Origin of the sequence: Silanimonas sp. (assembly GCF_027530345.1) — a bacterium.
Lineage (GTDB): Bacteria > Pseudomonadota > Gammaproteobacteria > Xanthomonadales > Xanthomonadaceae > Silanimonas.
The window spans coordinates 115343-218391 of the sequence record NZ_JAPZQK010000013.1; the positions used below are offsets into that span (position 1 = coordinate 115343).

Here is a 103049-nt window from a genome sequence, read left to right on the forward strand (position 1 = left end):
GGACCGCTCAGCGTGCGGATGAAGGCCATCGTGTTGGCGTTGTAGAGATGCCAGAAACCATTCGTCGCCTGCACCAGCACGTAGCTGTTGTCAGCGTTGAAGGCCTGGCGGCGCGAGTAGTCGTGACGCGCCATGCCCGACGGCGCTTCCACGGCATGGTCGGTCACGCGGATGCCGCAGGTGCCGTGCACTGGGTCACGCCAGGAGGTGCCCTTCACCGGCTTGCCGAGCGCCGGCACCGTCGAGACCAACTGGCCCTGCGGCAGCGCGAAGCCGGCCGTGTAGAAATTCGCGCAGGCCTGCGGGGCCCCCGCCGAAGTGACGGGCGGCTCGGTCTGCGCCGGCGCGGCGTTGACCGTCAGCGAGAAGCCGGCCGTGCTGCTGCGGCCCTGGGCGTCGGCGATGCGCGCCGACAGCGTGCGGGTGCCCGCCGAAGCCGCGCCCGGCACCGTCGCCCGGAAGCTGTAGGTGCCGTCGCCGGCCACGGCGTCGCCGTTCTGGCCAGCATCGTTGAAGGCCTGCGCAGCGCCGAGGCCGAGGCTCGAGAGGTCGCTGGTCACCGTCATGCCGGTGCTGGCCGGGCCGGTGCCGGCCGTGACCCGAACCGTCAACAGGCTGGATTCGCCCGCCAACAGGCTGCTCGGGCTGGCCGAGGCGGAACCGAAGGGCGACACGCTGGTTTCGGCCGTGGCGACGGTGACGGTGGTCGCGGCGGACGCCGAACGGCCTTGGGCATCGTTCACCCCGACGCGCACGGTCTTGATGCCGGTGGTGATGCTGCCGCCGACCGTCTGGCGGAAGCTGAAGATGCCGTCGCCGGCAACCGCGTCGCCGTTCAGGCCGTTGTCGCGCAGTCGCTGGCTCTTGCTGCCACCGAGCGCGGAAAGGTTGGCGGCGACGCCGATGCTGGTGCTGGCCGGGTTGGTGGCTGCGGTGACACGCGCCGTGATCAGCGCGCTGCCGCCCGGCGCGACCGACGTCGGTGCCGCGGAACCGACGACGGACAGCGGCACCGTCACCGTCGGTTGCGTGGTGGCCCCGCCGCCGGAGCCGGAGGCACCCAGCGTGGCAGTGAAGGTCGCCGTGGCGCTGCGGCCCTGCGCATCGCGAACCGTCGCGACAATCGTCTTGGTGCCCAGCGTGGCGGCGCTTGCGATGTTCTCGCGATAGGTGAACACGCCGTCGCCGGCGGCGGCGTCGCCGTTCTGCCCGGCGTCGTTGAGATCCTGGGCGGTGCTGCGCAGGAAGCCGCTCAGGTCGGCTTGGACGGTGATGCCCGTGCTCGTCGGGTTGCCGGCCTTGGTGGTGTTCACGGTGACCAGCACCCAGTCACCGGGATTGAGGTTGGTCGACGGCGACGCGGCACCGGTGGCCGAGAGGCTCTGGGCCTGTGCGAGGACCGGCAGCGCCAGCAGGGCGGCAGCCAGGGGCAGGCGGCGGAGGGTCGAAGAAGGATTCATGAGGGCGTCTCCAGGATTCAGGCGTGCGAATCCCCGGGCCGGCCGTTGCGACGCGGCCAGGGGCGCTTGCTTGGGTTCGGGCGGGCTCCGCCGCCCAACAGGGGGTTCTGGCTACGAAGCGGCGGTCGTTGCTAGGGCAACGCGCTCCGTATTGATCATCGGGAACCGGAAGTGGCCCTCGCCGCAGCGAGCCGACCCGGCCGTCCTGACCCCTCCGTGCACCTCGATCCGGTGCCGGCACCATCGCTCCGGATGGCGTCCCTCCGATCCGTCCCACGCACTCGCAAGTGGGTGGGCGACCTCAGGTGAAGCGCACTCTCCAGTTGCAAACGGATGCAAACCGGGCAATCGGCCACACTTCGGCTGACACCATTTCAAAATCGCCCCGGCGACACCCAAAGCGCCGGGCCACGTCACAAATTGTCAAAGCCTGGCCTGACCGGGCGTTCACGTCGGGGGCGGGCAATCCGTGATGGGGAGCCCAGAACGTTGCCGGCGAGCGGCGAACGTGCGCGGAATGGCCGGCAGCGGGTCCAGGCGCGGCATTTGCCCCCGGCCGCCGGAAGGCCCGCGGCCTCGCTGAACGCAATGCGCCAAGCGCTTGATCCGGAAGCGAGTTATCCCCCATACTCGGCGGCTTCCGCTGTTGTACCGACCGTTCCCCCTTACTCGCCCACAGGTGTCGCATGAAAGTCCTTTCGTCCCTGAAGTCCGCGAAGTCCCGTCACCGCGACTGCAAGGTCGTGCGCCGCCGTGGCAAGGTCTTCGTGATCTGCAAGTCGAACCCGCGTTTCAAGGCTCGCCAGCGCTGATCCGCGCCCGGCCCTGACGCCCTACGACGCCGGCCTCGCGCCGGCGTTGTTGTTTTCGGGCGTCGCGATGCCACAATCCGGCGTCGCCCCCATCCGTTCATCCCGGAGACCCGCCATGCTGCGTTCCACCCTCGTCGCCGCCGGCCTCGCCCTGGCCTTTGCCGCCCCCGTCCATGCCGACCGCCTCCTCATCGAGCGCACCCAGGCCGGTGAAGCCGCCAACCTGCCCGGGCGGGGCCAGAGCATGGCCCAGGTCGAAGCCAAGTTCGGCGCGCCGCGGGAGAAGCTCGACCCGCGCGGCGGGCAGAGCACCGCTTGGCCGGTGATCCACCGCTGGGTGTATCCGGAATTCACCGTCTACTTCGAGAACGATCGCGTCGTGAATGCCGTGCTCAATCGAGCGGCGCCGAACGAGACGGGGCCGGCCCCCGCGACTCGCACGGAATAAGCGCGCACTCCGCAGAACCCGGGGCGCGGCGTCTCCGCCGCGCCTTTTTCATGGGCGAACTCGCACGCCACCATCCTTCGACCATCGAAACCCGACTGCCATGAGCCTTCGCTTCCCCGCCGAATGGGAACCCCAGGACGCCGTCCTGATCGCCTGGCCGCACGCCGGCACCGACTGGGCCGAGCGGCTCGCCGAGGTCGAGACCACCTATGTCGCGCTCGGTGCGGCCATCACGCGCTTCCAGCGTCTGGTCATCGTGGTGGCCGATGCCGCGCTCGAAGCCCATGCGCGTGCCCTGCTGACGGCGGGTGGTGCCGATCTCGCGCGCGTGCGCTTCGTCCACGCCGCCTACGACGACACCTGGCTGCGGGATTCCGGCCCGATCACCCTCCGCGACGGTGACGGCTTCCGCCTGCTCGATTTCCGCTTCACCGGCTGGGGCGGCAAGTACGGCGCCGCGCAGGACGATGCGCTGATCGCGCAGCTGGTCGCGGCGGGCCTGTTCAAGGACGCGAAGCACCAGCGCATCGATTTCGCACTCGAAGGCGGTGGCATCGAGACCGACGGCGAAGGCACCCTGCTCACCACCTGGCACTGCCTGCATGAGCGCCATCCCGGCCTGACGCGCCAGGAAATCAGCTGGCAGCTCGAGAACGCGCTGCAGCAGCACCGCGTGCTGTGGCTGGACCACGGGGCGCTCGAGGGCGACGACACCGACGCGCACATCGACACCCTCGCCCGCTTCGCCGCGCGCGACAGCATCACCTACCAGAGCTGCGACGACCCGGCCGATTCGCACTACGCCGGCCTGCAAGCCATGGGCGCCGAGCTGGCCGCCCTGCGCACGGCCGACAACCGGCCCTACCGCCTGTTCCCCCTGCCGTGGGCGCGTCCGATCATCGACGAGGGCCGCCGCCTCGCGGCCTCCTACGCGAACTTCCTGATCATCAACGGCGCGGTGCTGATGCCGGCCTACGGCGACAAGATGGACGCCGCCGCCGCCGTGATGCTCGGCAACGCCTTCCCGAACCACGCCATCATGCCCGTGCCCTGCCGCCCGCTGATCTGGCAGAACGGCAGCCTGCACTGCATCACCATGCAGCTGCCCGCCGGCCTGCTGGCCTGAGCGCCGCGCACGCGCCACCGAGTGACCTTATGAGCCGCATTCTGAAAGTCGCCCTCGTCCAGGAGTTCAACCAGGGCGACGCCGAACCCAACCTCGCGCGCATCGAGCAGCGCGTGGCCGAAGCCGCCGCGGGCGGCGCCAAGCTCGTGCTGCTGCAGGAGCTGCATAACGGGCCGTATTTCTGCCAGCACCAGAGCGTGGACGAGTTCGATCGCGCGGAAGCCATTCCCGGCCCGAGCACCGAGCGCCTTTCGCGACTGGCGAAGCAGCACGGCGTGGTGCTGGTCGCCTCGCTGTTCGAGCGCCGTGCGCCCGGCCTCGCGCACAACACCGCCGTGGTCTTCGACGCCGACGGCAGCTTCCGCGGGAAGTACCGGAAGATGCACATCCCCGACGACCCGGGCTTCAACGAGAAGTTCTACTTCACGCCCGGCGACCTCGGCTTCACCCCGATCGACACCTCGGTGGGCCGCCTCGGCGTGCTCGTGTGCTGGGACCAGTGGTATCCGGAAGCCGCGCGCCTGATGGCGCTGGCCGGCGCCGACCTGCTGCTCTACCCGACCGCCATCGGCTGGGACCCGCGCGACACGGACGCCGAGAAAGAGCGCCAGCGCATGGCCTGGATCCTCTCGCACCGCGGCCATGCCGTGGCGAACGGCCTGCCCGTGCTCACCTGCAACCGCACCGGATTCGAGGCTTCCCCCATCGGCGGCCCCGGCATCCAGTTCTGGGGCTCAAGCGCCGTGTTCGGGCCGCAGGGCGAAGTGCTCGCCGAAGCCTCGCGCGATGCGGCCGAAGTGCTGTTCTGCGAAGTGGACCTCGCCCGCGGCGAAGCCGTGCGCCGCATCTGGCCCTTCCTGCGTGACCGCCGCATCGACGCCTACGGCGACCTGACCAAGCGTTTCCGCGATTGAGCCTGCATTGAACGACACGACCCTGCCGGCCGCGCTGGCCGACCAGCCGCTCGCCCGCGTCGACCGCGACGGCGTCCGCTACACCCTGCTCGGCACCGCGCACGTCTCGAAGGAGAGCGTGGCCGCCGTCGAGACCGCGCTGGCCAGCGGCGCCTTCGATGTCATCGCCGTCGAGCTTGATCCCGCGCGCCATCGCGCACTGACCGATCCGAACGCTCTGGCCAAGCTCGACCTCGTGCAGGCCATCAAATCCGGCAAGGCCGGGCTCCTGGCAGCGAACCTCGCCCTCGCCGCCTACCAGCGCCGCCTCTCGGAGCAGCTGGGCGTGGAGCCCGGGGCCGAGCTGAAAGCCGCCGCCGTCGGCGCCACCGCGCGCGGCTTGCCGATGGTGCTGATCGATCGCGACATCGGTCTGACCTTCAAGCGCGCCTGGGGCCGGCTCGGCTTCTGGAAGCGCTCGATGCTGGGTGCCGGGCTGTTCACCAGCCTGATCGTCGACGAGAAGGTCGAAGACGACGCCATCGAGAAGCTCAAGCAGGGCGACGTGCTGGAAGCGAGCTTCGCCGAGTTCGCCGGCCAGAGCCCCGAGCTGTACGAGGCGGTCATCGCCGAACGCGACCGCTACATGGCCGCCAAGCTGCGCGAGGCCGGCGCCGCGCATCCGGGCCAACACGTGCTGGCCGTCGTTGGCGCGGGCCATCTGGCGGGGCTGAAGGCCGCGCTGGAAACTGGCACGGCGGCCCCCGTCGCGCAGATCGCCGAACTCGAAGCCCTGCCCAAAGACGAGGGCCTGCCGTGGTTCACGATCGTCCTCGTTGGCCTGCTGCTCGGCGGCTTCGCCTGGGGTTGGCACCAGGGCGGCATCGAGACCGGGGGCATGGTGCTGCTGCAGTGGGCGGCGATCACCGCGGCCGGCGGCGCGCTGGGCTGCCTCGCGGCCGGCGGGCATCCGCTGAGCATCCTCGCGGCGGCCCTGGCCTCGCCGATCACGCCGCTGCATCCCGCACTGGGCTCCGGAACCATCAGCGCGCTGGTCGAGGCCTGGGTGCGCAAGCCGGACTACGCCGACTTCCTCGCCCTCCGAGACGACACACGCACGTTGCGCGGCTGGTGGAAGAACCGCGTAGCCCGCACCCTGCTGAACTTCTTCCTCACCTCGGTGGGCACCGCGCTGGCGGTGTGGGCCGCAGGCGCGGGGATGATCGCCAAGCTGCTCTGAGGCGCGCTCCGAGACATTGGCTCAGGGCGCAAGGTGATTTGACGGCTCCAACGCGCTGGGGTGAACTCGGGCACTCCCCTCATCGAGTGCCGCTGGTGTCCGAGCCCGTCGCCCTACCCCGCTGGAAACGCGCCGTCCTCAAGGTCGGCAGCAACCTGATCGCGCCCGGCGGGCAGCGGCTTTCCACGCGGCACCTGCTGTCGATCGCCCGCTTCATCGCCGAAGCCCGCGCCGACGATCGCGAGGTCGTGCTCGTCTCGTCCGGCGCCGTCGCCGCCGGGCGCGCGCTGCTGGGCTCGCTGGATGGTCCCGCGCTCCCCGCGAAGCAGGCGCTTGCGGCCCTCGGCCAGCCGCGCATGTTCGAGGCCTGGGCCCGCCTGCTCGATGTGCCGTGCGCGCAGGTGCTGTTGGCCTTCGACGACCTGCAGAACCGCCGCCGCTTCGTCAACGCCAAGAACACGCTGCGGGAACTGCTGCGCGCCGGCGTACTGCCGATCATCAACGAGAACGACTCGGTGGCCGTCGACGAGCTCCGCCTCGGCGACAACGACAACCTCGCCGCCCACGTGGCGGTGCTGGTCGAAGCCGACCTGCTGGTGATCCTTTCCGACATCGACGGTCTGTACGACGCCGATCCGCGCAAAGTGCCGACTGCGATGCGCATCGCGCGCGTGGCCGCCATCGACGACGCGGTGTTCGCGCTCGCCGGCGGCGCCGGCTCAGCGGTCGGTACGGGCGGCATGCGCACCAAGCTGGAAGCCGCCGCGAAGGCGACGGCTCGCGGCATCCCGACCGTCATTGCGCACGGCGGGAAGGCGGAGGCGCTCGAAGCCCTCGGCCGCGACGAGTGCCCGGGCACCCTCTTCGAGCCCACGGCGACACCGGCCAGCGCCAAGGAGCATTGGATGCGCCACGCACTGGCGAGCCAAGGCCAACTGCATGTCGATGCCGGGGCACTACGCGCACTGAAGGAGCGCGGCGCGTCCCTGCTTCCGGCCGGCGTCCGCGGGGTCGAGGGCGCGTTCCGTGCCGGCGATGCCGTCGAAGTGCGGGTGGAGGGCGACGCGCGGCCCTTCGCCAAGGGCATCGCGCAATACGATGCCTCCGAATTGCGGCGCGTGCTGGGCAAACCGAGCGCTGAGTTGCCGGCCCTGCTCGGCTACGAAGGCCCCGAGACCGTGATCCACCGCGACGACCTGGTGCTGCTGTGACCCCCGACGAAACCCGACTCATCCGCCGCTGTGCGGAAGCCTCGCGCGCCGCTGCGCGCCGCCTCGCCGCGAGCGACGCCGCCACCCGCACTGCGGCGCTCGACGCTATCGCGCTCGCCCTCGAGGCTCGGGAGGCCAGCGTGCTCGCAGCCAATGCGAAGGATCTCGAGGCGGCCGGCGCGGCGGGCCTGTCGACCGCGATGCAGGATCGCCTTCGGCTCGACCCCGCACGCTTCGCCGCACTGGTCGCCGCCGTGCGCGCCGTGAACGCGCTGCCCGATCCACTGGGCGGGATCGAATGGCAGGCGCCGCGCGCCGATGGCCTCGAGATCGGGCGGATGCGCGCACCGCTCGGTGCCATTGCGATGATCTACGAATCGCGCCCGAACGTGACCGTCGATGCCGCAGTGCTCTGCCTCAAGTCCGGAAACGCCTGCGTGCTGCGCGGCGGCCGGGAGGCGGCGCACAGCAATGCCGCGCTCATCGAGGCCGTACAGGCCGGCTTGCAGGCCGTCGGCCTGCCGGTCGATGCGGCGGTGCTGGTGCCGGTGTTCGAACGCGCCGCCATCGCCGAACTGTTGAAGCATGACGACTGCCTCGCGCTGGTGATCCCGCGCGGCGGCGAAGGCTTGATCCGGCATGTCGCCGAGGTCAGCCGCGTGCCGGTCATCCGCCACTACAAGGGCGTTTGCCACCTGTACGTCGAAGCCAGCGCCGACCTCGACGCCGCGCTCCACCTCGCCATCGACGGCAAGTGCGCGCGTCCTTCCGCATGCAATGCCTTGGAGACGCTGCTGGTCGACGCCAGCGTGGCAGGCGCTTTCCTGCCACGCGTTGGCGAGGCGCTTCGCGCTCGCGGTGTCACGCTGCGCGCCTGCCCGCGCGCCGTCCCGCTGCTGCCTTCGGCCGAGGCCGCGACGCCCGACGACTGGGACGCCGAATACCTCGAACTCGTCATCGCAGTGAAGGTCGTGAACGGCTTCGAAGAGGCGCTCGTGCACATTGCCGCGCACGGCTCTCAGCACACCGAGGCCATCGCCACGCAGGACGATGCACTGGCGGCCCGCTTCCAGCGCGAGGTCGACGCCTCGGCGGTGATGGTCAACGCATCCACCCGCTTCAACGATGGCGGCGAACTGGGCCTGGGCGCCGAGATCGGCATCTCGACGACCAAGTTGCACGCCTACGGTCCGATGGGGCTCGAATCCCTCACCACCCTCAAGTGGATGGTGCGCGGCGCGGGGCATACCCGCGCTCCCGTCCACTGACGCGGCCCCGGGAGAACCGGGGCTCGCGCCGGGCCCTCAGTGGGCGGTACCGATCTCGCGCACGCCAGCCCACTCGCGGGCACGACGGAACGCGGCACCGCTCCAGTTCCCGACGTCGTCGAGGATCGCGTAGATCGTCGGCAGGAAGACCAGGCTGACGACCGTCGAGAAGATCAGGCCACCGACGATGGCTCGGGCCATCGGGTAGTAGCCCGGGCCATCGCCGCCGATCTGCGCACCGCCGAGCGTCAGCGGAATCATGCCGAGGATCGTCGTGCCCATCGTCATCAGGATGGGCCGCAGGCGTTCGCGACTGCCCTCCACCAGTGCATCGAGGCGGCTGTAGCCCTCCCGGCGCAGGTTGTTGATGTGCTCGATCATCACGATGCCGTTGTTCACCACCACGCCCATCAGCACCAGGATGCCGATCGCCGCCATGATCGTGAACGTGGTGTTGGTGATCACGAAGAACCAGAACACGCCGAAGGCCGAGAACACGATGCTGCTCATGATCGCCAACGGGTACAGCAAGGACTCGAATAGCGCAGCCATGATGATGAAGATCATGATCATGGCGATGAGCGTGTTGAAGGCCATCTGCGTACCGGCCTCGTCATTCCGCTGGAAATCGCCACCAAAACTGAAGCCGTAGCCAGGCGGGAACGTCACCTTGGCGAGCACTTCGGTCATGGCCTTGCGGGCGTCCTCGTTGGTTTGCTTGTCGCCGAGGTTGGCCGCGATATTGAGCGATGTCCGGCGGTTCTCCCGATTGATCTGCCCGGCACCGCGCTCGATGTCCACCTTCACCATCGACATCAGCGGCACGCGGCTGCCGTCTGGACGCGTCAGCTGCAACGACTGCAGGTCCTGCACACGGAACTTCTCCGCGCCAGCGAAGCGCGCCCACACGGGCACCTCTTCGCCACGGCCGCGGAACTCGCGAAGCGGCGTGCCGCGCAGGGCGATGCCGATGTACTGCGCCACCTCCTGGGCTGAGAATCCATAGGCCGCGGCGCGATCGCGATCCACGCTGACGCGAACCTCGCTGGTCTCGTCGCCGGTATCGATACGGACATCGCGGAGTTCCGGGCGACGGGCAAGCACGGGAACGATCTGCTCGGCGAGCAGCATCAGCTCCTCGTTCGAATCCCCATTCAGCGAGACACGGACGCCCTCGTTCTGGCCGCCGCCGCCGCCACCGCCACCCGGGCCGCCACTGCCCTCGATGCCGATCTCGGCCAGCGCGGACTTGGGCAGGATCTTGCGGATCTTCTCCTGCAGCTCCTCGGTCGGAAGCAGGTCGCCCTCCGACTTCAAGGTCACGTCGATGCCGCCCCAACCCCGCTCGCTGTAGACCGTGTAGATCTGCTCGATCTGCAGCTCTTCGCGCTTGGCGTCGAGCACCTCCTCCACCTTGAGCATCTCGCCGAGCATCTGGTCGAGGCTGTAGGAGCCGCGCCAGTCGAAATAGATGTCGATCTCGCGGCCGGCGTCGTTCTTGAACATGTCGACCTTCATCAACCCGGTCGCGGCAGGAACGATGCTGAGGATGACGATCAGGACGATACCGAACACCGACCAACCGCGATGCTCGAGCGACCAGCGCAGGCCATCGGCGTAACGGCGGGTGAGCCACGGGACGAAGCCCGTAGTCAGGCCCAGCGCCGGCGGCGTGGCCACCTTGGCCGAAAGCATCGGGATCAGGCTCACCGCCACCAGCCACGAGGCCAGCAACGAGATGGTGATCGTCGCCGCGACCTGGCCGAGGAAGATGCTGATCTGGTTGACGTCGCCGAACAGGTTCGGCACGAACACGATGATGCTCGTCAGCGTGCCGGCGCTGATCGCCAGCTGCACGCTGCGCGTGCCCTCGATCGCGCAGCGATACGGATCATTCGGATACTTCTCGCGGTACTGGTAGATGCTCTCCACCACCACGACCGCGTTGTCCACCAGCATGCCGAGCCCGAGCAGCAGACCCATCATGGTGAGGATGTTCAACGTCAGGCCCATGAAGTACATGATGCCCAGCGTCATCACGATGCAGACCGGGATGGCGAGCGTCACCATCAGGGTGCTCGGCCAGTGGCGCAGGAAGTAGAACAGGATGAAGATCGAGAGCAGGCAGCCGACGATGCCGGCTTCCGTCAGCTCGAAGATCGAGCTCTTCACCGATTCGGCCTGATCGTCCGCGATGAGCACCTGGATGCCGCGCAACTCCGGCGCCTTTTCGATCTCCACCATCTCGCGCAGCACATCCCGCGACATCTGCACGAGGTTGGCGTCGGCCTCGCGCTGGATGTCGATGCCCACCGCCGGGCGGCCGTCGAGACGGCGGCCGAAATCGGCGCGCTGCGGTTTCAGCACCACGTCGGCGATGTCGGAAAGCTTCAGGCCCCTGTCGTTCAGGACGAGGTTGCGCAATTCGTCGAGATCACGGATCTCGCCCACCGGCTGAACGCGGATGCGACGTAGGCCGTCATCGATGCTGCCGGCCGACACGGAGAAGTTCACCGCGCGGAGCCGCATCGCCAAGTCGTTCAGCGCGACATTGTGGGCTCCGAGCCGCACGGGGTCGATCGCCACCTCGACCTCCGGCGCTTCCACGCCGATGATGTCGACGCGCGCCACGCCGGGGATACGCTCGATGCGACGTTTGAACAGGCGCTCCAGCATCGCGTACTCGTTGCGCAAGTCGCGGTCGCTGGTGAAGCGCAGGCGCAGCACCGGTTCGTCCGTCGTCGAGAACTTCATGACGAAGTAGCGCTGGAAGTCGTCCGGCAGGTCGGTGCGGATCGCATCAATGCGATCCCGCGCCTCGCTCGCGGCGATGTTGGTGTCGCGGGCCCAGTCGTCGAACTCGAGGAAGATGCCGCCACCGTCGCCGCGGGCGTTCGACCACATGTTCTTGACGCCGGAGAGCGTCGCCAACGCCTCCTCCGCCGGCCGAACGATGGTGCGCTCCACTTCTTCCGGTGATGCGCCGGCGTAGGGCAGCTCGATGTAGATGAAGGGTGCGGTCAGGGCCGGGAACTGCTCGAGCGGCAGCTTGAAGGCGGCGATCAGTCCCAACACCATCAAGGACACGTAGAACATGATCGCCGTCACCGGGCGGCGCAGGCTGATCTCCGCGAGGCTCATGGCTGCGACTCCCCGACCAGCTTCCCGATCAAGCCGATCTGCTTGTTGCGCTCACCCTCGGCCTTCCACGATTCGTCGCTGCTGCGATCCAGCAGCTTGTACATCACCGGGATGACGACCAGGGTCAGCAGGGTGGAAACCGTGAGTCCGCCGATGACCGTGATCGCCATCGGCGCCTTCACCTCGGCACCGTCGCCGCCGAAGAAGGCCAGTGGCGCGAAGCCGAACAGCGTCGTCAGGGTCGTCATGACGATGGGGCGCAGGCGCGAGTACGAGCCCTCCACCAGCGCGTCGACCTTGCTCAGGCCCTCGAGGCGCAGCTGGTTCACCTTGTCGACCAGCACGATGGCGTTCTTCACCACGATGCCGACGAGCAAGATCAACCCGATGAACACCACCACCGACACCGGAGAACCGGACAGTACGAGGGCGAGCACAGCGCCGACCACGGCCAACGGGATGGTGAAGAGGATGACGAAGGGGTGCAGCAGCGACTCGAACTGCGAGGCCATCACCAGGTAGACGAGGAAGATCGCGAGGCCGAAGGCGAACATCAGCGACTGCAGCGAACGGCCCAGCTCCTCGCTCTGGCCGCCGAAGGCGAGGCGCAGGTCGGTGCCCAGCGGATTCGCCTCGACAAGCTTGTTCACTTCCTCGACCGCGGTGCCCAGGTCGATGTCGCGCAGGTTGGCCGAAATGATGGCCACGCGGGTCTGGTCGACGCGGTTGATCTCGCCGGGGCCAATGGTCTCGACGACTTCCGCCACGGCCGACAGCGGCACCGGACGCTCGCTTTGCGGGTTGATGATCAAGTCGCGGATCTCGGCAACCGACGCGCGATCCGATTCCTGTGCACGCACCAGCACGTCGATCTTGCGGTCGCGGAAGCTGTAGCGGGTGGCAACTTCGCCGCGCACCTTGCGCACGACTTCATCGGCGATCTGGCGCGTGGTCAGGCCGAGCGCCGCGGCCCGTTCCTGGTCGAAGCGGATCTGCACTTCGGGGAAGCCCTGCTCCACCGTCGATTTCACGTCGGCGAAGTGCGGGGACGCCTTCATCAGATCGGTGAGCTTTCGCCCGGCCGCCTCGAGCTCGACGAGGTCGGTGCCTCGGATCTCGATTTCCAGCGGCGTCGACAGGCTGACCAGCTCCGGGCGACTGAACTTCACCTCGACATCCGGATAGCCGGCCATGAAGCCGCGCAGGTCGTCGGTGAGCGCCGCTTCCGTGGTGCGGCTGTAGCCCTGGCCCAGCACGATCGAAACGCGCGCGATGTTCTCGCCCGACTCGGTCGGATTGGCGTCGAGGCGCGTGCCGGTTCCGCTGACGCCGAACAGCGCCTTGATGCGGTCGTCGCCGTCGAACTGGCCCTGCACCGCCGCGACGAGGCGGTCGGTGTCCTGGAGCTGCGTACCGGCGGGCAGCTTCGCGGTCATGTCGAAGCGGTCCTGGGCCAGCTGCGGGATCAGGTCGGTGCCCAGCGTCGTCGCCATGCCGAGCGAGAGCAGGAAGGCCACGCCGGCCGAACCCAGGACGAGCGCGGGTTTACGCAGGGCCGCGGGCAGGATGCGACGGCGGTAGGACTCGGCGGCGGCGTCGTACGGACGCAGAACAAATTCACCCACCTTGGCCACGCCGGGCAGGACGAAGGTGGTGAACCCACGCCACACCAGCAGTGCGGCGCGAACCGCAAGCAGCGTGAGGAAGGACAGGATCCACCACAGCAGCTTGAAGGGTGCGAAAACCAGCGCAGCCAGTACGCCGATGATGGCGCCAAGCGCGCCCGGGCGACGCGCCACCATGCTGGCGTAAGGCGCGCCGAAGCGCTCACCGGCCTCGAAGAAGCTGCGCGGCGGGCGCACCGAACCCGGCTCGCTCTCCACGGGGAAGCTCATCGGCGCGGTGGCCTTCAAGGAGCTGAGCATCGGGATCAGGGTCAGCGCGATGACCATCGAGATCAGCAGCGCGATCGAGACGGTGAGCGCCTGGTCCCGGAACAGCTGGCCGGCAACGCCTTCCACGAACACCAGCGGCAGGAACACCGCGACGGTCGTCAGGGTGGTCGCCACCACGGGCATGCCCACTTCCTTCGTGCCGACGATCGCGGCCTCGAGCACGCCCAGGCCCTTCTCGCGGGCTTTAGCGATGTTCTCGAGCACGACGATCGAGTCGTCGACCACCATGCCGGTCGCCAGTGCGAGGCCGGCCAGCGACATCACGTTGAGGGAAAGGTCGAGCTGCCCCATGAAGAAGAAGGTGGCGATGATCGACACCGGGAGCGACAGCGAAATGACGAAGGTGCTCCAGCCGTCGCGGAGGAAGAAGAAGATGATCAGGATGGCGAACAGACCACCCATCACCGCTTCCTTCTGGACTTCACTCAGGGCCGAACCGATGAAGACGGACTGGTCCTCGACGGTGCGCATGGTCAGGCCATCGACGGTGTATTGGCCCGGGACGGTGGCGACCTGCGGCGGGCCGCTGCGCCCACCCTCGGCACCGGGCGTGCGCGGTGCGGTCTCGCGCTCCATGTCACGCAGGGCCTGCTTGATGGCGTCGGCCACCGCGACGGTGTTGGCGTCGCCTTCCTTGTACAGCGCGACCTCCACTGCTTCGGCCGAACCGATGCGGATGATGGCCTCGCGCTCCTTGTTGCCCTGCTCCACGGTGGCGACGTCGCGCAGATGGATCGGCACGCCGTTGAGCGTGGTGATCAGCATGTCGCGCATCTGCTGCAGGTTGGCGAACTGGTTCACCGTCCGCACCAGATAGCGCTGCGAGCCTTCCTCGATGCGACCACCGGAGACGTTGACGTTCTCCTGCTGCAGGCGCTGCACCACGACGTTGATGTCGAGGTTGAGCTGCGCCAGCTTGTTCTGGTCGATCAGGACCTGGACTTCATCCTCGAGGCCGCCGCCCACCTTGACCGCGGCCACACCCGGCACGGGCTCGAGGCGGCGCTTCAGCGTCTCCTCGGCGTAGCGGCGGAGATTCATCAGCTCCTGCGGCGTGGCCTGCGCGCTGGAGGCCGCGATGGCGAGCCGCATGATCGGCTGGGTACTCGGGTTGAAGCGCAGCAGCACCGGCGGCTTCACTTCGAGCGGCAGCTGGAGCAGTTCGAGCTTGTCACGGACCTCGAGGCTGGCCTGGTCCATGTCGGTACCCCAGGCGAACTCGAGGACGACGTCGCTCTGCCCCGTGCGAGAAACCGACTTGAGCTTGCGTAGGTTCTTGACCACGCCCACGGCCTGCTCGATCGGCTCGCTGACGAGCGTCTCAATCTCGGCCGGCGCGGCGCCCACGTACTCGGTGCGCACCGTGAGCGTCGGGTAGCTCAGGTCGGGCAGCAGGTTGACCTTCAGGTCGAACAGCGCGATGAAGCCGAACAACACGAGGGTGACGGTCGCCATCGCCACCGTCACGCGACGGCGGGTGGCCAGTTCAATCAGGCTCATGGACAGGTGCTCAGCGGTTGGCGGCGTCGGCCACAGCCGTCGCGGCAGGCGCGGCGGCGGTCGGGTTCAGCACTTCCACTTCGGCCCCGTCGCGCACCGCGACCCGGCCCTGGGTGATGACCTGCTCGCCGGCTTCAATGCCGCCCAGCACCTCGGCGTACTCGCCGTTGATGTAGCCGAGCTGGAGCACCTTGCGCACGGCCTTGCCGTTCTCGACGACGAAGACCGCGGATTCGCCGGAGCCTTCGATGAGCGCGATGCGCGGCACCGTCAGCGCGGCGTCGCGTTCGTCGTAGACGATGTTGAGGCGACCGAACATGCCGGGCCGCAGCTTGTCCTGGCCGCGGAACACGCCGACGACACGGAACGTACCCGTCTGCGAATCCACCACCGGGCTGATCCGGCCGACTTCGCCTTCGAAGACCTGGCCCGAGAGCGCGTCCACCATCATGCGGATCGGCAAGCCGGCTTTCATGGTGTTCATCTCGCGCTCCGGCACGTTGAGCACGGCCTCGAGGTAGGAGTTGTCGACGATGCGGTAGACCGGCGCGTTCAGCGCGATCAAGTTGCCCGGCTTCGCCATCCGCTGCGCGACCACGCCGGAGATCGGCGCGGTGATCGTGGTGTAGCTCAGTTCGAGGCGCGCGAGGTCGTATGCGGCCTTGGCCGATTCGAATTCGTAGCGCAGCTGGTCGTTGGCGTCGGCGCTCACCAGCTTGCGTTCGAACAGCTCCTTCGAGCGCTCGAAGTTCGCCTGCAGGCGGCGCATCGTGGCCTCGGCGCGGGCCACCTCGAGGCGGGTGCGCTCCGGGTCGATCTGCGCCAGCGCCTGGCCGGCCTCGACGGTGTCGCCTTCTTCGACCAGGACGCGCAGCAGCACGCCGCCGGTCTTGGCCACGACCTGGGCGTCGGCCGGGACCTCGAGGTTCGCCGTGCCGCTGTAGCTGGCCGAGATTCGGCGCTCGGCCACGGCGGCCACCTCGACCGGCACGGCCTCGTTCTTCTTCTCCTCGCCCGGCTTGCCGTCCTCCCCGGCCTCGGCCGTAGCCTCGGTCTCCTCGTCGGTGGCGGCATCGCCCTCGTCTTCGGCACCGCCCGAGCAGGCAGTCAGGGCGAGCACGGCCGCCAGGCCGAGGGCCAGGGCGAAGCGCGGGGTGGAGGAGGGGTTCGAGCGTGAAGCGGTCATGGGAAGGCCGTGGTGTGCTGGTTTCATACAACACTAATCCCCGGCCTTCACAAACGCATATGCCAAGAGTCAGCCTGACCTCGCACACAGCCCCGTGGAACGCGGATCAGAGATTCGGCGCACATCAGGGGTGGCCCGAGCCGCCGGCGCATCCTGCGCCATGACCCTGTCAAGGCGCCGCGTACGGTGGCTATAATCCGCGGGCTTTCCACCCTGACCCCGGATCGTCTGATGCGTCGACTCCTGACCGCCCTGTTCGGCACCGCGCTCGCGTTCGCGACGGCGCCTGCCCACGCCGCCGGCAACGCCGAAAACGGCAAGACGCTGGCCTACACCTGTGCCGGCTGCCACGGCATCCCGGAGTACCGCAACGCGTACCCGAGCTATCACGTGCCGAAGATCGCGGGCCAGAACGAGGCCTACCTCGTCAACGCGCTCAAGGCCTACAAGAGCGGCGACCGCCAACACCCGACGATGACCGCCCAGGCCTCGAGCTTCTCGGACCAGGACATCGCCGACCTCGCCGCCTACCTGTCGGCCCCGAAGGCCAAGTGACGAAGGACCTCCGCCCCATGCGCCTCCAGACCCTCGCCACCGCCTCCCTCGCCCTCTTCGCCGGCACCGTGCTCGCCGTCGGCGCGCCGAAGGGCGACATCGCCGCCGGCAAGCAGCGCTTCGAAGCCACGCCGGAAGGCGGCCAGTCCTGCGCCAGCTGCCACCTCGAAGGCGGCGCCAAGTCGATCGACGGCAACACGCCGCTGCTCGCCGGCCAATACGCCGATTACCTCGAGAAAGCGTTGAAGGACTACCGCTCCGGCGCCCGCGTCAACGTGCTGATGAACGCCCAGGTCAGCGCGACCGAAGGCGCCAACAAGCTCACCGACGCCGACATCCAGAACATCGCCGCCTACCTCGCCGCGCAGCCGCAAGCGGTGGAGATCTACAAGCCGCGTTGATCATCGGAAAGCGCCGTATTCGGCGCGTTCTGCTCGACGGGAAGCCCGGCCTCGCGCCGGGCTTCGTCGTTTTCGGCCGCGTCGTCGGAGCTGCACAGGGCCGACAGGCGGTCGAGGAAGTACGCCACCTGCACGGCTTCCTCGGCGTCCTCCAGGGCCTGCCGCAGCTCGCGGCACTGGACGCGGTTGGAACGGTCCCAAGGGGCGGGCGGCGGGCGCTGCACGATCACCCCGGTGCCGCCGTTGCGGACGATCGTGCAGCTTCCCGCGATACCGGCCACGGTTCCGCAGACCAGCGAGAACTTGGCGTTGAGCGGTACCGACACCTTCCCCGAGGCCTTCTCCACCAGCCGCCCGAGCCAATCGTCGATGAGGTTGCCGCGCGGCCGCCAAGCGTGCGCGAATCGCGACGGGTTCGGGTCCAGCGCCCGGGGACGGTAGAACACGTCGTCCTCGGTGCCGTTGCCCGGCGTGTAGTAATCCCCCTCGCGCGGCGGTGGCGTCGCCGAATACAGGTTCTCCTTCGGCAGCAGGGCGCGAGCCTCGTCGTCGAGATACGGGATCGTGCGCGCCACGGGCGCCGGTGCGAGCGAGGGGGCTGCGGTCGTCTCCGGCGAAGCGGCATCGACCGGCTCGATCGACGGCGCGCGATCCACCAACGGTGGCACGCCTCGCGGCGCTGCGACGGTGGCCGATGCGTCCACTTGGGCCGCCGCGGTGCGCGGTCGATCCGCGAGCGCCGGCGCGCTGCGCTCCGCGGCCGGTTCCAGCAGATCCACCGGCACCCAGGCCGGGACCGGCGCGACATCGGCGACAGCCTCGAGAACGACAGGCTCGCTGGGCAGGGTCATCGCCACCAGCAAGCCGAGGTGCAAGGCCAGGGACAGGCCCCAAGCGAGGCTGCGGCGCCACGAGAACTGCCGGTCTGACGCCATGCGTGCGGGGGGCCTCGATCACGAAGCGCCCGATGCTGTTGGGCCGAGGCGTAAGCCGCGGTTAAAGCGGCCTTATGAAAACGCGTCGATTCAGCGTCCAGCAGGAAACCGCAGCCGCAGCGCGGCGAATCAGCGCGCGATGTAGGGCGCTTCGCCGGTGCTGTGGTCGGTGGCGTCCCGCACGGCGGTGATGCCGGGGATCTTCGCCATCAGCTGCTTCTCGATGCCCTGCTTCAGGGTGACGTCGGCCATGCCGCAGCCGTGGCAGCCGCCGCCGAATCGCAGCAGCACGACGCCGTCCGCGGTCACTTCCTCGAGACGCACGTTGCCCTTGTGCGCGGCGAGCTGCGGGTTGATCTCGTTGTCGAGCATCCAGCGCACGCGCTCCGGGATCGACGCGCCATCGGCCGGTGCCGTGCCCTTAATCTTCGGCGCGCGGATATTGAGCTCTCCGCCGGTGGCATTCGTGCGGTAGTCGATCTCGGCGCCATCGAGGTAGCCCGCGGTGCCGCCATCGACGAACAGCGTGAACCCGTCGCAGTCCACGGCCCACTCGTTGCCATCGAGGTCGCTTTTCTCGGCGAACTCCAAGCGCACGTCGGCCTTCGGCGTGCCGGCATGCAATGCGGAAAGACGGATGCCCACGGCATCGCCGCCCTGCGTTTCGAGCAATCGGCGGAAGTGGGTCTGGGCGGATTCGGTGATCTGGATCATCGGCGTATTCTATGCGCCCCCGCGCTTCACCGGCGTCGAGCCGCCATCACGCGACCTCGCCCGACGCCCACGCCGCCTTTGCCGAATGGACCTGCCATGACGACCCTCGCCGAACTCGCCACCGCCCACTGCACGCCGCTGCGCGGCGCCGAGCACCAGCTGTCGCCGGAGCGCGTGGCGGCTCTGCTTGCCTTGCTGCCAGCGGGCTGGCGCCTGATCGACGATGGCCCGGCCATCGAGAAGACCTTCCGCTTCGCCGACTACCACCGCACGATGGCCTACGTGAACGCACTGGCTTTCATCGCCCACGCGGAAGACCACCACCCCGACCTCGGCGTGCACTACGACCGCTGCGTGGTGCGCTTCTCAACCCACGACGTGGGCGGGCTGTCGATCAACGATTTCGCCTGCGCCGCCAAGGCCGAAGCGCTGTTGCAGCGCTGATCCGCCGAGGCCCTCAGGCCAGCCGGTCGAGTACCGCGCGCAGCTCGTCGCTGAGCGGCGCGGTCACGAGGTAGGGCGTCGCGCCGCCATCGAGCGCGAACTCCATCGATGCGGCGTGCAGGAAGAGGCGCTTCAGGCCGACCTGCTCGGCGAGACGCTTGTTGGCTTCCTTGTCGCCGTACTTCGGATCACCGGCCACCGGGTGCCCGATATGGGCCGCGTGCACGCGGATCTGGTGCGTGCGGCCGGTCTCGATGCGGATCTCGCAGAAGCTGTGCCCACCGCGACGCTCGAGCACCTTGATGTGGCTGACGGACGCCTTGCCCTCGGGATCGACGCGAACCATCCGCTCGCCGCCCTGCAGCACCGACTTCCGCAGCGGCGCATCGACCGTGATCGTGCCGTCCGGAACGCGGCCGACCAGCAGGGCGAGGTAGCGCTTGCCCGGGCCCTCGTCATCCTCGCCACCGCGCATCAGGGCCTGCAGCTCCAGCAGGGCCGAGCGCTTCTTCGCCAGCACGATGACCCCGGAGGTGTCGCGGTCGAGCCGGTGCACCAGCTCGATGGACTCGTTCGGACGCAGGGCCCGGAGGCCCTCGATCACGCCGAAACTGACCCCCGACCCGCCGTGGGCAGCGATGCCGGAGGGCTTGTTCAGGGCGAGGATGGCCTTGTCCTCGAAGACGATGCTCGCGGCCAGGCGGTCCAGCAGCCCCTTGGGCGCGACCTTGGGCTCCCCCTCCTCGGCCAACCGGACCGGCGGAATGCGCACCTCGTCCCCGGCCTTGATCTTGGTCTCCGGCTTGGCCCGGCCGCCGTTCACCCGCACCTGCCCGGAGCGCACGATCTTGTAGATGATCGAACGCGGCGCGCCCTTGAGCTGGCCGAGCAGGAAATTGTCGAGGCGCTGGCCGTCGCGGTCGTCCGGGACGCGGACGAGGCGAACGCCTCCGGTTTTCTCATTCATGGGCGAGACCGACGGGGTGGGCGGGCCGGAGCGCATCTGTTAAGCTCCGCGCGCAGGCTAAGGTTCTGATTCGCTTGGGAGTTGGCCGAAAGCCCCCTCCCCTGAGTTCCCGTCGAAACGCGACCACGCCCCCCGGGGGCGATCATGTTAGCGGCTTTCGAGTGGGCAAACCCGCCCCCTGCCCGAGTGTCCCGAAGGGTTGCCTGACGGCCACGCGGCTAGCACCGGATCGGCCTGACACACCGACCGGCATCAGTGGAATACAAATGAAGCGCTCCCGCGGGAATGCCCCGACGGTCCGAAGCGCTGGATCGATGCCAGGCGCCGCGCAAGCGGCGCCGGATGACGGGCCCGACCCGGCGTTCCTCGCGGTAGAGCGCATGAGGAACCTGACAATGAAGCGGATGCTGATCAATGCCACGCAGGCAGAAGAACTGCGCGTGGCGATCGTGGACGGCCAGTCCCTGTACGACATCGATATCGAGCAGTCGGCCAAGGAACAGCGCAAGTCCAACATCTACAAGGGCCGCATCACGCGGCTGGAACCCTCCCTCGAAGCGGCCTTCGTCGAATACGGCGTCGACCGCCATGGCTTCCTTCCGCTGAAGGAGATCGCCCGCGAGTACTTCCAGCCGGGGACGAACCCCGACAAAAACACGCTCAAGGAATGCCTGCGCGAAGGCCAGGAAGTCGTCATCCAGGTCGACAAGGAAGAACGTGGCAACAAGGGCGCCGCCCTGACCACCTTCATCTCGCTGGCCGGCCGCTACATGGTGCTGATGCCGAACTCGCCGAACGCCGGCGGGGTCTCGCGCCGCATCGAGGGCGAAGACCGGCAGGCGCTGAAGGAAGCGCTCGACGCCATCAACATCCCCGATGACATGGGCGTCATCATCCGCACCGCTGGCGTCGGCCGCGACGCGGAAGAGCTGCAGTGGGACCTGAACTACCTTCTGCAGGTCTGGCGCGCCATCTGCGACGCCGCCCTGTCGAAGCCGGCGCCGTTCCTGATCTACCAGGAATCGCGCCTGATCGTCCGCGCCCTGCGCGACTACCTGCGCGGCGACGTCAACGAGATCCTCGTCGACACGCAGGCGATGTACGACGAAGCCCGCGAGTTCATGCAGCAGGTCATGCCGAACGCCCTGCGGAAGCTGAAGCTCTACGGCGACCCGATCCCGCTGTTCAACCGCTTCCAGATCGAATCGCAGATCGAGAACGCCTACGAGCGCAACGTGCGCCTGCCCTCGGGCGGCGCGCTGGTCATCGACCAGACGGAAGCCCTCACCTCGGTCGACGTGAACTCGGCCCGCGCCACCAAGGGCGGCGACATCGAGGAAACCGCGCTGCAGACGAACCTGGAGGCGGCCGAGGAAGTGGCCCGCCAGCTCCGCCTGCGCGACCTCGGCGGCCTCGTGGTCATCGACTTCATCGACATGAGCTCGACCAAGGCCCAGCGCCAGGTCGAGGACCGCTTGCAGAACGCCCTGAAGCACGATCGCGCCCGCGTGCAGATCGGCCGCATCTCGCGCTTCGGCCTGCTGGAAATGAGCCGCCAGCGCCTGCGCCCCTCCTTGGGCGAAAGCAGCCAGATGGTCTGCCCGCGCTGCGACGGCCACGGCCGCGTGCGCAGCGTCGAGTCGCTGTCGCTGTCGATCCTGCGCGTCGTGGAAGAGCATGCGATGAAGGAGAACACCGGCCAGGTGCTGGTGCAGGCCCCGTCGCAGATCGCCAACTACCTGCTCAACGAGAAGCGCCGCGCGATCACCGAGATCGAGCAGCGCCATGATTCGCCGATCATCATCGTCGCCGACCCGGCGCTCGATATCCCGCACTACACCGTGACGCGCCTGCGCGAGAACGAGCTGGGCGAGGAATCGTCGAAGCCGAGCTACCACCGCACCTCGCCGCGCAAGCTCGAGTTGCATGCGCTGACGAAGAACCAGCTGAACATCCCGCCGGCGCCCGCCGTGACGAAGGTGCAGCCGGTGCAGCCCATGCCGAATCGTCCGGTCGAAACCTTCGATGGCGACGTCGCTCCGGCGCCGGCCGCCCCGGTGGCCGTCGCTCCCGCGGCAACGCCGCAGAAGCGCGGTTTCTGGAGCCGCCTGATGTCGGTGTTCACCGGCGACGACGGCGCTCCCGCCGCCGCCCCGGCCGCCGCCCCCGCCAAGCCGCAGGGCGAGCGCCCGCGCCGCGAGGATCGCGGCCCGCGCAACGACCGCGGTGGCCAGCGCGGCGATCGCAACGAGCGCGGTAACCGCGGCGACCGCACGAACGAGCGCAGCGATCGTGGCGAGCGCCAGGGCGCCACCACCGGCGAGCAGCCCGTGCCGCGCGGCGAGCGCAATGAGCGACCGGGCCGCGGCGACCGCCGCGACCGCAACGGCAACAAGCCGGAGCGGAGCCCCGAGGAGCAGAAGCGCATCGACGAGCAGCGCAAGCTCGAGGAGCAGCGTCGCCTCGAGAAGCAGCAGCGTCGGGAAGAACAGCAGAAGCGCGAAGCCGAGAAGGCCGAGCAGCGCAAGCAGGAACCGGGCCGCCGTCCGCAGGAACCGCGCACGAACGTTACGGCCGCAGCCGCAGGTTCCGTCGCGGGCGTGGCCGTGGTCGCCGAAGCCGTGGTCTCCGAGCCCATGCGCCCCGTCGCGAACGCCGCGCTGGCCGAAGGCTTCGCGCCGACGCCCGAGACGGCCGAAGCCATCGTCGACACGACGGCCATCGAAGGCGCCGAGACCAACGGTTCGGAAGGCGCTTCGTCGGCCGAAGTCGGCGCGGGCGGCAAGCGTCGCCGCGGCCGTCGCGGTGGACGTCGCCGCCGTCGCGGCGCCGGCACGGACGGTGCCGATGGCACCGCCGCGGGCGATGCGCTGGATGGCGAGGATTTCGGCGACGACGCCGAAGGTGACGAGGACGGCGAGTCGCCGAAGCCCGCCGGTGATCGCGCCGTCGCAGCGACGACCTCCGTGCTGCTGACCAGCGCCGAGACCGACTTCGACGACCTGCCGGCCCCGGCGAAGCCCGCCGCGGCGCCGATCGTGGAACCGGTTGCCGCACCCGCGCCTCCGGCACCCGCGCCCGCCGCCGCAGCAGAACCCGAGGCCGTGGTGGCCGAGGCACCGCAGCCGGCGGACGCCACACCCGTCGTGGAAGCGCTTCCGGAAGCCGTGGAGACGCCGGCTGTCGCCGATCAGACTCCAGTGGCGATCGACGTTGCTCCGGTGGTGGTGGAGGCAGCGCCAGCCCCGGCAGTCGAGGCGGCTCCGGTGCCCTCGCCGCTGCAGCGCGACCTGCTCGCCGAACTGGGGGCGCCGGCTTCAGCACCTGCGGCCCCGACCGCCGCTGCCCCCGAGGCCGGCGAAGCGTCGGAGAGCAGCGACGGCCCGCGGCCGGCCTGATTCCGGGCGGCCTAGGCTGCGACAAAGATGAAAAGCAAACGGCCCGGGATTCCCGGGCCGTTTGCTTTCGCCCCGCGCTCGCGGGCAACGACGCCTCAGTTCGGCGAGAGGGTCGCGTCGTGCACGCCGTACTGCGTGGCGAGGCGGGCCAGTGAGACCGTGTCCTTGATCGCCAGCTTGTCGAGCAGGCGGTACTTGTGGGTCGCGACGGTCTTCCCGCTGAGGTGGAGTCGGCGGCCGATCTCTTCGAGCTTGAGGCCCTGGCAGAGCAGCTTCGCCACCTCCATCTCGCGCGGAGAGAGATTCTCGAACGGCGACTCCGCCTGCGCGCCGCCCAGCGCGATGTGCTGCGCCACGTCGCTGGCGAGATAGCGCTTGCCGCGAGCGGCTTCGCGGATGGCGCGCAGCAACTCGTTGGCGTCGCAGCCCTTGCCCACGTAGCCGTGCGCACCGGCAGCCATCAGGCGGCGAGGCATCGGTCCGTCCTGCTGGACGGAACAGATCACGACGCGCGTCGGCGTGTCGCCCTTCGCGAGGCGCTCGGTGATCTCGAGGCCACTGACGCCAGGAAGGTGGAGATCGCACAGCACGACGTCGGGCACGAGCTGGCGGATGAGCGGCAGGCCGGACTCACCATCCTCGGCTTCGCCGACCACCTGCATGTCGGTCTCGCGCTCGAGGATCAGACGATAGCCCGTGCGCACGAGCGCGTGGTCGTCCAGCAGGAACACCTTGATCATTGTCGACGCTTCCTTGTTCCACGGGGGGGATGGGTTGGGGACACGCACAGACTAGGTGCGGGGACCTCGGCACGACAAGGGCGGACGTCGTGACCGGATGTAGGAAAACGCCTCTTCGAGTCACGGGACGACGGTGCGGGATCCGGAACGGCGGCAGAACGGGTTTCCCTGCAGCGCCGGTCCACGCTAGCCCCGGGTGATGGCGTCCGCGGCGTCGATCAGTTCGGCCGGCGATTGCGCCCGCTCCAGCCGGGCGATGGCGGCATCGGCCGGCATCGCGAGGAAGTCCGCGATGCTGCTGTCCCTCTGCAGGATCGCAAGCAGCCGGGCGCGCACGTCCTCGAGCGACATGTCCGGCCCGGGCTGGCCGACGAGGCGTGCCGGCACCTTGCGCCAAGGCAGCAGGCGGTCGAGCAGGGTCACGACGTGAAGCGGGTTGACCTCCACGAGGGTGAAGACCTCGCCCCCGCGGCCCAGACAGACGGCCCCACGATGGTGGCGCATCGCAAGCGCGGTCATCCGCCGTGGGTCGGCGGGTGCGCCGCAGAGAACGGCGAAGGCGTCGGACTGGATCACGAGGAACGACGGGGCACCACCCGCGAGCGAAGAAGCCGACGCCCGTCCGCGATCGACGAAAAGCCACCTCAGGAGGAGCACGCCGACGCCGTTCCCGAGGCCGACGACGGCGGGCACGGCCAGGCCCATCGCGGCCCAGTACAGGGTTTCGGTCACGTACTGGCCGAAACCGTTGCAGGGGCTGGTCTCACCGAGCCAGCCGCCGCACTCGCCGGAGTAGGAAGGCACCCAAGCGATGACGACCAGCAGGTAGGCGGCGACGAGTGGGCCGGTCAAGGCCAGCACCATCGCGAGCCAGCGCCTCTTGCCCGGGGCCGGTCGCGACATCGCGAACCACATGGACACGGCCGGCGCGAAGACCAGCAGGGCATGAACGACGAGGATCAGGGGAAGAATCAGGGGTTGCATCGTGCCGTACCGCGCCGTCACTCGACCGGAATGCCGCGCTGCCGGAAGACGCGCCCAAGGGCCTCGGCCGATCCGAAGCACTCGCCGGGGAGTCGATAAGGAGGGGCGTCATCGACATCGAGCCAGACGCTGGGTTGGCCTTCCGACCATCGGGTGATTCGGACGCGGCGGATCGTTCCGACATCGATGGCCCGGCGCCATGCGCCCCTGAACAGCGTCAGTCGCCCGCCTTCGAGAAGCAGGCCGCTTCGGCGATCGCGCAGGAAAATCGCGGCGGCCATGAGGGTCGAGACACCCGCCGTCGCGGTGAAGTACCAGGGCGCAGCATGGGCCATCCCGATCGCGGCCATGCCAGCACCCAGGATCGCGGCCACGGCGACGATCGGCCGTCGCCCGCGCTGCTCGAAGCGGTACTCCATGCCTGCCCCCTTGTGATCCGTCGGCACGGCGTGATCGGAAATCCCCGCGGGCCCTCCGTCGCGAAGGCCCCGGGATGGCGGAGAGAGTGGGATTCGAACCCACGGAAGGTTTTACCCTTCGGCGGTTTTCAAGACCGCTGCCTTAAGCCACTCGGCCATCTCTCCGTGCGCGGGCATTGTAGCCGCGGCCTTCCTGAGCCGCAGCCGCGACTTGCGTTACAGCCTCGCCTCGCCCATCAGGCGCGGGAACTCCTCGACCATATGGTCGATGAAGGCGCGGACAGCGGGAAGCTGGCCGCGTCGCGAGGGAAACACGGCGTGGAAGATGCCCTGCTGCAGGCTCCAGGCCGGCATCACGACCTCCAGCCGCCCGGCGCGCACGGCATCGACGCAGGCGGCCTCGGGCATCAGCGCAATGCCGATGCCGGCCATGGCGGCTTCCTGAAGCAGCGGGAAATCGAGCGCCATCAGCCGCGGCTTGATCTCGACCTTGCGGGTCTCGCCGTTGGGGCCGTGAAGTTCCCACACCTGCCGCGCGTCGTCCTCGCTCATGCTCAGCGTGACGTGGTCCGCGAGGGCTTCCGGGTCGATGGGGCGGCCATGGCGGGCGAGGTAGATCGGGCTCGCCACCAGCAGCTCGCGGAACTCGCCGAAACGGCGCATCGCGAGTTCGCCGTCGGTGTCGAGTCGCGTCCGAACGCGGAGGGCGATGTCGAAGCCTTCCTCGATCACGTCCACCCGTCGGTTCGCGACATGGACCTGCAGGCGCACCTTCGGGTGCTGGACCAGGAAGCCGGGCACCACCCGCGAGAGCAACCGCTGCGAGAGCGAGACCGGGCAGCTCACGCGCACCACGCCGCGCGGCTCGGCGCTGAGCACCTGCACGGCCTCCTGCGCGGCCTGCGCCTGCGCCAGCATCGACTGCGCATGCTTGAAGACGTTCTGCCCGACCTCGGTGACCGCGAACTTGCGCGTCGAGCGCTGGATCAGGCGGACGCCGAAATCCTCCTCGAGCTGGGCGATGCGCCGCGACAGCCGCGACTTCGGCACGCCCGAGGCGCGCTCGGCGGCGGCATAACCGCCATGCTCGACGACGAGGGCGAACAGCTTCAGGTCGTTGAGGTCGAGTTCGCCGCTGCTCATCGTCGGGGGCTCAGATGCGCTCGGCGCCGCCGAGGTAGGGGCGCAGGACCTCGGGCACGGTGATGCTGCCATCGGCGTTCTGGTGGTTTTCCATCACGGCGATCAGCGCACGGCCGACGGCGACGCCCGATCCGTTGAGCGTATGCAGCAGCTCGGGCTTGCCGGTGGCCGGGTTGCGGAAGCGCGCCTGCATCCGGCGCGCCTGGAAATCGCCGCAATTCGAGCAGGAGCTGATCTCGCGGTAGGTGGCCTGGCTCGGCAGCCAGACCTCGAGGTCGTAGGTCTTGGTGGCCGAGAAGCCCATGTCGCCCGTGCACAGCAGCATGCGACGGTACGGCAGGCCGAGCTTCTCCAGCACCACTTCGGCATTGCGGGTCATGCGCTCGTGCTCGTCGGCGCTCTGCTCGGGCGTGGCGAGGGTGACGAGCTCGACCTTCTCGAACTGGTGCTGGCGGATCATGCCGCGCATGTCGCGGCCGCCGCTGCCGGCCTCGGCGCGGAAGCACATCGAGTGGGCGGTGAGGCGCATCGGCAGGGCTGCCGCGTCGACGATCTCGTCGCGGACGAGGTTGGTCAGCGAGACTTCCGAGGTCGGGATCAGGTAGCGCTTGCCCTCGCCCACCGTGGTCGAGAACAGGTCCTCCTCGAACTTCGGCAGCTGGCCGGTACCGCGCATGCTCTCGGCGTTGACGATCAGCGGCACGTTCACTTCGAGGCAGCCGTGCTCGCGGGTGTGCAGATCGAGCATGAACTGCGCCAGCGCGCGATGCAGGCGGGCGACGCCACCGCGAAGGACGGTGAAGCGCGAACCGCTGAGTTTGGCGCCGGCCTCGCCGTCGAGCATGCCGTCGCGGGCGCCGAGCTCGACGTGGTCCTTGACCGCGAAATCGAACGCGCGCGGCGTGCCCCAGCGATGCTGCTCGACGTTGCCGCCCTCGTCGGCGCCGAAGGGCACGGACGCGTCGGGCAGGTTCGGGATGCCGCCGGCGATCGCGTCGATCTCGGCCTTGATCGCCTCGAGGCGCGCCTCGGAGGCCTTCAGCTCATCGCCGATGGCCGCGACTTCGGCCATCAGCGGCGCGACATCCTCCCCCTTGGCCTTGGCCATGCCGATGGCCTTGCTGCGGGTGTTGCGCAGGTTCTGCAGCTCCTGCGTGCGCACCTGGATCTGCTTGCGCTCGGCTTCGATCGACTGCAAGGCCTCGACGTCGATGGCGAAGCCGCGCGTGGTCTTCAGGCGCTCGGCGGTGGCGGCCAGCTCGGCGCGCAGCAGGGTCGGGTCAAGCATCGAGGGGGTCTCGCGGGAACAGGAGGCGGATTATCGCTTGCGCTCCAGCCACCATGCCATCGCGGCGCCCGCCAGCGCCCACCCCAGCGCGTGTTTCGCGAGGTTGCCGAGCACGAAATCCAGCGGGAACAGGTACCAGTTCCAGAACGGGACCAGCAGCGCCACCGTGGCGAACACCCCGAGAGCGCTGGCCACCATGACCCGCTGCCCGAAGCCGCCGGTCAGCAACGACAGCAGCCAGGCCGCCAGCAGGGCCGCGACGGTGTCGGTCACCCACTGCTTGCCGAGATTGGGGCCCATGTCGGCCAGTCCGGGGTTCCCGCCGGGCTGGTAGACGATGAAGGCGTAGCCGGAGCCGGTGTGCTCCTTGGCGAACGCGGCCACCGCCTCGGCATCGCCCATTTGCGCCTCGGGCAGGCTGGGCAGCACATGGATGCCGGGCTTGGCCAGATCCGCGCCCATCACCGCGAGCGTCGCTTTCGGCGCCCCGCCGTAATGCATGCCCCGGTCGCCGAGGCCAAGCGCCATGTGGGCGATCGCGCCCCAGAAGAAGAAGACGAGGCCGCCGATCAGGCCAGCAATGACGATGCGCATGGTTCACCCCTCCCCGGGTGCCGGGCCGAGCGGCCCGCCGTCGATGCTGCGCGGCGCTGAATCGAACGGCAAGCGCGAGACGCGCTGGATCAACCCAGCGTCGAGGGCAGCGGGCCGCGAAGCGCTTCGCCCGCGCGCAAGCCCAGCCATACGAGCGCGAGGCCGGCGCCCAGCGTCAGCGCGAGGTAGCCCAAGGCACGCTCCGGATGGCCGCCGCGATGGAAAGCCATCAGTTCCAGCATCAGGGCGGAATACGTGGTCAGGCCGCCCATCACGCCGACGATCAGCAGGGCACGCAGGGCATCGCCGAGCGAGCCGCGCTGCGCCAGCACCGCGAACAGCAGGCCGGCCAGGAAACTGCCGCCGAGATTCGCGGCCAGCGTGCCCCAGGGCAGGCCTTCGCCGAGCTTCTGAAGCAGGGCGGTGCCGAGCCAGTAGCGCAGGCCGGCGCCCAGCGCGCCGCCCAGCATCGCCAGCGCCAAGTGCGTGGGGTTCATGCGCCCTGTCCGCCGCGGGACGTCGAACCGGTGCGCCCTTCGGCGCGAGCCGCGCGGCGCGCTTCGCGCAGGGCGTCGAGCTTTTCCTTCAGCTTGATCTCCATCCCGCGCGCGACGGGCTGGAAGTACACGCGACCGTCGAGGGCGTCGGGCAGGCAGACCTGGCCGAGGGCCACGCCACCGTCGACATCGGGGTCGTACTGGTAGCCCTGGCCGTAGCCGAGGCCCTTCATCAATGCCGTCGGCGCGTTGCGCAGATGCATCGGCACCTCCAGCGTGCCGTGCTTCGCCACGTCGGCCTTGGCGGCCTTCCACGCGACGTAGCCGGCGTTGCTCTTGGCGCAGCTCGCGAGGTAGAGCGTGAGTTGTGCCAGCGCCAGTTCGCCTTCCGGCGCACCGAGACGGTCGAAGGTTTCCCACGCGGCGATGGCCATGTCGAGCGCGCGCGGGTCGGCGAGGCCGATGTCCTCGACGGCCATGCGCGTCAGCCGGCGGGCGAGATAGGCCGGGTCGCAGCCGCCGTCGAGCATCCGCGCCAGCCAGTAGATCGCCGCGTCGGGGTCGGAGCTGCGCACCGATTTGTGCAGGGCGGAGATCTGGTCGTAGAACTGCTCGCCCTGCTTGTCGAAGCGACGCGTGCGATCGGCCAGCACCTGTGCCAGCGTGGCCGCATCGATGCGCCCGCCTTCGGCGATCTCCGCGGCGATCTCCAGCAGGGTCAGCGCGCGGCGCACGTCGCCGTCGGCCGCCTGGGCGATGGTGGTGAGGGTGTCGTCGTCCACGCCGAGGCCCAGCGTGCCAAGGCCGCGCACCGGGTCGAGCAGCGCGCGGCGCAGCGCCTCGGCGATATCCGTCGCCGATACCGCTTCGAGCACGTGCACGCGGCAGCGCGAGAGCAATGCCGAGTTCAGCTCGAAGCTCGGGTTCTCGGTCGTCGCGCCAACGAACACGATGTGCCCGGCCTCGATGTGCGGGAGGAAGGCATCCTGCTGCGTCTTGTTGAAACGGTGCACCTCGTCGACGAACAGCACCGTCCGCTCGCCTCGGGCGAAGGCTTCGGCGGCTTCGCCGAGCACCTTGCGCACCTCGGGCAGGCCGCTCATCACCGCCGAGATCGAATGGAAGCGTGCGCTGCTCTGCGCGGCCACGAGGCGCGCCAGCGTGGTTTTTCCGCAGCCCGGCGGCCCCCAAAGGATCATCGAGTGCACGCGCCCGGCGTCAAGCGCGCGGCGCAGGGCGGCTTTCGGGTCCAGCAGCCGGCGCTGCCCGACGACCTCGTCGAGGTCGCGCGGGCGCATGCGTTCGGCGAGCGGCGCGCTCACTCCTGCAGCGGGCGCACTTCGGCGCTGTCGCGCGTCTCGCCGACCACGTCCACGCCCTCGGGCGGGGTTAAGCGGAACAGGTCGGCCGGCAGCGCGCCGTTGCGCTTCCACTGGCTGAAGCTCACCTCGGTGCGCTGGCCGAGCTGGTCCTCGAAGACCATCGCCGCGAGGCCGCTGGCGTTGAAGCCGAGCTTCGCCGACTGCACGGCCGAATCCTCGGGCTTGCGCGCCTTCAGGTCGACCCACGTCAGGCCGTTCGCCTGACCACCCTCGGCCACCACGAACTGGCGATCGAGCTCGCCGGGATCGATCAGCGCGGCGAGCGGGCTCGACTGCTCCTCGTAGCTCTGCACGCGAACCGTCACCTGCTCGAGGTCCGGGTCGTACAGCCACAGGTGGTCGCCATCGGCGACGATCAGCTGCGGATACGGCTGCTGGTACTCCCAGCGGAACTGGCGCGGTGCCTTCAGCGAGATGCGGCCTTCGCTGCGGTCGGTGGCCGTGCCGTTGGCATCGAACACCTGCTGCGCGAAACGCCCATCGAGGCTGCGCAGGTCGGTGGAGAAGCGGGTGATCGCCTCACGACCGGCGCTTGCCGAAGCTAGCGCGGGCGCGAGCATCAGGGCGGCGATAGCAGTGCGGAACAGGGTCGAAGTCGTCATCGGAAGGCGGTTCGGGCCGGAAGGGACGCCGGAAAGTGTCCGGCGTCGCGACTGAACGGGGGCGTCACCGCGGCGGCGGCGGGGCGATGACCATGCGGTCGCCGTTGTGCTCGGCCGGCGAGACGATGCCCGCTTGCTCCATGGCCTCGACGAGGCGCGCGGCGCGGTTGTAGCCGATCTTCAAGCGCCGCTGCACCGACGAAATCGAGGCCTTGCGGCTCTCGGTGACGAAGGCCACGGCCTGGTCGTAAAGCGGGTCGTTCTCGCTGTCGTCGCTGCTGGCCGCTTCCGGGAGGCCGCTGGCGCCGACCACCGTGCCGTCGCCCAGCGTCTGCACCTCGGCCAGCACGCCTTCGACGTAATCCGCACCACCGCCGTGCTGCTTCAGGAACTCCACAACGCGATGTACTTCCTCGTCAGAGACGAAGGCGCCATGCACGCGTTCCGGCAACGCCGTGCCCGGCGGCAGGTAGAGCATGTCGCCATGACCCAGCAGGGTCTCCGCGCCAGACTGGTCGAGAATCGTGCGCGAGTCGATCTTGCTCGACACCTGGAAGGCGATGCGGGTCGGGATGTTGGCCTTGATCAGGCCGGTGATGACGTCGACCGACGGGCGCTGGGTGGCGAGGATCAGGTGGATGCCGGCGGCGCGGGCTTTCTGCGCCAAGCGGGCGATCAGCTCCTCCACCTTCTTGCCGACGATCATCATCATGTCGGCGAATTCGTCGATGAAGACGACGATGTAGGGCAGTTCCTCCAACGGGCGTGGCTGCTCGCCGAGCTCCGGGTTCGGCTTGAACAGCGGGTCCATCAGCGGCTGGCCGGCGTCGCGGGCGTCCTTCACCTTGCGGTTGAAGCCCGCCAGATTGCGCACGCCAACGGCGCTCATCAGCTTGTAGCGGCGTTCCATCTCGGCCACGCACCAGCGCAGGCCGTTCGCAGCTTCCTTCATGTCGGTGACGACCGGCGCGAGCAGGTGCGGGATGCCCTGGTAGACCGAGAGCTCCAGCATCTTCGGGTCGATCATCAGCATCCGCACGTCCTTGGCGGAGGCCTTGTAGAGCAGCGAGAGCACCATCGCGTTGACCGCCACCGACTTGCCGGAGCCGGTCGTGCCGGCGACGAGCAGGTGCGGCATGCGCGCGAGGTCGGCCACGGTGGGGCGGCCGGCGATGTCCTTGCCGAGCGCCAGCGTCAGCGGACTCGGGGATTTGTCGTATTCCTTCGAGCGCAGCATCTCCGAGAGGAAGATCATCTCGCGCTTGCTGTTCGGGATTTCGAGGCCGACCACCGACTTGCCGGGGATGACGTCAACCACGCGCACCGACTTCACCGAGAGGCCGCGGGCGATGTCCTTGTCGAGCGAATTGATCTGGCTGCCCTTCACGCCGGGCGCCGGCTCCATCTCGAAGCGGGTGATGACCGGGCCCGGATAGGCGCCGACGACCTGCACGTCGATGCGGAAGTCCTTGAGCTTGAACTCGATCTGCCGCGAGAGGGTTTCCAGCGTTTCCTCGCTGTAGCCGCGCTCCTGCACCTTGGGCTCGTCGAGGAGCGACAGCGGCGGCAGGCCGCCTTCGGGCACGGCGTTGAACAGCGGGATCTGCTGCTCGCGCTTGGCCCGCTCACTCTTCTCCACGACGGCTGGGGCCGGGGCCTCGATATGCACCGGCTCGCGCTTGGCGCGCTTCTGCGTCTCGACCTTGCGGACTTCCTCGCGCTCTTCGCGGAGCACGCGGGTGCGCTGCCATTCCGCGGCCTGCTCGCGGCCGGCCTTGGCCCGCTCGAACAGCCCGAGGATGCGGGCGCCGATCCATTCCATCACCGCGAACCACGACAGCCCCGTGGCCAGCGTGATCGACACCAGCACCAGTGCGAGCAGCAGCAGGTGGCCGCCGGCCAATCCGAACACGACAGTGACGGACCGACCGACCAGCTCGCCGAGCACGCCCCCCGAGGACGTGGTCGGCAAAGCCGACGACGCGCCGAACCAGAGCTGCATGAGGCCGGTGCCGGCCACCAGCACGCCGACGATGCCGACGAGGCGCAGGGCCGGGCCGAGATCGACCTGCCCATCGCCGTCGCTGTCCATCCCGAACAGGGCCACCCAGGTGATGCCACCAAGGATCAGGGGCAGGGTGTAGGCCATCCAGCCGAACAGCCCGAAGGCGAAGTCGGCGATGTAGGCGCCCGCGGGGCCGCCGAAATTCTGGATTTCACCCGCCACGCTGCCGGTCCGGGACCAGCCGGGATCGGCCGAGGAATAGCTGACGAGGCTGGCGAGGAGGTAAAGCAGGGCCGGCGCGGCAACCACCAGCGCCACTTCGCGCCACAGCTTCTGTTTGCGGTCCAGTGCCCTGCCCTCCACGCCCTGCATCAGCACGCATCCACTCCCTGCGGGAACTTGCCGCAGGGAGTGTAGCGCGCGGGGCTCAGACCGCCATGTCCTTCAGCGCGGGGTGCACGATCTGGCCACCCTCGACGTTGATGCCGCGGACGAGGGCCTGGTTATCGCGCCAGTTGCCGGAGGCCAGCTTCTGCACCCACGGCAGGATCGACGCGCAGATGGCCTGCGAGGAGGTCTGCGGAACGGCGCCCGGCATGTTGGTCACGGCGAAGTGGATGACGCCTTCCTCGACGTAGGTCGGCTCCTTCCACGTCGTCGGGCGGGTGGTCTCGAAGCAGCCGCCCTGGTCCACCGAGATGTCGACCAGCACGCTGCCCTTCTGCATGCCCTTGATCATCTCGCGGGAGACGACGTGCGGGGCCTTGGCGCCGGTGACCAGCACGGCACCGATCACCAGGTCGGCGTCGCGCAGTTCGCGGGCGACAGCGTCTTCATAGGGATAAAGCGCGGTGACGTTCGGGCCGAGCGCCATCATCTGCGCCATGCGGTCCTGGCGCTTCTCGAACACCACCACGTTCGCGCCGCTCGATGCGGCCAGCGCGGCCGAGTTGCCGCCGGCGGCGCCGGCGCCGAGCACCACGACCTTGCCGCGCTCGGTGGACGGCAGGCCGCCCAGCAGCTTGCCCTTGCCACCCATCGGCTGATGCAAGTAGTGCGCGCCGACCTGCACCGCGATACGGCCAGCGACGATCGACATCGGGGTCAGCAGCGGCAGGTCGCCGTTGTCGAGCTCCACCGTCTCGAACGCGACGCCGGTCAGGCCGATGTCGAGCAGCTTGCGCGTCAGCACCGGCTCGGCCGCGAGGTGCAGGTAGCAGAACAGCAGGTGGTCCTTGCGCAGGTGCTTGAGGTCGCCTTCGATCGGCTCCTTCACCTTCACGACGAGTTCGGCCTTCTCGTAGAGCGCGGCCGCGTCGGCGGCGATCTTGACGCCGAGCGCGGTGTACTCGTCGTCGCTGAAGCCGCTTTTGATGCCCGCGTCCTTCTCGATCCACACCTCATGGCCACGGCGCACGAGGTCGGCGCAAGCGGCGGGCACGAGGGCCACGCGGCCTTCGAGGGTCTTGGTTTCGCGGGGGATACCGATACGCATGGTGCTGGGCTCCAGGGGGCGGCGCGGGACGCGCGCATTGAACGAATGAAGCCGCCGTGAGGCGGCCTGGAAGCAACGTCGATGCAACCTTGATTTGAGGGGCCTCGGCCCCCAAGCTTTGCAGCCCGCATGCCGCGCTTTGTTGCGCTGCACACCGCCACGAAGCCGCAAAAGTATAACGACATGACCGCCACCAAGCATTCCCGCCTCCTCATCCTCGGCTCCGGCCCCGCCGGCTACACGGCCGCCGTGTACGCCGCGCGCGCCAACCTGAAGCCGGTGCTGGTGACGGGACTGCAGCAGGGCGGCCAGCTGATGACGACGACGGAAGTCGACAACTGGCCGGGCGACGCGCACGGCCTGATGGGCCCGGACCTGATGGCGCGCATGCAGGCGCACGCCGAGCGCTTCGAGACTGAAATCGTTTTCGACCACATCCATACGGCGGAGTTGGGTTCCCGTCCGTTCCGCCTGAAGGGCGATAGCGGCGAGTACACCTGCGATGCGCTGATCATCGCCACCGGCGCCAGCGCCAAGTACCTCGGCATCCCGTCGGAAGAAGCCTTCAAGGGCCGCGGTGTCTCGGCCTGCGCCACCTGCGACGGCTTCTTCTTCCGCGGGCAGGACGTCGCGGTGATCGGCGGCGGCAACACGGCCGTCGAAGAGGCGCTGTACCTCTCCAACATCGCCAACAAGGTCTACCTCGTGCACCGACGCGACACGCTGCGCGCCGAGAAGATCCTGCAGGACAAGCTGTTCGCCAAGGCGGCGGCCGGCAAGATCGAACTGGTGTGGAACCACGCCGTCGACGAGGTGCTGGGCGACGACAGCGGCGTCTCCGGCGCGCGCCTGCGCTCGATCAAGGACGACAGCACGCGCGAGATCGCCGTCACCGGTTTCTTCGTCGCCATCGGCCACAGCCCGAACACCTCGCTGTTCGACGGCCAGCTCGACATGCGCGACGGCTACATCAAGGTGAAATCCGGCCTCGACGGCGGCGCCACCGGCACCAGCATCCCGGGCGTGTTCGCCGCAGGCGACGTGGCCGACCACGTCTACCGCCAGGCCATCACTTCGGCCGGCTCAGGCTGCATGGCGGCGCTCGACGCCGACAAGTTCCTCGACAAGCACGAGTAAGCGCGGCGCGGCCGGCGATGCCCGAGCTCCGCCTCCATCGCCGGCTGGATGAGATTCCCGCGGCCACGTGGGACGCGCTGAACCGGAGCGGCCATCCGTTCACCGCGCATGCCTTCCTGGCCGGGCTCGAAACGCACGGCTGCCTCGACCCCGAATACGGCTGGACGCCGCTGCACGCCTCGCTGTGGGAGGGTGATGCCCTGCTCGCCGCCGCGCCGGCCTATGCGAAAGGCAACTCGCACGGCGAGTTCGTGTTCGACCACGCTTGGGCGAACGCCTACGCGCAGTACGGCCTCGACTACTACCCGAAGTGGCTGATCGGCGTGCCCTACTCCCCCGTCACCGGGCCACGCTTGCTCGCCGTTGAACCGACGCATAAACGCCTGCTGCTCGAGGCCATGCGCGCGGCGGCGCCGGACCTCGGCCTGCATTCGGTGCACGCGAATTTCCTCGATGCCGCCGATCTCGATGCCTTCGACGCGAGCTGGCTCGCCCGCGAGGACGTGCAGTTCCATTGGACGCGCGATCCGTCGTGGCGCGCCTTCGATGACTTCCTCGGCGCGCTGGACCACAAGCGCCGCAAGAACCTGAAGGCGGACCGGCGCCGGGTGGCTGAGGCTGGCGTCTACCTTCGCGTTCTGGACGGCAAGGCCGCGCGCGGCGAACCGATGGCCGCGATGCACCGCTTCTACGTGCAGACCTTCGCCGAGAAGTGGAACCATGCGGCGATGACGGAACCCTTCTTCCAGCACCTGTGCGAGGCCCTGCCCGATGCGGTGGTGCTTATCCTCGCCGAGCGGGAGGGCGAAGCCATAGCCGGCGCGCTGTGCCTGCGCTCGGACGACACGCTCTACGGCCGCTACTGGGGCGCGATGGCGGACGTGCCGGGGCTGCATTTCGAGGCCTGCTACCACCAGGGCATCGAGTACTGCATCGAGCACGGCCTGGACCGCTTCGAACCCGGCGCGCAGGGCGAACACAAGCTGGCGCGCGGCTTCCTGCCCACCTCGACGCACAGCCGGCACTGGCTGGCCGAGCCGCGCTTCCAGCAGGCACTCACACGCTGGTGCGCGGCCGAGCGCGAGGCCACGCGGCGCTATCGTGATTCGCTGGCGGCGCATTCGCCCTTCCGATCGCCATGAGCCGCCCGCTGCTGCTGGGGCCCGACCCCGCCTCGCCTTTCCCGCCCGCCGAACTTGCGCTGGACGAGCCCGATGGCCTGGTGTGCATCGGCGGCGATCTTTCGCCCGTGCGCCTCGTGAATGCCTACGCCGCCGGGATGTTCCCATGGTTCAGCGAAGGGCAGCCGATCCTCTGGTGGTCGCCGTCGGAGCGCCTCGTATTCCGCAGCGGCGGCGTGCGGCTGTCGACGCGCTTTCGCCGTGATCTTCGACGCAGCCGGTGGGAAGTGCGGTTCAACACCGCCTTCGATCGCGTGATCGCCGCCTGCGCCACCGCGCCCCGGCCCGGCCAGGACGGCACCTGGATCACCCCGGCGATGCAGCGCGCCTACGGCCAGCTGCACCGGCTCGGGCATGCGCACAGCGTCGAGGTCTGGGATGGCGAGCGGCTCGTCGGCGGGCTTTATGGGGTATCGGTGGGTACCGGTTTCCACGCCGAAAGCATGGTCAGCCTCGAGAGCGGCGGCTCGAAGGTGGCGCTGGCGGCTCTCGGGCGACGGCTCGACGAACTGGGCTGGCCGCTGTTCGACGCCCAGATCGAAAACCCGCACCTGCGCTTCATGGGTGGCGAGGTCTGGCCTCGCGCAGGATTCCTCTCGACCTTCCTCGCCCGCACCGCCTCGGGCACGCCGAGTCCCGACTGGGCGGGCACGCCCTACCCGGCCCGCCAGCTGGCGGACTGAACCCCGCCCGACCCGCTTAACCGGATTTTTGCAAGCGCCGGCCCGGCGTGGCACACTCCGCGCCTTCGATTCACCCCCTTTCCCGCCCCAGACCGCCAAGGCCAGAAGCCCGCTGCATGTCAAAAGACGATTCCATCGAGTTCGAAGGCACCGTGACCGAAACGCTGCCGAACACCATGTTCCGCGTGAAGCTCGAAAACGGCCACGTCATTACGGCTCACATCTCGGGCCGCATGCGCAAGAACTACATCCGGATCCTGACGGGTGACAAGGTCAAGGTCGAAATGACGCCTTACGACCTCACCAAGGGCCGCATCACCTACCGCATGAAGTAAGCGCCGCGCGCGCTCCATGCCAAGAAAAACGGCAGCCTCGGCTGCCGTTTTTCGTTTCCGGGCCCGGAACGCCGGGCCTCACTCCACGGTGGCGGGGAGCAACTTCTCCGGCTCGGCGAAGGCCTCGACGGTGAGCTGGCCGTCGCGGACGCCCACCTCGACCTTGCCGCCGTTCACCAACTTGCCGAACAGCAGCTCGTCGGCCAGGGGACGCTTGATCTTGTCCTGCAGCAGGCGCGCCATCGGGCGCGCGCCCATCTGCGGGTCGAAGCCGTGCTCGGCCAGCCACTGCCGCGCTTCCGGCGTCGCCGACATGGCCACGTGCTTCTCCTGCAGCTGCGCCTCGAGCTCGATCAGGAACTTGTCCACCACGCGCAGGATGTGCTCGAAACCGAGCGCGCCGAACTGCACCACGGCGTCGAGGCGGTTGCGGAACTCCGGCGTGAACGCCTTGCGGATCACTTCCATCGCGTCGGTGCTGTGGTTCTGCTCGACGAAACCGATGGTGCGGCGCGCGGCCTGGGCGGCACCGGCGTTCGTCGTCATCACGATGATGACGTTGCGGAAGTTCGCCTCGCGGCCGTTCGTGTCCGTCAGGATGCCGCGGTCCATGACCTGCAGCAGGATGTTGAACACGTCCGGATGGGCCTTCTCGATCTCGTCGAGCAGCAGCACGCAGTGCGGCGTCTTGACGATCTTCTCGGTGAGCAGCCCGCCCTGGTCGAAGCCGACGTAGCCCGGGGGCGCGCCGATCAGGCGGCTCACGGAGTGCGGCTCCATGTACTCCGACATATCGAAGCGCACCAGTTCGATGCCGAGCTGCATGGCCAGCTGGCGGGTGACCTCGGTTTTGCCGACGCCGGTCGGGCCGGCGAACAGGAAGTTGCCGATCGGCTTGTCGGGATTGCCGAGGCCGGAGCGCGCGAGTTTGATCGACGACACCAACGATTCGATCGACGAGTCCTGGCCGAAGATCACCATCTTCAGGTTGCGCTCGAGGTTCTTCAGCACGTCCTTGTCCGAGGCGCTGACCTGCTTCGGCGGGATGCGCGCCATCTTGGCGACGATGAGTTCGACCTCCTCGACGTCGATCAGACGCTTGCGCTTGTCCTCGCTCATCAGGCGCTGGCGGGCACCGGCCTCGTCGATCACGTCGATGGCCTTGTCCGGCAGCAGGCGGTCGCCGATGTGCTTCACCGACAGGTCCACGGCCGCCTGCAGCGCATCGGCGCTGTAGGTCACGTCGTGGTGCAGTTCGAACTTGCCCTTCAAGCCGTTGAGGATGGCCACCGCCTCGGCAACGGTCGGCTCGACCACATCGATCTTCTGGAAGCGGCGCGCCAGCGCGCGGTCCTTCTCGAAGACCCCTCGGTACTCCTGGAAGGTCGTCGAGCCGATGCAGCGCAGCTCGCCGGTCTGCAGGGCCGGCTTGATGAGGTTCGACGCATCCATCGTGCCACCCGACGCCGAGCCCGCACCGATGATGGTGTGGATCTCGTCGATGAACAGGATGGCGTTCGGCTCCTTCTTGATCTGGTTGACCACGGCCTTCAAGCGCTTCTCGAAGTCACCGCGGTACTTGGTGCCGGCGACCAGCGCGCCGAGGTCGAGCGAATAGACCGTGGCGTCCTTCAGCACGTCCGGCACATCGCCCTCGACGATGCGCCACGCCAGGCCTTCGGCCAGCGCGGTCTTGCCCACGCCAGCCTCGCCGACATACAGCGGGTTGTTCTTGCGGCGGCGGCACAGCACCTGGATCGTGCGCTCGATCTCCGCCTCGCGGCCGATCAGCGGATCGATCTTGCCTTCGCGGGCGAGCTGGTTGAGGTTGGCCGCGAATTCCTCGAGCGGATTCTGCTTCGGCTGGCCGTCCTCGCCCGTCTCCCCTTCCGACTTCGGCGCATCGGCCGGCTTGGCATCGGTCGACTCGCCGCTCTTGGCGACGCCGTGCGAGATGTAGTTGACGACGTCGAGCCGGGTCACGTCCTGCTGCTGCAGGTGGTAGACCGCGTGGCTGTCCTTCTCGCCGAAGATCGCCACCAGCACGTTGGCGCCGGTCACTTCCTTCCGGCCGCTGCTCTGCACGTGGTAGACGGCGCGCTGCAGCACGCGCTGGAAGCCCAGCGTCGGCTGCGTGTCGCGGGTGTCGTCCTCTGGGAGGATCGGCACCGTCTCGGCGATGACGTTGCGCAGGTCCTGCCCAAGGCGGCCGTTGTCGGAGCCGCAGGCCTTCAGCACCTGCACTGCCGAGGCATTGTCGAGCAGCGCCAATAGCAGGTGCTCGACCGTCATGAACTCATGGCGGGCTTCGCGGGCCTGCTTGTAGCACTGGCCGATGGTGAATTCGAGATCTTTGCTGAACATTCGGGGCCTCCAGGGCAATGACCCGGATATGGGGGCGGCTCAGGCCTTTTCCATCGTGCACATCAGCGGATGCTGGTGCGTCCGTGAGAAATCGTTCACCTGCGACACTTTCGTTTCTGCCACTTCGCGTGTGTAGACGCCGCAGACACCTTTGCCCCGCGTGTGCACGTGCAGCATCACTTGGGTGGCTTTCTCGCGGTTCATGCCGAAGAACACCTGCAACACCTCGACGACGAAATCCATCGGGGTGTAGTCATCGTTCAACAGGACCACCCGGTACAGCGATGGGCGTTCCAGTTCGGGCTTGGCCGTCTCGACGGCGAGGCCGCGTTCATGTTCGGAATCGGGGCGTTCGTGTTGGCTCATGGGGCCAGTATATGAGGCGCTCGGAGCGCGACGGCAAGGGCCGGAAGCGCGGCGCGCGAACGTGGACGCTGCCGGATGCCGGCGTCACAATGCGGGCTTTCCCCGATCCGGCCGCCGCACGGCCGCGGAGTCCGCGTTGAGCTATCGCCAAGGCCGCTTCTGGCAACCCGACGTGACCGTCGCGACCGTCGTCTTCCGCGATGGGCGCCTGCTGGTCGTGGAGGAGGAGGTCGGTGGCCGCCGGGTGCTGAACCAGCCGGCCGGCCACTTGGAGCCAGACGAGGCCATCGTCGATGCCGCGGTTCGGGAGACGCTGGAGGAAACCGGCTGGACGGTGCGGTTGACCGCCTTCGTCGGTGCCTACCAATGGCAGGCACCCGAAACCGGCCGCACCTATCTGCGCCTCGCCTTCACCGCGGAGCCGGTGGCTCACCACCCCGAGCTGCCGCTGGATGCCGGCATCATCCAAGCGCACTGGCTGACGCCTTCTGAACTGAGCGCCCGCGAGGCCGAACACCGCAGTCCGCTGGTCTGGCGCGTGGTGCAGGACGCCCTCGACGGCCGCCGGCTGCCGCTGGAGTCGGTGGCGGCGCTGTGAGGGGCCGGCGGTGAATGCCGTGGCGGCACGCGTCATCGTCGGTATGTCCGGCGGCGTCGACTCCTCGGTGGCGGCGTGGCTGCTGCGCGAGCGCGGGGAGTCCCTGGCCGGCCTGTTCATGCAGAACTGGGACGAGGACGGCAGCGGCGAGTGCCGCGCCGAGGACGATCGTCGGGACGCCTTGAAGGTCTGCGGCCAGCTGGGCCTGCCTTTCATCGCGCGCAATTTCGCGGCGGATTACTGGTCCGGCGTGTTCGAGACCTTCCTCGCCGAGTACCGGGCCGGCCGCACGCCGAACCCCGACGTGCTCTGCAACCGCGAGATCAAGTTCAAGACCTTCCTCGACGAGGCAAAGGCGCTGGGCGCCGAAAAGATCGCCACCGGGCACTACGCCCGCGTGGACGAGGCCGACGGGCGCTGGCGGCTGCTGCGCGGTGTCGACGCCTCGAAGGACCAGAGCTACTTCCTCCACCAACTGGGTCAGTCGCAGCTGGCGAGCACGCTGTTTCCCGTGGGCGAGCTGCCGAAGACCGAGGTGCGGGCCATCGCCGCCCGGCTGGGCCTCGCAACGGCGAAGAAGAAGGACAGCACCGGAATTTGCTTCATCGGGGAGCGCGATTTCCGCGAGTTCCTAGCGCAGTACATCGCCGTCACGCCCGGCGAGATCGTCGACGCCGCCGGCCACGTTCTGGGCCGCCATGACGGCATCGCCTTCTACACCCTTGGGCAGCGCGAGGGCCTGCGGATCGGCGGCGTGCGCGGCCGGCCCGACGCGCCCTGGTTCGTGGTCGGCAAGGATGCGGCCCGCAACCGACTGGTCGTCGAGCAGGGTGACACCCCGCTGCTGAAATCCTCGGTGCTGCGCAGCGAGGCCTTCCATTGGATTGCCGGCGAGCCGCCCGCGCTCCCGCTGCGCTGCGAGGCGCAGGTGCGCTACCGCCAACCGCCGCAGGCGTGCACCGTCCTCCCCCGCGACGACCAAGGCGTGGACGTCCACTTCGACGAACCCCAGCGCGCCGTCACGCCCGGCCAATCGCTGGTGCTCTACCGTGGCGACGAATGCTTGGGCGGCGCGGTCATCGCAGCGACCGACGCCCCGCTCGACCCGCTCCGCGCTACCGTCGCCACTTCCATCGCTCCTTTCTCCGCACCAGCGTCCCCATGATCGAACGCGTCATCGCCCTCGCCGCCCTGGCGCAATCCCTGAAGCTCGTCCAGCAGCTGGCCTCCTTGGGCCAGACGGAGCAGCACCCGGAATCGGTCCTTTTCGACAGCCTGTTCCGCTTCGAGGCCGACGACGCCGAGACGATCTATGGCGGCACCGAGACGCTGGGCCGCGGCCTCGATCGCGGCCTTCGGGAGCTCTTGGCCCTTCTCGGGCATGGACCGAAGGATCCCGCCGTCGGCCGCATGGGACTGACCCTGCTCGCCCTCGAGCGTAGCTTCGTGCGCCACCCGACCGCCGGCGAGCGCGTCCAATCGACCCTGCGCGATGTCGAACGGCAGCGCCAACACCTCGGCCCGATGCACCCGACGGTGATCAACCGGCTTGGCGACCTCTATGCCGAGCAGGTCAGTCCGATCGGCCAGCGCGTGCTGGTGCAGGGCAACCCGGTCTACCTCGGCCAGCCGCCGATCGTTGCCGAAGTCCGCGCCCTGCTCCTCTGCGGTCTTCGCGCCGCGGTGCTCTGGCGCCAGATGGGGGGCAGCCGGCTGGACTTCCTGCTCCGCCGCCGGGCCATGACCGAAGCCGCCCACCAGTTGCTGTCGCCGCTCGATTGAAGCCGCCCCGGACCGGGATCGCTTCCGGCATAATTCACGCCTGCCAGCGCCCCGCCGTGAGGCGGTGCGACCGGACCCTCTCGCCGCACCACCAGCCTGGAGCCATCCATGAGCGACTCCTTCGCCACCCGCGACACGCTTGCCGTCAACGGCAAGTCCTACGCCTTCTACAGCCTGCCGAAGCTGGGCCAGCGCTTCGACATCAAACGCCTGCCCTACTCGATGAAGATCCTCCTCGAGAACCTGCTGCGCTGCGAGGACGGCGTCACCGTCAACCCGGCGCACATCGAAGCCGTGGCGAAGTGGGAGCCGAAGAAAGAGCCGGACACCGAGATCGCCTTCATGCCGGCCCGCGTGGTGCTGCAGGACTTCACCGGCGTGCCCTGCGTGGTCGACCTGGCCGCGATGCGCGACGCCGTCAAGAAGCTGGGCGGTGATCCGAAGCGCATCAACCCGCTGATCCCGTCGGAACTGGTCATCGACCACTCGGTGCAGGTCGACGTGTTCGGCAAGCCCTCGGCGGCCGACGAGAACGGCGTGTTCGAGTTCACCCGCAACAAGGAGCGCTACAGCTTCCTGCGCTGGGGCCAGAAGGCGTTCGACAACTTCAAGGTCGTGCCGCCGAACACCGGCATCGTCCACCAGGTGAACCTCGAGAACCTGGCGCGCGTGGTGATGACCCGCACCATCGACGGTGTCGAGCACGCGTTCCCGGACACCGTCTACGGCACCGACTCGCACACCACGATGATCAACGGCATCGGCGTGCTGGGCTGGGGCGTGGGCGGCATCGAGGCTGAAGCCGCGATGCTTGGCCAGTCCTCGTCGATGCTGATCCCGCAGGTCGTGGGCTTCAAGCTCACCGGCAAGCTGCCGGAAGGTGCGACCGCCACCGACCTCGTGCTCACCGTCACCCAGATGCTCCGCAAGCACGGCGTGGTCGGCAAGTTCGTCGAGTTCTACGGCGACGGCCTCGACCAGCTGCCGCTGGCCGACCGCGCGACCATCGCCAACATGGCCCCGGAATACGGCGCGACCTGCGGCATCTTCCCGATCGACGGCGAATCGCTGAACTACCTGCGTCTCTCGGGCCGTTCGGCCGAGCAGATCGCGCTGGTCGAGGCCTATGCCAAGGCTCAAGGCCTGTGGCGCGACCCCTCGGTGGAAGCCGAGTACAGCTCGACGCTCGGCCTCGACATGGGCAGCGTGCTTCCCTCGCTGGCCGGCCCGAAGCGCCCGCAGGACCGCGTCCTGCTTTCCGACATGCAGAAGGTCTACCGCGAGTCGCTGAAGCCGATGGCCGAGGCGCGCGCCGCCAAGACCCCGGCCAAGGCCTCGGGTGAAGCCGACTTCCAGGGCACCAAGCTGAAGGACGGCGCGGTCGTCATCGCCGCGATCACCTCCTGCACCAACACCTCGAACCCGGCAGTGATGCTGGGCGCCGGCCTGCTGGCCCGCAACGCCGTGGCCAAGGGCCTGAAGGTCGCGCCGTGGGTGAAGACCTCGCTCGGCCCGGGCTCGCTGGTGGTCACCGACTACCTGAAGAAGGGTGGCGTGATGGATGACCTGGAAGCCCTCGGCTTCCACGTCGTCGGCTATGGCTGCACCACCTGCATCGGCAACTCCGGACCGCTGCCGGAGGCCGTCTCGAAGGCCATCGCCGAGGGTGACCTCGTCGTGACCTCGGTGCTCTCGGGCAACCGCAACTTCGAAGGCCGCGTGCACGCCGAAGTGAAGATGAACTATCTGGCCTCGCCGCCGCTCGTCGTCGCCTACGCCATCGCCGGCACCACGGATCTCGACCTGTCCACCCAGCCGCTGGGCACGGGCAAGGACGGCCAGCCGGTCTACCTCAAGGACATCTGGCCGTCGAACAAGGAAATCGGCGACACCATCGCCGCGACCATCGGCCCAGAGATGTTCGCCAAGAACTACGCCGACGTCTTCCGCGGTGACAGCCGCTGGAACGCGGTGGAATCGCCGGACGGCGACGCCTACCAGTGGGACGATTCGACCTACATCAAGAACCCGCCGTACTTCGACGGCATGACGATGCAGGTCGGCTCGATCAGCGACATCCACGGCGCGCGCGTCATGGGCATCTTCGGCGACTCGATCACCACCGACCACATCTCGCCGGCCGGCAACATCAAGGCCAGCTCGCCCGCGGGCAAGTTCCTGCAGTCGCGCGGCGTCGCCCCGGTGGACTTCAACAGCTACGGCTCGCGCCGCGGCAACGACGACGTGATGGTGCGCGGCACCTTCGCCAACATCCGCATCAAGAACCTGATGCTGGGCGGCGAAGAGGGCGGCAACACCATCCACTACCCGTCGGGTGACAAGCTGGCCATCTACGACGCGGCCATGAAGTACAAGGCCGAGGGCGTGGGCACCGTCGTGTTCGCGGGCAAGGAATACGGCACCGGCTCGTCGCGCGACTGGGCGGCCAAGGGCACCAACCTGCTGGGCATCAAGGCGGTCATCGCCGAGAGCTTCGAGCGCATCCACCGCTCGAACCTGGTCGGCATGGGCGTGCTGCCGCTGCAGTTCCTCGACGGCCAGAACGCCCAGACGCTCGGCCTGAAGGGCGACGAGGTGGTCTCGATCACCGGCCTGCAGGACGGCGCCGGCAAGGTGGCGGACATCAGCGCCAAGCGCCCGGACGGCTCGGTGGTGAGCTTCAAGGCCCAGGTGCTGCTGCTGACGCCGAAGGAAGTCGAGTACTTCCGCCACGGCGGCCTGCTGCACTACGTGCTGCGCCAGCTGGCCGCGGGCGCCAAGGCGGCTTAAGCGCAAACGGCCCCCGCTCTCCCACGAAGGCCGCCTCCGGGCGGCCTTCGTCGTTCTGGCGGGCAAGGGGCGGTGATGCCGCGCCGTGCGGCCGTGCTACTGCCCCAACGCCGGCTTGGACCAGTCGGCGCTGACCAGCACCCAGTCACGGCCCTGCAGACGCCAGACCGTCTCGACCCGCCGAGCCTCCACCCCTTCCGGGACGAACCGGTTGCCGCCGGTGACGACGGCGTCGAAGCGCGCCGCGGCGCGGTCGCCGCGAAGTTCGACGTCGACCGGCCCGATCGCAACGCCGACGTTCTGCTGGCGCAGCAGCATCAGGGTCGCGTAGCGGCGCAGGCCGTCGCGATCCATGCCGTCGGGCCCACCGAACTCCGGGTCGACGGCCTCGAGCAAGGCTCCGGTATCGCGGGCTTCGACCGCCTCCTGCAGGCTGGTGATCCGGGCACGGAGCGCGGCCTCATCCGGCGGATCGGCGCAGCCGGCGAGGGCCATGAGGACAAGACATGTCAGCACGGCGAGAAGACCACGTCCCTTTCGCCACGACGAAGGGAAGAAACAGCGCCCTCGCGGCTTGCCCGATATCGCCCCCTGTGCTGCAATCGAGCGAATACTCGAAATTCCGTACGGCGCCGCATTGGCGTGTCGGGCGGTCCACGCGATAGGGGTGTTGTCGATGAGCATTGAGCGTCCTTGGTTGTCCAGCTACCCGCAGGGCGTCCCCGCGGAAATCGACGTGGACGAGTTCCCGTCCATTGTCTCGGTCCTCGACAACGCCATCGCCAAGTACCGCGACCGTCCCGCGTTCTCGAACATGGGCAAGGTCCTCACCTACGGCGACATCGACCGCCTCAGCCAGCAGTTCGCCAGTTACCTGCTGAACGTATTGAAGCTGAAGAAGGGTGATCGCGTCGCGCTGATGATGCCGAACGTCCTGCAGTACCCGATCGCCATTTTCGGCACCCTGCGCGCCGGCCTCACCGTCGTCAACACCAACCCGCTCTACACCCCGCGCGAGCTCAAGCACCAGCTCGACGACTCCGGTGCCAGCGTGCTGGTGGTGCTCGAGAACGTCGCGCACACCGCCGCCGAAGTCGTGGCCGGGACGCAGGTGAAGCAGGTCATCGTCACCTCGGTGGGCGAGATGCTCGGTTTCCCGAAGGGCAAGGTCGTCGACTTCGTCATCAAGTACGTCAAGAAGCTGGTCCCGGATTACGACATCCCCGGCGCGGTGAATTTCCGCCACACGCTGACGGAAGGCGCCAAGCACACCCTGCCCTCGGTGACGCTCCGCAACACGGACATCGCCTTCCTGCAGTACACCGGCGGCACCACCGGCGTGGCGAAGGGCGCGATGCTCACCCATCGCAACCTCGTCGCGAACATGCAGCAGGCCTCGGCCTGGATCGGCACGAACGCGAAGCCGGGCCAGGAGATCATCATCACGGCGTTGCCGCTCTACCACATCTTCGCGTTGACGGCGAACGGCCTCGTCTTCATGAAGTTCGGCGGCTTGAACCACCTGATCACCAACCCGCGCGACATGGCCGGCTTCGTCAAGGAGCTGAAGTCGGTGCGCTTCACCGCGATCACCGGCGTGAACACGCTCTTCAACGGCCTGCTCAACACGCCGGGCTTCGACACCATCGATTTCTCCTCCTTACACCTGACGCTCGGCGGCGGCATGGCCGTGCAGCGCGCCGTGGCGGAACGCTGGAAGAAGGCCACCGGCTGCACGCTGATCGAAGCCTATGGCCTCACCGAGACCTCGCCGGCGGCGTGCATGAACCCGCTCGGCCTGAAGGACTTCAACGGCGCGATCGGCCTGCCGATCTCCTCCACCGATGCCTGCGTGAAGGACGACGAGGGCCGCACGCTGGCGCATGGCGAAGTGGGCGAACTCTGCATCAAGGGCCCGCAGGTCATGCAGGGTTACTGGCAGCGCCCCGAGGAGACCGCGAAGGTCATCGACGCCGAAGGCTGGCTGCACACCGGCGACATGGCGAAGATGGACCCCGCGGGCTTCTTTTACATCGTCGATCGCAAGAAGGACATGATCCTCGTGTCGGGCTTCAACGTGTACCCGAACGAGATCGAGGACGTGATCGCGACGATGCCCGGCGTGCTGGAAGTCGCGGCGGTCGGCGTGCCGGATGACAAGTCGGGCGAGGCGGTGAAGGTGGTGGTAGTCCGCAAGGACCCGAACCTCACCGCCGAGCAGGTGAAGGCCTTCTGCAAGGACAACCTCACCGGCTACAAGCTCCCGAAGATCGTCGAGTTCCGCACCGAACTGCCGAAGACCAACGTCGGAAAGATCCTGCGCCGCGAACTCCGCGACTCCGCCGCCAAATCGCCGGGCTGACGCCACGCGATGGCTGTCGAAGAGGTTCGTCTCAACGTCAACGAACTGCAGCCCGGCATGTTCGTCTGCCGGCTTGAGGGTCGCTCGTGGGACACCACGGCGTTCCCGCTGCAAGGCGTGATGGTTCGTACCGTGGACGACATCATCGCCGTCCGCCAGCACGCCGACTACGTGTTCATCGACCGCATCCGCAGCGTCGATGGCACGCCAGGGGCCGTGCTGATGAGCTTGGACGTGGGCGGCGGCGGCAGCGGATTGCGCCACGTGGGCGCACCAACGCAGTACCGGATCAGTGCCAGCCTCGAGGAAGAGCTGCCGCGCATCAAGTTCGCGGCGAACGAAGCGCAGAAGCTGTCGCGACGCCTGACCGCCGACCTGCGCGAAGGCCGCAAGCTGTCGATCGAAGAGATCAGCACCGCGGTCGAACCGGTCGTCGCCAGCGTCATCCGCAATCCGGACGCGTACTTCTGGCTGGCCAGCCTGAAGGAGCGCGACCCCTATGCCTACAGCCACGCGGTGAACTGCGCGGCTCTGATGTCGGCCTTCGGCCGCCAGCTCGGCTTCCCGGGCAGTGTGCTGGTGGAACTCGCGAGTTCAGGGATGCTGATGGATCTCGGCTTGGCCTCCCTTCCCGAGGGCACGGTGAACCACGCGGCTCCGCTTTCCGACGTGCAGCGCGAGACCATGAAGCGCCATGTCGAAGCCAGCCTGGCGCAGCTCGACAGCACGCCGGGCACCACCCCGCTTATCCGCAGCGCGGTGGCCCATCACCACGAGCGCCACGACGGCAGCGGCTACCCCGCCGGGCGTCGCGGTTTCGAGATCCCGCTCGAAGCGCGGATGCTCGGCATCGTCGACAGCTTCGATGCGATGAGCAGCGCGCGCGTCTACCAGCCGGCGTCCGCCCGCCACCACGTGCTGCAGGCCCTTTACCGCGAACGCGACCGCCTGTTCCAAGCCGAGTTGATCGAGCAGTTCAGCCAAAGCATCGGCGTGTACCCGACCGGATCGCTGGTCGAGTTGAGCAGCGGCGAAGTCGCCGTCATCACCGCGCAGAACAGCGCGCGCCGGCTGCTGCCCAAGGTCACCGTGCTGACGCGCCCGGACAAGACCGTCAACCCCGCCTTCCGACAGGTCGACCTCTGGCAACAGCCCGAGGCGGACGGCCCGCGGCTCACCATCCACCGCGCGCTGCAGCCGGGAGCCTATGGCCTTGATCTCGCCGAGTTCTTCCTCTGACACCCCGGCGGGCTGGCCGGCGTACGAAGCGTCCGCGGCGCAGCTCCTCAAGTCCGCCTCGCCGAACGCCAGCCTCGCCCTGCTGCAGGTCCACTTCCGACAACGGCTGGCACTCGCCGCCGCCCACGGGCAGCCGCTGACGGAAATCGCGTTCGACGAAGCCGAAGCCCGCATCGTCGCCGCGCTCCGCCCGGGCGACCACCTGCTGCGCAGTGGACACGGCGATTTCTACGTGCTCCTGCCGCGACTCTTCGGCCTCGGCCACGCCGAGCTGGCGGCCCAGCGCATCCTTCGTGAACTGGAGTCGCCGATCGTGGCCGGTGGCCGCCACCTGCACCTGATGCCGACGGTGGGCGCTGCGCTCGCGACCGAACCGGGGGAGTCCCCGACCTCGCTGCAGCAGCGTGCGAGCGCCGCCGTCGTGCACGCGGTACGCGAGGGCGAAACCATCGCCATCGCCCGCGAGTACACCCAGGATGCGATGGTCACCGAGCTCCGCGATGCGCTTTCGCGCAACGCGCTCGACCTCGTCTACCAGCCCATCGTTACCCTGCCGGAGCAACGCGTCGTGGGCTACGAAGCGCTCGCGCGCTGGCGCCGCGGCGATGGCAACGAGGTCGCACCCTCGGTCTTCATTCCCATGGCCGAGGACGCCGGCCTCGCCGAGGAACTCACGCGCTGGACGCTGCAGGTCGCCCTACGCGAGTTCGTGCCCCTCCAGCGTCGCCAACCGGAACTCTACTGCGCCATCAACCTGTCGGCCCGCGCTTTCGACAATCCCGCGCTATGCGAGCAGGTCCTCGCCGCCCTGGCGATCTGGGAACTGCCGCCGCAGAGCCTGATGATCGAGGTGACCGAGACGGCCGTGCTGCACGACGTCGGACGCAACGCCAGCGCCCTGCAGCGCCTTGCCACCGAGGGCGTGCGCCTCGCCATCGACGACTTCGGGCAGGGCTACTCCTCGTTGGGCTACCTGCGCCACCTGCCGGCCGCCATCCTCAAGATCGACCAGAGCTTCGTCGCCGATGCCGCCAATCCGCGCACGCGCGCCCTGCTGGAGGCGATCTCCGGCATGGCCCACCGCCTCGGCATGCGTGCGGTAGCCGAAGGCGTGGAAACGGAAGCGATGCTCGGCGCCGTGCTCGAGGCCGGCTGCGACCACGCGCAGGGCTACCTGTTCGGCCGGCCTGCGCCGATCAGCTACTGGCTGCGCTGATCCCCAGCCCGCCGGGCGCGGCTAGTCGCGCGCCCGTGCCCCTCGCCCGTCAGAGCGTGCAGCCCTGTAGCGACGTGCTGCCGCCTAGTGCCTGAACGCTATCGGTGCCGCTCCAACGGCCGCTCACGCCCGCCGCATAGGTCGCATCGACCGTCATGATCGAGAGGCTGCCGCTCGCGTACGAGCGCTGCAGGCTTCCCACCGCACGACGTGCGGGTGCCGCGGTCCGGGCGCAGAGCGGGCAGAAGCCGGTGAGCTGTTCAAGCGGCACGCTGGCGCTCGCGCCGCCAAAGCCGGAGCGCTCCGCGGTGAGGAAGCGCGGCACGCCCGCGGCGTCGTACACGAAGGCGGCGTAGAACTCGTAGTTCGGGAACAGCTGCACGCTGTAGCCGGTGCCTGCCCGCGCCGGATCGAACCAGTGGCCGCTGGTGTTCACCGGCGCGCCATTGAGGCTGGGGCAGCCGCGGCCGAAACTGGAGAAGGCCTCGCTGCCAGCCTGCCCATCGAGGCGATAACTGAAGGTGAAGGCGTCGGCGCCCGTCGGCGTAGTCACGGCGTCGCCGACCGCGGACAACGTGTTGCGTGAACCGTCCCACGCACTGCGGTAGATCGTGCCGCGCCACTGCCCGTTCGCGCCCGGCGCGCGTCCCTGCAGGTAGTACCAGGTCGAACTGCCGTCCTGAAGGTACGTGTACCAGAGCCCCGCCCACTCGGCACCCGCGGGGTAAAGGAACAGGCCGTGCCCCGGCCGACCGGTGTTGAAGTAGCCGCCCGGGCGCACGACCGGTGATGTGCCGGCCACCGTGGCCCGCACGGCGACCTCGCCGATCCGCGCCGACGGATTGGTCGGGACGATGTACCAGCGTCCCGGTGACAGGGCGGCACCGCTGACCGACAGGGTCTGCATCGGGGCCGACGCACTCGACGCGGCGTTCGCGGCGCTGCGCGCCGGTGCGGCGGCGATGGTGGGGATGGCCACGTTGGCAACGGGCGCCGGCACGCGCGCCAGATACAGGTCCACACCTTCGCTGGCGCGCGCGGTCACGGACAGGCTGCTCGCCCCCGCCGGGACGTCGATGAAGAGGCGATCCTGCGCGGCTCCTGCCGGCAAGCGGAACGCCCGCTCTTCGCCGCTGGCCAAGGCGATCCCGTTCTCGACGCGGCCGGCGCGGTTCACGCGCACGGGCACGCTGCCGACCGTGACGCCCGCCGCCGACTGCACGGAGACGTAGCCCACGCGGCTCTGTGTGTCGGCAAGCGCGGGCGCGTTCCAGCCCATGCGCAGCGGGAACGCGGCACGAGCGGCGATGTTGCCCGGCCCGGTCGCGACCAGACTGCCGTCACCGGGATCCATCGGCACCTCGAAGGTCTCGACGCGTGCGGTGTGCGCGACGCTGCCCGCGTTCACCACCAGCATCCAGTACATGACGTTGCCGCAGGTCGGCACCGTGACGGCCATCTCGCAGCGTTCCGCCGTGGCCGACATGCCGGCCGAACAGCGCAGTTCGTTCGCGGAGGCCAGCCCGTCGCGATTGATGTCGATGCCGAGGTAGACGTCGACGTTGCCGGACGAGAGCGAGCGAGCATCGACCAGCACGCGCCAGTCGCGGGCCGTCGGCGCCGAGGGCAGCACCCGCAGCGACAGCTCCGCGTTGCCGGCGAAGGGCAACCACGGCGTCGGGTCGACCGCGAGCGGGTATTCCGAGACCTGGGCTTCCACCAACGGGCTGGCGACGAAACGCGCCGATGGCAGGGCACGGACATTGGCGGCACCGAGGTCCTGGTAGCCGCTGCTAGAGGTCACGGCCAGGGTGATCGATTCCGCGATGGGACGGACGACGATCGCTACCTCGCCCTCGGCGCAGGCACCGCCACCGCAGACCCGATAGCGCAGCGAATCCTCGCCACTGCGGTCGGCGGTCGGCTGGTAGACGAGAACGTCGTCCGCCACGGTTCCCGTCGTGCCCGAGCCATTGATCGACGCAGCGCCCAGCACCGGCGCGCGGAGTATGGTCAGGGTCCCATCCACGAGTTCCGCCGCGGGAATACGGTCGTTGGCGAGCACCCGCAGGCTCAGCGCGGCCGAGTTCTCGGTGACGACGAAGCGGTCGGCAACGGTTTGCACCGCGGCGGCGAGAGGGCCCGCAACGGTCGCAACCAGGGTGGCGAGGAGGACACAGGCGGCCCAGGCCACTTGCGGCCGGGCGGGCGGGACACGGCGCTCGGGGGCGCGGGCGGTCGTCGGCATGCACGTCTAGGCAGTCAGCAGGCCTCGGACTCTAACAGTGCGAACTACGTCACACACCGACTTCGTCAATGGATGTGAAAAAACGTGAGGCGCCCCACACTTCTGTGGCGCACATCACGTTTTTTTACGCTCTTCGACCGCCTTTAGGCTTCGGGGCGCATGTACGGGAACAGCAGCACATCGCGGATCGACGCGCGGTCGGTGAGCAGCATCACCAGGCGGTCGATGCCGATGCCCAAGCCGCCGGTGGGGGCCAGGCCCACTTCCAGCGCGCGGATGTAGTCGGCGTCGAAGTGCATGGCCTCGTCATCGCCGGCGTCCTTGGCTTCGACCTGTGCCTTGAAGCGGGCGGCCTGGTCTTCCGGATCGTTGAGCTCGGAGAACCCGTTCGCGATCTCCTTGCCGCCGACGAACAGCTCGAAGCGATCGGTGATGCCCGGCTCGGTGTCGCTCTCGCGGGCCAGCGGGCTGACTTCCACCGGGTAGTGCGTGATGAAGGTCGGCTGCACGAGGTTGCCCTCGACCAGCTTCTCGAAGAGCTCGAGCAGCAGCTTGCCCCAGCCGTAGGACGGCTTCACGTGCACGCCGTGGCGGGCGCAATGCTTGGCCAGCGCCTCGCGGTCGCGGCAGTCGGCGGCGGTGATCGTGGGGTCGGCTTCGCGCACGGCATCGTCCATGCGCCAGCGGCGGAACGCGGGGCCGAGGTCGATCGCCCTGCCCTCCCATTCCAGCGCGGTGCGGCCGAGCACCTCCTGCGCGACGTCGCGGATCACGCCTTCGGTGAGGTCCATGATCTCGGTATACGTGGCGTAGGCCTCGTACAGCTCGAGCATGGTGAACTCGGGGTTGTGCCGCGTCGACACGCCCTCGTTGCGGAAATTGCGGTTGATCTCGTACACGCGCTCGAAGCCGCCGACGACGAGGCGCTTCAGGTACAGCTCGGGCGCGACGCGGAGGTACAGATCGAGGTCCAGCGCGTTGTGGTGCGTCATGAACGGCTTGGCCGTGGCGCCGCCGGGGATGTAATGCATCATCGGCGTCTCGACCTCGAGGAAGCGCCGCGCGTCGAGCCAGCGGCGCATCGCGCCGATGATCCGCGAGCGCAGCACGAAGACCTCGCGCGACTCCTCGCTGACGATGGTGTCGACATAGCGCATGCGGTAGCGCTGCTCGACGTCGGCGAGGCCGTGGAACTTGTCCGGCAGCGGGCGCAGGGCCTTCGTAAGCAGGCGGATGGCCGCCACCTTGACCGACAGCTCGCCGGTGCGCGTGCGGGTGAGGCCACCTTCGACCGCGACGATGTCGCCGATGTCCCAGCCCTTGAAGGCGTCGTAGCTCTCCCCCAGGTCGGCGCCGACCAGATAGAGCTGGATGCGGCCGCTCATGTCCTGCAGCTGTGCGAACGCTGCCTTGCCCATCACGCGCTTCGCCATCAGGCGGCCAGCGATTCGAACCTCGCGCCCGCCGGCTTCCAGCGCTTCGGCCGTCCACTGGTCCTTGTCGGCGAACTCGCCCTGCAGATCACCCGCGTAGTGCTCGCGCTTGGCGTCGTTCGGGAAAGCGACGCCCTGGCCGCGCAGCGCCGTCAATTTCGCGCGGCGCTCGGCGATGAGCTTGTTCTCATCAAGGGCGTTCTCGGCGGCAGGCGTCGGCTGGGCGTTGGTTTGTTCGGACATGGGGGCGTCAGGCGGAAGAGGTTGGGTGCAGGAAGGAGGCAATGCGTCGGCGAGCGCCGAGGGCCGCGGGGGCGATGCGGTCAGGCCGCATCGCTCCGTTTCGCGCCGACCTCGAGGCCGGCCTTCAGGCTCGCCTCGACGAATTCGTCGAGGTCGCCGTCGAGCACCTTCTGCGTGTCGCTGCGCTCGATGCCGGTGCGCAGGTCCTTGATGCGGCTCTGGTCGAGCACATAGTTGCGGATCTGGCTGCCCCAGCCGATGTCGGACTTGGTCGCCTCGACGGCGTCCTTCTCGGCGTTGCGCTTCTGGATCTCGAGCTCGTACAGCTTCGCGGCCAGCATCTTCATCGCGGTGTCGCGGTTCTGGTGCTGGCTGCGGCCGTTCTGGCAGGCCACGACGATGCCGGTCGGCACGTGCGTGATGCGCACCGCTGATTCGGTCTTGTTCACGTGCTGACCGCCGGCGCCCGAGGAGCGGTAGACGTCGGTCTTGAGGTCGGCCGGGTTGATCGTGATGTCGATGTTGTCGTCGACTTCCGGCGAGACGAACACCGAGGTGAAGCTCGTGTGCCGGCGGTTGTCGGAGTCGAACGGCGACTTGCGCACTAGGCGGTGCACGCCCGTCTCGGTCTTCAGCCAGCCGTAGGCGTAGTCGCCTTCGATGCGCACCGTCGCCGACTTGATGCCGGCCACGTCGCCACCGCTGACTTCCATCAGCTCGGTCTTCCAGCCGCGCGATTCGCACCAGCGCAGGTACATGCGCAGCAGGATTTCGGCCCAGTCCTGCGCCTCGGTGCCACCGGCACCGGCCTGGATGTCGACGAAGGCGCTGGCGCTGTCCATCTTGCCGCTGAACATGCGCTGGAACTCGAGCTTCTCGAGATGCACCTGCGCGGCATCGACGTCGGCCACCACCGCGTTGAAGGTGTCCTCGTCGTTCTCCATCTCGGCCAGCTCGAGCAGCTCCAGCGCGCCGGTGAATCCATCGTCGAGCGTCTTCAGGCCATGCACGACCTTCTCGAGCGCCGCGCGCTCGCGGCCGAGGCCTTGGGCCTTTTCGGGCTCGTTCCAGATCGTCGGGCTTTCCAGCTCGCGACTGACTTCTTCTAGACGTTCGACCTTCTGGTCGTAGTCAAAGGTACCCCCTGAGCACATCCAGCCGGCCCTTGAGGTCGGCGATGCGCTGGCGCACGGGATTGGTCTCCATGGCGCGTTCTCGTGTTCGTGAAAGACCGCGGAGTTTATCAGGCCGCGCGGCGAGCCCGGGCTCAGGCCGCCCACCAGTGCCGGACGAGGAGCTGCACGTCGCGCCGGCCGCGGAAATCGTCGAGATCGAGGCCGAAGGCCAGGCGCACGCGATCTGGCGGTGCGCCGAGGGCGGCGCCCCCGAAATGGATGGCGTTGACCGGGCCGAGGCGACCCGGCATGCCGAGTTCAAACTTGAGATGGCGCTCTGCCAGAACCTTCCATGAGCGCACTTCGAATTCGCCGTCGAAGAGGGGCTCGGGGAAGCCCTGCCCCCAGGGCCCAGCCAGGCGCAGCGCCTCGGCGGTCGGCCGATTCAATTCCTGCGGCGCGAGTTCGCCATCGGACCACAGTTCGGACTCGCGCAGCTCGTCGGTGAGCCGGCGGGCCACGGCCGCCTCGAAGGCGTGGCGGAACGCGTCGAAGTGGGCGGCGTCGAGGCTCAGGCCGGCCGCCATCGCGTGGCCGCCGTAGCGGAGGATCAAACCGGGATGCAGGGCATCGACATCCGCCAGCGCATCGCGCACGTGCACGCCGGGAATGGAGCGGGCGGAGCCGCGCAGTGTCGTCGAACCCGCATCGGCGGGCGCGAAGGCGATCACCGGTCGGTGCAGCTTCTCCTTGAGCTTCGAAGCCACCAGACCGACCACGCCGGGGTGCCAGCTCTCGTCGCGCAGGCAATACGCATCGTGGCCACCCTCGGGCAGCGGCAGCGCCGAGGCCGCGGCTTCGGCGTCGTCGACCATCTGCTGCTGCAGTTCGCGGCGCTCGGCATTGATGGCGTCGAGTTGCTTCGCGAGCTGCATCGCGCGTTCGGCATCGTCGGTGAGCAGGCACTCGATGCCGAGGGTCATGTCCTCCAACCGACCGGCGGCATTGATGCGCGGCCCGATGCCGAAGCCGATGTCGGTGGCGGTGAGCACCGGCAGACGGCGCTGGGCGACCTCCGACAAGGCCAACACGCCCGGCTGTCCGCGGCCTTCGCGCAGGCGCTTGAGGCCCGCAGCGACCAGCAGACGGTTGTTGTCGTCGAGCGGCACGAGATCGGCCACGGTTCCCACGGCCACGAGGTCAAGCAGGCTCGACAGGTCGGCCTCCGCGCCGGGTTCGCCGCGGTCCCGAAGCCGCGCGCGCAGCGCCAGCAACAAGTAGAACACCACGCCGACGCCGGCCAGCGCCTTGCTCGGGAACCCGTCACCGCGCAGGTTCGGATTGACGATGGCGTCAGCGGCAGGGAGCTCCTCGCCGGGCAGATGATGGTCGGTGACCAGCACCTGCCAACCTCGCGCTTTCGCCGCGGCCACGCCGGGCAGGCAGGCGATGCCGGAGTCGACGGTGATAACGAGGTCCGGCGCGATCGGCGCCAGCTCCTCCTCGACCAGGGCCGGCGACAGGCCGTAACCGTGGGCGATGCGATGCGGTACTCGGTAGGACACGTGCCGAGCGCCGAGCAGGCGCAGGCCGCGCACCGCGACCGCCGTGCCGGTCGCACCATCGCAGTCGAAATCGCCCACCACGACGATGTGGGCATCGCGACGCAGCGCGGCATGAAGCAGGTCCACAGCGACGTCAATGCCGCCCAACTTCTGTGGCGCCAGCAGCTTCGCCAGCTTCAGTTCGGCCTGCTCGGCAGAAGCGATGCCCCGAGCGGCGTACAGCCGCTGCAGGAGTGGGGGAACGTGGGACGGCCAGTCACCGACGGCCGGGACGTCGCGGCGGCGCAGGGTCGGCGATGCCGTCACGCGAAGCCCTTGAACGCCGGCTTCCAGAACCGCCAACGTTGGTTCCGCTCGAGCGAGACACGATGACCATCGGCGAAGTCGAGGCGCAGCTGCGCGAAGGCGCCCTGCGCCATCGACGCCATCGCCAGCGCGAGCAGATCGTCGATGACCGCCCAGCGTCGCTCGGCACGGAGGTCGATCAGGCCGGGTTTCGTGGCATCGACGCGATCACTTACCGCGGCACCGGCCGCCTGCGCATACGCGGCAAGCTCCGGATCGGCGGTGGCGACATGCCCTTCGGGGCCTTCGATCTGGTCGGGAAGCCCGCCTTCGCCCCAAAACCACAGGCTGTTCGCTGGCGGCAGGCTGCGGCGCGCGCGCTCGGCATTGACCGGGTGCTGGTGCATCAGCACTTGGGCCTCGCCCATCAGGCTCCGCCAGCGGCGGGCGTCCGGGCCTTCAGGCAGGTAGGGAAAGGCGTCATCGCCAAGCGCCGCGAGCGGGTGCGGAAAGGACGGCAAGCGCGTCTCTCGCGGACACTGCACCGACCACGCTTCCGCTTCGCGGGCTTCGAAGACGTAACCGAAATCGCCGAACAGCGGCTTCAGCGGGGCCATCAACGCCTCGGCGTCCTCCGCCGTGAGCCCGAGGTTTCCCCAGGCCATCAGCCTCGCCGTGGTGAGGTCGGGCTGCAACCACACGGGATCGGCACGCAGCCATTGGAACGGCTGCACGTCGCCTCCGGGCTTCAAGCGCCGCTCCATGAGAGCAGCGCTGGGCCACTGGCCCACCGGGCGCAGGCGGAACGGCCGACGCAGCTGGGCGAGTTCGCCCGCCTCGGTATCGCTCGTCGCCGCACGGCCCAGGGCCTTCGCAACGGCGGGCGATAGACCCTGGCCGGCGAAGTACCTGCGAGCCGGAAGCAGCAGCGTCAGCACGACGTCAGGGGATGTAGCTGACGCCGGTGATCTCGAACTCGCGCTGGCCGCCCGGCGCTTCGATGGTGACGGTGTCGCCTTCGTGCTTGCCGATCAAGGCGCGCGCCACCGGCGAGGAGATCGAGATCAGGCGCTGCTTGATGTCGCTCTCGAGGTCGCCAACGATGGTGTACGTGACCTTGTCGTCGGTATCGACGTCGGCCAGCTCGACCGTCGCACCGAAGACGATGCGCGAGCCGGCGTTCAACGAGGCGATGTCGATCACCTGGGCGTGCGAGAGCGTGTACTCGAGCTCCTTGATGCGGCCCTCGATGAAGCCCTGCATCTCGCGCGCGGCGTGGTACTCGGCGTTTTCCTTGAGGTCGCCGTGGGCGCGGGCCTCGGCGATCGCCTCGATGACCTTCGGGCGATCGACGGTCTTCAGCTTCTCGAGCTCGTCGCGCAGGCGCGTCGCGCCCTTGCTCGTCAGCGGGGCTCTCATGCGTTCAGTTCCTTGTGCAGTTCCTGCAGCGAGGTCACGCGCGGGTTGTTGCGCGCGTCGATCGCCCCGACAAGTGCCCGGGCCCCAGCCACCGTTGTCGAGTAAGTGACGCGGTGCTGCAGCGCCTCGCGGCGGATGGAGAAGGAGTCGGCAATGGCGACCTTCCCCTCGGTGGTGTTGATGACGTAGCTGATCTCGCCGTTCTTGATCAGGTCGACGATGTGCGGGCGGCCTTCGGCCACCTTGTTGATGCGCTCGACCTCCAGGCCTTCGGCGGCGAGGAACTTCGCCGTGCCCTCGGTGGCAACCAGCTTATGGCCGCGCGCCAGCAGGTCGCGCGCCACGGGCAGCAGGCGCTGCTTGTCGGCATCACGCACCGAGCAGAACACCTTTTTGCCTGGCGCCGGCGCCTTGATGTTGGCGGCTTCCTCGGCACGCGCAAACGCTTCTTCGAAGGTCGGGCCGACACCCATGATCTCGCCGGTGGAGCGCATCTCCGGGCCGAGGATCGGGTCGACGCCCTGGAACTTCGCGAACGGGAAGATCGCTTCCTTCACCGAGAAGTACGGCGGGATGATTTCCTTGGTCGCACCCTGCTCCGCCAGCGTCTGGCCAGCCATGCAGCGCGCGGCGATCTTCGCCAGCGGGCGGCCGATGGCCTTCGAGACGAAGGGCACGGTGCGCGAGGCACGCGGATTCACTTCCAGCAGATAGATCGTCTCGCCCTGGATCGCGAACTGCGTGTTCATCAGGCCGACGACCTTCAGGCCGCGCGCGAGCTGGGCGACCTGCACGCGCAGGCGGTCCTGGATCTCCTTGGACAGCGAGTACGGCGGCAGCGAGCAGGAGCTGTCCCCCGAGTGCACGCCGGCCTCCTCGATGTGTTCCATGATGCCGCCGATCAGGACGTTGCCGTCCTTGTCGGCGATCACATCGACGTCGACTTCGACGGCGTTGTCGAGGAAGCGGTCGAGCAGCACCGGCGAATCGTTCGAGACCTGCACGGCTTCGCGGATGTAGCGCGAAAGGTCCTCGTCGGAATACACGACTTCCATCGCGCGGCCGCCCAGCACGTAGCTCGGGCGAACGACCAGCGGGTAGCCGATCTCCTTCGCATGGGCCAGCGCCTGCTCGGCGTTGCGGGCGGTGCGGTTCGGCGGCTGCAGCAGGCCGAGGTCATCGACCAGCTTCTGGAAGCGCTCGCGGTCCTCGGCGAGGTCGATGCTGTCCGGCGAGGTGCCGATGATCGGCACGCCGTTGGCTTCGAGTGCGCGCGCGAGCTTCAGCGGCGTCTGGCCGCCGTACTGCACGATCACGCCCTTCGGCTTCTCGAGATCGACGATCTCCAGCACGTCCTCGAGCGTCAGCGGCTCGAAGTACAGGCGGTCGGAGGTGTCGTAGTCGGTCGAGACCGTCTCCGGATTGCAGTTGACCATGATGGTCTCGAACCCGTCCTCGCGCAGCGCGAGAGCCGCGTGCACGCAGCAGTAGTCGAACTCGATGCCCTGCCCGATGCGGTTCGGGCCGCCACCGAGCACCATGATCTTGTCGCGGTTCGTCGGATGGGCTTCGCACTCGTCCTCGTAGGTCGAGTACATGTAGGCCGTCGACGTGGCGAACTCGGCGGCGCAGCTGTCCACGCGCTTGTAGACCGGGCGCACGCCGAAAGCGCGGCGCAGGGCGCGCACGGCCGACTCGTCGGTGCCGACCAGCTGGGCGAGGCGCGCGTCGGAGAAGCCAGCACGCTTCAGATTGCGCAGACGCGGCTTGTCGAGGCCGGCGAGGCCAGCGGTGGCGACGTCACGCTCCATCGCGATCAGCTCCTCGATCTGATCGAGGAACCACGGATCGATGTACGAGAGCTTGTAGACGTCGTCCACCGACAGGCCGGCGCGGAAAGCCTCGCCGACGTGGAACAGGCGCTCCGGACGGGCGTCCTTCAGCTCGCGCTTGATGCGGGTCAGGCCTTCCTCGCCCTTCGTCGCGTCACCGGTCGGGTCGAAGCCGACCTTGCCGATCTCGAGACCGCGCAGGGCCTTCTGCAGCGACTCCTGGAAGGTGCGGCCCATGGCCATCACTTCGCCCACGGACTTCATCTGCGTGGTGAGGCGGGCGTCGGCGGCAGCGAACTTCTCGAAAGCGAAGCGCGGGATCTTGGTGACGACGTAGTCGATCGACGGCTCGAACGAGGCCGGGGTCAGGCCGCCGGTGATGTCGTTCTTGAGCTCGTCCAGCGTGTAGCCGACAGCGAGCTTCGCGGCGATCTTGGCAATCGGGAAGCCGGTGGCCTTCGAGGCCAGCGCCGAGGAGCGCGACACGCGCGGGTTCATCTCGATGACGACCACGCGGCCGGTCTGCGAGTTGATGCCGAACTGCACGTTCGAGCCGCCGGTGTCGACGCCGATCTTGCGCAGCACGGCGATCGAGGCGTCGCGCAGGCGCTGGTATTCCTTGTCGGTGAGCGTCTGCGCCGGCGCGACGGTGATGCTGTCGCCGGTGTGCACGCCCATCGGGTCGAGGTTCTCGATGGAGCAGACGATGATGCAATTGTCCGCGGTGTCGCGGACCACTTCCATCTCGAACTCCTTCCAGCCGAGCACCGATTCCTCCACCAGCACTTCGCTGGTGGGCGAGAGATCGAGGCCGCGGGTGACGATCTCGACGAGCTCTTCGCGGTTGTAGGCGATACCGCCGCCGCTGCCGCCGAGGGTGAAGCTCGGACGGATGATGGTCGGGTAGCCCACCGTGGCCTGGATCTCGATGGCCTGCTCGAGCGAGCGCGCCACCTGGGCCTTCGGGCACTCGAGGCCGATCTCCTTCATCGCCACGCGGAACAGCTCGCGGTCCTCGGCCATGCGGATGGCCTCGCGCGAGGCGCCGATCAGCTCGACGCCATACTTCTCCAGCGTGCCGGCGTCGGCCATGTCGAGCGCGCAGTTCAGCGCGGTCTGGCCACCCATCGTCGGCAGCAGCGCGTCGGGCTTTTCCTTGGCGATGATGCGTTCGACCGTGGCCGGGTTGATCGGCTCGATGTAGACGGCGTCGGCCATCTCCGGGTCGGTCATGATCGTCGCCGGGTTGCTGTTCACCAGCACGACGCGATAGCCCTCTTCCTTCAGCGCCTTGCAAGCCTGGGCGCCGGAGTAGTCGAACTCGCAGGCCTGGCCGATGACGATCGGGCCGGCGCCGATGATCAGGATGGTCTGGATATCAGTGCGCTTCGGCATGTCAGCGGGCTCCCTGCGGGTGGGCCTGCATCAGGCCGATGAAGCGGTCGAACAGGCCGGCCACGTCGTGCGGACCGGGGCTGGCTTCGGGATGGCCCTGGAAGCTGAAGGCTGGCACGTCGGTGCGCGCGATGCCCTGGTTGCTGCCGTCGAACAGCGAGCGGTGCGTGACGCGCAGCGTCGCGGGCAGCGTGCCCTCGTCGACGGCGAAGCCGTGGTTCTGGCTGGTGATCATCACGCGGCCGGAATCGAGGTCCTGCACCGGGTGGTTCGCGCCGTGGTGGCCGAACTTCATCTTCAGCGTCTTCGCGCCGCTGGCCAGCGCCAGCAGCTGGTGGCCGAGGCAAATGCCAAAGGTCGGCACGCCGGCCTTGAGGATCTCGACGATCGCGGCGATGGCGTAATCACAGGGCGCCGGGTCGCCGGGGCCGTTCGACAGGAACACGCCGTCGGGCTTCATCGCCAGCACGTCGGCGGCGGGCGTCTTGGCCGGCACCACCGTCAGGCGGCAGCCGCGGTCGGCGAGCAGGCGCAGGATGTTGGTCTTGACACCGAAGTCGTAGGCCACGACATGGAAGCGGCCGTCGGCCTTCGCGAAACCGCCGCGGTCGAGGTCCAGCGAGCCTTCCGTCCACTCGTGGACGCGGTCGGTGGTGACGACCTGGGCGAGGTCGAGGTTCTTCAGGCCCGGGAACTTGCGGGCGGCCTCGATGGCCTTGTCGGCGTCGATCTCACCGGCCATCAGCGCGCCGTTCTGGGCGCCGCGCTCGCGCAGCAGGCGCGTCAGCTTGCGGGTGTCAATGCCGGCGATGGCGACGACGCCGCGCTTCGCCAGCCATTCCGGCAGCGCCTCGCGCGAACGCCAGTTGCTGGGGCGGCGCGGCACGTCGCGGACGATCAGGCCGGCGCACCAGACCTTGGCAGCCTCGTCGTCTTCGGGCGTGAAGCCGGTATTGCCGATGTGCGGGTAGGTCAGGGTGACCATCTGGCGCGCGTAGGAGGGGTCGGTCAGCACTTCCTGGTAGCCGGTGAGCGCGGTGTTGAACACCACTTCACCCACGGAAAGGCCGGGCGCGCCGACGGAAACGCCCTCGAATACGGTTCCGTCTTCGAGCGCGAGAATGGCGGGTTGGGTCACTTCGATCGCCTTACGGTGGGGTGACTCGCGCGCGGCGTGCGCTTCCCTTGCACCGGCCGAAGGCAGGCGCATGGGAGGGGAGTCAGGCGAGCCGGAATTCTAGCCGCGAAGCCCGCGTGACGCCAGCGGAATCCGCCTTGGGCGCCGGCATCTCGTTCAGCGAGGGACCCGGTCCCGCCGCGGTCAGTCCCGCGCCTTGGCCGCCACCCAGTCGCGCATCGTGTAGTGGCCCGGCGGCTGCCCGGCCAGCCATTCGCCGACCGCCAGCGCGCCGCGGGCGAAGATGTCGCGCGAGGTGGCCCGGTGCGCCAGTTCCACCCGCTCGCCCTGTCCGACGAACTGCAGCCAGTGTTCGCCGACGATGTCGCCGGCGCGGAGGCTGGCGTAGCGCGGGTCCGCCCCGCCCGCCTTCGCCGAGGCGCCGAGGGCGAGGGCCGTGCCGGAGGGCGCATCCTTCTTGTGCACGTGGTGGCTCTCCACGATGTCGAGGTCCCAGCCCGGCAGGGCGCGGGCTGCGCGCTCGACGAGGTCGGAGAGCACCGCCACGCCGAGGCTGAAATTCGCCGACCACAGCACCGGGATCTGCCGGCTTGCGGCTTCGAGGGCCTTCAACTGGTCCAGCGACAGGCCGGTCGTACCGCTGACGAAAGCCGCACGACGCTGCACGGCCAGGGCCAGGGCCGGGTCGAAGGCCTCGGGCAGGCTGAAGTCGATCAGCAGCCGGAACGCCGGGGCTTCGGAAAGCCGCATCGCCGGGATGGCGACGCCTTCCGGCACCACGAGACCGGCCGTGCCGCGCGCGACGGCGGCAACGAGATGCAAACGGGCGAACTCGCCGGACAGCGCGAGGAGGCGCTGGCCCATGCGGCCCGAAGCGCCGTGGACCAGCAGGTCGATGGAGGTCGTCATGCGCGCAAGGCTACGCGGCGCGGCGCGGCGCCTGCAACGCAGGCGGACACGGGGCTCAGCCCGTCATGCGGTCCCAGAAGGCCCGGACGCCATCGAAGAAGGTGCTCGACTTCGGAGAGTGGCGCGCCGCCTCCTCGCCTTCGAAGGTCTGCTCGAACTCCTCGAGCAGCTCGCGCTGTCGTGCGGTGAGGTTCACCGGCGTTTCGACGACAACGCGGGCATGCAGGTCGCCGGTCTGGCGCGAACGCACCGAGCGCACGCCCTTGCCGCGAAGGCGGAACAGCTTGCCCGTCTGCGTTTCGGCGGGAACCTTGATCTCGACTTCGCCTTCCAGCGTCGGCACCGCGATGCTGGCACCGAGTGCGGCCTGCGAGAAGCGGATGGGGATCTCGCAATACAGGTCATCGCCGTCGCGCTCGAAGACCGCGTGCGGACGTACCTGCACGTCAACGTAGAGGTCGCCGCTGGGCGCGCCGGGCTGGCCGACTTCGCCCTCGCCCTGCAGACGGATGCGGTCGCCGGTGTCGACGCCCGCCGGGATCTTCACCGAGAGCGTCTTCTCCTGGCGCACGCGGCCGGTGCCGTGGCACACCTTGCAGGGCTTCGGGATGATCTTCCCAGCGCCGCCGCAGGTCGGGCACGGCTGCTGCATCTGGAAGATGCCGCGCTGGATGCGCACCTGGCCCATGCCGCGGCAGGTGCCGCAGGTCTCGGTCTTCTTGTCTTCGGCACCGGTGCCCTCGCAGGAGCCGCAGTTCGCCATCGTCGGCACGTCGATGCGCTTCTCGATGCCAGCGACGGCCTCCTCGAGATCGAGCTCCATCACGTAGCGCAGGTCCGAGCCGCGGCGCGGACCGCTGCGCTGGCGTCCACCGCCGAAGATGTCCCCGAAGATGTCGCCGAAGATGTCGCCCATGTCGGCATAGCCGCCCGGGCCGCCGCCACCGCCGCCCATGCCTTGCTCGAAGGCGGCATGGCCGTGCTGGTCGTAGGCGCGACGCTTGTTGGCATCGGAGAGGACGTCGTAGGCCTCCTTGGCCTCCTTGAACGCCTCTTCCGCCGCCGCATCGCCGGGATTGCGGTCGGGATGGTGCTTCATCGCCAGCCGGCGATACGCCTTCTTGAGCTCGTCTTCCGACGCGCCCTTCGAAACGCCCAGCACCTCGTAGTAGTCCCGTTTGCTCATCCGCTACCCGCTGTTGGTGTCCACGAACGACGCCGCGTTGACCGGTTGATCCGGTCGAACGCGGCCCGTTGATCCATGCGAGCCGAAGGCTCGGATGGATAACGTCATTTGTCCTTCTTGACCTCGGTGAACTCGGCGTCGACCACGTCGTCCGCCTTGCCCGCCGACGCGCCCGCACCGGCATCACCGGCGTCCGCCGGACCCGCCGAAGCCGCGGCCTGCAGCAACTGGGCAGCCTGCGCCAGCGCCATCGTCTTGGCTTCGATCTGGCCCTTGTCGTCGCCCTTCATGGCGGTCTCGAGGTCGGCCAGCGCGGTTTCGATCGCGCCGAGCTGGTCGCCCGGCACCTTGCTGCCGTGTTCCTTGATCGCCGTGCGGGTCTGGTGGATCAGGCCGTCGGCCTGGTTGCGAGCCTGCACGAGCTCCTGGAACTTCTTGTCCTCTTCGCGGTTCGCCTCGGCGTCCGCGACCATGCGCTGGATCTCCTCCTCGCTCAGGCCCGAGCCGGCCTTGATCTCGATCTTCTGTTCCTTGCCGGTCTTCTTGTCCTTCGCCGACACGTGCAGGATGCCGTTGGCGTCGATGTCAAAGGTCACTTCCACCTGGGGCATGCCGCGCGGGGCGGCGTCGATGCCAGCGAGGTCGAAGCGGGCCAGCGACTTGTTGAAGCGGGCCTGGTCGCGCTCACCCTGCAGCACGTGCACGGTGACGGCGCTCTGGTTGTCCTCGGCGGTGCTGAAGACCTGCGAGGCGCGGGTCGGGATGGTGGTGTTCTTCTCGATGATCTTGGTCATCACGCCGCCGAGCGTCTCGATGCCCAGCGACAGCGGGGTGACGTCGAGCAGCAGCACGTCCTTCACCGAACCGCCCAGCACGCCGCCCTGGATGGCGGCGCCAACGGCGACGGCCTCGTCCGGGTTCACGTCCTTGCGCGGTTCCTTGCCGAAGAACTCGGCCACGGCCGCCTGCACCTTCGGCATGCGGGTCATGCCACCGACGAGGATCACGTCGGTGATCTCCGCGGTGCGCAAGCCGGCGTCGTTGAGCGCGATGCGGCAGGGCTCGATCGACTTCTTGACCAGGTCGTCGACCAGGGCCTCGAGCTTGGCGCGGGTCAGCTTGATGTTCAGGTGCTTCGGGCCTGAGGCGTCGGCCGTCACGTACGGCAGGTTCACGTCGGTCTGCTGCGACGAGGAGAGCTCGATCTTGGCGCGCTCGGCGGCGTCCTTCAGGCGCTGGAGCGCCATCGGGTCCTTGCGCAGGTCGATGCCCTGCTCCTTCTTGAACTCCTCGACGAGGAAGTCGATCACGCGGGCGTCGAAGTCCTCGCCACCGAGGAAGGTGTCGCCGTTGGTGGCCAGCACTTCGAACTGCTTCTCGCCGTCGATGTTGGCAATCTCGATGATCGACACGTCGAAGGTGCCGCCGCCGAGGTCGTACACGGCGATCTTGCGGTCCTTGGTGTCGCCCTTGTCGAGGCCGTAGGCGAGCGCGGCCGCGGTTGGCTCGTTGATGATGCGCTTCACTTCGAGGCCCGCGATGCGGCCGGCGTCCTTGGTCGCCTGGCGCTGCGAGTCGTTGAAGTAGGCCGGCACGGTGATCACGGCCTCGGTGACCGTCTCGCCCAGGTAGGCCTCGGCGGTCTTCTTCATCTTGCCCAGCACTTCGGCCGAGATCTGCTGCGGCGCCATCTTCTTGCCGTCGGCGGTGGCCACCCAGGCGTCGCCGTTCTCGTGGGCGAAGATGCCGTACGGCACGAGGTCGAGGTCCTTCTTGACTTCGGCGTCGGTGAAGCGGCGGCCGATCAGGCGCTTGACCGCGTAGAAGGTGTTCTTCGGGTTGGTGACCGCCTGGCGCTTGGCCGAGGCGCCGACGATGGTCTCGCCGTCCTTGGTGAACGCGACGATGGACGGCGTGGTGCGATCGCCCTCCGCGTTCTCGATCACCTTGACGTTGCCGCCTTCGATGACGGCGACGCAGCTGTTGGTGGTGCCGAGGTCGATGCCGATGATCTTGCCCATGGGAGTCTCCTGTTCTTCGATTCGTCCGGCGCGAGGCGCCGATTCAGTGATGTCTGCGAGATGGGTGCGCAGGCGGCCGATTCAAGTCGTCGTCACGCGCGACGCGCCGGCGTGGCGCGAGCTGTTCAAGGAACCGTCAGGCGTCGGCAACGACCACGACCAGCGCCGGCCGCAGCAGGCGCTCGTTGAGCACGTAGCCCTTCTGGAACACGTCGAGCACCGTGCCGGGGGCGGCCCCCGGGCTCGGCAGCTGGGTCACGGCCTGGTGGAATTCGGGGTTGAAGACCTCGCCCTTCGGGTCGAGCTCGATCAAGCCGTTGTCCTTGGCGGTCTTGAGCAACTGGCGCAGGGTCAGTTCCAGCCCTTCCTTCAGCGGGTGCGCTTCCGCGCCCGCGGCCTTGAGGCCGGCGTGCAGGCTGTCGAACACCGGCAGCAGGTCGCCGAGCAGACGCTCGTTGGCGAACTTTCGGGCGCTTTCTACTTCGCGCGCCATGCGGCGGCGCTGGTTTTCCAGCTCGGCGCGCTCGCGCAGCGTCTGCTCGCGCAGTTCGGCCAGCGCCATCCGCAGCTCGGCGTTCTCGATCTCAACCGGGGACTCGGTGGAGAGGTGTTCGCCCGGCGCAGCGCCTTCCGGGGCCTCGGCCGGATCGGCCGGCTCGTGCTCGTGGTTCATGGGTTTTCCAAGGCCGCCGATGGCGGCAGTTCGGTGACGTTCGACCCGGTTATGGGGCCGGCGTCGACGGTTTCAAGGCCTGTCCGACCAGCTGGGCCGTGGCCTGCACCATGGGGATCACCTGCTCGTAGGCCATCCGCGTGGGGCCGATCACCCCCAGTACCCCGAGCACCCGCCCGTTCACGGCGTACGGGGCCGTGACCACCGTGCAACCGCCGAACGGGGCCAGCCCGGTTTCCTCGCCGATGAAGATGCGGACGCCCTGCGCCCGGGCACAGCGCTCCAGCAGGCCAAGGATCTCGCGCTTCTGGGCGAAGGCGTCGAACAGGCCGCGCAGGCGCTCGACGTCGGCCATGTCGGGGCTGCCCATCAGGCGGGTCTGGCCGGCGACCAGCACGTCATCACCGCCGTCGGGCAGCACCTGCTCGGAGAGTTCGACCGCGGCGGCCAAGGTGCGTTCCAGTTCGGATTTCGCGTCCTGCAGTTCGCGCAGCAGGGCGGCGCGGATGTCGGCCCAGCCCCGGCCGGCGTAGTGCCGGTTGAGGTAGTTCGAGGTCTGTTCCAGCTCGTCCGGCGCGTAGGGCCGGCGGGTCTGGATGATGCGGTTCTGCACCTCGTGGTCCATGAAGACGATGACCACCAGCACCCGCTGGGCGTCGATCGGCACGAATTCGATGTGGCGGAACGCAAAGGCCGCCCGCTGGGGGACCGTGATCACCCCGACCGAATGGCTCATCGACGAAAGCAGCTCGGTGGCCCCGGCCAGCAGCCCCTGGGTGCCCTGCCCCTGCGGCAACTGCTGGGCCAACTGGCGCACCAGCCCCTCGTCCGGCTGCGGCAGCTCGATCAGGCTGTCGACGAAGACCCGGTACCCGTGCGAGGTGGGGATGCGGCCTGCACTGGTGTGCGGCGCGGCGACCAGCCCCAGTTCCTCGAGGTCGGCCATGATGTTGCGGATGGTGGCGGCGCTGACGTCGAGGCCGGACTGCTTGGCCAGCGTGCGCGAGCCCACTGGCTCGCCATGGGCGATGTACTGGTGCACCAGAGAGCGCAGGAGCTGACGGGCACGGGGATCGAGGCGATGCGAGGACGGCGACATGTCGCATAGATAAGTCCGTGAATCCCCGATGGCAAGCGTTGGCGCTGCCATGGCCGGATGCTAGCGTTCGCCCTCGCCGGCACGGGGCGCCCCAGCTGCCGGCCCCTTTCCCCGTCGTGACGCCATGCTCAAGCTGCTCTCCCTCCGTGATTTCGCCGTCGTCCGCGCCGCCGAGCTGCGCTTCGGCCCCGGCATGACGGTGATTTCCGGCGAAACCGGCGCCGGCAAGTCCCTGCTGGTCGACGCCCTGCTGTGGCTCTCCGGCGCGCGGGCCGACGCCGGCATGGTGCGCGCTGGAGCCGCCCGCGCCGAGCTGTCCGCCGAATTCACGCTGGACGACGCGCCCGACGCCGCCGTCTGGCTGGCCGAGAACGAACTGGACGACGAGGGCGCCTGCCAGCTCCGCCGCGTCGTGAAGGCCGACGGGGGCTCGAAGGCATGGATCAACGGGCGGGCGGTCAGCATCTCGCAGCTCGCGGCCCTGGGCGCCCGGCTGGTCGAGATCCACGGCCAGCACGAACACCAGGCGCTTCTTGATCGCGGCCGCCAGATGAGTCTCCTCGATGCCTTCGGGCGCCTGCAGCCGCTGCTGGGGCCGGTGCAAAAGGCCGCCGCCGAATGGCAGGCCGCCGAACGCGAACTGGCGACGCTGCAGGAGCGCGGTGACGTCGGCGACCGCATCGATTACCTCGGCCATCAGCTCGACGAGCTGGATCGTGAATCCCTAGCACCGGCCGACATCGACGCCCTGCTCGCCCAGCACCGCCGCGCGGCGAACGCTGGCGCCCTCGTGCAGGCCTGCGACCGCGCCGGACTGCTGATCGGCGATGACGAGGGCGCCGCTGCCGGTATCGGCCAGGCACTCGCCGCCCTCTCGAAGTGGACGGCGGACGAACCGCGCATCGCCGATGCCGCGGCCCTGGCGGAATCCGCACGACTGCAACTCCAGGAAGCCGCCGGTTTGCTCGAGGCCGCCCGCGACGGACTCGATCTCGACCCCGAGGACCTTCAGCGGGGCGAGCAGCGGCTGTCGCGCCTTCACGACCTCGCCCGCAAGCACCGCGCTCCGCTGCACGACCTCGAGGCGCGGCGTGAAGCGCTGCGCGCGGAGCTCGAGGCCCTGCGCGGCTCCGAGGGCCGCGTGGTATCCCTTCAGGCCGAACGTGAGTCGGCCGCCGGGCGTTGGCGCGAAGCGGCATCCGCCCTTTCCGCGGCGCGACGCACGCAGGGCGCCGCCCTCGGCTCGGCGATCTCCGCACTGATGCAGGAACTCGGCATGGGCGGCGGGGTTTTCGAGGTCGCCTTTGAAACGCAGGCGGAACCGCGCCCGAACGCCACGGGGGCGGAGCGCATCGAGCTGCTGGTCAGCGCCAACCCCGGCCAGCCGCCGCGTCCGCTGCGGAAAGTCGCCTCGGGCGGCGAGCTCGCGCGCATCGCGCTGGCCATCGAAGTCGCGACCCTCGGGCTCGACGACACGCCAACGATGGTCTTCGACGAGGTGGACACCGGCATCGGTGGCGCCGTCGCCGAGATCGTCGGGCAGAAGCTGCGCCAACTCGGCGCCGGTCGCCAGGTGCTTTGCGTCACGCACCTGCCGCAGGTCGCCGCTCAGGGCCACGCGCACTACCGCGTGGCGAAGTCGGTGAGCGGCGAAGAGACCTTCAGCCAGCCCGAGAAGCTCGAGGAGCCGGCGCGTGTGGAGGAGATCGCGCGGATGCTGGGGGGCGTCGAAATCACCGCGGCCGTGCGCACCAGCGCGAAGCAGATGCTGGAGAAGGCGAGGAAAGGCTGAGGCCTGGCCTGCGGCGGCGCATCGTCGCCGCGCCTACGGCACTCCGGAAGGGGCCGCTTACTTCCGCTTTTTGCGGACGTAGAGCACCAGCGCGTGGTCTTCGATCTCGTAGCCGTGCTTCGCCGCGATGGCGTGCTGAAGGGCCTCGATCTCGTCGCTGTGGAATTCGATCACCTTGCCGGTGTCGAGGTCGACCATATGGTCGTGGTGCTCGCCCTGGTTGAGCTCGTAGACGGCCTGGCCGCCCTCGAAATTGTGCTTAAGCACGAGGCCGGCGGCCTCGAACTGGGTCAGCACGCGATACACCGTGGCGAGGCCGATGTCGTCGCCCTTGTCGAGGAGTACGCGGTAGATGTCCTCGGCGGTCATGTGCTTCGCCGACGGCTGCTTCTCGAGGATATCGAGGATGCGCATGCGGGGAATCGTGACCTTCAGGCCGACTTTTCGCAGGTCTTTGGATTCCATCGGCATCCTCGCGGGCTCCTGAACAGCGCCACCGGGGCTGCGGCGCATGACGGGCCGGAGTGTATCATCGCGGGGTTTCCGACCCGCCGAGTTCCCATGCGCCGCATCCTCATCGCCCTGGCCGTCGCCGCCCCTCTCCTGCTCTCGGGCTGCCTGTACCGCCAGCCGATCTTCCAGGGCAACCTGCTCGAACAGAAGAACGTGGAGCAGCTCGCGACCGGCATGAGCAAGCGCCAGGTGTTCGCCCTGCTCGGCTCGCCGTCGGTCGCCGATCCGTTCCGCCAGAACCGCTGGGACTACGTCTCGTCCGAACAGCGCGGCCACGACGATGCCGTGGTCAAAATCTTCACCGTGCACTTCGAGGGCGACAGCCTGACGAAGTGGGAAGGTGAGTACTTCGCGGAAGCGGACAGCGCGATGGCGAAGGAACAGGTCGAGCGTTTCGGCCCGAACCTCGCCCGCGACAAGGACAAGGACCGCCGCGGCCGCTGAGCCCCGCTCAGCCCGGCTTGCCCGCCCTGGCGCGGGCACGGCGCGCCAGCTTCGGATCCGTCGGAAGCGCGCGCAGCAACTCCAAGCGGTCGCCCTCGCGCAACCGCGCATCGCGGCCCACCTCGCGCCCGAACACCGCCATGGCCACCGGCGCGTAAGCCGCCTCCGGCCACGACGGCGCATGCTGCCTGAGGCAGGCTAGGACGTCGCCCGCCGTCAGTGCTTCCGTCGTCGGAAGCCGCAACCGCCACGCCCGGCCGGCCTCGGCGTAGATCACCTCTATACCAGCGGCCTCGGCCATCGGCGTCAGTCCCGCCCGCGATCCGCCGTGTTCGCGATGCGGCAGAAATCGTCGACGAGCCGGTCGGCCAGCCCTTGGAAGCCGAGTGCCAGCGCATTGCCGACCAGCGCACCGGCCACGTCGAAATCAAGATTCAGGCTGACCTTGCAGGCCTCCTCGTCGAGCGCGTGGAAGATCCAGTGGCCTTCCAGCTTCTTGAAGGGGCCGTCGACCAATTGGAGATCGAGGCGCGTCGGCTCCACCCAGCGATTGCGCGTGGTGAAGTTCGTCCGCAGCCCGGCGATCTTCAGGTCGAGGCGGGCCACCATGGTGTCCGCGCCGCGCTCGAGCACCGCCGCCTGCTCGCACCAGCCGAACCAGCGCGGATAGCCCTCGACCTCGTTGACGAGGTGGAACATCCGGCTGGCGGAATGCATGACGAGGGCGTGGCGCTGGATGCGGGTCATCGGCGGGCGTTGGGGTCGTACAGCGTGGGCCCGTGCGACAATGCGCGCATGGCAGGCAAGAAGAAAGAAAAGGATACCGAATCCGGCGGCGGCACCATCGCGCTGAACAAGCGCGCGCGCCACGAGTTCGCGCTCGGCGAGCGCTACGAAGCCGGGCTGTCGCTGCAGGGCTGGGAGCTGAAGTCGATCCGCGCCGGTCGCGCCAACATCGGCGACGCCTATGCGGTGATCCGCGGCGGCGAGCTGTTCCTGTTCGGTTCGCAGATCACGCCCTTGATCCAAGCCAGCACGCACGTCGTGGCCGACGACCGCCGCACGCGCAAACTGCTGCTGCACAAGCACGAGATTGACAAGCTCATCGGCAAGGTCGAACGCGACGGTTACACCCTCGTGCCCACGGCGATGTACTGGAAGCGCAACAAGGTGAAGCTGGAGCTCTCGCTGGCGAAGGGCAAGCAGGAGCACGACAAGCGCGACACGGCGCGGGACAAGGACTGGCAGCGCGAGAAGCAGCGCGCCCTGCGCCACCGCAACAAGGACGCCTGAACGGCGGCGTGGCCGCCCTTGTGCCGCCCCGGCCCCATCCCCATACTGGCTTGGTCAGTCGTTTCACGACGACCGCAGAACCGGGGGTGTCCTGGCTTCGACGGGGGTTGCGAAATTGCTTGGCGCATGCCGAGGGGGCGGCTTTCCTCGTTAATCCAGCAGCAAAAACTCAGACGCCAACGACGACGTCTACGCTCTCGCCGCTTAAGGCGTAAGCCCCGAACCCACTTGTGCCTGTGCTCGTGGATGTAGGGTCACTATCACGGGATGGTTCCCGGCGGCGACCCGCCAACCGGAAACGAGACTTAGCGGGTATGTCCTGCGGCGTGCTTCGCACACCGTGTTTCCGCAGGCCGAGAACGAACGGTGAGCTAAGCATGTAGTGCCGGGCATGGAGTGCTCTCGGACGCGGGTTCAACTCCCGCCACCTCCACCATCTCCACCACGCGACCCGCCGAAAGGCGGGTTTCGTGTTTTCAGCCGGCCTTGCGCTGGCCCGGATCACCGCCGAAGCGCTTCGAGAACACCTCGGCCGTCAGTGCGGGCGCCATCAGCCAACCCTGCATCTCGTGGCAGCCGGCCGCGTGCAAGAGCTCGCGCTGGGCTTCGGTCTCGACGCCTTCCGCGGTGACGGACAACCGCAGTGCGCGACCCATCTGGATGATCGCCACCACGATGGCCTCGCTTTCCGCGCTGCCCGGCAGGTCGGCGATGAAGCTGCGGTCGATCTTGATGCGCTCGATCGGGAAGCGTTTCAGGTACGACAGCGAGGAGTACCCGGTGCCGAAGTCGTCGATGGCGAGGCGCACGCCCAGGGCGCTGAGCGCCGTGAGGCGGCGCATGGCGTCTTCGACATCGGAGATGAGGATGGATTCGGTGAGCTCCAGCTCCAGCGCTTCGCCCGGCAGTCCGTGGCGGCGCAAGCCCTCGGCGACGGACTCGAGGAAATCACTCTGGTGGAACTGCAGTGCGGAGACGTTGACGGCCACGGCGACGCAAAGACCGGCGCGCCACCACTCGCTCAGCTGGGACAGCGTGGTCTCGAGCACGAAGCGGCCGAGCGGGATGATCGCGCCGCTTTCCTCGGCGACCGGGATGAAGCGTCCCGGCGAGACCGCCCCGAGCTCGGGGTCGTTCCAGCGCACCAGCGCTTCGGCACCGATCAGGCTGCGGTCCTCGATGCGGAACTTCGGCTGGTAGTGGACTTCGAGGGCCCCTTCGACCAGCGCATGCCGCAAGGCATGGTCGAGCTTCATCCGCGAGAGGAGGCCGATGTTCATCTGCCGCTGGTAGAAGCGGAGGTCGGCCCGGCCGCGCTCCTTCACCGCGTACATCGCGCTGTCGGCGTTCTTGGTGAGCTCGTCGGCGTCGGCGCCGTCTTCCGGGTACATGGCGATGCCGATCGAGACGGTGAGGGTGAAACTCATCCCGTCGACCACCACCGGCTGGGAGATGGCATGCAGGATGCGCCGCGCCGCGACCTCGGCCCCGGCGGCATCGACGCCAGCGAGGATCAGGATGAATTCATCGCCGCCGACGCGCGCAGCCGTGTCCACCTGGCGCACGCATTCCTGCAGGCGTTCGGAGACACCCACCAGCACGCGATCGCCGAAGCCGTGGCCCAGCGAGTCGTTGATCTGCTTGAAGCGGTCGAGGTCGAGGAACAGCACCGCGAAACTGCCACGCTCGCGCTTCGCGTAGTTGATGGCCATCTCGAAGCGTTCGCGGAGCAGCACGCGGTTCGGCAGGCCGGTAAGCGGGTCGGTGAACGCCAACTCCTCGATGCGCTGGCGCGCCGCCATCGCCTCGCTGAGGTCCTTGGCGAAACCGATCATGTGAAGGGTGGCACCGGCGTCATCGACGACGCGCACCAGGGACAGCAGGCAGGGGTAAGGCGAGCCGTCGTTCCGGCGTGCCCACAGCTCGCCCTGCCAGTAGCCCTCGTGCAGCAGGGCCCTGCGGATGGCGCGCGCCTGGGCGCGCGATGCCACGTTCGAGAGCAGCGTCGCGGCCGGCCGCCCCTCGATCTCGGCGGACTGCCAGCCGGTCTGGCGCTCGAAGGTCGGGTTCGCCGCCACCATCCGGAGGCGCGCGTCGGTGACGAAGATCGCGTCGAGGCTGGATTCGAAGACGCGCGCGGCGAGCTTCAGGCGGGCCTCGTCGGCGAGCCGCTGGGTGATGTCGCGGAACGAGAACACGCGGCCGATCGGGCGCCCGCGTGCGAACTGCGGGAGCGTCACGCGCTCGAGCACCTTCCCGCTGCGCAACACGAGCACGTCGTCGGCTTCGAGCAGGGGCGCGCAGGAGATCTGCCCCATGCGGTCGCGATAGCCTTCCGCGTCGCGCACGTGCTCGGTGAGCCAACCGAAGATGGCGGCGTCGTCGCGCTCGCTGAGCATCGACTCCGGCAGGTCCCAGAGCTCGGCGAAGCGCTGATTGAAGCCGCGGATGCCACCGTCCATGTCGACCACGAGGATGCCGTCGGCGGTGGATTCGAGCGTGGCACGAAGCTCGGCGATGATGTTCTCGAGCTGCTGCTCGGCGCTGCGCTGCTCGCTGCGGTCGACCATTGCCACCATATAGACGGCGGCGCCCTGCTCGATCTGCACGAGGCTGACGCGACGCTCGATCTGGCGGATGTCGCCATTGCCCCGCTTGAGCAGGGTCTCCGAACGGATGGCACGGGAGCGGCCGGCGGCCACGTCCTCCCAGAAGAACAGGTCCTGCGAGGTGGAAGCGAAATCGACGACTGGCCGGCCGACCAACTCGGCGCGCGAGAGGCCGATCATGTCCTCGGCGGCACGGTTGACCGCGAGGATGCGCAGGTCGACGGCGTCAACGAGCCAGACGGCCTCGATGACGCTCTCGATCAGCATCTGCGGCAACTTCGCCGTCATGGCGAGGCATCCCTCCCCGCCGTCGCCATCGAGCGCTCGAAGAAGTAGCACATGCGCTTGCGCGGCGAGAGGTAGTCGAAGACCGCCCGCGGCAGTTGTCCGGGCTTGATGGCGCGCTGGATGCCAAGCTCCGGGTGGTGCTCGAGGTCGAAGACAAGCGCTTCGTCGGACGGCACTTCGGGCTCGTGGATCAGGATGCGCGGCTTGAGCGGCCGGTCGGAATTCACCGAGACGACGATCGCAAAGCGTTCGTCGTTGAGCTGCAGCACCGAGCCCGGCGGGTAAACGCCCATCATGCGGATGAAGGCGGCGAGCACGGTGGCGTCGAAGGCGTCGCGCTGGCGCGCGAAGATCAGGGCCAAGGCGTCATGCGGCGTGAGTGACTGCGCCGGATTGCCGGGATTGCACAGGTTGTCGTACTGGTTGACGAGCGCAACCACCCGGGCGAGTGGCTTGATTTGTTCGCCCTTCAGGCCGGAGGGGTAGCCGCTACCGTCGGCATACTCGTGGTGTTGGGCGATCACATCGAGGACGTCGGCCGGAAGCCCCATCTTCTTGCCCAGGGTCATGCCCTGCGCCGCATGGCCCTGGAACAGCCTGCGCTCGACGGCAGGCGCGTGGTCGTCACGCCAACGCAAGCGGTCGGGCAGTTCGAGCTTGCCGATATCGTGCAGCAGCGCCCCCATGCCGAGGCTGGCGAGGCGTGCATCGTCGAACCGCAGCGCGCGCCCGAGCAGGATCGAAAGCACGCTGACGTTCATCGCATGGAAGGTGGTCTCCTGCCCTGCCTTCTCTGACAGCAGGCGGATGGCGACTTCGCCCATGCCGGCGACTTGGCCGACCATGGCGTCAACCTGCGCCTGCGCGACTTCGCGTGCTTGGCCGGGATTGGACTTGGCGTTCTGCAGCACGCCGCGCAGTTGGCGCGTGGCTTCACTGAACTGGTGTTCGCAGCGGTCGAGGCTGGCCTGCTGGTCGGCAAGCAGGGCACGGCGCTGCGCCGCGGGCGAACGGAGAGGCTCGGGCGCAGGGGCGTTCGGGCTGGCCGAGGCGTCGTCCACGGGCGTGGCCGCGCCATCGCCGGCGTTACCCTCCTCAGCAGCCGGCGCGTCCGGCGCGACGGGATCCGGCGGCGGATCATCGAAGCGCGGCACGCCGAGCGCCGACCAGGTGGGGACCACGCCTTGCTCAGGCAAAGGCGCGACTTGGCTCTGCTTCGGGGAATAGCGCACGCGCTTCAGTCCCGAGGCGCGAAGTTGGGCCAATTGGGCGTCGCTGGTGATCAGGAAGCCGCCAGTCGGGAGGGAATGCGACGCATCGTGCAGGTCGACCTGCACATACATCCCTACGCGAAGTCGACTCACGTCGATCAGTTCAAGCGTGGTTTCCGCCATGGCCGTCCTCGTGCTGGCCTCACAAGCCTGAACGTCTCTTCTGGATGTTGCAAGCGCAGCATCGCCGCGGATGCACGCGCCGCTCACCCATCGAAGACCTCCTCCCTGGTGCCCGGGGCGGGACTCGAACCCGCATGGCCTCGCGGCCGAGGGATTTTAAGTCCCCTGTGTCTACCGGTTTCACCACCCGGGCATGCGGCGATCATACGTGCCGGCATCGGGCAAAAAAAAACCGCGCGATGCGCGGTTCGATTCGATGGAGGCCTGGGTCGGAATTGAACCGGCGTACGCGGATTTGCAGTCCGCTGCATAACCACTCTGCCACCAGGCCCCGCTGAAAAAACAAGACCTCGGCGAGCCGAGGTCTTGGGAAAACGTGGAGCGGGAAACGAGACTCGAACTCGCGACCCCGACCTTGGCAAGGTCGTGCTCTACCAACTGAGCTATTCCCGCACCGGAGACGCACATTATGGCGATTCCGACGACGATGTCAACACCGTGACGGGTATCGAAGTGGTTCGGATCGCGGCGGTTCAGCGCCCGTCACGGGCGAAGGACGGCCAAGCGGCGCGCAGGTAATCCGCGCCGGACCACAGCGTCAGAGCGGCCGCCAGCGCCAGCAGCCATTCGCCGAGGGCCTGTGCCGGCAGCGCCGGCAGATGCGGCCCCAACCAGAGGCTCGGGCCGATCAGCAGCGCCACGATCGCCACCATCTGCACGATGGTCTTGAGCTTGCCGACCCAGGCCACCGCGACCGCGCCGCGCGCCCCGATCTCCGCCATCCACTCGCGCAAGGCCGAGATGGTGATCTCGCGGCCGACGATCACTGCCGACAGCAGGGTGAGCCAGATGGTCGGATGCGCCTGCACGACGATGAACAAGGCCGCGGCGACGGCGAGCTTGTCGGCCACCGGATCCAGGAAGGCACCGAACGCGGAATACATGTTGAAGCGACGGGCGATCCAGCCGTCGAGCCAGTCGGTCAGCGCGCCGACGGTGAAGATCACCGCCGCCCAGAAGCGCGCGTTCTCCAGCGGGGAATAGAACACGACCACCATCACCGGGATCAGGACGATGCGGAACAGCGTGAGCGCGGTGGGGATCGTCAGCATCAAATCGGGGCTCCTGAGCCGCCCTCCTCGGGCAAGCCATGAAGGAAAGCATAGATGCGCGAGGCCAAGGCCGCACTCACGCCGTCGGCCCGGGCGATTTCCTCGATGCCGGCATCCTTCAGCCCCTTGAGGCCGCCGAAGTGCTTCAGCAGGGCCTGGCGGCGTCTCGGGCCGACTCCGGGGATGTCCTCGAGGCGGCTGGTGTCGCGGGCCTTGGCCCGACGCTTGCGATGCCCGGTGATGGCGAAGCGATGCGCCTCGTCGCGCGCCTGTTGCACCAGCTGCAGGCCCGGTGACGCCGCCCCGGGACGCAGTTCACGGCCGTCAGGGAACACCAGGCGTTCCTCGCCGGCCTTTCGCGCCTCGCCCTTGGCCACGCCGATGACGGCCACGCCCTGCACCGCCAGTTCCTCCAGCACCTCGAGGGCTTGCCGCAACTGGCCCATCCCGCCGTCGATCAGCAGCAGATCGGGCAGCACCCCCTCTTCCACCCCGCGCTTGAAGCGCCGGGTCAGCGCCTGGCGCATGGCGGCGTAATCGTCGCCAGGCTCGACGCCGGTGATGTTGAAACGCCGGTAGTGCGCCGTCTGCGCGCCCTCCGGACCGAACACGACGTTGCTCGCCACGGTGGCCTCGCCCATCGTGTGGCTGATGTCGAAGCACTCGATGCGCTGCGGCGGCGCCGGCAGGCCCAGCAGCTGTTGCAGGTCATCGAGTCGCGCCTGCTGGCTGGCGCGCGTGGCCTGCTCGGTGGCGAGCGCGAGGTGCGCGTTGCGCACGGCCATCTCGAGGTAGCGCGCGCGATCGCCGCGCACGCTGGCCTTGATCTCCACCGCATGTCCGGCCTGTTCGGCCAGCGCCGCTTCCAGCGTCTCGGGGTCGTCGAGCGCATGGCTCAGCACCATCTCGCGCGGCGGCTTGCGCGCGGCGTAATGCTGGGTGATGAAGGCCTCGAGGATCTCGCCTTCCGCGACGTCACGGTCGATGCGCAGCGGGTGCGAGGCGGTGCCGAGGTTCACGCCGTCGCGGAAGCTCAGGACCAGCACGACCGCCACGCCGGCCTGCTGCACGCAGGCGAGCACATCAAGGTCGGGGCGGTCGCCATCGACGTACTGGCGCGCCTGCACCTTGCGGATCGCGGCGATCTGGTCGCGCAGGCCTGCGGCCCCTTCGAACTCCAACGCCGCACTCGCACTCTCCATCGACTGCCCGAGCTCGCGCACCACGTCGTCGCTGCGACCGTCGAGGAAGAGCCCAACGCGGCGCACGGCATCCGCATAGTCCGTTGCGGCCACCAGGCCCACGCAGGGCGCGCTGCAGCGGCCGATCTGGTGCTGGAGGCAGGGGCGCGTGCGGTTGCGGAAGACGCTGTCCTCGCAGCTTCGCAGGCGGAACAGCTTGAACATCAGGTCCATCGTCTCGCGCACCGCGAGCGAACCCGTGTACGGGCCGAAATAGCGACCGGGCTGCCCGCGGGCACCACGGTGGTAGGCGAGCCGCGGCCAGGCCTCCTGGGTGAGCAGCACATACGGATAACTCTTGTCGTCGCGCATCAGGATGTTGAAGCGCGGCTTCAAGGCCTTGATGAGCTGGTTCTCGAGGATGAGCGCCTCGCTCGCGGTGCGCGTCACCGTCGTCTCGATGCGCGCGATGCGCGCGACCATCATCGCGATGCGTGGCGCGTGCTGCTTGCTGAAATAGCTGCCGACGCGCTTCTTCAGCGACGCCGCCTTGCCGACGTAGAGGATCCCGCCCTCGGCGTCGAACATCCGGTACACGCCGGGCGCCGTCGTCAGGCCGCGGACGAAGGCACGGGGGTCGAAGGGTTCAGGCGTCGCGGGGGGAAGCGCGGCGCCCACGGCCGCGTCGTTCATTCGCCGACCGGCAGGCGGTGCATCTCGCCGGCATCGCTGTCGAAGCGCCAGACCAGGTGATTGCCGGCGTCGGCGATCCACAACTGCCCCTGCCAGGCCGCAAGGGCCGTGGGCCGATGCAGCGCGGTCGGCAGCGGCACGGTGGACAGCGCCTGGTTGCGCGAGACCCAACGCCGCAGCACGCCGTTGCCCGTATCCGCGATCCAGAGCCCCTGCCCGTTCGGCAGCGCGGCGAGCGCCGTGGGGTATTGCATCAGGGCCTGGCGGCCGCCGCCATCCTTGAGGCCGAACTCGAACAGCCCACGACCGAACAGGTTGCGGACGCTGCCATCGGCGAGCTTGACCTCGCGCAGGCTCGAGGCCGCGGCATCGAGCACGTAGGCCCGATCACCGAGGACGACGAGGCCAGTGGGCTGGGCGAAGCTGGCGTCGCCGGCCGCGCCCTCGTCCTCGCCGAAACGGCCGCTGCCGCTGACGAGACGCAAGGTGGCGGTGCCCAGCTCGATGGCCCAGAGCTGGTGCGATGCTGCGAGGGTGACGAGGAGCGTGTTCTCGGCGACGGCGAGTGCGTACGGACGATCGAGCACGCCGTCCTTCGGCAGGCGGAACACCCCCGCCACCGGGTCGCCACTCCGCCCGCTGCCGACCAGCGTGTCGACTTCGCCGGTTCGCGTGTTGATGCGGCGGATCGCGTGGTTGCCGGTATCAGCGACGTACAAGCGGTCCTGCAGCAGGGCAAGGCCGCGCGGCGAATTGAAACCAGCGACGTCGGCGAGGCCATCGACGAAATCGCGATTGCCGGTGCCGATGCGACGGAGGATCCGACCGTCATGCGTGCATTCGAGGATGCGGTGGTTGCCGGTGTCGGCGATGTACAGCCGGGAGGCATTCGCGACCAGACCGCCCGGCGAGACCGGCGCGCTGCGGGCCCCTGCCGTGTCGAGGCGCGGCGTGTCCACGTGGCCGGGCGAATTGAGGAAGTTCGCGTCGATCTCGGCTTCCAAGGCTGGCTGCAGGGCCTCGATGGCGCGATCGCCGACGAGGCGTTCACGGATGAACCCTTGCGCATCGACGAGGACGACGGTCGGCCACGCACTCAGGGCGTACTGCTGCCAGGCCGCCCAGTCGCCATCGTTGACCAGCGGAAGCGCGGCGCCCTCGCCTTGCCGCACATCCCAAGCGGCGGAACCGTCGCGCTCGTGGTCGAACTTCGGCACGTGCACGGCGATGAAGGCGGCGCTCTCACGGAATCGCGCCGCCAGCGCGCCGACCGTCTGCAGGGCGTTGTGGCAATGCGCCGACCCGGCATTCCAGAACAGCAGCACCACCGGATGGCCGCGCAGTCCCGCGAGCGTGATGGGCGCGGTGTTGATCCATCCCATCGAGGGATCGAACTCGGGCGCGATGCTCAGGGCGAGGCCGGAGGGTGCGGTCGAAGCCATGCGGGACCACCTGGAGGGACGGGCCGATTATGCGTCCCGCAGCGCAGCTTCGGCACGCAAAAGATCATCCTCGGTGTCGATGCCCTGCGGGAAGGCCGCGGGACTCAAGGCCACGGCGATGCGGTGCCCGGCCTCGAGCACGCGCAACTGTTCGAGGGCCTCGAGCTGCTCCAGGCGGCCCGGCGGCAAGGACTGGAACACCCGGAGGAAGCCGGCGCGATAGGCGTACATCCCGATGTGGCGGAGGCAGGGGGCCGCGGGCGCGGTCACGCGGTCGCTCGCGTAGCGGTCGCGGTGCCAGGGGATGGGGGCGCGACTGAAGTACAGCGCATGGCCCGAGGCGTCGGTGACCACCTTCACCGCATTCGAATCGAACAGCGTCGCCGTGTCGGTGATCGGGCTGGCCAAGGTGGCCATCGGCGCGGCGCTGGCCGCCAGCGTTGCCGCCACGCACTGCAGCGCCGCAACCGGCGCGAAGGGTTCGTCGCCCTGCAGGTTCACCACCAGCGCGTCATCGGGCCAGCCGCACTGCTCGGCGCACTCGGCGAGCCGATCGGTGCCCGAGGGGTGGTCACTGCGGGTCATGCACACGCGCACGTCGAGGCCCGCCACCGCCTCGGCGATGCGGGCATCGTCGGTAGCCAGGACGACCTCGGCCGCACCCGACGCCAGCGCGCGGCGCACGACGTGGCGGACGATGGGCTCGCCCCCCAGGAGACGCAGCGGCTTGCCGGGCAGGCGCGAAGCGGAAAAACGCGCCGGGACGGCGACGATGAATTCAGGGTTCGACATGGCGGGGCGATTCGCGCAGACGGTGGTCAAGGGCGTCGATGAACGGGGTGGGAAGCACGGCGGTGACCGGCACTTCCCAGGCGTCGGGGAGATCGAGCCGGCGGCACTTCACCGCGTCCTTGCCGGTCATCAGCACGGGGGCGTCGCGCATCGCGGCGAAATCGGCGTCGGTGAACGCGTGATGGTCCGGGAAGGCATGCTCGAGCACGGCGAGCCCCGCGTCGCGCAATGCGCGAAAGAACCGCGCTGGATGGCCGATGCCGGCAACAGCATGCACGGGACGGCCGGCGAAGCCGGACAGCGGGCGGCTCGATGGCGCCGTCCCGCCCAGGCGACGGGCGTCGCTGAGCTCGAGGCGCATCGGCACGTCCGTGCCGTGGGGCTCACGCCCGTGTACCACACGGAAATCCGCCAGGCGGGCCGGCAGCGGCTCGCGCAGCGGCCCCGCCGGCATCACCCGCGCATTGCCGAGGCCGCGCGCGTCCTGCACTTCGATCTCGAGAACGCGACCGAGGCGCAGGTGCTGCAGGCCGTCATCGGCAATGAGCACATCGCAACCAGCTTCGACGAGCGCGTTGGCGGCGGCGATCCGGTCGGCATCGACGGCCACCGGCGCGCCGGTGGCGAGATGGACCAGCAGGGGCTCATCGCCCACCGTGCCGGCATCGCTGCCGCCATCGACCCACTGCAGGCCCGTGCTGCGCCGGCCGTAGCCGCGACTCAGCACACCGGGGCGCCAGCCGCGCTCGCGCAAGGCGCCGACGAGGGCGATGACCAGCGGCGTCTTGCCCGCGCCCCCGACGGTGCGGTTACCGACCACGACTACCGGGACATCGAGACGATGCTGGCGGCGCAGTCCGACCCGGTAGGCCCAGCGACGCCAGCGCATCAGCGTGCCGTACAGCGCACTGACCATGCTTAGCGCAATGCCGGGCGGCGCATCGCCGTACCAGCGCGCCAACAGGCCCTCCTCGAGCACCGCCCGCAGCGTCGGCCGGCCTTCAGGCATCGCGGAATTGGGCGCGATGCAGCTGCGCGTAGAGGCCGCCGCGCGCGAGCAGCTCGGCGTGGGTGCCGGCCTCGACGATGCGGCCCGACTCCATGACCAGCACCTGGTCGGCACGCTCGATCGTGGAGAGCCGGTGCGCGATCACGAAGGTGGTGTGATTCGGGATCAAGCGCTCCAACGCGGCCTGCACGAGGCGCTCGGACTCGTTGTCCAGCGCCGCGGTGGCCTCGTCGAGCACGAGGATCGGCGCGTCCTTGAGCACGGCCCGGGCGATGGCGAGGCGTTGGCGCTGGCCGCCGGACAGCTTGTTGCCGTTCTCGCCGATGCGGGTGGCCATGCCCTCGGGCAGGCGATCGATGAACTCGCTGGCATTCGCGGCATCGGCCGCCGCGCGAATCGCCTCGGGGGAAGCCTCGCCGGCGGCGCCATAGGCGATGTTCGCGGCCACGCTGTCGTCGAACAGCATGACCTTCTGCCCCACCAGCGCGATCTGCCTGCGCAGGGCCGGCAGCGACCAGTCACCCAAGGGAACGCCATCGAGGGTGATGCGCCCCTCACTGGGCTCGTAGAAGCGCGGCAGCAGTCGGGCCAGCGTCGTCTTGCCACTTCCAGAGCGGCCGACGATGGCCGTGACGGTGCCCGGCTCAGCGCGCAGCGAAACGCCGTCCAGCGCGGACTGCTCCGCCCCGGGATAGCGCAGGCCGACACCCTCGAACAGGACGACGCCCCGGGCTCGCTCGGGCGCATGGGTGCCGTGGTCGCTTTCCTCCAACTCGTCGAGCAGGCCGAACAGGCGCACCGACGCGGCGATGCCGCGCTGCACGAGCGCCTGCACGTTCGCGAGGCGCTTCAGCGAGGGGATCAGCACCATCATCGAGGTCATGATCGCCACGAAGGCGCCGGCCGAGAGGCGGCCCTTCGAAGCCTCCATGCTCGCCACCCCGAGCAGCACGGCCAGCGCGATGGCGCCCAGCAGCTGGATCACCGACGAGGCGCCGGCGCGGGTCGATTCGACCTTCATGTTCAACAGCAGGTTGGCGTTGGCCAGCAGGCGGTAGCGCGCCACCTCGGCCGGCTGCCGGCCGTAGACCTTGATGTCCTGTTGGCCGGCGAGGATCTCCTCGGCGCCGGTGGCGAGCTCGCCCACGCCTTCCTGGATGCGCCGGTTGAGGCGGCGGTAGCGGCCGCTCACGTAAGCGGCGATCACGGCGATCAGCGGCACGATGACGGCGATCGCGGCGGTCACGGTGGGGCTGTGCCAGAGCATCACGCCCACCAATGCGATCACGGTGAGGGTGTCGGTGATCAGCACCTTCAGCGCCTCGGTGCTTGCCTGTGCCACTTGTTCGGTGTCGAAGTTGAGGCGCGAGACCAGCGAGGCCACCGGCTCGCGGTCGAAGCGCGCGCTCGGCAGGCGCAACAACTTGTCGAGCACCGCCACGCGCAGGTCGCGCACCACACTGCGGCCAGCGCGCGCCATGCCGTAGTCGGTGATGAAGGTGGCGATACCGCGGAGGACGAAGATACCGACGATGACCAGCGGCAACTCCCAGCGCGCGGCGTCGTTCTGCGAGACCAGGGTCTTGTCGATCATCGGCTGCATCAGCGAAGTGAAGGCGCCGGCCGCCGCGGCCTCGATGATCATGCCCACGAAGGCGAGGCCGAGCAGCAGGCGATAAGGCAGGATCCAGCGCAGCAGCCGCTTGTAGGTGATCCAGCCGGAGGCCTCCGGCGCTTCCGGCTCCCTCACTCGCCATCCTCCGGCATCGTGGCGATGGAGAGGCGGGCGAACCCGGCCTGGCCGAGCGCATCCATCGCCGTCACGACGGCCTGGTGCGGAGCCCGGGCGTCGGCGCGGAGCACCACGCGGGTCGAGGCGTGATCACCCTCGACGCGCGACAGTGCCGCGATCAGCGCCGCGCGATCCTCCTTCGGCAGCTCCACGGTGCCGAGGTAGAGCCGCCCCTCGGCATCGACGACCACCGTCAACGGGTCGTCCGAGGCTTCCATCGTGGGGCCGGCGGCCGTCGGCAGTTCGAGGCGCAGCGACGTGCGGACGTCGAAGGTGGTGGTGACGACGAGGAAGATGATGATGCAGAAGATGACGTCGATCAGCGAGATCAGGTTGATCTCGGGTTCGTCGCCTTCGTTGGCACGCTGGAGCCTCACGCCGCGGCTCCCTTCCCCTTCGCCTTGCCGCTGACCGCGTGGTCGTCGATGGCATCGAGGAGGGCGATGGCTTCCTTTTCCATCTCGATGACGAAGCCCGCGACGCGGGCCCGGAACCAGCGGTGCGCGACCAGCGCGGGGATGGCGACCAGCAAGCCGGCCGCCGTCGAGATCAGGGCCTGTCCGATGCCCCCGGCCAGGCGGTTGGCGTCGCCGACGCCGGCTTCAAGGATGCCCATGAACATCGAGATCATGCCGAACACGGTGCCGAGGAGACCAAGCAGCGGCGCCACCGCGGCGATCGTGCCGAGCGTCGGCAGGAATCGCTCGAGGTCGTGCAGCACATGGCGGCCGGTGTCTTCGACGCGCTCCTTGATGAGGTCGCGGGAGCGGTGGCGGACATCGAGCGCCGCGGCGAGCAGCGTCCCCAGCGGCGAATTGGTCCGCAGCACGTCGATGTGCTTCGGGTCGAGCTGGCGGCCGCGCGCCCACTGGCGCACTTCGTCGCCGAGCCCGGGCGGCAGGACCTCGCGACGGCGGAGCGTCCAAGCGCGTTCGATCGAGATACCGATGGCACCCACCGCGAGCAGCAGGATCGGCACCATGACCCATCCGCCGGCGATGACCAGTTCAAGCATGGCGAAACCTCATGAGGGGAGCGGACAGCATAGCTGCTCGGGCTGCCGCCCTGCCCCGCCCGGCGCGACGGCGGCCCGGCACGCGTCACGGTGAACCGGGGTGCCACCAGCGGGTCGGGCCGTTTCGCGCGCGTGCCGGCGCATCGGACGCGGACGAGTGCCACGTCAGCGCGCCCTCGCGGTCGACGCGATGGAGGTCGTCCGGCCAGCGACGGTCGAGCGACGGGCCCGGCGCGCGGGTCGCGATGCCCCCGGAGGCGCCAAGCGCGGCGCGCCAGTCCCCGAGGGTCGCCGGTGCACCGATCACCCACGCCCCGGCCGAGGGCGAGGCCAGCCGGTGGGCGACCCATCGGCCGGCATCACTGGTGAGCCACGCAACACGGCCGGACGCACTGGACACCCGGAGCACGCAGGCCTCGTCCGGCCACGCACCCGCCGCCGGTGGCGTGGGTGAAAGCGCGACGATCACAACGCCGTCGGCCGTCCAGCGTCGACCGGCCTCGCAGCGCTGGGTGCCTCGGACCGACGCTGTCGTTCCCGGCGCACGCCAGTGGTCTCGGGGCACGAAGGCCCGATCGACGGACGCGGCGCCGCCGAAGCGGCCGGCATTCCGACGGGTTTCGATGCGCAGGTCGATGGACTCGACCCCGGCGGCCCGCAGTCGGCGCGCCAGGTCCATCGACTCAGGCCCGGCATCGACGAGCACGGTGCGCGTGGTCGTGCGCACGAGGAGCGCATCGCCTCGCGGCAGCGCGAACGCGGTGACCGAGAACTCGCCGCGCGGGGGCACCGCCAGCGGTGGGAACAGCATCGGCAGGACGAGCAACGCACCGACGTAACGCCAGCGAAGTCCAAGCGGCAGCAGGACGATCGCCACGCCCAGCACGGCGAGAGCCAGCGACCACCCGGAGACCTCCGGCAGCCAGCGGCTGGACGACCACGCCTCAGGCACCCGTCCCATCGCCCACCAGAACGCATCCATCGCCCACGCGCCCCCCTGCCACGCTCCCTTCGCGAGCGTGTCCGACAGCGGCATCAGCAGCGTGCCGAGCAGGCTCAAGGGCACCACGACCAGGCTGATCCACGGGATGGCGACGAGGTTCGCGAGCGGCCCGACCAACGGCACCTGCAGGAAGAACGCCGCACCGAGCGGCAGCAGGCCCAGCGTCGCGACCCACTGCGCCTTCAGGAAGGTGCGCGGGCTCCATGGATCGGCCGTGCCCGGCAAGCACCACAGCAGCCACGCCACCCCACCGCAGGACAGCCAGAAGCCCGGCGTCAGCAGCGCGAAGGGATCGCTCATGACGAGGAGCGCCATCGCAAGCAGCAAGGGCTGGGCGGTCGGGCTTCGGCGGCGGCGGCCGATGACGAAGGCGACCACGGCAATCATCAGCACGGTACGCACGGTGGGCAGGCTGAAGCCCGCGAGGGCCGCGTAAGCCGTCGCGACCGCCAGCGCCGCAGCGGCGGCGGCTGGTCGACGTCGCATCCGGTGCGCGAGGGTCGGCCACCACCACCAGAACAGGCGGACCAGCACGACGCCCAGCCCCGCGACCATGCCGACATGGAAACCGGAGATCGCGATCAGATGGGTGAGACCGAACTGTCGAAGCCGTTCCCAGTCGTCGTCCGACAGGCCGCGCGTGTCGCCCACGGCCAGCGCGGCAACGAACCGTGCACGTTCGCCACCCAGCGCCTCGATGATGCGATCGGAAATGCTGCCGCGCAGGGCGTGCAGGCCACCCGGCGCCCCGAGTCGCAGCGGTCGATCGCTGGCCAGCACCACGCCCTGCGCATCGATACCGGCCAGCAGCGCGCGACGCGCCTCGTCGGGGTCGCCGGGATTCAGCGGGCGCGACCAGGGGCGCAGCCGAACCGCCAACCGCCACACCTCGCCGGATCGCAAGCTGCGCCCACCGCCATACCAGTCGAGCGCGATCCGCCGCGTGGCCAGCGCATCGGACACTTCCTCGGACGCGCCGACGACGCGTTCGATGTCGGCCGTGAAGCGGGCGCCGTTCTGGCGGAACTCGCTCAAGCCGACGACGCGGACGTCGAGGCGGACCGTCGTGCCATCGAGAACGGCTGGCGGGCGGCGATCCAAGGCGGCCTCGCCGTGCATCGCGCAGAGACCGGCGCCGAGGGCGAAGGCGGCAAGCCACGTCAGCGCCACGCTGAGGGCATCACCGCCTGATGCCGACGCGCGCCCGGCGAGGTGGCGCGCCAGTGCCAAAGCCGCGATGGCGAGCGCGACGAGACAGATGGCCGGGCCGTGCGGCAACAGCGCCGGCGCCTGCAGCTGCGCAAGCACGCCACCGCACAGGGCGGCGATCCATCCGGCATCGAGAGCGAAAGGGCGTCCTTGCCCGGGCGTCATGTCAGTCCGGCACCCAGGGCTGCAGGCGCCCGCCCTTCAGTTCGAGCACGCGGTCCAAACGCTGCGCCAGGCGGCGGTCGTGGGTGACCATCACCAGCGCCGTGCCCTGCGCGCGGTTCAACGACAGCAACAGGTCGAACACCACGCGTGCCGAGTGTTCGTCGAGGTTGCCCGTGGGCTCGTCGCCGAGCACGCAGGCCGGCTTCGTCACCAGCGCGCGCGCGACCGCGCAGCGCTGCCGCTCGCCACCGGAGAGCTCCCCGGGTTTGTGCGTCAGACGATGCCCGATGCCCACGGCCTCAAGCAGGGCCCGCGCCGGGGCTTCCGCCTCGCGGGCCGCGACTCCGCGCACCAGCAGCGGCAGCATCACGTTCTCGAGCGCGGTGAACTCAGGCAATAAATGGTGGAATTGGTAGATGAAGCCCAGCGCGCGATTGCGCAACCGTCCGCGCGCCGCGTCGTCCAGCGCCGCCATCGACTGCCCGTCGACGTCCACTTCGCCCGAGGTCGGCGTGTCGAGCCCGCCCAACAGGTGCAGCAGCGTGCTCTTGCCCGCGCCGGAAGCACCGATGATCGCGACGGTCTCGCCGCGTTTCACGCTGAGCTCGAGGTCGTGGAAGACCGGCGTCTCGAGCGTCCCTTCGCGGTAGGTCTTGGTGAGGCGCCGGGCCTCCAGCACGGTGGTCATCGCGTCACTCATAGCGGAGGGCCGTGGCCGGATCGGTGCGCGAGGCACGCCAGGCCGGGTACAGGGTGGCGAGGAAGCTGAGCAGCAGGGTCATGCCGGCCACGGCGGCCACATCGCCGGGGTAGACGGCTGTCGGCACGCCGGTGATGTAGTAGACGTCCGGCGGCATCAGGGTCACGCCGAGCAGGCCTTCGAACCAGCGCACGACCGCGCCGAGGTTGGTGCCGAGCAGCACGCCGCCGACCACGCCCAGCGTCGTGCCGACGAGGCCGATCACGCTGCCCTGCACGATGAACACGCCCATCACCTGGCGCGGCGTGAGGCCGAGGGTGCGCAGGATGGCGATGTCGGCCTGCTTCTCTTGCACCAGCATCACCAGCGAGGAGACCAGGTTGAACGAGGCGATCGTCACCACCAGCGAGAGCAGCAGGAACATCACCGTGCGCTCGAGCGCCAGCGCGCTGAAGAAGTTGCGGTTGTCGCGCATCCAGTCGCTGGCGATCACCGGCACCGGAATGCGCGTCGCGAGGTCGTCGGCCACGGTGCCGGCGCTCCACAGGTCGGCCACCTTGATACGAACGCCGCTGACGCCCTCGCCCATTCGCAGCATGCGCTGCGCATCCCCCAGCGCGATAAAGGCGAAGCTGCTGTCGGCGGTGTGCTCGCCCATCGAGAACGTGCCGACCACGGTGAAGCGCTTGGAACGAGGGATGGCGCCAATCGGCGTGCTGGTGAATTCGTTGAGGGTGACGTTGATGCGGTCGCCGACGCGGGCACCCAGCAACATGGCCAGCTGATCGCCGAGCAGGATGCCGAAGCCGCCATCGACAAGATCTTCGATGGAACCGCTGCGCATGCGCGTGGACAGCTCCGAGACGCCACGCTCGTCACCGGGCCGGATGCCCGTCACGATGCCGGCGCGTGTGTGCGTGCCGCTGAGAAGACCCTCGCGCTGCACGTAGGGCGCGGCGCCGACCACGCGGGCGTCCTGACGCGCGACGTCGACCACCGTCGACCAGTCCTCCAACGGGCCGCCGTAACCGGCCACGGTGACATGCGCCACCGAGCCGAGCAGTCGGTCGCGGATCTCGCGCTGGAAGCCGCTCATCACCGCGATGACGGTGATCAGCGCGACCACGCCGACGACGATGCCGAGGATCGATGCGGCGGACGTGAAGCTGATGCGCCGGTCACGTCGGCGAGCGCGCAGGTAGCGCAGGCCGATCGCCAGCGGAAGGGGTTGGAACATTGGCTAGCCCATCCAGAACTGCGGGAGCGGCGACACCGGCGTCGCCGAGCGGGCCCAGCGCCGCAACAGGCGGCGTCCGGGCGCGCACAGCGTATCCGGCCAGAACACCACCGTGGTGCCACAGGCGGGGAATCGGACGGTGGTCACCGGCCACTGTTCATGCGCCGCGGCCGGCCCCTCCATTGGCGCGCCGCCCGCAGGCGACCAACGCGCCCAACCTTCCGGCAGCAGTTCGAGCACTGCGCGGGGCTGGCATCGGGCGGCTTTCGCGCGCCACAGCCCGAGGCCCATCGCAGCGCCGAGGAGCACCCACGAGACCCACGAAGGCAAATCCATAGCCCAGCGTGTCGACAGCAGGGAAATGGCAACCAAGGGCCACAGCATCACGATCACCGCCGCGTGGCAACGCGACGGGCGCCACTCAAGGCGGCAGGGTGAGCAGTCGGTCGACGAATCCAGCAAGGGCGGGGTCCTCCGGGCGCTCGCGGCCCATACACCATCGCCACAGGATGTCGTCTTCGGTGTCCAGAAGCTTGAGGAAAAGCGCTCGGTCGGCCTCGGAAGACGTCGCGAACGAACGATCGAGGAACCGCTCCATCAGCTGGTCGAGTTCACGCATGCCGCGGCGGCAGCGCCACTTCAGCCGCTTGAGTTCGACGGGATCGACGTCGGTCACGATGCGAGTCCCCGCTCCGACCTGGCGGTCAGAGCACGCCGGCCCAGTGCAGGGCGAGCTGGACCCAGAGGAACAGCAGGGCCGTGCAGCCGGCGATGAAGGCCTGGAAGCGGCGCATCACCTTGTTCCGGCCGCAGGCCTCGAAGGCCATCAGCAAGCGCGCAGCGACGAAAGCCCAGGCCATCAGCAGCACGCCGACGCTGTCCACGCCCGTCTGCATCGCCGCGAGGCAACCGGCGTAGAACAGCACCGGGGTCTCGAAGAGATTCCGGAAGTGGTCCGCGGCCCGGGTGTCCTCCATGGCCTCGGCCATCTGCTTCGCCGACGCCACGGCCTGCGGATGGATACCGCGGCGCTGCATCTCGGGGATCCGGGTCAAGAACAACCGGACGGCCACGCTGAACACCAGCGCGACCATCGCCAGCATCGGCCAGGCGAGTGACGAGGCGGCGAGCATCAGGCGCCCCGGCGCGCGAGCATCAGCTTCTTGATCTCGGCGATCGCCTTCGCGGGGTTCAGGCCCTTCGGGCAAGTCCGCGCGCAGTTCATGATCGTGTGGCAGCGGTAGAGCTTGAACGGGTCCTCGAGGTCGTCGAGTCGCGCACCGGTGTCTTCATCACGCGAATCGATGATCCAGCGGTAGGCCTGCAGCAGGATGGCCGGGCCGAGGTAGCGGTCGCCGTTCCACCAGTAGCTCGGGCAGCTCGTCGAGCAGCAGGCGCACAGGATGCACTCGTAGAGGCCGTCGAGCTTCTTGCGGTCTTCCGGGCTCTGCAGGCGCTCGCCGCTGGCCGGCGCGGCGCTCTGGGTGCGCATCCACGGGCGGATCGAGGCGTACTGGGCGTAGAAGTGCGTCAGGTCCGGCACCAGGTCCTTGATCACCGGCATGTGCGGCAGCGGGTAGATCGGCACGTCCTTCTTGCCGCACTCGTCGATGGCCTTGGTGCAGGCCAACGTGTTCGTGCCGTCGATGTTCATCGCGCACGAACCGCAGATGCCCTCGCGGCAGGAACGGCGGAAGGTCAGCGTCGGATCGATCTCGTTCTTGATCTTGATCAGCGCGTCCAGAACCATCGGGCCGCAGCTGTCGAGGTCGACGTCGTAGGTGTCGACGCTGGGGTTCTTTCCGTCATCCGGATTCCAGCGGTACACCTTGAAACTGCGGACGTTCTTCGCCCCGGCCGGCGCGGGGAAATGCTTGCCCTTGCCGATCTTGGAGTTCTGGGGAAGGGTGAACTCAGCCATCGTGTGACCTCGGGTCAGTGGTGCCCGGCGGGGCGCGTGACGTTGCGCATCCAGCCGCCGGAAAGGACGAAACGGGGAAAGGTGACGAACTGCTCGGCGAAGACGCGCTTCAGGAAATCACCGGGACCATCGAAAGGAACCGGCGCCGAAGCCTCGCGCTTGTGGCCGAGGCCTTGGATGAGAAAGGCGAGCACCACGAACGAAAGCGACGCGACGACACCGACAAGGCTGAGCGCGAGCAGGTTGAGCGCCGCCGCGAGCGTGCCGGCGATGAAGGCCGGCACCGCGTAGAGGTGCAACCAGAGGTTGAGCTTGTCCTGGTGGCGCTCCGCATAATCACGGAACTGCCAGGCCAGCAAGCCGCCTTCGCGCTCGGTACCCATGTCAGTACTTGCGCGCCTTGGGCGGGATGGTCTGCACAGCGTCGGTCTGGGTGTACAGGTGCACCGGACGGTAGTCGATGCGCGTGTCGCCCTTGTCGTCGATCCAGCACAGCGTGTGCTTCATCCAGTCGGCATCGTTGCGGTCCGGGAAATCCTCGCGGGCGTGGGCGCCGCGCGATTCCTTGCGGTTCTCCGCCGACACCATGGTGACCACCGCCTGAGAGAGCAGGTTCTGCAGCTCCAGCGTCTCGATGAGGTCGGAGTTCCAGACCAGCGAGCGGTCCGTGACCTTGACGTCCTCGAAGCTCTTGAACGCGGCGTTGATCTTGCTGACGCCCTGCTGCAGCGTTTCGCCGGTGCGGAACACCGCGGCGTCGTTCTGCATGATGCGCTGCATGTTGAGGCGGATGTCGGCCGTCGGCGTGGCGCCCTTGGCGAAGCGCAGCTTGTCGAGGTTGGCCAGCGACTTGTCGAGCGCATCGGAGGCGAGGCGCTTGTGCGGCTGGCCCGGCTTGATCGTCTCGGCACAGCGGTTGGCCACGGCGCGACCGAACACCACGAGGTCGAGCAGCGAGTTCGAGCCGAGGCGGTTGGCGCCGTGCACGGACACGCAGGCCGCTTCGCCGATCGAGTACAGGCCGGGCACGACCGAATCCGGGTTGCCGTCCTTCAGCGTGACGACTTCGCCGTGGTAGTTGGTCTGCAGGCCGCCCATGTTGTAGTGGACCGTCGGCAGCACCGGGATCGGCTGCTTCTCGACGTCGACGCCGGCGAAGATCTTCGCCGTCTCCGCGATGCCCGGCAGGCGCTCGTGGATGACCTTCGGATCGAGATGGGTCAGGTCGAGGTGGATGTGGTCCCCGTTGGCGCCCACGCCGCGGCCTTCGCGGATCTCGATGGTCATCGAGCGGCTGACCATGTCGCGCGGCGCGAGGTCCTTCACGCTCGGGGCATAGCGCTCCATGAAGCGCTCGCCCTGCGCGTTGCGCAGGATGCCGCCTTCGCCACGCACGCCTTCGGTGATCAGGCAGCCGGCACCGTAGATGCCGGTCGGGTGGAACTGCACGAACTCCATGTCCTGCAGCGGCAGGCCGGCGCGCAGCGCCATGCCGCCGCCGTCGCCCGTGCAGGTGTGCGCCGACGTCGCCGAGAAGTACGCGCGGCCGTAGCCGCCGGTGGCCAGCACAACGCCATGGGCGCGGAACACGTGGATCGTGCCTTCGGCCATGTCCAGCGCGATGACGCCGCGGCAGACGCCCTCCTCGTCCATGATCAGGTCGAGGGCGAAGTACTCGATGAAGAAGCGCGCGTCATGCGCCAGCGACTGCTGGTACAGCGTGTGCAGGATGGCGTGGCCGGTGCGGTCGGCGGCGGCGCAGGTGCGCTGGGCCGGCGGGCCCTCGCCGTAGCGGGTGGTCATGCCGCCGAAGGGCCGCTGGTAGATCTTGCCTTCCTCGGTGCGCGAGAACGGCACGCCGTAGTGCTCGAGCTCGATGATGGCCGGGATGGCCTCGCGGCACATGTACTCGATCGCGTCCTGGTCGCCCAGCCAGTCCGAACCCTTCACGGTGTCGAAAAAGTGGTAGCGCCAGTCGTCCTCGCCCATGTTGGCGAGCGCAGCGGAGATGCCGCCCTGCGCCGCCACGGTGTGCGAGCGGGTCGGGAAGACCTTGGAGATGCAGGCCGTCTGCAGGCCCTTGGCCGCGAGGCCGAAGGTGGCGCGGAGACCCGCGCCGCCCGCACCGACGACGATCATGTCGTACTGGTGCTCGGTGATCTTGTAGGCAGTCGTCATGGGGGACTCAGGCGGTGAAGGCGATGCGGCCGATGGCCACGACGGAAGCGAGGGCAGCGAGCGCGTAGGCGAACTTCACGACGAGCTGCAGCGCGACTTCCAGCCACGGGGTGTGGATGTAGTCCTCGATCACGACCTGCAGGCCGAGGCGCGCGTGCCAGGTGACAGCGAGCACGAAGGCCAGTATCAGGGTGGCGTTCATCGGCTCGGCGAGGAACGCGCGGGCGTTCGCATGGTCGAGGCCGATGAGCGACACCGCGGTGATCACGAACCACGGCACGAGGAAGAGCAGCGCCGCGGCGCTGACGCGCTGCGCCCACCAGTGGGCCACGCCTTCCTTCGCGCTGCCGAGGCCACGGGCCACGGCCCAGGGATGGCGAAGACGGCTCATGCGGCACCTCCGACGCTGAAGCCCGCGTACCAGAGCAGGCCGGTGAAGACGACCGCGAGCGCGATCACGGTGTAGCCCGAGCGGTAGACCTGCGGGATCTCGAAGCCGAGGCCCATGTCCCACACGAGGTGGCGGACGCCGTTGAGCAGGTGGTAGACCAGCGTGGCGGCGAAGCCGAAGAGGGCGACCTGGCCCGGGAGCGAGCCGGCGACGGCGATGAACTGCGCGTAGGCCTCACCGCCCGAGGCGAGGGCCACCAGCCACCACGCCAGCACGAGCACGCCGAGGGCATTCACGATGCCGGTCATGCGATGCAGGATCGACATCGTGGAAGTGATCTGCTTCGCGTAGATCTGCAGATGCGGTGACAGGGGTCGTTGCTGCGTGGCCATGGGCTCCGCTCGTTCGGGTGTCGGATGGGGGACCGCGTCCTGCGGTCAGAAGTCGATGCAGCGGCCGTTCTTTTCCCAGTCGCCGAAGCGGGTGGGTTCCGGGCCGTCGCGACCGCCGACCTCGGCCGGCGTGCCGGCTCCAGTGGCAGCCGAGGGCATGGGGCTGGATGCGTCCGCCTCGGCGTGCGTCGATTCAGGCCGACGCTCGGCTGGATCGAGGTCGCCTAGAATGTGCGTCTGCGGAAGCATCCGCGGATGTTAAGCACCCGTTCCCCGACGTTCAAGCACGGCACCGTGAAATCCACTGAAACCGCCCTGATCGGCGACCTCACCCTGCTGTCGATGCAGGGCCCGGACGCCGAGGCCTTCGCGCAGTCGCAAACCATGAACGACGTGCAGGCGCTGGCCGTCGGCCATTGGCACTGGAATGGTTGGCTCAATGCGAAGGGCCGCGTGCTCGCCCTGTTCGCCTTGGCGAGGCCGGCCCCGGGCGAACTGCTGCTCGTGGTGCTCGACGAATCGGCCCATGCCCTGCGCGATGGACTGCAGCGCTTCGTGTTCCGGAGCAAGGTTCGCCTCGTCGTCCGCGACGACCTCGGCGCCTTCGACGAAGCCGCAGTGGCCCCCAGCCCGCTGGAGGCGCGCGATCGCTGCATCCAGGAGGCCGATGGCGGCCTGATCCTCGACCTCAGCACCGAACACGAGGCTCGGCGCCTGCGGATCGCCGCACGGGGCGACCACGCGATCGACGCCGACGCCACCCGCCGCTGGCGGGAAGCCGATCTCCGCCACGGCCTGCCGCGCTGGCCGGCGGGACGCGAGCATGGTTGGACCCCGCACATGCTTTCCCTCGACCGACTCAAGGCCTTCAGCACCCGCAAGGGTTGCTATCCGGGCCAGGAGATCGTCGCCAGAACGCATTTCCTCGGCCAATCCAAGCGCCAGGCCTGGTGGCTGGACGGGGTGGGCCTCGCGACGGGGCAGGCCGTGTCCGACGCGGAGGGCCGCTCGATCGGCGAGGTGGTCGAAGCCACGGCAGACGGACGCGGCGCCCTCGCCGTGGCCGCCCTGCCGTCCTCAGGCCCGGTGGGGGGCGCCCATGGCCCGGCGCTGGCTTCACCGCTGTTGACGGGCCTTGCGCGCCCCGCCTGAGGAAAAGCTCTAAACTGGCCGCGAGCGGTCTGCGCTGCCTTGGGGCGGCGCGGGGTACCGTATTCTGGAGGCAGTGAGCGATGTCGAATGTGTTCCGCGGCGCCTGGGGCGCCGTTCTCGTGGCCGGCCTGATGGCCGGCGTGTCGACGACCGCCCAAGGGGCGAACTACACCCTGACGGTTGAACCCAACTACCCCGCGGACCAGATCCGCGAGGTGTACGGGCCGCTGGTGGGCTACCTCAACCGGACCACCGGCCATCGCTTCACGGTGCGATCGGCAGCCAACTTCAACGAGCACTGGCGCGAACTGCGCTCCGGCGCCAAGAACCAGTTTGTCTTCGAAGAAGGCCATTTCTTCGACTACCGCCGCAAGCGCAGTGGCGCCATTGGCGTGGCACGCACGCAGGAGAACTCGGCGTTCGTGATCGCCGTAGCCGACCCCGAGATCGCCGCCGAAGGCCGCGAGGGCATCGTCGGCCGCACGGTCGCCAGCCTCGGCGCGCCGAACCTGGCCTACGTGCTTGTGTTCGACGCCTTCCGCAACCCGCTGGCGCAGCCCGAAGTGCGCTCGGTCAGCAGCAAGTGGTCGGACGGCCCCGACCTCGTCTTCTCCGGGGACGTGGAGGGCACCCTGCTGCCGGCCTACATGGCAAGCGAGAACCCGGCACTCACCGAGATCTGGCGCAGCCGCGAAGTGCCCGGCCGCGTCTTCAGCGCCTCGCCGGAGCTGCCGCAGGACGTCCGCCAGAAAGTGGCCGACGCGCTGCTCAAGCTGCACGAGGATCCAGAGGCCTACGCGGTGATGACCGAACTGCGCACCGAGCGCCTCGTGGGGGTCGACCAGGTCGCCTACGACGGACTCGAGCGCTTGTTGGTGAATTCGTTCGGCTACGTGGCGCCTGCCGAACCGGCGGCACCCGCTGCTGCCCCGCCTGCCGCGGCGGAAGCGCCTGCAGAAGCCCCCGCGCCCGCCAACTGAGGCGGGCTTCATCACCCTGCCCCGTCAGGGGCAGCGGAAGTAGATCAGGGCATCGGCATTCTGCGCCGAGCCCTTGCCGAGACTGATCACGCCCGAGCGACGGAGCTTGGCCTCGTCGCGGTGCACGCGTTGCTCGTCGTCGCCCTCGATGCGGAAGAAGCTGCCGTTGGTGGAGCGGTCGGTCAGGATGTACTGGCCGCGCTGGAACTCGATCACAGCGTGGCTGCGGCTGACGCAGTCGGACTCCACGACGATGCTGCTGCCCGGATCACGGCCGAGGGTGAGCGGCGGCGAGGTCGGCGTCAGTTCGATCGTCCGCCCCTTGAATTCGAGGATCAGGCGGTTGTCGAGGCCGGGTGTCCCGATGCCGAGCGCGCTCTGCACCATCGTCATGCCGGCGGGATTCTCCTGCCAGATGATGTCGACGATATCGATGGCCTGCAGCTTGCCCGACACCTGGGCCGTGCCCAGCGAGCGGAAGGGCGTGTGCCTCAGGCCCGCCACGGTGGAGGCCGTTGTGACGATCTGCTCACGCCCCGCCAGCTTGGCCATCCGCGCGGCGGTGTTGACGGCATCGCCGTAGACATCGCCATCGTCCTCGACCAGGCACTCGCCATAGTGGAGGCCGATGCGGATCGCGAGGTGGTTGGCAATGCAGGTTGGGTCCGTCGCCACATGGCGCTGCATGGCCACGGCGGCATCGACGCCGTCCATCGCCGTCGGAATGGCGCACATGATCTCGTCGCCGATGGTCTTGATGACACGCCCGTCGTACTTGCGGCACACCACCGACAGACCCTCGAGGATCTGCGCGATGAGCTGGCGGGCGACCACGTCACCGCGCTGCTCGAACAGCTTGGTGCTGCCACTGACGTCGGCGAACAGCAATGTCAGGGGCCTGGACTGGGGCATCGGGCGAACTCCTTCCGGCGGGAAGCTTACCTCAGGCCAACCCGGCGGCGGCGGCCACGATGTCCGCCTCGGACGGCAGCACGAGGAAAGCCGCGCCGGCCAGCGGCGTGTAGGTGTCGACGCCGCAGACGCGGGCCAGCGGCGTGGCGCCGAGGCTGCCCTCGACCAGCGCGGTGATGATGCCCTCGCCCACCCCGGCGCTGCGACGGCCTTCGTCGACGACGAGCACGCGCTTCGCGGTGCGCGCCTGTTCGACGATCAAGGCCTCGTTGAGCGGCAGCAGCCAGCGCAGATCGACCACGCGGACCTTCCAGCCCTGTGCGGCTTCGATCTGCCGCGCGGCCTTCAGGCTCATCGGTACGCCGTTGCCGAAGGTGTAGATCACCAGATCATCGCCCTCGCCGTAGACCTTGCCCTCGCCCACCGGGATGGCGCGGTCGGGCGCCGGATACTCGGTGAGCCACAGGCCGTCGCCGGCCTCGTGCAGGTCCTTCGTCATGTACGTGGCGATGGGCTCGAGGAAGGCGCAGACGCGACCGTCGACGCGAGCCAACGCCATCATCGTGCGGAGCATCATCGCCGCATCGTCGCCGCGGCTCGGGCAGCCGATCACGAGGCCCGGGATGTCGCGCAGCGCGGTGATCGAGTTGTCGTTGTGGAAGTGCCCGCCGAAGCCACGCTGGTAGCCGAGGCCGGCGATGCGCACCACCATCGGGTTGCGGTACTGGCCATTCGAGAAGAACTGCAGCGAGCAGGCTTCGCCGCGGATCTGGTCGCAGGCGTTGTGGAAGTAAGCGAGGTACTGGATCTCCGGCACCGGGATCATGCCGAGGTTGGCGTAGCCCTGGGCGAGGCCAAGGATGATCGTCTCGTCGAGCAGCGTGTTGAACACGCGCGCCGGGCCGAACGCCTTGTGCAAGCCCTTCGTCACCGTGTACACGCCGCCCTTCTGCGCGACGTCCTCGCCGAACAGCAGGGTCTCCGGGTACTTGGCGAACAGATCGTGCAGCGCCTGGTTGATCTGGATGGCGAGGTGCTTGGCCGGCTGCTTCTCGGGCAGCTTGGCCTCGCCGCCGAAGGCCTTGAGGCGGGCATCCGCATAGTCGTTGCGCGTGGCCTCGCGGTGCACGAGCTCCGGATGGTGCGGTGCCAGCGGCGCGATGATCTCCTCGAGAGTTTCGATCTTCGGGCGGCGGTCGGCTTCCTCGGCGGCGGCGAAGCACTTGCCGCGGAAGGACTCGTAGTACGCGAGCAACTGGTCCTTCGACATCAGGCCGGACATCAGCGCGATTTCGGCGGAGCGCAGCAGCGGGTCGCTCGCCTCCACCTGCACGAGTTCGTCGATCGAGCGCCACTCGATCTCGAAGTCGGTGCCGGCGTGGCCCATGATCCGCGTGGTCTTCAGGTGCAGGAAGGTCGGGCGGCGCGTGCGGCGGCAGTGCTCGACCGCGGCGGCGACCTGCCCGTAGCCAGCGGCGAGGTCGAGGCCATCGGCGAAGAAGTAGTCGAGGCCGTGCATGTTGCGGTAACGCTCGGCGACCCAACCCGTGGGCGTCTTCACCGAGATGCCGATGCCGTTGTCCTCGCAGACGTAGAGCACCGGCGCGGGGAGCTTCTGGTGCGCCGTCCACGCGGCGGCGTTGAAGGCCGTCTGCGCCGTGGCGTGGTTGCTGCTGGCGTCGCCGAACGAGCAGATCGCGATCGAATCCTCCGGGATCGGCAGCGCGTGGCCGATGCGGCGGGCCTGTTCGATGGCGACGGCCGTGCCGAGCGCTTTCGGCAGGTGCGAGGCGATCGTCGAGGTCTGCGGCAGCACCCACAGCGGTTTCGAACCCCAAACCTTGTGGCGGCCGCCCGAGGCCGGATCGTCCTTGCTGGCCGCGAAGCTCAGCGCCGAGTCCATGATCGGGTCCATGCCCGGCAGCTTGCGGAAGCGTTCGGCCATGAAGCCGCCCGAGCGGTAGTGCAGGAAGGCCGGATCGGTGTGGCGCGTGGCACGCGCGACCATCGCGTTGCCTTCGTGGCCACTGGAGCCGATGGTGTAGAAGACCTTGTTCTGCACGCGCAGCACGCGGGCCATCAGGTCGAGGTGGCGGCTGATCAGCTGCGACTCAAAGAGGTGCAGGAAATCGGTCGCGGTGAGCGTGGCGCCGTGCAGCACCGGAGCGTCCGCCGGCGGCGCCGCATGGACCGGGCCGTCCCAAGCCTTCACGAACTCGCTGAAGTTCTGGTCGCAGATCTCGGCGCGATTGAGGCCACGGTGGCGGGCGGGAACCGGGCGCGGGATGGCGGGGGCGTAAACGGCGGACATGGCGGGGGCGGAATCGGGAAAACGGCCATTGTAGGCGCTGCGTGATCATGCGGCGCGGCGACCGTTCCCGCGCGGCGGGGCTTCGGCTAGGGTGCCGCGAGCCTTGGAGACGCCCCGGATGAGCCCGACTGCCCTGCCCCCGCCTTCGCCCCTGCAGCGCTGGACCGCGCTGGTGCTGGTCAGCCTGGCGATGTTCGGCAACTACTACCTCTACGACGCGCTCGGCCCGGTGGTCGACCTGATGCGCTCGCAGCTGGGCTTCAGCCACAGCCAGGTGGGCTGGCTGTACACCGCCTACAGCATCGCCGCCCTGCTGGTCCTGCTCGCCGGCGGCTGGTTCATCGACCGGTTCGGCACCCGGCTGGCCCTCGTGGTTTTCGCGGTGGTCTGCGTGATCGCCGCGGCGATGACGGCGCTGGGGCCCGATTTCGAAACCATCGTCGCGGGGCGTTTCCTCCTCGGCCTGGGCGCGGAACCGATGATCGTCGCCGCGACAACGGTGCTCGCCCGCTGGTTCAAGGGCAGCGAGCTCAGCTTCGCCTTCGGGCTGAACCTGTCGATCTCGCGGCTGGGTTCGGCCTCGGCCGACTGGTCGACCGGCTTTGCGGCACCGCTGTACTCGAATTGGCAGGACCCGCTGTGGCTGGCGACAGCCATCGGCGGCGTCGCGGTGGCCGCGGCGATGCTGTACTGGATGCACGAGCGGCGGGTCGAAGGCCGCGCCCACCTTGGCGAGCGCGCGCCACCGGACGAGCTGAAGCTCTCGCAGATCTTCCGCTTCCCGCGCACGTACTGGACCATCGTCGCGCTGTGCGTGGTGTTCTACGCCACGGTGTTCCCCTTCCGCGGCTTCGCCATCAACTACTTCCAGCAGGCGCACGGCCTCGACCGCGAGAGCGCCGGCGCGCTCTCCAGCCTGCTGCCCATGGCCGCCATCGTCGCCACGCCGATCTTCGGCCTGATCGTCGACCGCGTCGGAAAGCGTTCGCTGTTCATGGCGGCCGGCTCGCTGCTGATGCTGCCGCTGTTCCTCGCGGTCACCTACCTGCCACCGGGTCCGCTGGTCGGCCTGCCGGGCGGCACCGAAGTGCCCCTGACCCTGCTGGTCTGCATCGGCCTGTTCGGCCTCGTGTTCTCGCTGATCCCCGCGGTGCTGTGGCCCTCCGTGCCACAACTGGTGGACGAGGAGCGGCTCGGCTCCGCCTACGCGATGATGACCTTCTGCCAACAGCTCGGCATGGCCGCCGTGCCGCTGGTGATCGGCGCGCTCAACGACTGGGCGGGCGCTTCACCGGAGAACCCCGCCGGCTATACGCCGGGCATGTGGTTCTACACCGCGCTCGGCGCCTGCGGGCTGCTTTTCTCGTGGCATCTCTGGTGGTCGGGGCGCGGCCCGGCGCCGGCGCATGCGCTGGACCGCCCACCGATGCGCTAGGGCCTATTGCGCCACGAAGCCGGGCTGCGCTCGCACGCGTGCGAGCCACTGCGTGACGTTGGGAAACTCATCGAGCGCGATACCGGCCGCGGGCGCGTCGTGGGTGTAAGCGAACAGCGCGATGTCGGCGATGCCGAAGGCGCTGTTCGCGTTGATTGTTGATCGTCTCGAACGGTGAGCCGGGGTGGGAGCACGGTTTAGAAACGGCCCGAGGACTTCGGGCGTGGAGAAGCCGGATGCGTGCTCGAGAACTGAAGCGTTGGTTGGCGGAGGCTGA

At 68.8% G+C, this 103049-nt stretch carries 89 protein-coding genes, 4 tRNA genes, 1 other RNA gene and 1 pseudogene (1 of these 95 cut by a window edge); 29 read left to right on the top strand and 66 right to left on the bottom strand.

Features of this window, described 5'->3' with window-relative positions; genetic code table 11:
* Nucleotides 1-1460, bottom strand: partial view of a choice-of-anchor X domain-containing protein gene (locus O9255_RS07960; RefSeq protein ID WP_297866324.1) — the 5' portion only. 892 nt of this gene lie to the left of the window's left edge; 1460 of the gene's 2352 nt are visible here — the first part of the coding sequence; its start codon is at nucleotides 1458-1460; its stop codon lies beyond the left edge, outside the window.
* A gap of 686 nt (nucleotides 1461-2146) precedes the next feature.
* Here O9255_RS07960 and ykgO point away from each other — a divergent pair.
* From ykgO to O9255_RS07995, 7 genes are all read left to right on the top strand, one after another.
* On the top strand, nucleotides 2147-2272 hold the full coding sequence (gene ykgO / locus O9255_RS07965; RefSeq protein WP_029213509.1) for a type B 50S ribosomal protein L36: 126 nt from the start codon (nucleotides 2147-2149) through the stop codon (nucleotides 2270-2272).
* Nucleotides 2273-2387: 115 nt separating this feature from the next.
* Nucleotides 2388-2720, top strand: coding sequence for a hypothetical protein (locus O9255_RS07970; protein WP_297866325.1), 333 nt, complete (start codon nucleotides 2388-2390; stop codon nucleotides 2718-2720).
* Between the two features lie 100 nt (nucleotides 2721-2820).
* The gene (locus O9255_RS07975) at nucleotides 2821-3846 is read left to right on the top strand and encodes an agmatine deiminase family protein (protein WP_297866326.1); all 1026 of its coding nucleotides are present in this window, start codon (nucleotides 2821-2823) and stop codon (nucleotides 3844-3846) included.
* A 29-nt stretch (nucleotides 3847-3875) separates the two neighbouring features.
* Nucleotides 3876-4760, top strand: coding sequence for a carbon-nitrogen hydrolase (locus O9255_RS07980; RefSeq protein ID WP_297866327.1), 885 nt, complete (start codon nucleotides 3876-3878; stop codon nucleotides 4758-4760).
* A gap of 7 nt (nucleotides 4761-4767) precedes the next feature.
* Entirely contained in the window at nucleotides 4768-5979 is a 1212-nt protein-coding gene (locus tag O9255_RS07985; RefSeq protein ID WP_297866328.1) for a TraB/GumN family protein, read from the top strand.
* Between the two features lie 95 nt (nucleotides 5980-6074).
* Nucleotides 6075-7190, top strand: coding sequence for a glutamate 5-kinase (proB, locus tag O9255_RS07990; protein WP_297866329.1), 1116 nt, complete (start codon nucleotides 6075-6077; stop codon nucleotides 7188-7190).
* Nucleotides 7187-8458 (top strand): glutamate-5-semialdehyde dehydrogenase, encoded by a 1272-nt coding sequence (locus O9255_RS07995; protein WP_297866330.1) that lies wholly within the window; start codon nucleotides 7187-7189, stop codon nucleotides 8456-8458. Before proB ends, O9255_RS07995 begins: the two co-directional genes overlap by 4 nt.
* Before the next feature lie 36 nt (nucleotides 8459-8494).
* Here the strand turns inward: O9255_RS07995 and O9255_RS08000 are convergent, their stop codons facing one another.
* From O9255_RS08000 to O9255_RS08010, 3 genes are read right to left on the bottom strand one after another with little or no spacing between them, the layout of a single operon-like run.
* On the bottom strand, nucleotides 8495-11599 hold the full coding sequence (locus tag O9255_RS08000) for an efflux RND transporter permease subunit (protein WP_297866331.1): 3105 nt from the start codon (nucleotides 11597-11599) through the stop codon (nucleotides 8495-8497).
* Nucleotides 11596-15054 carry an efflux RND transporter permease subunit gene (locus O9255_RS08005; RefSeq protein WP_297866332.1) on the bottom strand — a complete coding sequence of 1153 codons (3459 nt, stop codon included), beginning with the start codon at nucleotides 15052-15054 and terminating at the stop codon, nucleotides 11596-11598. Before O9255_RS08005 ends, O9255_RS08000 begins: the two co-directional genes overlap by 4 nt.
* Nucleotides 15055-15064: 10 nt before the next feature.
* Entirely contained in the window at nucleotides 15065-16240 is a 1176-nt protein-coding gene (locus O9255_RS08010; RefSeq protein WP_297866333.1) for an efflux RND transporter periplasmic adaptor subunit, read from the bottom strand.
* 231 nt (nucleotides 16241-16471) lie between these two features.
* Here O9255_RS08010 and O9255_RS08015 point away from each other — a divergent pair, with 231 nt between their 5' ends.
* A complete protein-coding gene (locus O9255_RS08015) occupies nucleotides 16472-16795 on the top strand; it encodes a cytochrome c (RefSeq protein WP_297866334.1) in 324 nt (107 codons plus the stop codon).
* A 17-nt stretch (nucleotides 16796-16812) separates the two neighbouring features.
* A complete protein-coding gene (locus O9255_RS08020; RefSeq protein ID WP_297866335.1) occupies nucleotides 16813-17196 on the top strand; it encodes a cytochrome c in 384 nt (127 codons plus the stop codon).
* Here the strand turns inward: O9255_RS08020 and O9255_RS08025 are convergent.
* Complete coding sequence (locus O9255_RS08025; RefSeq protein WP_297866336.1) at nucleotides 17181-18131, bottom strand: hypothetical protein; 951 nt, start codon at nucleotides 18129-18131, stop codon at nucleotides 17181-17183. The two genes, O9255_RS08020 and O9255_RS08025, sit on opposite strands and share 16 nt — an antisense overlap.
* A gap of 129 nt (nucleotides 18132-18260) precedes the next feature.
* A complete protein-coding gene (locus O9255_RS08030; RefSeq protein ID WP_297866337.1) occupies nucleotides 18261-18845 on the bottom strand; it encodes an NfuA family Fe-S biogenesis protein in 585 nt (194 codons plus the stop codon).
* Nucleotides 18846-18941: 96 nt separating this feature from the next.
* On the opposite strand from O9255_RS08030, the gene O9255_RS08035 reads away from it, so the two are divergent.
* The gene (locus O9255_RS08035) at nucleotides 18942-19289 is read left to right on the top strand and encodes a 4a-hydroxytetrahydrobiopterin dehydratase (RefSeq protein ID WP_297866338.1); all 348 of its coding nucleotides are present in this window, start codon (nucleotides 18942-18944) and stop codon (nucleotides 19287-19289) included.
* Between the two features lie 13 nt (nucleotides 19290-19302).
* Here the strand turns inward: O9255_RS08035 and O9255_RS08040 are convergent, their stop codons facing one another.
* A complete protein-coding gene (locus O9255_RS08040) occupies nucleotides 19303-20256 on the bottom strand; it encodes an RluA family pseudouridine synthase (protein WP_297866339.1) in 954 nt (317 codons plus the stop codon).
* Between the two features lie 395 nt (nucleotides 20257-20651).
* Between O9255_RS08040 and O9255_RS08045 the strand changes: the two genes are divergently transcribed.
* The gene (locus tag O9255_RS08045; protein WP_297866407.1) at nucleotides 20652-23654 is read left to right on the top strand and encodes an Rne/Rng family ribonuclease; all 3003 of its coding nucleotides are present in this window, start codon (nucleotides 20652-20654) and stop codon (nucleotides 23652-23654) included.
* 95 nt (nucleotides 23655-23749) lie between these two features.
* Here O9255_RS08045 and O9255_RS08050 read toward each other — a convergent pair whose 3' ends face one another.
* The 12 genes from O9255_RS08050 to ald all read right to left on the bottom strand — a co-directional run bounded on the left by O9255_RS08050 (nucleotide 23750) and on the right by ald (nucleotide 34803).
* The gene (locus O9255_RS08050; protein WP_297866340.1) at nucleotides 23750-24394 is read right to left on the bottom strand and encodes a response regulator; all 645 of its coding nucleotides are present in this window, start codon (nucleotides 24392-24394) and stop codon (nucleotides 23750-23752) included.
* Between the two features lie 186 nt (nucleotides 24395-24580).
* Nucleotides 24581-25378: a hypothetical protein gene (locus O9255_RS08055; protein WP_297866341.1), complete on the bottom strand. Its 798-nt coding sequence runs from the start codon at nucleotides 25376-25378 to the stop codon at nucleotides 24581-24583.
* Between the two features lie 17 nt (nucleotides 25379-25395).
* A complete protein-coding gene (locus O9255_RS08060; RefSeq protein ID WP_297866342.1) occupies nucleotides 25396-25797 on the bottom strand; it encodes a hypothetical protein in 402 nt (133 codons plus the stop codon).
* A gap of 75 nt (nucleotides 25798-25872) precedes the next feature.
* Nucleotides 25873-25962, bottom strand: a tRNA-Ser gene (locus O9255_RS08065).
* 51 nt (nucleotides 25963-26013) lie between these two features.
* A complete protein-coding gene (locus O9255_RS08070; RefSeq protein ID WP_297866343.1) occupies nucleotides 26014-26940 on the bottom strand; it encodes a LysR family transcriptional regulator in 927 nt (308 codons plus the stop codon).
* 10 nt (nucleotides 26941-26950) lie between these two features.
* Nucleotides 26951-28228 carry a serine--tRNA ligase gene (gene serS / locus O9255_RS08075; RefSeq protein ID WP_297866344.1) on the bottom strand — a complete coding sequence of 426 codons (1278 nt, stop codon included), beginning with the start codon at nucleotides 28226-28228 and terminating at the stop codon, nucleotides 26951-26953.
* A 30-nt stretch (nucleotides 28229-28258) separates the two neighbouring features.
* Nucleotides 28259-28822: a hypothetical protein gene (locus O9255_RS08080; RefSeq protein WP_297866345.1), complete on the bottom strand. Its 564-nt coding sequence runs from the start codon at nucleotides 28820-28822 to the stop codon at nucleotides 28259-28261.
* A gap of 89 nt (nucleotides 28823-28911) precedes the next feature.
* Nucleotides 28912-29319 (bottom strand): CrcB family protein, encoded by a 408-nt coding sequence (locus O9255_RS08085; RefSeq protein ID WP_297866346.1) that lies wholly within the window; start codon nucleotides 29317-29319, stop codon nucleotides 28912-28914.
* Nucleotides 29316-30617, bottom strand: coding sequence for a replication-associated recombination protein A (locus O9255_RS08090; RefSeq protein ID WP_297866408.1), 1302 nt, complete (start codon nucleotides 30615-30617; stop codon nucleotides 29316-29318). Before O9255_RS08090 ends, O9255_RS08085 begins: the two co-directional genes overlap by 4 nt.
* A 20-nt stretch (nucleotides 30618-30637) precedes the next feature.
* The gene (gene lolA, locus O9255_RS08095; protein ID WP_297866347.1) at nucleotides 30638-31303 is read right to left on the bottom strand and encodes an outer membrane lipoprotein chaperone LolA; all 666 of its coding nucleotides are present in this window, start codon (nucleotides 31301-31303) and stop codon (nucleotides 30638-30640) included.
* Nucleotides 31304-31367: 64 nt separating this feature from the next.
* On the bottom strand, nucleotides 31368-33680 hold the full coding sequence (locus tag O9255_RS08100; RefSeq protein WP_297866409.1) for a DNA translocase FtsK: 2313 nt from the start codon (nucleotides 33678-33680) through the stop codon (nucleotides 31368-31370).
* 55 nt (nucleotides 33681-33735) lie between these two features.
* Nucleotides 33736-34803, bottom strand: a complete 1068-nt coding sequence (gene ald / locus O9255_RS08105; protein WP_297866348.1) for an alanine dehydrogenase — start codon at nucleotides 34801-34803, stop codon at nucleotides 33736-33738.
* 183 nt (nucleotides 34804-34986) lie between these two features.
* Between ald and trxB the strand changes: the two genes are divergently transcribed.
* The 4 genes from trxB to infA all read left to right on the top strand — a co-directional run bounded on the left by trxB (nucleotide 34987) and on the right by infA (nucleotide 38139).
* Nucleotides 34987-35940, top strand: coding sequence for a thioredoxin-disulfide reductase (gene trxB / locus O9255_RS08110; protein WP_297866349.1), 954 nt, complete (start codon nucleotides 34987-34989; stop codon nucleotides 35938-35940).
* Between the two features lie 17 nt (nucleotides 35941-35957).
* Nucleotides 35958-37082, top strand: a complete 1125-nt coding sequence (locus O9255_RS08115; RefSeq protein ID WP_297866350.1) for a GNAT family N-acetyltransferase — start codon at nucleotides 35958-35960, stop codon at nucleotides 37080-37082.
* Complete coding sequence (gene aat / locus O9255_RS08120; protein WP_345781368.1) at nucleotides 37079-37804, top strand: leucyl/phenylalanyl-tRNA--protein transferase; 726 nt, start codon at nucleotides 37079-37081, stop codon at nucleotides 37802-37804. Before O9255_RS08115 ends, aat begins: the two co-directional genes overlap by 4 nt.
* Before the next feature lie 116 nt (nucleotides 37805-37920).
* Nucleotides 37921-38139: a translation initiation factor IF-1 gene (infA, locus tag O9255_RS08125; RefSeq protein ID WP_028769496.1), complete on the top strand. Its 219-nt coding sequence runs from the start codon at nucleotides 37921-37923 to the stop codon at nucleotides 38137-38139.
* 78 nt (nucleotides 38140-38217) lie between these two features.
* Here infA and clpA read toward each other — a convergent pair whose 3' ends face one another.
* Both clpA and clpS read right to left on the bottom strand, forming a co-directional pair.
* Nucleotides 38218-40503, bottom strand: coding sequence for an ATP-dependent Clp protease ATP-binding subunit ClpA (clpA, locus tag O9255_RS08130; RefSeq protein ID WP_297866351.1), 2286 nt, complete (start codon nucleotides 40501-40503; stop codon nucleotides 38218-38220).
* Between the two features lie 39 nt (nucleotides 40504-40542).
* Complete coding sequence (gene clpS, locus O9255_RS08135) at nucleotides 40543-40869, bottom strand: ATP-dependent Clp protease adapter ClpS (protein ID WP_297866352.1); 327 nt, start codon at nucleotides 40867-40869, stop codon at nucleotides 40543-40545.
* Nucleotides 40870-41005: 136 nt separating this feature from the next.
* On the opposite strand from clpS, the gene O9255_RS08140 reads away from it, so the two are divergent.
* The 4 genes from O9255_RS08140 to acnA all read left to right on the top strand — a co-directional run bounded on the left by O9255_RS08140 (nucleotide 41006) and on the right by acnA (nucleotide 46039).
* Nucleotides 41006-41467: an NUDIX hydrolase gene (locus O9255_RS08140; RefSeq protein WP_297866353.1), complete on the top strand. Its 462-nt coding sequence runs from the start codon at nucleotides 41006-41008 to the stop codon at nucleotides 41465-41467.
* Between the two features lie 19 nt (nucleotides 41468-41486).
* Nucleotides 41487-42632 (top strand): tRNA 2-thiouridine(34) synthase MnmA, encoded by a 1146-nt coding sequence (mnmA, locus tag O9255_RS08145; RefSeq protein ID WP_297866410.1) that lies wholly within the window; start codon nucleotides 41487-41489, stop codon nucleotides 42630-42632.
* On the top strand, nucleotides 42629-43249 hold the full coding sequence (locus tag O9255_RS08150) for a lysogenization regulator HflD (RefSeq protein ID WP_297866354.1): 621 nt from the start codon (nucleotides 42629-42631) through the stop codon (nucleotides 43247-43249). Before mnmA ends, O9255_RS08150 begins: the two co-directional genes overlap by 4 nt.
* Before the next feature lie 108 nt (nucleotides 43250-43357).
* On the top strand, nucleotides 43358-46039 hold the full coding sequence (acnA, locus tag O9255_RS08155; protein WP_297866355.1) for an aconitate hydratase AcnA: 2682 nt from the start codon (nucleotides 43358-43360) through the stop codon (nucleotides 46037-46039).
* A 96-nt stretch (nucleotides 46040-46135) separates the two neighbouring features.
* Here the strand turns inward: acnA and O9255_RS08160 are convergent, their stop codons facing one another.
* A complete protein-coding gene (locus tag O9255_RS08160) occupies nucleotides 46136-46534 on the bottom strand; it encodes a nuclear transport factor 2 family protein (RefSeq protein ID WP_297866356.1) in 399 nt (132 codons plus the stop codon).
* A gap of 181 nt (nucleotides 46535-46715) precedes the next feature.
* On the opposite strand from O9255_RS08160, the gene O9255_RS08165 reads away from it, so the two are divergent.
* From O9255_RS08165 to O9255_RS08175, 3 genes are read left to right on the top strand one after another with little or no spacing between them, the layout of a single operon-like run.
* Nucleotides 46716-48401, top strand: a complete 1686-nt coding sequence (locus O9255_RS08165; RefSeq protein WP_297866357.1) for a long-chain fatty acid--CoA ligase — start codon at nucleotides 46716-46718, stop codon at nucleotides 48399-48401.
* 9 nt (nucleotides 48402-48410) lie between these two features.
* Nucleotides 48411-49640 carry an HD-GYP domain-containing protein gene (locus O9255_RS08170; RefSeq protein ID WP_297866358.1) on the top strand — a complete coding sequence of 410 codons (1230 nt, stop codon included), beginning with the start codon at nucleotides 48411-48413 and terminating at the stop codon, nucleotides 49638-49640.
* Entirely contained in the window at nucleotides 49609-50856 is a 1248-nt protein-coding gene (locus O9255_RS08175; protein ID WP_297866359.1) for a GGDEF domain-containing phosphodiesterase, read from the top strand. The genes O9255_RS08170 and O9255_RS08175 overlap by 32 nt, the downstream gene beginning before the upstream one ends.
* A 49-nt stretch (nucleotides 50857-50905) precedes the next feature.
* On the opposite strand, the gene O9255_RS08180 is transcribed toward O9255_RS08175, so the two are convergent.
* The 13 genes from O9255_RS08180 to hrcA all read right to left on the bottom strand — a co-directional run bounded on the left by O9255_RS08180 (nucleotide 50906) and on the right by hrcA (nucleotide 69417).
* Nucleotides 50906-53104, bottom strand: a complete 2199-nt coding sequence (locus O9255_RS08180; RefSeq protein ID WP_297866360.1) for an Ig-like domain-containing protein — start codon at nucleotides 53102-53104, stop codon at nucleotides 50906-50908.
* Between the two features lie 143 nt (nucleotides 53105-53247).
* Nucleotides 53248-54780, bottom strand: a complete 1533-nt coding sequence (gene lysS, locus O9255_RS08185; RefSeq protein WP_297866361.1) for a lysine--tRNA ligase — start codon at nucleotides 54778-54780, stop codon at nucleotides 53248-53250.
* A gap of 80 nt (nucleotides 54781-54860) precedes the next feature.
* Nucleotides 54861-55986 (bottom strand): peptide chain release factor 2 gene (gene prfB / locus O9255_RS08190; protein WP_297866362.1). Its coding sequence is split into 2 segments (ribosomal slippage): nucleotides 54861-55913 and nucleotides 55915-55986, totalling 1125 coding nucleotides; the frame shifts between segments, so codons are not numbered across the junction.
* 61 nt (nucleotides 55987-56047) lie between these two features.
* Nucleotides 56048-57766 (bottom strand): single-stranded-DNA-specific exonuclease RecJ, encoded by a 1719-nt coding sequence (gene recJ, locus O9255_RS08195; protein WP_297866363.1) that lies wholly within the window; start codon nucleotides 57764-57766, stop codon nucleotides 56048-56050.
* The gene (locus O9255_RS08200) at nucleotides 57763-58683 is read right to left on the bottom strand and encodes a phosphoglycerate mutase (protein ID WP_297866364.1); all 921 of its coding nucleotides are present in this window, start codon (nucleotides 58681-58683) and stop codon (nucleotides 57763-57765) included. Before O9255_RS08200 ends, recJ begins: the two co-directional genes overlap by 4 nt.
* A gap of 4 nt (nucleotides 58684-58687) precedes the next feature.
* Entirely contained in the window at nucleotides 58688-59164 is a 477-nt protein-coding gene (gene greA, locus O9255_RS08205) for a transcription elongation factor GreA (RefSeq protein WP_297866365.1), read from the bottom strand.
* Complete coding sequence (gene carB, locus O9255_RS08210) at nucleotides 59161-62391, bottom strand: carbamoyl-phosphate synthase large subunit (protein ID WP_297866366.1); 3231 nt, start codon at nucleotides 62389-62391, stop codon at nucleotides 59161-59163. Before carB ends, greA begins: the two co-directional genes overlap by 4 nt.
* Nucleotide 62392: 1 nt before the next feature.
* Nucleotides 62393-63529 carry a glutamine-hydrolyzing carbamoyl-phosphate synthase small subunit gene (carA, locus tag O9255_RS08215; RefSeq protein WP_297866367.1) on the bottom strand — a complete coding sequence of 379 codons (1137 nt, stop codon included), beginning with the start codon at nucleotides 63527-63529 and terminating at the stop codon, nucleotides 62393-62395.
* A 183-nt stretch (nucleotides 63530-63712) separates the two neighbouring features.
* Nucleotides 63713-64438 (bottom strand): 4-hydroxy-tetrahydrodipicolinate reductase, encoded by a 726-nt coding sequence (gene dapB, locus O9255_RS08220; protein WP_297866368.1) that lies wholly within the window; start codon nucleotides 64436-64438, stop codon nucleotides 63713-63715.
* 55 nt (nucleotides 64439-64493) lie between these two features.
* Nucleotides 64494-65624, bottom strand: a complete 1131-nt coding sequence (dnaJ, locus tag O9255_RS08225) for a molecular chaperone DnaJ (RefSeq protein ID WP_297866369.1) — start codon at nucleotides 65622-65624, stop codon at nucleotides 64494-64496.
* A 104-nt stretch (nucleotides 65625-65728) separates the two neighbouring features.
* Nucleotides 65729-67645, bottom strand: a complete 1917-nt coding sequence (gene dnaK / locus O9255_RS08230) for a molecular chaperone DnaK (RefSeq protein WP_297866370.1) — start codon at nucleotides 67643-67645, stop codon at nucleotides 65729-65731.
* A gap of 136 nt (nucleotides 67646-67781) precedes the next feature.
* Nucleotides 67782-68318, bottom strand: a complete 537-nt coding sequence (grpE, locus tag O9255_RS08235; RefSeq protein WP_297866371.1) for a nucleotide exchange factor GrpE — start codon at nucleotides 68316-68318, stop codon at nucleotides 67782-67784.
* A 49-nt stretch (nucleotides 68319-68367) separates the two neighbouring features.
* Nucleotides 68368-69417, bottom strand: a complete 1050-nt coding sequence (hrcA, locus tag O9255_RS08240; RefSeq protein WP_297866372.1) for a heat-inducible transcriptional repressor HrcA — start codon at nucleotides 69415-69417, stop codon at nucleotides 68368-68370.
* Between the two features lie 124 nt (nucleotides 69418-69541).
* Between hrcA and recN the strand changes: the two genes are divergently transcribed.
* Nucleotides 69542-71209: a DNA repair protein RecN gene (gene recN / locus O9255_RS08245; RefSeq protein ID WP_297866373.1), complete on the top strand. Its 1668-nt coding sequence runs from the start codon at nucleotides 69542-69544 to the stop codon at nucleotides 71207-71209.
* 57 nt (nucleotides 71210-71266) lie between these two features.
* Here recN and fur read toward each other — a convergent pair whose 3' ends face one another.
* Entirely contained in the window at nucleotides 71267-71674 is a 408-nt protein-coding gene (gene fur / locus O9255_RS08250; protein ID WP_297866411.1) for a ferric iron uptake transcriptional regulator, read from the bottom strand.
* Nucleotides 71675-71770: 96 nt separating this feature from the next.
* Here fur and O9255_RS08255 point away from each other — a divergent pair, with 96 nt between their 5' ends.
* Nucleotides 71771-72166: an outer membrane protein assembly factor BamE gene (locus tag O9255_RS08255; RefSeq protein WP_297866374.1), complete on the top strand. Its 396-nt coding sequence runs from the start codon at nucleotides 71771-71773 to the stop codon at nucleotides 72164-72166.
* Nucleotides 72167-72173: 7 nt separating this feature from the next.
* Here the strand turns inward: O9255_RS08255 and O9255_RS08260 are convergent, their stop codons facing one another.
* Entirely contained in the window at nucleotides 72174-72467 is a 294-nt protein-coding gene (locus O9255_RS08260) for an RnfH family protein (RefSeq protein WP_297866375.1), read from the bottom strand.
* Between the two features lie 5 nt (nucleotides 72468-72472).
* A complete protein-coding gene (locus O9255_RS08265; RefSeq protein WP_297866376.1) occupies nucleotides 72473-72913 on the bottom strand; it encodes a type II toxin-antitoxin system RatA family toxin in 441 nt (146 codons plus the stop codon).
* A 48-nt stretch (nucleotides 72914-72961) separates the two neighbouring features.
* Here O9255_RS08265 and smpB point away from each other — a divergent pair, with 48 nt between their 5' ends.
* Nucleotides 72962-73459: an SsrA-binding protein SmpB gene (smpB, locus tag O9255_RS08270; protein ID WP_297866377.1), complete on the top strand. Its 498-nt coding sequence runs from the start codon at nucleotides 72962-72964 to the stop codon at nucleotides 73457-73459.
* Between the two features lie 82 nt (nucleotides 73460-73541).
* Nucleotides 73542-73895: a transfer-messenger RNA gene (ssrA, locus tag O9255_RS08275) on the top strand.
* A 40-nt stretch (nucleotides 73896-73935) separates the two neighbouring features.
* Here the strand turns inward: ssrA and O9255_RS08280 are convergent.
* From O9255_RS08280 to O9255_RS08400, 25 genes are all read right to left on the bottom strand, one after another.
* Nucleotides 73936-76356 (bottom strand): EAL domain-containing protein, encoded by a 2421-nt coding sequence (locus O9255_RS08280; protein ID WP_297866378.1) that lies wholly within the window; start codon nucleotides 76354-76356, stop codon nucleotides 73936-73938.
* Nucleotides 76353-77750 (bottom strand): HD-GYP domain-containing protein, encoded by a 1398-nt coding sequence (locus O9255_RS08285; protein ID WP_297866379.1) that lies wholly within the window; start codon nucleotides 77748-77750, stop codon nucleotides 76353-76355. Before O9255_RS08285 ends, O9255_RS08280 begins: the two co-directional genes overlap by 4 nt.
* 106 nt (nucleotides 77751-77856) lie before the next feature.
* A tRNA-Leu gene (locus O9255_RS08290) sits at nucleotides 77857-77943 on the bottom strand.
* A gap of 64 nt (nucleotides 77944-78007) precedes the next feature.
* A tRNA-Cys gene (locus tag O9255_RS08295) sits at nucleotides 78008-78081 on the bottom strand.
* Between the two features lie 46 nt (nucleotides 78082-78127).
* Nucleotides 78128-78203 (bottom strand) — tRNA-Gly (locus O9255_RS08300).
* 80 nt (nucleotides 78204-78283) lie between these two features.
* A complete protein-coding gene (gene pgsA, locus O9255_RS08305; RefSeq protein ID WP_297866380.1) occupies nucleotides 78284-78865 on the bottom strand; it encodes a CDP-diacylglycerol--glycerol-3-phosphate 3-phosphatidyltransferase in 582 nt (193 codons plus the stop codon).
* Entirely contained in the window at nucleotides 78862-80736 is a 1875-nt protein-coding gene (gene uvrC, locus O9255_RS08310) for an excinuclease ABC subunit UvrC (protein WP_297866381.1), read from the bottom strand. Before uvrC ends, pgsA begins: the two co-directional genes overlap by 4 nt.
* Nucleotides 80733-82178, bottom strand: coding sequence for a redoxin domain-containing protein (locus tag O9255_RS08315; protein WP_297866382.1), 1446 nt, complete (start codon nucleotides 82176-82178; stop codon nucleotides 80733-80735). Before O9255_RS08315 ends, uvrC begins: the two co-directional genes overlap by 4 nt.
* A gap of 27 nt (nucleotides 82179-82205) precedes the next feature.
* Nucleotides 82206-82970 carry a 3-deoxy-manno-octulosonate cytidylyltransferase gene (kdsB, locus tag O9255_RS08320; protein WP_297866383.1) on the bottom strand — a complete coding sequence of 255 codons (765 nt, stop codon included), beginning with the start codon at nucleotides 82968-82970 and terminating at the stop codon, nucleotides 82206-82208.
* Nucleotides 82957-83979, bottom strand: coding sequence for a tetraacyldisaccharide 4'-kinase (gene lpxK, locus O9255_RS08325; RefSeq protein ID WP_297866384.1), 1023 nt, complete (start codon nucleotides 83977-83979; stop codon nucleotides 82957-82959). Before lpxK ends, kdsB begins: the two co-directional genes overlap by 14 nt.
* Nucleotides 83972-85729: a lipid A export permease/ATP-binding protein MsbA gene (gene msbA / locus O9255_RS08330; protein ID WP_297866385.1), complete on the bottom strand. Its 1758-nt coding sequence runs from the start codon at nucleotides 85727-85729 to the stop codon at nucleotides 83972-83974. The genes lpxK and msbA overlap by 8 nt, the downstream gene beginning before the upstream one ends.
* Nucleotides 85726-86148, bottom strand: coding sequence for a biopolymer transporter ExbD (locus tag O9255_RS08335; protein WP_297866386.1), 423 nt, complete (start codon nucleotides 86146-86148; stop codon nucleotides 85726-85728). Before O9255_RS08335 ends, msbA begins: the two co-directional genes overlap by 4 nt.
* A complete protein-coding gene (locus tag O9255_RS08340; RefSeq protein WP_297866387.1) occupies nucleotides 86145-86786 on the bottom strand; it encodes a MotA/TolQ/ExbB proton channel family protein in 642 nt (213 codons plus the stop codon). The genes O9255_RS08335 and O9255_RS08340 overlap by 4 nt, the downstream gene beginning before the upstream one ends.
* An 85-nt stretch (nucleotides 86787-86871) precedes the next feature.
* Complete coding sequence (locus O9255_RS08345) at nucleotides 86872-89163, bottom strand: ComEC/Rec2 family competence protein (protein ID WP_297866388.1); 2292 nt, start codon at nucleotides 89161-89163, stop codon at nucleotides 86872-86874.
* A 1-nt stretch (nucleotide 89164) separates the two neighbouring features.
* Entirely contained in the window at nucleotides 89165-89863 is a 699-nt protein-coding gene (gene lolD, locus O9255_RS08350) for a lipoprotein-releasing ABC transporter ATP-binding protein LolD (protein ID WP_297866389.1), read from the bottom strand.
* Nucleotides 89856-91100 carry a lipoprotein-releasing ABC transporter permease subunit gene (locus tag O9255_RS08355; protein ID WP_297866390.1) on the bottom strand — a complete coding sequence of 415 codons (1245 nt, stop codon included), beginning with the start codon at nucleotides 91098-91100 and terminating at the stop codon, nucleotides 89856-89858. The genes lolD and O9255_RS08355 overlap by 8 nt, the downstream gene beginning before the upstream one ends.
* A gap of 3 nt (nucleotides 91101-91103) precedes the next feature.
* The gene (locus O9255_RS08360) at nucleotides 91104-91484 is read right to left on the bottom strand and encodes a hypothetical protein (RefSeq protein ID WP_297866391.1); all 381 of its coding nucleotides are present in this window, start codon (nucleotides 91482-91484) and stop codon (nucleotides 91104-91106) included.
* Nucleotides 91485-91521: 37 nt separating this feature from the next.
* Nucleotides 91522-91776 (bottom strand): succinate dehydrogenase assembly factor 2, encoded by a 255-nt coding sequence (locus O9255_RS08365; protein ID WP_297866392.1) that lies wholly within the window; start codon nucleotides 91774-91776, stop codon nucleotides 91522-91524.
* Between the two features lie 28 nt (nucleotides 91777-91804).
* Nucleotides 91805-92233 (bottom strand): MAPEG family protein, encoded by a 429-nt coding sequence (locus tag O9255_RS08370; RefSeq protein WP_297866393.1) that lies wholly within the window; start codon nucleotides 92231-92233, stop codon nucleotides 91805-91807.
* Nucleotides 92233-93021 (bottom strand): succinate dehydrogenase iron-sulfur subunit, encoded by a 789-nt coding sequence (locus O9255_RS08375; RefSeq protein WP_297866394.1) that lies wholly within the window; start codon nucleotides 93019-93021, stop codon nucleotides 92233-92235. Before O9255_RS08375 ends, O9255_RS08370 begins: the two co-directional genes overlap by 1 nt.
* 14 nt (nucleotides 93022-93035) lie before the next feature.
* Complete coding sequence (locus tag O9255_RS08380; protein WP_297866395.1) at nucleotides 93036-93404, bottom strand: Mpo1-like protein; 369 nt, start codon at nucleotides 93402-93404, stop codon at nucleotides 93036-93038.
* A gap of 1 nt (nucleotide 93405) precedes the next feature.
* Nucleotides 93406-95199, bottom strand: a complete 1794-nt coding sequence (sdhA, locus tag O9255_RS08385; protein ID WP_297866396.1) for a succinate dehydrogenase flavoprotein subunit — start codon at nucleotides 95197-95199, stop codon at nucleotides 93406-93408.
* Between the two features lie 7 nt (nucleotides 95200-95206).
* Entirely contained in the window at nucleotides 95207-95590 is a 384-nt protein-coding gene (sdhD, locus tag O9255_RS08390; RefSeq protein ID WP_297866397.1) for a succinate dehydrogenase, hydrophobic membrane anchor protein, read from the bottom strand.
* Nucleotides 95587-95982 carry a succinate dehydrogenase, cytochrome b556 subunit gene (gene sdhC / locus O9255_RS08395; RefSeq protein WP_297866398.1) on the bottom strand — a complete coding sequence of 132 codons (396 nt, stop codon included), beginning with the start codon at nucleotides 95980-95982 and terminating at the stop codon, nucleotides 95587-95589. Before sdhC ends, sdhD begins: the two co-directional genes overlap by 4 nt.
* A 45-nt stretch (nucleotides 95983-96027) precedes the next feature.
* Nucleotides 96028-96141, bottom strand: a complete 114-nt coding sequence (locus tag O9255_RS08400) for a DUF1674 domain-containing protein (RefSeq protein WP_297866399.1) — start codon at nucleotides 96139-96141, stop codon at nucleotides 96028-96030.
* 96 nt (nucleotides 96142-96237) lie between these two features.
* On the opposite strand from O9255_RS08400, the gene O9255_RS08405 reads away from it, so the two are divergent.
* Nucleotides 96238-97134 (top strand): folate-binding protein, encoded by an 897-nt coding sequence (locus O9255_RS08405; RefSeq protein ID WP_297866400.1) that lies wholly within the window; start codon nucleotides 96238-96240, stop codon nucleotides 97132-97134.
* A gap of 80 nt (nucleotides 97135-97214) precedes the next feature.
* On the top strand, nucleotides 97215-98114 hold the full coding sequence (locus O9255_RS08410) for a PhnD/SsuA/transferrin family substrate-binding protein (RefSeq protein ID WP_297866401.1): 900 nt from the start codon (nucleotides 97215-97217) through the stop codon (nucleotides 98112-98114).
* A gap of 24 nt (nucleotides 98115-98138) precedes the next feature.
* On the opposite strand, the gene O9255_RS08415 is transcribed toward O9255_RS08410, so the two are convergent.
* Both O9255_RS08415 and O9255_RS08420 read right to left on the bottom strand, forming a co-directional pair.
* Nucleotides 98139-99026 carry an adenylate/guanylate cyclase domain-containing protein gene (locus O9255_RS08415; RefSeq protein WP_297866402.1) on the bottom strand — a complete coding sequence of 296 codons (888 nt, stop codon included), beginning with the start codon at nucleotides 99024-99026 and terminating at the stop codon, nucleotides 98139-98141.
* Between the two features lie 31 nt (nucleotides 99027-99057).
* On the bottom strand, nucleotides 99058-101337 hold the full coding sequence (locus O9255_RS08420) for a thiamine pyrophosphate-dependent enzyme (RefSeq protein WP_297866403.1): 2280 nt from the start codon (nucleotides 101335-101337) through the stop codon (nucleotides 99058-99060).
* A 118-nt stretch (nucleotides 101338-101455) separates the two neighbouring features.
* On the opposite strand from O9255_RS08420, the gene O9255_RS08425 reads away from it, so the two are divergent.
* Nucleotides 101456-102772: an MFS transporter gene (locus tag O9255_RS08425; protein ID WP_297866404.1), complete on the top strand. Its 1317-nt coding sequence runs from the start codon at nucleotides 101456-101458 to the stop codon at nucleotides 102770-102772.
* Between the two features lie 3 nt (nucleotides 102773-102775).
* Here the strand turns inward: O9255_RS08425 and O9255_RS08430 are convergent.
* Nucleotides 102776-103049 (bottom strand): annotated as a pseudogene (locus tag O9255_RS08430) (glutathione binding-like protein); the annotation flags it as partial.

Coding starts and splice junctions, on each gene's coding strand:
- grpE (WP_297866371.1), bottom strand. CDS start 68,318: ATGAACCACGAGCACGAGCCGGCCGATCCGGCCGAGGCCCCGGAAGGC.
- fur (WP_297866411.1), bottom strand. CDS start 71,674: ATGGAATCCAAAGACCTGCGAAAAGTCGGCCTGAAGGTCACGATTCCC.
- O9255_RS08175 (WP_297866359.1), top strand. CDS start 49,609: ATGGCCTTGATCTCGCCGAGTTCTTCCTCTGACACCCCGGCGGGCTGG.
- trxB (WP_297866349.1), top strand. CDS start 34,987: ATGACCGCCACCAAGCATTCCCGCCTCCTCATCCTCGGCTCCGGCCCC.
- O9255_RS08420 (WP_297866403.1), bottom strand. CDS start 101,337: ATGTCCGCCGTTTACGCCCCCGCCATCCCGCGCCCGGTTCCCGCCCGC.
- O9255_RS08315 (WP_297866382.1), bottom strand. CDS start 82,178: ATGGCTTCGACCGCACCCTCCGGCCTCGCCCTGAGCATCGCGCCCGAG.
- O9255_RS07975 (WP_297866326.1), top strand. CDS start 2,821: ATGAGCCTTCGCTTCCCCGCCGAATGGGAACCCCAGGACGCCGTCCTG.
- acnA (WP_297866355.1), top strand. CDS start 43,358: ATGAGCGACTCCTTCGCCACCCGCGACACGCTTGCCGTCAACGGCAAG.
- O9255_RS08425 (WP_297866404.1), top strand. CDS start 101,456: ATGAGCCCGACTGCCCTGCCCCCGCCTTCGCCCCTGCAGCGCTGGACC.
- sdhA (WP_297866396.1), bottom strand. CDS start 95,199: ATGACGACTGCCTACAAGATCACCGAGCACCAGTACGACATGATCGTC.
- O9255_RS08030 (WP_297866337.1), bottom strand. CDS start 18,845: ATGATCCAGATCACCGAATCCGCCCAGACCCACTTCCGCCGATTGCTC.
- O9255_RS08410 (WP_297866401.1), top strand. CDS start 97,215: ATGTCGAATGTGTTCCGCGGCGCCTGGGGCGCCGTTCTCGTGGCCGGC.
- lysS (WP_297866361.1), bottom strand. CDS start 54,780: ATGTCCGAACAAACCAACGCCCAGCCGACGCCTGCCGCCGAGAACGCC.
- lpxK (WP_297866384.1), bottom strand. CDS start 83,979: ATGCCTGAAGGCCGGCCGACGCTGCGGGCGGTGCTCGAGGAGGGCCTG.
- infA (WP_028769496.1), top strand. CDS start 37,921: ATGTCAAAAGACGATTCCATCGAGTTCGAAGGCACCGTGACCGAAACG.
- uvrC (WP_297866381.1), bottom strand. CDS start 80,736: ATGAACGACGCGGCCGTGGGCGCCGCGCTTCCCCCCGCGACGCCTGAA.
- clpA (WP_297866351.1), bottom strand. CDS start 40,503: ATGTTCAGCAAAGATCTCGAATTCACCATCGGCCAGTGCTACAAGCAG.
- O9255_RS08100 (WP_297866409.1), bottom strand. CDS start 33,680: ATGCAGGGCGTGGAGGGCAGGGCACTGGACCGCAAACAGAAGCTGTGG.
- O9255_RS08060 (WP_297866342.1), bottom strand. CDS start 25,797: ATGGAGTACCGCTTCGAGCAGCGCGGGCGACGGCCGATCGTCGCCGTG.
- sdhD (WP_297866397.1), bottom strand. CDS start 95,590: ATGAGCCGTCTTCGCCATCCCTGGGCCGTGGCCCGTGGCCTCGGCAGC.
- O9255_RS08055 (WP_297866341.1), bottom strand. CDS start 25,378: ATGCAACCCCTGATTCTTCCCCTGATCCTCGTCGTTCATGCCCTGCTG.
- O9255_RS08025 (WP_297866336.1), bottom strand. CDS start 18,131: ATGGCGTCAGACCGGCAGTTCTCGTGGCGCCGCAGCCTCGCTTGGGGC.
- greA (WP_297866365.1), bottom strand. CDS start 59,164: ATGAGAGCCCCGCTGACGAGCAAGGGCGCGACGCGCCTGCGCGACGAG.
- O9255_RS08340 (WP_297866387.1), bottom strand. CDS start 86,786: ATGCTTGAACTGGTCATCGCCGGCGGATGGGTCATGGTGCCGATCCTG.
- O9255_RS08035 (WP_297866338.1), top strand. CDS start 18,942: ATGACGACCCTCGCCGAACTCGCCACCGCCCACTGCACGCCGCTGCGC.
- O9255_RS08020 (WP_297866335.1), top strand. CDS start 16,813: ATGCGCCTCCAGACCCTCGCCACCGCCTCCCTCGCCCTCTTCGCCGGC.
- O9255_RS08015 (WP_297866334.1), top strand. CDS start 16,472: ATGCGTCGACTCCTGACCGCCCTGTTCGGCACCGCGCTCGCGTTCGCG.
- kdsB (WP_297866383.1), bottom strand. CDS start 82,970: ATGTCGAACCCTGAATTCATCGTCGCCGTCCCGGCGCGTTTTTCCGCT.
- O9255_RS08380 (WP_297866395.1), bottom strand. CDS start 93,404: ATGGGTACCGAGCGCGAAGGCGGCTTGCTGGCCTGGCAGTTCCGTGAT.
- O9255_RS08345 (WP_297866388.1), bottom strand. CDS start 89,163: ATGACGCCCGGGCAAGGACGCCCTTTCGCTCTCGATGCCGGATGGATC.
- ykgO (WP_029213509.1), top strand. CDS start 2,147: ATGAAAGTCCTTTCGTCCCTGAAGTCCGCGAAGTCCCGTCACCGCGAC.
- O9255_RS08360 (WP_297866391.1), bottom strand. CDS start 91,484: ATGCTGTGGCCCTTGGTTGCCATTTCCCTGCTGTCGACACGCTGGGCT.
- aat (WP_345781368.1), top strand. CDS start 37,079: ATGAGCCGCCCGCTGCTGCTGGGGCCCGACCCCGCCTCGCCTTTCCCG.
- O9255_RS08085 (WP_297866346.1), bottom strand. CDS start 29,319: ATGAACCCCACGCACTTGGCGCTGGCGATGCTGGGCGGCGCGCTGGGC.
- recN (WP_297866373.1), top strand. CDS start 69,542: ATGCTCAAGCTGCTCTCCCTCCGTGATTTCGCCGTCGTCCGCGCCGCC.
- O9255_RS08040 (WP_297866339.1), bottom strand. CDS start 20,256: ATGAATGAGAAAACCGGAGGCGTTCGCCTCGTCCGCGTCCCGGACGAC.
- O9255_RS08355 (WP_297866390.1), bottom strand. CDS start 91,100: ATGTTCCAACCCCTTCCGCTGGCGATCGGCCTGCGCTACCTGCGCGCT.
- O9255_RS08285 (WP_297866379.1), bottom strand. CDS start 77,750: ATGGCGGAAACCACGCTTGAACTGATCGACGTGAGTCGACTTCGCGTA.
- O9255_RS08150 (WP_297866354.1), top strand. CDS start 42,629: ATGATCGAACGCGTCATCGCCCTCGCCGCCCTGGCGCAATCCCTGAAG.
- clpS (WP_297866352.1), bottom strand. CDS start 40,869: ATGAGCCAACACGAACGCCCCGATTCCGAACATGAACGCGGCCTCGCC.
- O9255_RS08255 (WP_297866374.1), top strand. CDS start 71,771: ATGCGCCGCATCCTCATCGCCCTGGCCGTCGCCGCCCCTCTCCTGCTC.
- O9255_RS08265 (WP_297866376.1), bottom strand. CDS start 72,913: ATGACCCGCATCCAGCGCCACGCCCTCGTCATGCATTCCGCCAGCCGG.
- serS (WP_297866344.1), bottom strand. CDS start 28,228: ATGCTTGACCCGACCCTGCTGCGCGCCGAGCTGGCCGCCACCGCCGAG.
- lolD (WP_297866389.1), bottom strand. CDS start 89,863: ATGAGTGACGCGATGACCACCGTGCTGGAGGCCCGGCGCCTCACCAAG.
- O9255_RS08005 (WP_297866332.1), bottom strand. CDS start 15,054: ATGAGCCTGATTGAACTGGCCACCCGCCGTCGCGTGACGGTGGCGATG.
- O9255_RS08160 (WP_297866356.1), bottom strand. CDS start 46,534: ATGGCCCTCGCCGGCTGCGCCGATCCGCCGGATGAGGCCGCGCTCCGT.
- O9255_RS08415 (WP_297866402.1), bottom strand. CDS start 99,026: ATGCCCCAGTCCAGGCCCCTGACATTGCTGTTCGCCGACGTCAGTGGC.
- O9255_RS07970 (WP_297866325.1), top strand. CDS start 2,388: ATGCTGCGTTCCACCCTCGTCGCCGCCGGCCTCGCCCTGGCCTTTGCC.
- O9255_RS08170 (WP_297866358.1), top strand. CDS start 48,411: ATGGCTGTCGAAGAGGTTCGTCTCAACGTCAACGAACTGCAGCCCGGC.
- O9255_RS08405 (WP_297866400.1), top strand. CDS start 96,238: ATGTTAAGCACCCGTTCCCCGACGTTCAAGCACGGCACCGTGAAATCC.
- O9255_RS08165 (WP_297866357.1), top strand. CDS start 46,716: ATGAGCATTGAGCGTCCTTGGTTGTCCAGCTACCCGCAGGGCGTCCCC.
- O9255_RS08180 (WP_297866360.1), bottom strand. CDS start 53,104: ATGCCGACGACCGCCCGCGCCCCCGAGCGCCGTGTCCCGCCCGCCCGG.
- dnaJ (WP_297866369.1), bottom strand. CDS start 65,624: ATGAGCAAACGGGACTACTACGAGGTGCTGGGCGTTTCGAAGGGCGCG.
- O9255_RS08375 (WP_297866394.1), bottom strand. CDS start 93,021: ATGGCTGAGTTCACCCTTCCCCAGAACTCCAAGATCGGCAAGGGCAAG.
- lolA (WP_297866347.1), bottom strand. CDS start 31,303: ATGACGACTTCGACCCTGTTCCGCACTGCTATCGCCGCCCTGATGCTC.
- O9255_RS08050 (WP_297866340.1), bottom strand. CDS start 24,394: ATGATCAAGGTGTTCCTGCTGGACGACCACGCGCTCGTGCGCACGGGC.
- O9255_RS08370 (WP_297866393.1), bottom strand. CDS start 92,233: ATGCTCGCCGCCTCGTCACTCGCCTGGCCGATGCTGGCGATGGTCGCG.
- hrcA (WP_297866372.1), bottom strand. CDS start 69,417: ATGTCGCCGTCCTCGCATCGCCTCGATCCCCGTGCCCGTCAGCTCCTG.
- O9255_RS08000 (WP_297866331.1), bottom strand. CDS start 11,599: ATGAGCCTCGCGGAGATCAGCCTGCGCCGCCCGGTGACGGCGATCATG.
- O9255_RS08080 (WP_297866345.1), bottom strand. CDS start 28,822: ATGCGCATCGTCATTGCTGGCCTGATCGGCGGCCTCGTCTTCTTCTTC.
- ald (WP_297866348.1), bottom strand. CDS start 34,803: ATGCGTATCGGTATCCCCCGCGAAACCAAGACCCTCGAAGGCCGCGTG.
- O9255_RS07980 (WP_297866327.1), top strand. CDS start 3,876: ATGAGCCGCATTCTGAAAGTCGCCCTCGTCCAGGAGTTCAACCAGGGC.
- O9255_RS08090 (WP_297866408.1), bottom strand. CDS start 30,617: ATGCGCCCGCGCGACCTCGACGAGGTCGTCGGGCAGCGCCGGCTGCTG.
- sdhC (WP_297866398.1), bottom strand. CDS start 95,982: ATGGCCACGCAGCAACGACCCCTGTCACCGCATCTGCAGATCTACGCG.
- smpB (WP_297866377.1), top strand. CDS start 72,962: ATGGCAGGCAAGAAGAAAGAAAAGGATACCGAATCCGGCGGCGGCACC.
- O9255_RS08045 (WP_297866407.1), top strand. CDS start 20,652: ATGAAGCGGATGCTGATCAATGCCACGCAGGCAGAAGAACTGCGCGTG.
- O9255_RS08070 (WP_297866343.1), bottom strand. CDS start 26,940: ATGAGCAGCGGCGAACTCGACCTCAACGACCTGAAGCTGTTCGCCCTC.
- dapB (WP_297866368.1), bottom strand. CDS start 64,438: ATGACGACCTCCATCGACCTGCTGGTCCACGGCGCTTCGGGCCGCATG.
- O9255_RS08010 (WP_297866333.1), bottom strand. CDS start 16,240: ATGACCGCTTCACGCTCGAACCCCTCCTCCACCCCGCGCTTCGCCCTG.
- O9255_RS08400 (WP_297866399.1), bottom strand. CDS start 96,141: ATGCCCTCGGCTGCCACTGGAGCCGGCACGCCGGCCGAGGTCGGCGGT.
- O9255_RS08115 (WP_297866350.1), top strand. CDS start 35,958: ATGCCCGAGCTCCGCCTCCATCGCCGGCTGGATGAGATTCCCGCGGCC.
- carB (WP_297866366.1), bottom strand. CDS start 62,391: ATGCCGAAGCGCACTGATATCCAGACCATCCTGATCATCGGCGCCGGC.
- O9255_RS08280 (WP_297866378.1), bottom strand. CDS start 76,356: ATGACGGCGAAGTTGCCGCAGATGCTGATCGAGAGCGTCATCGAGGCC.
- O9255_RS08260 (WP_297866375.1), bottom strand. CDS start 72,467: ATGGCCGAGGCCGCTGGTATAGAGGTGATCTACGCCGAGGCCGGCCGG.
- dnaK (WP_297866370.1), bottom strand. CDS start 67,645: ATGGGCAAGATCATCGGCATCGACCTCGGCACCACCAACAGCTGCGTC.